Source organism: Nocardia albiluteola (assembly GCF_018860155.1).
GTDB classification, from domain to species: Bacteria; Actinomycetota; Actinomycetes; order Mycobacteriales; family Mycobacteriaceae; genus Nocardia; species Nocardia albiluteola.
The window spans coordinates 1-115,343 of sequence record NZ_JAHKNI010000006.1; the positions used below are offsets into that span (position 1 = coordinate 1).

A 115,343-nucleotide genomic window follows, 5' to 3' on the forward strand; every position below is an offset into this window, starting at 1 on the left:
CCGCCCGCCACTTCGGACTCTGGCCCACCACCATCTCCCGCATCGAACGCGGACTCCAACGCGACGACGAACTCGCCAACACCTACAGACAATGGCTCACAACCGCTTGACAGCAATAGGAGCATCAGGTCGCCGCGAATGTCGTTGCCGCGGCGCCCGGACGCGCGGTCAGGATTCGGCGAGCTGCGGGGGAAAGCCGCCGGTCGCGACGGGGCCCCACCGCTCGATGTGGATGCGGATCAGCGACTTGTCCTGGCGCGCCATGGCCTCTCGGTATTCGTCCCAGTCCGGGTGCTCGCCGGAGATGCAGCGGAAGTATTCGACGAGTCCGTCCAGGGCCTCGGGCATGTCGAGCACCTCGGCCCGGCCGTCGACCTGCACGTAGGGACCGTTCCAGTCGTCGGACAGCACGCAGATCGAGACCCGGGGGTCGCGGCGGGCGTTGACCGCCTTGGCGCGCGCCGGGTAGGTCGAGACCACAAGGCAGCCGTCCGACGCGAGTCCGCAGGTCACCGGCGAGAGTTGCGGGCTGCCGTCGGCCCGGGAGGTCTGCAGCACGGCGCGGTGCCGCGGGCGCAGGAACTCCAGCAGGGCGTCGTGCTCGACGCGGTCGGCGGTGGCGATCCGGGGCATCGGTGATCCTCTCGGGTGGGCGGTGGGACACGATTGTTTGTTCCATCTTGTAACACCGATCGCTCCGGCGACGACTTCTCCGGTGGTGCATGGTCCTCGGGGGGACCGGTTCCGACACTCGTCACTTCGGATATGGGATCGAGCATGGCTTTCAATTTCTCGGCTTGTCGGGACTTCGTGGTGCGGCACCGTATTGCCGCGGCGGTTGCGGCCCCGGTGGCGCTGGGCGCGGCGGCGGTCGTCGCCGTTGCGGTGCTTCCCGCAAACGCTCCGCGAACCGACGCCACACGGCTCACGGCATCGGTGACCGAATGCCACGACATGGTGACCATCTCGATCGCCGGGCGCAACGACAGCCCCAACGCGAGCACGACGAAGATGCTGCTCGGGGCCGATGGCAAGCCGCTGCCGGCCGCGCTGTCGGACGATTACCACAGCACCTGGGAGGATCCGGTCGTCAACGCGCCCAAGAGTGCGGTCGTCAATGGCAATTACGCCGCGGTGTACATCGCGTACCCGGCGAACATGAGCACGTACGAGGACGCGGTGAACACCGGCGTCGCCAACACCGAGAGCGTGATGGAGCAGATCCGCCAGGCCTGCCCCACAACGAAATTCGCGATCGTCGGCTACAGCGAGGGCGCCGACGTGGCGCGCCGCGTCGCGATGCAGATCGGCAATCAGACCGCGCCGCAGAGCGGTACGTACGGCATCGTCGACCCGAAGAACGTCACCGGCGTCGTCATCCTCGCCGACAACGGCCGCTCGGCGAATGAGGCGCCGTTCCCCGGCGCGCAGAATCCCTACGGCAACCCCGACGGCTTCGATACGAAGTATCAGACCGGGGCCACGCCGATCTCCGGGCAGGGCGCCATGCAGGACAACAGCGGCGGGTTCGGCGCGCTGAGCGGCCGGGTCGCCTCGTTCTGCTCCGAGGGCGATCTGACGTGTGCTGCACCCCAGAATATTTCGCTGCTGCAGCTGGCCGCGAACGTCGGCAGGCAGCTGAATGTCGATGGGCTGCAGAACAACGGACTCACCCCGGCGACCGGGCAGGACGTGGCCGTCACCCTGGCCAAGATCGGCTTCAACGCCTTCCAGTACATCCAGTCGCAGCCGAACTGGATGGCGAGCAACGAAACCCTGCTCCAGGTGCTGATCAAGGTCTCCGATCCGGAGTACAAGCCGGGGCAGCAGACGACGGATCCGGCTCCCGCGCAGAATATTTCGAGCAATCAGCTGGAGCCGCTGGCCTACCTGCCGCAGAAGGTGTTCAACGAGATCGTCGGCGACATCGTGACCAATCAGAACACCATCCCGGTGCTCCTGAGCGATCCGTATCAGCTCACCCTGGGGCCCAACGGAACCGGCCACCACTTCGACTACTGGCGCGACTCCAACCCCGCCGACGGTAAGCCGCTGACCTCGGCGCAGTACGCCGCCGCCTGGCTCACCCACCTGGCCCAGCAGGCCCAGTCGGGTCAGAAGGTCGACCCGACCTCGGCGGTGCAGGCGCAGGACGTCGCCTTGGTGAACAAGGACGTGGCCGATACGAAGGCCACCGACGCGCGGAACGCCTCCACACCGACGACGATGACGGTGACCGCACCCGCGAAGCCGACGACAACGAAGAGCCCGGGCGCTACGACGACGACCACGACGACGACCAGCCCGGCCCCGACTACGACGACAACATCGAACGCGAGCCCGACGACCACCACGACCTCGACGACAGCTCCGACAACGACGAGTCCGTCGTCGACCACGACGACGCCCACCGCGTCACCGACCACGACGAAGCCCGCCGCGTCGACGACCACCAAGCCTGCCCCGGCGCAGGCCATCGCCAGAATCCCGGCCGGGCAACTCCCGGCCACCGAGTCGTCGACCCAAACCTCCAGCACGACAACCAAATCGGCGCCGACCACGACCCCGGTGCCGACGACCACGCCGGCTTCGGGCACCACCACGACCGGCGCCCGACCGACCGCGCCGACGACCGAACCTCTTCCGCCGACGACAACCCCCGCCAACTGAATCACCGCGGGTCGTATCCCCGCCGCGGCCCGGAATCGCTCGACCTCCGGGATCGGCTCCGGCTCGTCGACTTCTTCCTCGGTCGGCCGGTCGTAGATCTCGCTGGGCGTGTCGTCCGGCGGGCTTCCGGAAACCAGGTCCTACGACATGGCGGCTAAACTGCTGCACCCATGGCTCTCAGTGCAACCCTGTACACCTTCACCGTCCAGCTGGCCGACGTGGATCGCGGGGTCTATGAGGATCTGGAATTGCGGTTGGCGCGCCATCCCTCCGAGACGGCCGAGTTCATGGTGACGCGCCTGCTGGCCTACTGCCTGGAGTACCGGGACGGAATCGCGTTCAGCGACGGCGGCGTCTCCTCCACCGACGAGCCCGCGGTGCTGGTGCGCGACCTGACGGGGCGCGTGACCGACTGGATCGAGGTCGGTGCGCCGGATGCGGACCGGCTGCACCGCGCCGCCAAGCTGGCCGACAGGGTCGCGATCTATACGCACCGCGAGCCGGCCAAGGTGCTGGCGCCGCTCACCGGCAAGCGCATCCACCGCGCCGAGGAGATCCCGCTCTACGCCTTCGAACGCGCCGCCATCGACACCGCCGTAGCGGCCCTGGATCGCCGCAACACCGCCGGGCTGTCGGTTACCGAACGCCAGCTCTACCTGACCCTGAACGGCGCCGATGTGAGCACCCCGATAACCGAACACCGGATTCCCGGCGCCTGATTCCCGATCAGGCGATGCCGAGCCCGCTGGCCAAGGTCGGCCAGGAATCGTGCAGGGGCGCTTGCCAATACGGCCAGGAGTGGGTTCCGACCGGATAGAACTTCACCGTGGACGGGATGTTCTCGACGTGCAGTTCGGCATCGAAGGCGAGGGTGCAGTCGTGCGCGCCCTTCTCGATCGCCACGGCCTGCGCCTCGGTGGTCGGCCAGGTCCACGACGGGTCGAAGGTGTTGTCCGCGGGTCCCGGTATGCCCGAGGCCACCGAGACGAACAGCGGCTTGCCCCGGAGCGGGCCGGTGTGCAGGACGACGTCGTGCGCGGCCCACTGCGGATTGAGCTCGATGCCCCACATGTTGTCCGGATTGCCGCCACGCTCGATCACCGCGGCCCGCACGTACGCCTGCCCGATGCTGCCGGTGAACAGGCAGCCGCTGTAGGAGCCGACCGCGCGATACAGCGATGGGTTCCGGAAGGCCAGCGCCATCGCGGCCTGGCCGCCCATCGACACCCCGGCCACCGCGTCGACGCCGTTGCCGTGGAAGGTGCCGTCCATCAGCGGCGGAAGTTCCTGTGTCAGAAAGGTTTCCCACTGGTTGTGACCGAGCTTGGGATCGTCGCGCAGCCAGTTGGTGTAGAAGGTGCCGCCGCCGCCCACCGGCATCACGACGGTCACCGGCTTGTTCGAAAAGAAGTTCACCGCATCGGTTTTCAGCGTCCAGGTGCTCTGCCCCTCGGACGCGTCCGCGCCGTTGCCGTCGAGCAGGTAGAGCGTCGGATGCGGGGTGGTGGCGGCCGCAGGCAGCAGCACATCCAGCTGCACCACGCGCTGCAGGGCCGGGGACTGCACGTACACCTCCAGCCACCGGTCGGTGCGCTTGACGATGTGGTCGATCGTGGCCTGCGCCGAGGCCATCGGCGGCGCCACCACCATCAGGGTGAGCATGGCGAACACGGTTCCCGTGATCGTCAGCGCCCGGCGCAGCAGTGCCTGCTGGTGCAGCAGGCGGTCTCTCGCGCCGCGGGTCATCCGAAAACGGTGTGGTGCTGAGAGATTCGAAGCCATGCCTGTCCTGTATCTCGAAAACGTCTGCCGGGGTGGCACTTTACGTTGTTTCGGTCGGGTCGGCGCGCCACGAGGACCCGGACTCCAGGTCGGTTTCATCCCCTAAGGGGCCCGGCGGTCCGCGCGGGTTGCTCGTAAGTATCCGGGGCAGCTTATCCGGCACCGCGGTCGGTGACCGTCATGCTGTCGGGCAGGGAGTGTCGGGGAGGGGCCTCTTGAATCCGATGTGTGTCGGTTCGAAGCCGAGCCGTTCGTAGAACCGGTGCGCCTCGGTGCGGCTCGCGTCCGATGTCAATTGCACCAGCACGCAACCGCGTTCGTGGGCGCGCCGGACACATTCCTCGATCAGCCTCGTGCCCAGCCCGCTGCCGCGCGCCCCGCTCGCGACCCGCACGGCCTCAATCTGCCCGCGCATCGCGCCGCGCCGGGACAATCCGGCCAGGAAGCTCACCTGCGCCGTCCCGACGACCCGCCCCGCCTGCTCGGCCACCAGCAGCAACTGCTTGCCGTCGCTGTCGATGTCACGGAACGCGGACTCGTACGGTTCCAGATCCGACACCGATTCACGCGCGCTACCCAGCGGATCGTCGGCGAGCATGGTCACGATCTCCGGCAGGTCGGCAGCCGTCGCGCGGCGAAAGATGATCTCGTCCATTCGTCGATGACATCACGTCGGAGCCCCCGCTGAAACCGTTTCAGGGTCAGTCCGACGCCTCGGAGTCCCACAGGTGCGACATCATCACCGGATACCGAACCGGTCGTACCTCGGTGAAGGTGATGTCGCGGACGTGAGTGAAATCAGACCACAGCAGCCTGCCGCCCTTCAGCAGCCGCATCGGCCGGACCCGCCGCCGGACCAGCTCGAGCTCGGCGGTGGTCGCGGGACGCCGCGCGGACGCGGTCCCGTACAGCCGAACCCCGGGCGGCGCGCCGAAGCGCCCGGCCAGCAGCGAGCGGAACCAGAACAGCGATCCGCTGTCGACCGCCATCAGGCACACCCGCGGCTCGGCATCCAGATTGCGGGCGAGCGCATCGGTGTATTGATCGAAGTAATAGCCGGTGTGATCCTCACGCAGAAACAGCGTCCCCACCGGCGTGACGTTGGGCATCCCATCCGCACCCACCGACGCGATGGCGAAATGCCCCGTCGACCGTTGCGCCCGCGCCACAACCCGCCGAACCTGCTCCCAGTGCCCCTCGACGTTCACCGCCCACCCCTGCGCATGCCTTCGATCCAGCCGAAACCCATACGTGCGCAAGGGATACCGCTTCCCGTGTGTCGCATGTATCGCAGGCTAACAGCGCCTCGGTCAGCACGCACCACCCTTCGGCAACTCGTCGTTGCCCAGGACCACCTCCGGGCAATGTCTCGCAAGTTTCGATCGGCATTGGTGTGAATCTCATCACGAATGCGCGAACCGAGCCTTCGTTTCGATCCACGCCGACGCCGCCAACGCCCGTCACCCGCTGAAGAACCACCCCGCAACCTCGCCGGACGAACCTCCCCGAGGCGCGTGTATCCCCAGGTAAACACGCGATTTTGGCCGACGGCGACCAATGCGCTAAAGTTTCTCCTCGGCCCGCCCGATAGGACGAGCCGGAGCAATCCCCTATAGCTCAATTGGCAGAGCAGCCGACTGTTAATCGGCAGGTTTCTGGTTCGAGTCCAGATGGGGGAGCCGAAAAGGCCCCTGACCAGCGCGCAAGCGCAAAGGTCAGGGGCCTAATTCGTACCTGGATCTATCTATGGTCCAGAAAGTGTCCATAAACTCTGGGCGCGTCCACTTTCGTCGTGATCTTGTTCGGCATTGTCGTGACCATGCATCACTGCTTCGTGGACCAGGGCAGCCGCCTGGTGATGGACTCGGCCGCGAGCCATGTATTTGCGCTGAGTTCATCGCGGGATCGGCGTATTGCAGCACATCAGCGGTCACGCGCGCGGACAGGCCGGCGTCATCGAGTAGTAGTGCCATGAACTTGCGGAACGAGTAGGGCACCAGATCATCGGGTAGCTCCAACGCTTCTCGGACTCTTTGCCACTGATGCTTGACGTTCACTGGGTCGCGCAGCGTCCAGCCGAACGAGGGAAAAATGAGGTCCACCGTATAGGTCGGCGGCGGCGGGTTTTCGCGCTTCCGTGCTTGCAACCGTTCCCAGCGGCGGTCGAGGATCTCGACGGCGAAATCCGGCAGGGCGATCTCACCCTGTGGATTCTTCAGATCGTTGTCCTTGACGACTCGGACGAGACCTTTGCCTTTGACGCGGATAGCCTTGCCGACGGTGCGGATCGTCTTCTTCTTGCGTTTGTAAAACGGCCACGCCAAACCCAAGATCTGGCTGGGGCGCTGCCCGATGGCCGCGGTGAGCGCCATCAGGTCCGCGAGATCTGCATCCTCGCAATACTCGGCGACGGTCGGCGGTGTGTAGGAACGGATTCCACGCTGCTGCTCGGCTTCGGTGAGCTTGCGTGGACACGGCACGGTCGACCAGTACAGCGAGGCCAGAATGAAACGCAGATTCTCGACCTCGATGACGCCGGCGCCGCCGGTGCGACCCTTGGGTGCGACGTTTTCCGGGATCTCCGCTTCTCGAACAGGATTCACGTCGATCGCCGCCTTACACACCGCGAACCGGAACATACCCGACAGCATCGATCGTGCGTTCAGCATCGATGCGCGCCCATGCCCGTCGGCCACCGAGTCCAGGAAGGCCTCCGCGGTAGCGGTTTTGAACTCGTCGGGCCCGATGCGGCGGTACCCGTACTGCTGAACCAGCATCGCCGCCCAGCGATCATAGGAGCGCAGAGTGCCGTCGGCACGGTCCTTCTTGATCAAGTGCGCGCGGTAGAACGTCCATAGCTGAGCCACAGTGGTCCGCGCTGTCACCTGAGAATCGGTCTCGGGCGACAATAGTGCCGCAGCCGCCCTGACCGCCGCCTCTGCTCGACTTCCATCTCGATCGGGAATCCGGCGGCCGATGCTGTCGTAGTGTTCCGGCGATACCCGCCTCACCCGCCGAGGTTTGCCGATTCGATCTCTGACCCAAGTTGCCGCTTGCCAGTGGCCTGGGCGGATCTCGGTCAAAGTCACGGCACCTGGGACACCCAGCGGGCGAGGCGGTCGGCCGGTCCTAGCCATGGCGGTGATCTCGCCCTTCGTCGGTCTGCATCGCCTCCATAGCGGCGCGGAGGGCACCGACATTCCAGAGATAGCGCCGTCCCCGTCGCTTCGGCTTGGGCAGGGCGAACGGCGCGCTGCCCTCACGGTGCCACCGCCGGAGTACCTCCGGGTGACAATGGATGATTCGAGCGGCCTCGTTCGTGTACGCCCACTCCGAGGACACTGGCGTGTCCGTCGCAGTGACCATAGATGCGACACCGAATTCGTCTGTGTAGGTGGTCATTTGATGGATCCTTTCCCGAATTAACGGATGGGTCGCTCTACTCAGCGGCCAATTCGCGCGCGGCGGTGAGGGTGCGGGTGACGGCCGACGAACTGAGCTCGACGTGTTCGGCGATCCGCGAATGTGACCAGTTCTGTTCGAACTTCAGTCGCAAGATGGTGGCGACCTTGTCCGGGTCGCGGCGGCCGGCGGGGTCGGCGTTGCACACCGATTCGGCGATCTCCGCCCATCGATCCTGCGCACCGGTGGCCTCGATCACGCGCGGCTGCGCCGATTCGATCTCGGCAACAGGCCGCGGAGCGTGTAGTTCGGTTGCGGTTGAGTGGGTCTCGGTGTGGACCTCGCGCACCGACATGGTGGGCACGGTGTCGGTGGTGCGCACCGGGTCGTGGTCGGTGCGCATCGGCTGCGCTGCGGCCTCGTCGGCGGTGCGCGGGCTGCGGGCGAGGACGAGTAGGGCGATGGTGGCCTGTCCGATCGCGCCATCGATGATCAATGGCACCAGTGACCCGAGGTGTCTGGCCATGCCGACTTGGATGGCCAAGGTACGCAAGGCGTCGAACGACAGCCGGAACGCGATCAGTGCGATTGCGCTGGTCAGGAACACAACAAACCAGTAGGCCAGCGTCGCGTTCGCGCGTGCCCGGACGAGTAGCCCGACGCCGTGGGTGGCGGCCAGCAGCGCGACGGGCGGGAACATGGCCACGAATCCGGCGACTACGGCCAACCCGTGCGGTGCGTTGAGCACGGCGTGAACGGTGTTGCCGCCGATGGACATGAGTGCCATGAGGATCAGCTCGCCCCAGAAGAATTGGACCGCGGAGCGTTCGGCGTCGGGGCGCCCGGGGCGGTGTGCACTATCCGGTGCGTTGCGGTGCGCAGCGTCGTTGCTGCGCACCGCGTCCGCATCGGCGCCATTGCCGGTCATGGGTTCACTCCGCCGGGTTCTCGGTCGCGTCGCGGTGTTTAGCGAGGACCTCGGCGAGTCCGTCGGCGAGAGCGCGGGCTTCGTGGATACTGATCGGTACCCGCACGAACCCGCCGGCACTCCACACGATTTCGACCACGGGCTGCAGCAGCTGCTTGCCTTCGCCGATGGTCAATGCGGGGTGGTACTGGATCTCGATGTCGGATGACTCGTCGGGCAGCAGGCCCATGTTGAGGTAGGGCATTAGTGGAGCTCCTCGATGGTGTGGGTGGTGGGCAGGTGCAGGTGCTGGCGCAGCTGGGCGCAGCCGGCCCAGACCAGGACCGTGGGCGTGGACACGCACAGGTCCTCGGCGATCCGCGGCCAGCGCCGCCCTCTGGTGCGGGCCCAGAGGACGTAGGTGCCCATCTGGCAGGGCTCGAGGCGCGCGATCAGCGCGGTGAGCACGGTCATGGTTACGCCGCTCCCAACGGTCCGGACACTGGGGTGGCGGGGGTGTCGACGGCGGTGTAGAGCTTGGCGCGCGACTCGTTGGGGTCGGCGCCGACGAAGGTGATCGACAGGGTGTCACCGATGTTGAAGTGCGAGCCGGCCTTCTCCAGGGCGGTACTGATGGCCTGTTCCATGCGCCAGGTCGGGTACAGGTTGCGCGGTCCGGCGGGCGCGTCGAGGGTGATGTAGGCCTGCAGGATCGGGTTGCCCTTCTTGTCGGTGTCGACCTCCCCGGGCGCGCCATTGAACTTCAGCCGGGGCTGCTCGCTGGGGTCGAGCACACGGGAGCCATGCGCCGAAGGTGCAGGTCAGGATCGTGCTGACCCGATTTTGATGCGATTCTGATGCGAATGGGATTCGCATCAAGACCGCGACATGTTCGCAGCAGGGCCGCGTCGAGACCGTGTGTCGGCAGCACGTGAAAAATGGATCTGGCACAAATTTCGTGATCCCGCGTGCCGGGTTGTTCAGTCGCTCAATAGGATTCGCTTTCTCAGTAGGTCGGTTTTCGCGCGGCCGAACATCTGCCGTTTGAGCATCTTAAAAGTTACGTGGAATCTGCCCCAGGGTGATCTTGTCTCCCTGGGATGACCACGGACTTTGGAGGCAGGGTGAACGGCGCGGTGGCGCTGACGGACAAGTGGCCGGTGCTCGGACGGCACGAGCAGGCAGCGGTCTGGCTGGGTATCTGGATTGATCTCGGGCGGGCGCCGCGCACGATCGACGCCTATGCCCGCGGCCTGGCGGAGTATCTGATGGTGTGTGAGCGCGAGCAGGTCGATCCGGTGGCCGCGAGCCGGGCTCACGTTGCGGTGTTCGTGCGGGAGTTGACTTCTCGACCGCATCATCGTGGCACGAATGTGGTGTCGATCGATTCGGGTGCCGGGCTGGCGAATGCGACGATTCAGCAGCGGTTGGTGCCCGTCCGTTTGTTCTACGACCATCTCATGGAAGAGGGTCTGCGGGAGTCCAATCCTGTTGGGCGGGGACGGTATACGCCTGGACGTCACCGGACCGGCGGCGCCGAGCGTGGTCTCGTGCCACGGCTGACGAAACTGCCGTGGATTCCGACCGAACAGCAATGGCACGACGTTCTCGCGGTTGCGGCGTGCGAATCGATCCGCAATCGGGTGATGCTGGCGCTGGCCTACGACGCTGCGTTGCGGCGCGAGGAGTTGTGCTCGCTGCGCACCGAGGATCTGGATCCGGCGCATCGGACGATCCGGGTGCGGGCGGAGACCACGAAGAACCGGCTGGAGCGGGTAGTGCCCTACTCGGCGCCGACGGGTGTGTTGCTGTCGTTGTATCTGCAGCATCGAGCGACCCTCAGCCGGGCTCGTGGCCCGCTGTTCTTGTCGGAGTCGCGCCGCAATCGCGCTGAACCGTTGACGTTGTGGACGTGGTCGAAGGTGGTGCGGCGGGTCGCGCTGGCTGCGGATGTTCCCCGGTTCTCCACGCATACGACCCGGCACTTGTGCTTGACCGACCTGGCGAGAATGGGTTGGGAAATCCATGCGATCGCCAGGTTCGCCGGTCACCGGCACACCGACTCCACGCTTCGGTATATCCACCTGTCCGGCCGGGACCTGGCCGACAAGTTCAACCGGAGTATGCAGCACATCCATGCCCGACGCGTCGCTATGCTAACCGCCGTCGGCACTCCGCTGGCAGGAGGCACCCAGTGACCGCCGGTCACACGATGAAATCCACGGCCGCCCAGGATGATCGATGGATTTCCCCCTTGGCCGGTCGGCATTTCGACACCATGCTCAAGGTTAGCCCCCAGGAGGCTGAGGCGGTCTCCGAGCTCGGTGTTGAGAACTTGAGGCGGTTGAAAAATCATGATCCGGACGCTCCCGGCTGGCGAACGATCCGGCGGCTGCTTCTGCCGATCGACACGGTCAACGCCGGCCTGGACTCGCCACCGACACCTCATCGCCGACGCGCCATGCTGGATGCTGCCGCGGTGCTGCTGGTCCGCTGCGCCGAGACGCGGCAGTCGTTCTGGGGCTGGACGAGCGACGAGTGGACTCACGTGCTGGGCCGCACGCAGACCGAGTTCCACGCCCATGCTCCCGAGTGGGCGCATGACGAGGTGCGTCCTTATCTGGCGACGCATGCCTATCTGTTGGGTTCATTCACGGAGTTCCACCGCCTGGGCAGCTTCCAGCGATTGACGCTGTCCTGGAGGATCTTCGGCAAGGAACGCGTGAACAGTGAGATCGCTCGACTGCGAACGGTGTTGTTGCAGTGGGGATATAAGCTCGGCCGCGACGACGACTCATGGCTGCCGATGGTGACCTGCCAGCTTTTCCTGGCCAACCGCAGCCCGCATCTGGAAGAGCTGAACACCGAGCTGTTCGACCGGTTCCGCAACGACCGGCTGGTCACCGGCGCACGGTTGAACACTTTGTATGCGGTGCAACGCGCGGTGGCGGCGCTAGGTTTCTGCTACCCGCCACGGCTTCGCGTCGGCCACCAGTCAGCCAAAGCGACAGGTGGAGCACCCAGTTGGGAGCGCTGGGTCAATCGCTGGCACACCACCTCGACATTGACACCGCCCACTCGCGACGCGAATCGATCCAATCTGTTGAAGGTCGGCCGCTGGCTCGCGGCCGAATATCCCGACGCCGCCGACCCTGCACAGTGGACTCGTCAGACCTGCGCAGCCTGGGTGGCCGTGCTGGACCGGATGAAGGTCGGCGACTACGTGCAACGCACTGCCGGGCTCGGCGACCGGCTCGGCAAGCCCCTCGAAGCGTCCAGCAAGGAAGGGCAGCTCAGTGCACTGCGACGCTTCTTCAGCGACTGCCAGGAATGGGAGTGGCTGCCGCGCCGTTTCGACCCGTTGCGGGCGCTGGCCACCCCACGCAGCATCGCCGCCCTGCTGGGCCCGGACCCGCGGATTATCGCCGACGATGTCTGGGCGAAACTGCTCTGGGCCGGACTGAATCTGCAGAATGAGGATCTGCCGGAGACCTCGTCTGGGCAGTTCTACCCGTTGGAGCTGGTTCGCGCTGTCACGATCACCTGGCTGTTCGCCGGGCTGCGCAGCAACGAGATCGTCCGGCTGCACATCGGTTGCATCCGATGGCAACACAACGACGCCACGATCACCGCCGACTCCGAGGAAGTTCTGGCACGAGATGCGGTCTGCCTGCTCGACATTCCCACCAACAAGACCGGCACCGCATTCACCAAGCCAGTCGATCCGATCCTCGGCCAGGCCATCCAGGCATGGCAGAACATCCGGCCCGAACAGCCGCGCCTGCTCGACCGGCGAACCGGCGAGCAGGTCGACATGTTGTTCGCCTATCGGGCGCGCCGCGTCGCCACGGTCTACATCAACAACACCGTCATCCCGATGCTCTGCCGCAAGGCAGGAGTTCCCAACGTCGACGTCCGCGGCGCGATCACCAGCCATCGGGCCCGATCGACCATCGCGAGCCAGCTCTACAACGCCAAAGAACCGATGACCCTGTTCGAGCTGCAGGCATGGCTCGGGCACCGTTCCCCGCAATCGACCCAGTTCTACGCAAAAATCTCTCCGAACACCCTGTCCAAGGCATACGACGACGCCGGCTACTTCGCCCGCAACGTCCGCACCATCGAGGTCCTGGTCGACCGCGACGCCGTCACCAGCGGCGCCGCAGCAGCCGGTGAGCCCTGGCAGCACTATGACCTCGGCCACGGATTCTGCACCTACACGTTCTTCGAACAATGCGCCCACCGAATGGCCTGCGCCCGCTGCGACTTCTACACACCCAAAGAATCAAGCAAAAGCCAACTGCTGCAAGCGAAAACAAACCTCCAGCGGATGCTCGTCAGCATCCCACTCACCGACGACGAACAAGCCGCGGTCCAAGACGGGCAAGCCGCCCTCGAACGGCTGCTACAACGGCTCGCCACCATCCCGACACCTGCTGGCCCGACACCACGCCCTGGCGACTCACCGCTGACAGCTACCCAGCTGCCGATCGTCGCCGTCAACCACGGCTGACCAACACTTACTTGACTTTTCAGATTCCACAGAATGATGCGGTTGACGTGGCCTTCGACCGTTCCGCTGCTCCATCGCATGGTCAGCCCGGCGGTGACCGCGTCCTGGTCGCGGCGCAGACCCCGGACGAACGAGTGCAGCGCCGGCTGATCCTGGGCGTCGACCGCAGCCATCCACCGTTCGAGATCTCGCCCGCGCCGCTGGCTCATGATGTCGGCGAACGCGCGGACGTGCCCGGTCAGCGCGGCCAGTTCCGGGCTGACTGCCAGGATCGCATCAAGGCTCACTCGGTGATCGGCAGCGAGGGTGTCGGGGTTGGTCATGATCCAGCTGACGACTTTGCGGACGGACGGCGGCTTGGGTGGCGCGATCGGGACGTGTGTGAAAGCGCGGAAGGGCTGCAGGTAGTTGCGCACCAGCTTCTCGCTGCCTTGGTAGCCGCGGGCCTTGATCTCCTCGAACAGCTGGGTTGCGTTGGTGCAGCCCTCGTTCCACCGCCGGTGCAGGTCGGGCTTGTATGTCTCGAGAAGGCTGACTCGGTATCCGAGGCGGTTGTTGACCAGTAGTTCGTCGGCCGAGGCGGCGCGGGCGAAGCGGCGTGTGGTGCCGCGAGACATGCCCAGCTCGCGGCCAATCGCAAGGATGCTCACGCCCTGGGTCAGCAAGGCATGGACCTCGGTCCAGCGCTGGCGGGTGCGCACCGCGGTGCGATCCTGCCGTTCGCCAGGCGTGGGCGGCCCTGGGAGTATGTCGGCGGCAACCGCTGCGATGTCGGGTCGAACCTGCGGTTCGGGGGCGGTGATCGCGGCGGGCAGGCTGGCGCGGTGGCGTGCCACGGTGCGTTCGACTGCCTCGCCGAGGTTGTGCCAGATGTGCCATCGATCGGCGACCTGCACCGCGTCCGGTGCTCCCGCGGCGGCGCCTTCGGCGTAGGCGCCGGCGCGATCGCGGCAGACGATCTCCACGCCCGGGTGGGCCCGTAACCAGGCCGTGAGAGTGTCGGCGGTCCGGTCGTCGAGCACCTCGATCGGGCGGTGGGTTTGCATGTCGATCAGGATCGTGCCGTAGTGGTGCCCGCGGCGCAGGGCGAAGTCGTCCACGCCCAACACCTGCGGGATCGGGTGGTGCGGATCGGGCAGTGCCCGGATCTGGCGCAGCAGCGTCATCCGGCTCACCGTCGCGGCCAGCTGCCGGGTCAGCCGCGCTCCCGCGCGGCCGCCCAGGGCCAGCGCGACCGCGGACAACGCACGCTGCAAGATCAGCGTGCGACGGGCATACTTGGCCGCCAACTGCGGCACTTGCTCGGTGAAAGTTGTTCTGCCGCAATCGGAGTTGTCGCAGAACAGTCTGCGAACCCGCAACCCGATCAGGACCTCACGGCCGGTGATCGAGGTATCGGACAACCGACGCCGGTAACGGCTGTGGACCCGCCCGGACAGCATCCCGCAGCCGGGACAGCCGACCGGATCCTCACCGGTCGCGGCCTCGATCCGCACCGTCGACCCCGCCGCACGGATCACCTCGATCCGCAAACCGTCCAGATGCGGGAACAGGACCCTCATCAGTTCAAGATCAGAACACTCGCGACATGATGAACTATCAACCGCCCCTTCGCATCCCGAACGGGTCAATCACGAAGTCTGTGCCAGATCCCGGATTGGCGTGCTGTTGACAACCGTGTTGCCGATGCGGTGGTTCGAGTGGGTTCCGCTGACGAATCAGTGCTCGGTTCGGATCGCTTCAGCGGGCAGACCACAAAGGAGTGGATGTTCAGGAGCCCGCGCAACCTCACCTCGCCGGCGAACGCACGCTAGCCGAATTCCGTGCGTTGGTGGTCCCGGTGTCTCGGGACCACGGACAGGTCGGTTCCCTGCCCTACAGTGTCGGTGTGACACCCGCTGGCCAACGAGATGCCTCCCGCTCCCCCTCGACGATCAGGCGACTCCCAACCACTGCAACGCAATTTGGGTGTCGTAGGACCCGGTGACTGGCCCGATGACTTCGAGGACTATCCCACAGTAGGCCATGGTTGGCGTTGGTACGCTTGGGCAGACTGAACCTTCCTCGTATGTGGTGGAGGCACGCCGTCACCAGTTCCGTTGCACAACAACAATATTCATGTCGATCCTGAAAAGCTAGTGAGGATCAGTATCGTCTGTTGGTGCAGGTCTTCCTTCGTGTGGGAGGTCGTGCAGAAGCATCGTGGGTGCTGGATTCGCCCTGGCAATTGTCGCTACTGGTAGTCGAGAGTTGAGCGTGCAGTCGATAGGAAACCGTCTGGTCGTTAGGTTAGTCCACGATCCGTGAGGCAGTTTCATTGTGCAGCTGGGGGTTTCGGTGTGTCCGCACGGCGGACATGTCATCTATGCCGTACCCTTCGTTGCTATGTCAGGGGAGACTGCGAACGTCCAGTGGCCGCGGGGACAATGCTGCCGAACCCCTAGTTTGAGTCATCCGGACAAGTCTTGGCTGAGTCCCGGGCCCCGCCTTCGTCGGAACGGACGTCGGAAGAGCAGCGGGAGTGTGGAGAATGCGGCGCATGCATGCCTCTATTCATTGGAAATTCGAATTCGAGTGATTGGATTGCATTGACAGACACCATAACCCCTGCAATGAGCGCTGCAAGTGTTCGGCCAACAAGTCTGCCAATAAGTAAGCTCCTTGCCAACCGCTCTCCAGCTCGTGTACCGCGATACCAGCGTTCCTACGCCTGGACGGATGAGCAAGTTGGCGATCTTATTGACGATATTAAGCGGCTACTCCCCACGCAAACTGGGACGCGGGGGCACTTCTACGGTGGAATGGTCGCGATTGAGATCGGTGATTCAGCCTCTGCGGAGGGGACGATCTACGAGATTGTTGACGGACAGCAGCGACTCGCAACCTTTTGTCTGCTGCTTGCTCAAATTTCAGCACGCGCTACAGAGCTGAGGTCGGTGGCAAAGTCTCAGGACGCGCCGGAAGTGGAAAGGCGGCTGGAGATACTCGCAAAGGGAATTCATCATGAATTCCTCTACTATCAACGATATGATGTGCGCGAAGGTACTGAATCACGTCAACCTCGTGTGCGGCTGAGTCATGCTGATGATGAGTTTTTCCAAAGCCTTCTCAACGGTGATCAGCCCAATCCATGCCGCGATAGTCATAAGCTTCTAAAGAATGCGGTCGAGCTGCTCAGAAATGAGCTGGTCCGGCCCATCACTCCTGAGTCTGATCTGCAGGGGTCTCTCGAAGTATTACAGCGGCTTCGCGACGCAGTGCTCCGCGACTCATTTGTAATTCATATTGTAAGTGATGAGCGTTCGAGTGGATACCGTCTCTTTACGGTGCTGAACGATCGCGGTGCCCGTCTCACGGTAGCTGATCTTCTGAGGAGCCACACTCTTGAGATGCTAGACGCGGAGCCAGAGTTGTGTAAGAAGGCCGCGCGACTTTGGGATGACATGCTGACGGACGGAGGCGACAATGTCGACGAATTTCTGCGGGTGTATTTCACCTCGTTAACGGGTGGCCGCCCAAGGCGGGATGATCTCTTTGATGAGATGAAGAAATTGATGTTTGCGGCAAATATTGACAGTGGTTTGGTTGTCGACCGGCTGACCGGAATGAGCGACGAACTTAAGGCTTTTCTAGCGATAAGCTCAGGCGTGTGGCCCTATCTGGTTGATCAGCAAGATCAGGCGGTTACGGAATGGCAGCGCTCTCGACTGTTTCGTCTGGTTACTACGCTTCGTCATGAACTGTCGACGCCGCTGCTCCTCGCGGCGCGTGCTCGATGTGATGAGAAGAGTTTCGCTGAGCTTGTACATATTATTGAGATATTTGCATTCCGTTACAAGAATGTCTGTGGAGCTCATGCGGGGCCTGCGAGTAGTTCTTATTATGCGGAGTGTAAACGCTTACGGGGAACGAAGTTAAACGGCCATGTGAGCTTCAGCAGGCTTCGTGAGTCTTTACGCGGTCTTCTTATGAAGCGCGCGCCTGATTCAATTTTCAAAAACTCGCTCGCTGACTATCTGCGTTATGATGCTGGGAGCGCTGCGAAGGCAAACATAAGGCATTTACTCACCATTATCGAGGACTATCGTCCTTGGATTAAGCTCGGAGCTTCCGGGATGCCCGTGCCTGCTATGATCACCGTTACGGACTTGAGTCAGGCGTCAATCGAGCACATATATCCTCAAAATGCTCAGCCCCAAGTTCCGGCTCTTCAGCCATATATCAATCGAATAGGAAACCTGTCGTACTGGAGCCCGCTGGATAATGGTGCTGCCGGAAACCTCTCCTTTGTCGACAAACTACCTGCTTATAGGGCGAGCAAAGTGGGGCTGAACAATGACTTGGGAGTTTTGAGTGTATGGGACCTGGCTGCGCTGCAAGCAAGGGAAACGCAGCTGATCAATGAGGCATGCCTCATCTTTGTTGTGTGACCGACTTCGGTGGTCTTGGCCCGTCCCCGGCGAATGGGACCGCTCGGTATTGGAGGTGATACTGTTCAGATTGGGAAGAGATGTGGAATGGTTTCCTGGTGAATCGTGGCGTGGTCGGGGCTGTTCGAGGCCTCGGTTGCTGGTGAATCTTGGCGGGGTGGCCTTGGTTTGCGAGGGTCGGTCGGTGCGCTCAGCGATGAAGATGAATTCGCGTCCGGGTCAGTCCACCTATTCGAACCCGCGCACACTGACCGCGCGCCCGCCCGATCATCTGAGCCGGCGCGGTTTCCCAACTACGTGCACCACCGCGGGTTCCCGTATGCTGGCGCCCGCGGCGGTGCGAATTCGAGAAGGGTTAGATAACCGGTCTACTTGAGGTAGATCTGCGTGCCCCTGCGATCTTGCCCGCCGCGTGCACTTCATCAGTAACCTGCGCGGTACCCGTTCTTGAGCTGTTGTCGGAGACCGAACCTTCGGTCAGCCATATCGCGCGTTCTACGTGCGGTGATCTAGGAGTATGAGGCCGTGACGTTGGTTACGCCGGTGCGCAGGCGGCTGGCTGGTGGCTGGTTTCCGGCGGCAGTGTGGGGGCGATAGTAGTTGTAGTGGATGTTCCAGACGGCCACGGCGTTGGTGCGGTGGCTTTCGCTGATCCATTCGTGGGCGTAGAGGAATTCCTCGGCCAGGATATCCGGTTGTAGCGTTCGACTTTGCCGTTGTGGTGGGGCGTGTAGGGGCTGATGCGTTGATGTTTGGCGCCGAGCAGGGCTTTGGCGAAGTCATGGGCGCGGTAGCAAGCACCGTTGAGTTCCTAATGGATGTCAACACGGTTGGAGCTTTCCTGATGCGTTGTGAGAACGCGGACCCGCTCGGCCGGTCGTGCGTCGCGCGTTCCGGATTTCGGCAGGGATGGTGTATCGCTGAGTGATGATCGCGCGCCCCTCTTCGAGAGTGACCGGGCTGCCACCGACATCTTGGAGGACGTAGTGTTCGCCGCGGCGCCAGCATGCGGCGATGCGGGTGATCAAGGTCGTGGCCAGGTGACAGATTGCGGAGTTGTGGTGCTTGCCGGACTCGGTCATGAGCCGGTGGTATTTCGCGGCCAGGGACGGGTCGCTGCGGCGGGCTTGCTCGGCGGCCATGAATAATGCTTCGCGGAGGCAGGCGTCACCGGATTTCGTTGGCCCACCGTGCTTTCCGCTCAATCCTGACGAGTCGAGCCTTGGCACCAAACCGCTGAACGAGCGGATCGCCGCGAGCGAAGCGAACCGGTTCGGGTCACCGAGTCGGCCGATGATCTGTGCTCCGACGCCAGGTGCCGAGCAGACGATGCCTGCGGGGTCGGCTTTATCCAGCAACGCTGCGATGCGGATCTCGAGGTCCGCGATCTCGGCGGTGAGCTGCAGCGCGAGCCGGGCTTCGATGGCGATGTCGTCGCCGAGATCAGGGAAATCCAGTTCGCCGGACCATAATTCGAGTGTCTCGCGAGCCGCAGCGATGAGTTCGTCGGCCTTGTTCTCACGCCAGCTGCCGCGAGAGTATCGGATCAGGAACCGTGACAGCCTGGCCCGGCCCAGCCTGACGACGAGGTGCGGATCCGCATAGTGCGCCAGGAACTGCAGCGGTGTCTTGTTCGCCAGGTCCGCGCCCAGTGCGGCGTGCCAGCCCGGACCGAGGATTTCCAGCAACGCGTCCAACCGGGCCAGGATGCTGGTGCGGCGTTTGACCAGGTTAGAACGCAGTTTCACCGCTCGGCGCAGCGCGTCACCAGGCCCGAGCCCGGCTGTGGTGTGCAGGCCTTCAGGATGCAGAAGCGGTATCCGGGCAAGAACTTTCGAGTCCAGCCGGTCAGACTTGGTGTGTTTGCCGTAGTAGGCGCGCAGGTCGGCCGACTGCTCCGGCGGAACCAGCACTACGACCGCGCCCTTGCGCCGGAACCAGGCCGCCAACGATACCCAGGCATTGCGGGGTGGCTCCATGATCACTGTGACCGTGGACGGATCCGTCCCTGGTGGCAGCATCGACCACAGTCGATCCAAGTCGCTGGTCACGGTGCGGAACTTTCGCCCTGACCACACGAATTTCCCTCGCTCGTCGGCAAGGCTGGCCTGGTGCGCCGCCCGGCAGGCAACATCGATGCCCAACCACATCCCCAACGATCCGACCCCGTTCTCTCGCTGACCATCCGGATCCGGCGTGGACAGCCCGTCGCAGGCGCGATGTAGTACCGGACATTCACCAACAGGGATCACGGTCTCGGCCATGCCGGCCGTCACCGCGTCGCCGGGTTCCTAACAGGACACATCTCACCCGGCGATGGCCCTGCCAGCCCCACGATCAACAGGCAAGGAGCACAACCCCGATCGGTAAACCAGTGGTGGCAAGCAGGCGCCGGAGACCCGAATTCTCACCCAGCCGGCCGTGCAGGGTGAGAGCTTCGAGACCATCACCAAGTTTGAATGTCGGTGGCGATGCGTTCGCCGAATCCGATGCCGTGCGCGGCGAAGAACGCTCGCGCGCGGAACATGAATCCTATTGCCGTCACAGCTTTTTCGTCGGCAGCGCTTCGGTGTAGGCCAGTCGGGAGTAGCCGTCGAGCGCGGAGTGCAAGAACACATAGCCGACGCGTTCACCGCGTGATCTGGTGGCGTAATTGGCCTTGTGCTGCAAGGAGTCTCGGCCATGGACACGCCAGCCGTCACCGTCGCGGATACGACCGACCTTCTTTCCGTTCACGGCGCATCGTTTCGATCCGGGCCACGACCTCGCCGGTGTCGCGGTCGGGCTGCGGTGCGGTGTCGCGGAGCGGTCGGCCAGCCCCAGCTCGCCGTAGCGGCGAAACCGGTTGACCCACTTGGACGCGCACTGTCGTGAGATTCCCATCTCGGCGGCGACGTGTGCGATCGGGCGGGTCTGGCAACGGTGGACGAGACGTCGCCGTCCTTCGACGGACAACGGGACATAACGGTGGGACACGGCGGGTCTTTCTTGCTGGCGGATGAGGGATTGGCGTTTCTCATCCTGCCGCTGAAAGACCCGCCTCTCAGCTCACGACCCGCGTGATGTCAACAACGTCATGACCCACAACATCTAGGGCCAGTCGACGCCACCGAGAAGCTCTTCGACGGTGGCTCGACCAGATTCTCCGCTCTCGGTGAATGCCTCCGTCACCAGATCAACGATGATGTTCGCGACCGGCTTGTTCTGGGTATTCATTTGCTCTCGAATATACTCCAGGCCACCGTTGACATACTCTTCGAAGAGTTCGATACGTTCACCGAGCCGTGCGTCATCCATAATCTCCGGATCTTCACTGGAAACACTCGCCGCGATCATGTTGATGAGCGTCTCGCTGTAGGCGCGCGCTGTCAATGCTTCATACCGGACGTGTTCGCCCGAAAATGTGAACGAGACTCTTCGGCCGACGTGGAAACCTATCGCTGCTGCCAATATCATGATGTCGCGGATTGTCGGGAACGATGCGTCTTCCTGCAGCTCCGCAAAGAGCTGTTCATGCTGTCTCGGTCGCCTGACCCGAACGTTGTCCATCATCGCCATGACTGGATCACCTTCAATTCCGAGTAGTCCGATTCCGACGGAACGGTGAACGGAGAGGACGTGCCGTTGAGGTTGATATGATCCAATTTCTGGTCCGGCTTGGTCGTATGCGTCTCGATCACACCGAGATTGCTGATGTAGGGTGCTAATTCATTGAGCACTGTACCGAGTCCTTGACTCTTGCTCACCAGTACCACCAATTGCGGTGCCATTTCTGCGAGCACCTTCGAGACCGCCTTCTGGTAGTCCTGATCGAGGGACCCGAACGCGGCGTCCATGACGATCGGGTAGATCCCGGAGTCGTCGACCCGGGCCGGGTCGTGCTGCGCCTTCTCTTGCCGGAGCTCCCGCGCCAACTGGGATACAGCCGCCACGAAGCTCAAGCTCAGGATCTGGTTCTCGCCGGTCGACTTGGGAACCTCCGTCGTGATTCCTCCAATTTGCTTGTGGAGGGTCAGCTCGAGGCCCTTGTCAAGGGTGGGAACGTGGTTCTGGTGTGAGATCCTCGCAAAGACCGATTTGAGCTTCTTGTCGAGGCGTTTCCGGATGGTTTCCTCTCTGATGGCCAAGATTTCTTTGAGCGCACGTTGGACGGACTGAACTGCGTCGGATCGTGATCGTGCCTTGAGGGCGAGCTCGTCGGTGACCTCTGCGCGGCTGCGTTCCCGCGTCTTCTGTTCGATTTGGCTGTCGATCTGTTGCAGCTTGGTGGTCACAATTCCGACTCGCTGTTGTTTGGCATCTCGGCGCCGGTCGAGGTCGATCCTCTTCGTTTCGAGTGCTTGAACATCTTCAAGGCTGCTGCCGCTCAGTTTTCCTACGAGTTCCGACAACGTGGCTGCCAATCGTGTTTTCCGGTCGCGCTGATCGGAGATTCGCTTGGTAAGAGCCGAGAGGTCGTCACGGACTTGCGTGCGAGCCGATGCGAGCGGTTCGATCTGTCCGCTCAGTTTCTGCCATGCACTCTCCACTGCTTGTAGGCCTGCACGCTGACGCCAGTCCCGGACCTTGTCCAACGGGTCCGCGCCTTCGGTCAACGGTGTGCCGCAGATGCATTCGCCGTCCTCGATGAGCTTCTCGACGAATTCCCGCTTCAGGGGTGCCGGCAGGGCGCCCTTCTGATAGAGGCCGTCGGCAATCGATTGGGTGTTCTCTTCCAGCTGCCGCGTGAACGCCAGGAAACTGCGCGTTGCCACCAGCACGGCACGATCGGTGAGCGCCTCTTGGAGGGCAGCCTCTGCATCGTCGAGCTCTTTCGAGACGACGTCTCGCTGTGCTTGGATCGGCGCCGCAGACTCGTGTTGACGCAGAAGATCGAGGACGGTTTCGCGTTCTTCGCCGAGAGTTGCAATCTGCTCTTCGAGCTCCTTCAACTCGTTTCGAAGTGGTGCTTCGCTGTCGCGTAGTTGATCGATGGCGGCCTGAATTTCGCTGGCTTTTTTTCCGCCGTGCTTCTTGAGTTCATTGGTCAATCTCCGGTCCACGGCGGGTAGGTGTTGAAGCGCCCGTTCCACATGCTCAAGATCCAGTAAGAACTTGATGTCCTTCTGAACCTCGGTATAAGCGGCTTTCTGTACCAGCTTTTCGATGCGCTCACCATTGAAAAAGAAGAACCTACTCAATCCTTTGGGGAGAATAGTATGAATCATCTGTTGCGGCGCCTGTACAACTTCAGATGATCCATCGGGATTGGTGGTCCAGAGCTGAACTTCGGGAGACGGCACCGGTTGCTTTTCGGATTCCTTCCATAGCGTCGCACGCCGTAGTAGACGTAAGTTGCGGCCGGCATGATCGAAAAAGAGCTCCACCGACAATTCCACCGACTGGTTGATGGCTAGCGCATGCCAGATCTTGTCGGTCACCATGACGTCCTGTTTCTCGACGTCGTCCGACATTTCACCGTACAGTGCCCACGTGAAGGCGTTCAGAAAGGTGGTCTTTCCTGCACCGTTGGCTCCGAACAGCATCGAAACCGTACGTTTCGAATCTGACGAAAGGTCGAAGGACTGGACACCTTGAAACTGGCGGAAGTTCGCCAGTGTGATGGAATGCAGCTTCAAGGGAAAATCGCCTTCACGACATCGATCAGATCGTCCGTTGGCCTGTACTCCTTGATGTGCAGGTTTGCGCGTTCGATTTGAAGTACGCGCTTAAGAAGTTCTCGCTCCTCTTCGGACAGAGATTTGACAACGTCTGCCTCAGTCCTTTCCCTACTGTCCACTGTGATTTCTATCCTTTCGATTGGGTATTATTCGCAGATCACATGTCTCTGAGGTGGTAACGTTCTTTGAGTGGTCGCAGAGCTTGGAGGGTTGTCTCATAGTTTTCCGATAGCTTGCTGAATTCGTTGGCGCGTTCGAATTCTCTTGAGAGGAGACGGCGCTCGACTGAGAAGTTCACAGGTGCGCCGGGTGGCGGAACTGCCAGATAGTCGAGTATTTCGGCTCGTGCCTTACCTTCGGCCGGGCGTAGCAGTCGCCCACGTCGTTGGATGAATTGTCGAGGATTGCTGCTGCTGGCCAATAGATATCCGGTGCGTGCATCCGGTATATCCACCCCTTCGTCGAGGCAACGCATCGCGACCAGTACACGCAGATCGTTGCCGCCTGTGAACCGGTGCAGCAGGCGTTTGCGTTCCTCGCGCAGAGTGTCGTGAACGTAGGAGTGGGTCGGTATCCGTAGCTCGTTGCCGACCATGTTCAGTACGTCCTTCAGCTGACTGGGACCTGGTGGTTCACCGGGCTCGGTGGGGCGTGATCCCTCGGCGCAATAGATCAACTGGAACGAGGAATCCTTGCGGTCTGTCAGGTCCGACCGTAGTTGGGCCAGTTTTCCGGCGGCATGGCCGAGAACTGCGGTCCGCTGTCTGAGCAGATTGCCGATCGGGGAGTCACCGAGGTCACCGTCGATGCTGTCGCCTGCGGCGAGCCGTTTGGCGATCTGGTTGGTCAGGCGCAGGTACAGGGCCGTTTCGTCCCCGTTCAACTCGACTAAGCGTGGAGTGTAGGTGTAGCGGCACAAGGCGCCCATGTCGATGGCCTGACCGATGCCGAGCTCGAACGCAGTGGCTCCGAAGTAGTCGGTGAGAGCGGAGGTGCCGTCGTCGTCGAACCAGCGTTCCGGTGTAGCGGACAGTGCCAGGCGGTAGGTGGCATTGGGCGGCAGTGAGCGACGGTAGTGGGGTGAACCGAGATTGTGTGCCTCGTCAGCGACCAGCAGCAGCGGCTGCGTGATTCGTGACAGGACAGCCTGGAACTTCTCGCTCGAGAACGAGGCATTGGTGGCCACCAACGCGACCACGGGCCGTTGCCCGAGACGTGCATCGTTGAGCTGGTCGTCGACGGCGGGAATCCATTTCTGACTGGATTCGTAGACGCCGATGGGGTGGACTCCGAAGGTTTCGATTTCGGTGATCCACTGGTCGACGAGGTGCTGCTGAGGTGCGACGACCAGCAGGATCAGAGGCTCTTCGCGGGTGCGCAGGACTGACGCCAGTTTGGTTGCCGCGATCATCGCGGTCTTGGTCTTTCCGGTCCCGGTGGCCATTTTGAGCATGCCGCGTCCGCGCTGTCCAAGCCAGGATTCGACGGCTTTTCTCTGGTAGTCACGGACGGTGAGCCCGTGGGGGATTTCCAAGCGTGCCGGCTCGGAGACGATCTCGATGTGTGGGGTCAGCGCGTCGTCGTGCGCGGGAACGGTCGCGCCGGGACGGTTGGCCGACAGAGCGATCAGGCGTTCGCGGGCGACGTCGGGGAATGGTTCGACGGTCAGATGCGCAGTCCTGTTGGACCACAAGGCTTGGAAGTCGTTGTCGATGCGCTGTGCGCGGGAGCTGTCCGCGGCGAGCCAACTGCGGTAGACCTCGACCGATTCGAAGTTGGCGATCAGCCCGCCATAGGTTTCGTTGCTGCTGCCGGTGAACGCGACGAGGTCGCCGTGGGCGTCGCGGAAGATGCCGATCTTCTCGTGGTAAATACCGATCCGGCCGCTGTGTTCGACGAAGGCCAGTTTGATATCGAGCCGTCCCTCGGCGATGAGCCGTCCGATCAGTCCCAGACCGTCGAGAATAGTGTCGTGTTGATCGGTGTCGAGCTCACGTAGTGTGGCGCGCTCGATCACCTGACGGCGATCGTATCCGCGTTCGATATCGACGATATCGTCCTCGTTCAGGTGTGGTGACGCGATCAGACGCATGATGCCGCCGCGCGCCGCGAAAGCGTCGACGCCCCGCGCAAACAGTGCCAGGCTCGTGGAAGTGAAGTATCCGACTGCTCGGCTGTAGCTTGTCGCGACATCGAACGCAGGCAGGTAGAACGATGAGACGACATCCTGCCGATCGCTGCGGTAGCGCTCGTCCAGTGGCAGCGATCGCAGGCCTGGTTCGAGGCTGCTCATAGCAGGTCCAGGATCTCGTCGATCTCGGTTTTTCGGGTCTGCCGTTGCGGGAGGATGTCAGTCTCCAATACGTGACGTAGGTTGGTGAGCAGGTCGGCGATATCGCTGTCATCGCGTTGTCGATAGCCGTCGATCACGCCGGCCACCGGTGATTCCTCGGGCAATCCGATCGCAGCAGCCAGCACTCGCAGGGCGGTCGCTCGATCGGCTGTTGGGGAAGCGCCGATCAAACTCATGGCATCGGTCAAAGCGTCACCGGTCATCGACCGCGCCGGCTCGAAAGCGAAGCTGCCGTCATCGCCGAGAACCAGAAATCCGTCGGTGTCGACGTCGATGGCCCTGTCGGCCAGCAGCCGTCGGATGGTGCCGAATGCCGGCTGTGTCCCTGTCCATGTCACCGTTTGCGATCCGAGTGGAGACGAGTAGGAGCGTGTTTCACCGAATCGAAGATCGGCGATGGAAGCGATCGCGATCGGGGCAGGGAAGCTGCTTCCGCGAAGGTGTTCCTCGGTGATCCGGATCCGGAGCCGCCACGCCGTGGGATGCCGGAAGAGTCGACGGGTTCGTGCCGGTGTTTTGTAGACCTCACGGTCGGAACCCATGAGTCGCACAAGACCTGATCTCGTTTCGAACGGCGGCGAGGCTGCGATGCTGATGACGCTGGATTCGGCGACGCTGAAGGCGTTGGTGAGGTGCTCGACAAGTTCGTTAAGCGCGATCTGTCCGTCGTGACTGTCGATCTGGTCTCGGATCGAGCCACGAATCCCGTTGTAGGCGTTCATTTCCCATTCACGCAATGCCCAACTGTCGCGATCGACCCGCACGAACCTGTCATCTTGAGCCATCGCGTTGCGGAGGGTCGAGGCGTTCCGTTCGACGCTGAAGCGGTCCACGATCTCCTGGGCACCGAGTGCTTTTCTCTCGATCGACAAGATCGCTGCAGCGTAATCGCCGACCGATTGAGTTCGAGTCACGACGGAATCGCCGTGTACTGCATAACCGCAGTAGAGCAGCCAGGCGATCCGCAGGTCGTGCAGCTGGGCCGACTGGCTTGTTTCGATGAAATCGATACTGCCAACGGGCGCGACTCCGTGTGGATTCGAATGCTGGTGCAGTATCGCGCGAGTTCTCGATTGTGCCTCGTCGATGGTCGACGCGACGCACCATGGCCCGGCGATGGTGTAGGTATCGTCCAAGCGCTCGAGCACACGCCAAACCGGTTGTCCCACAGCGTTGACGGTCTCAGCAAGGCTCGGTAGGAGCGTGAGCAGGTCGGCGAGGGGACGCACCGTATTTATCAGGTTTCGGACCGTTTGCGCGACGAGCCCCACCGGCCCGTCACCTACCCCGAGGTCGACGATCGTGCCGTGTGCCCGACTTTCGATCTGGCGTATCCGCTCGCGTGAAACATCGAACATCGTGCCGAGCTGCGCCAGCGTACTCGGCTCCTCGGCGAAGAACCGAGTGGACAGCACATACGCGGCCCGCTGGTCGAGGCCGCGCAGAGCGTCGTCGATACGCGCCGCAACAGTGAGTCCGCCCTCGCGGTTATCCACGATGGCATCAGCAGTGAGGGTATCGAGTCGGTGGCGTGCTTTGAGTATCTCGTCGGGTGCCCACGCCGGTAAAGGTTCGCCCAGCGGTGAGGAATCCGCAAGGCCCACAGTGGTGTACCAATCGGCGATGCGTGCGAGGTCGTCCATGACCGTCGTGATCCAGGCAGCGGGCTGCACAGTGCGGGTTGACTCGCCCACCGTGAGTGCCGTGAGCTGACAATGAGTTCCCGATGGCACGGACAAGTCTGCGAGCACATGAAGGATGGTTTCGACGGTGCCACGTCCCACATTCCGCCAGTCACGAATCTCCTCGATGGTGAAATCGGCGAGATCACCTGTGTGGGCACAGCTTTGGTTTCTCAGTGCGCTGGCTGCCCGCGCGGGCAGATGAAGGCGATCCACATTGACATCGAGTGGCAAACCGGGAAAGGTCTCCAAGATCGTCGATCGAGCTCGATGGATCATGGCCAGCTGTGCGATCCGCGCCGCTCTCAGCCGACGTACGTCTGAACCGGTGTCGGCCACAGAGTCGGTCCACCACACCTCGCCGAACAACCCGGAAACGTCCTGCAACCACGGAAAGGCCTCGACCCAGCTGAGCGAACGCCAGTCTGCCGCGAACGGCTCATCGGCCATCCAAGCTCCCCCTTCCAGTGCCTCGGAACCTTTATATCGCGGTGCACCGACAGGCGTTATGCCAAACCGGGACCAAGGTTCAGAACAAAGGACCTCACGAGAAGCGTTGCACTAGGTTCATGTCTCACGAGTCGTATGTTGACCTGCGGGAAAGCGCCGCAATCCGACCAGTTGGTACTGCGTGCGCAATCATCGACTGCCGCAGGCTCATTGGGAAGACTCAGCCATGCCCGAGGGGGAGCTCTCCCCTGCAACAGACCCAGTGCCGGTCAACATCAACTCACCCTAGAAGGGTGCCCATGCCTGCATTCTCTCTGCACGGCCGGGTGATGGTACTACCCTGGCCGAGTGCTCCAGGGATGGAACAGCGATCGCCGCCTGACAGCGATCAAGCGGTCGTCATTGTCGATGCCTGCTCGCCAAGCCGTCATCGATCGACAGGTCCGCGCCGGCGTGCGTGTGCTCGATTTCGGGTGCGGCCGAGGAGATGACGTACAGAGCCTGCGTCAGCTCGATATCGATGTCTGTGGCTGGGACCCGCACTATTTTCCCGGCCACGCACCCCAATCGACTGACGTCGTGCTGTTGACCTACGTGCTCAACGTCATCGAAGATCCCGCCGAGCGCCGAGCCACCTTGCGGCGCGCATGGGAACTAGCCGGAGAGGTGCTGGTAGTCTCCGCTCGCTTGGTCTGGGACCGGCGGCGAGTCACCGGCGACGAGTTCAGCGACGGGATTCTCACCGGCCGTCACACTTTTCAACATCTGTTCGGTGCCAGTGAACTCCGTGACTTCGTGCAGGAGACGATCGGCAGGCGGTGTGTCTCTGCCGCACCAGGCGTGGTCTATGCCTTTCGCAACGACGCGGCGCGCGTGGCGTTCCTGGCGCGGCGAGTCGTTCCCGACGCCGAGTGGCTCGACTGCACCGACACGACCTCGGCGATCGCGGCCACCGTCGATTTCACCGAGCGCCGAGGACGGATGCCACGGCTGGAGGAAATGTCGGATCCACTGTCGCAGCTGCTCGGGCACCTGCGGAGCAGCGAGCTGCAACGACTGATCCGCGGATCCGCCGATCCAGCGAAGGTGGAGCAAGGACGTACCCGCAGCACACTGAATACGCTGCTGTTTCTCGGCGTCGAACTGTTCAATGGTCGAGGGCCATTCGGCAGACTGCCGCTGCCGGTGCAGTTGGATATTCGGGTCTGCTTCGCCTCCTACACCGAAGCGTGCAGGCGCGCGGATCGCCTGCTGCTCAAGCTTCGCGACGACAATTATGTGCGCGGCGCCATGCGAGGCTCCCGTGCGGGCAAGCTCACCCCGAGTGCGCTCTATGTGCATCGCCGTGCCGTCGAACAGATTCCGGTGGTGTTGAAGCTGTACGAGCACTGCGCTGCCATCGCCGCCGGCCGACCAGTCGAATGGACTGTTCTCAAGCTCAAACATGAAGGCCGCGCGGTCAGTTGGCTGGACTACCCGGCCTTCGACATCGACCCACACCCCAAGCTTCGTACCTCGTACTCGATCGAGATGCAGCGCCTGCACACCTCCCACCAGTCGTATGAAGATTCACCCAACCGGCCCCTGCTTCACCGCAAGCACGAGTTTCTGACCCCCGAGGACCCGGATGTGCCGAAGTATCGACGCTTGACCGCCAGCGAAGTCCGGGCAGGACTGTACGACTTCCCACACCTGATCGGGACCGAGGAGGGGTGGGAAGCCGAACTACGCCGCTGTCGGCGGGAGCTGCGTGGCCACAGGCTGGTGAACCGCGTCACGTGACAGGCTGGGCTCAGTCCTGGAATTGGTGCACCACCGACACCAGCTCGCTGGGGTCGAAACCATCGATCTGTGTGGGCGACCACGACAACCGCAGACCGTTCGAGGCAACCTCTTCAGGAAGACCCATCGCCCGCAGTACATGGCTGGGGGTGTAGGAGGCGCTGGTGCATGCCGATCCTGTGGCAACAGCAGCCACTGATTTCAGGCCCACGATCAGCGCTTCGGCGTCAACCCCGGCGAACGACAGATTCACGATGTGCGGCACCGTGTTGTTCGGGTCACCGTTGAGGTGGAAGTGGGTTTCGGACAGGCCCGACAGCAGGCGAGCGCGGAACTGGCGGGCACCCTCCAACCATTGCGCGTGCTCCTTGCGGAAGATCTCCTCGGCTTTGGCCAATCCGACGATCAATGGGACCGGCAGAGTACCCGGCCGCAGTTTGCGTTCCTGCCCGCCACCGAACATCAACGGCTGCAATGGGGGCCGGTCCCAACCCCGTCGGCGGGTCAGCAGTGCGCCGATCCCCTTGGGTGCACCGATCTTGTGGCCACTGATGCTGATGAGGTCGATCATCGTGGTCAAGTCGTGTGGAACCTTGGCGAACCCTTGAGCGGCGTCGACGTGAAAATACGTGCCGGTTCCACGGAGGACGTTCGCCAGTTCAGCGACCGGTTGGATTACTCCGGTTTCGTTGTTGACGTGCATCAACGAAACCAGCAGGGTGTCGGGGCGCAAGCGTTCGAGTATGGCGTCGGTGGCGACGCGGCCCTGTTTGTCGGGTTCGATGATGTCGACGTCGAAGCCGCGCGTGCGGAGATGCTCCAACGGTTCGAGGACTGCCTTGTGCTCGATCGCGGAGGTGATAATGTGTCGGCGCCCTGTTTGCTCGCCGAAGGGGGCCAGGCCAAGGATCGCGATGTTGTTGCTCTCGGTGGCCCCGCTGGTGAAGATCAGCTCATCCGATGAGGCGCCGAGTTGCTCGGCCAGCTGCGTACGTGCCTCTTGCACGGCTTTCTTTGCGCGAGAACCGTACTCGTGGGTTCGGCTGCCTGCGTTGCCGAAATCCTCTGTCATCCAATGAAGTACAGCCTCGGCTACTCGGGGGTCGACCCGGGTGGTCGCCGCCACATCGAGGTACGTTACCGACATCGTCAACTCCTCTACCAGCTGCCTGGGTACGTGTAATAGATAACGTACGATAGCCCGTGTGGTTGATCAACGAGCGCGGCGACGGAAGGCGGAGGTAGCGTTTGCTGGCTTCGAGTACGCCTTCCCGGCCATCCGGGGAATACAGGCGGGACGCGAGTACTTCGTCTCCATGTGCCCACTTCGACTGATCCCCACCATGTTTGTCTTCGACGACGAGGAGATCGCGCCGGAGGTGCGAGCTCAGCGGATGCTCAACAAGAGCCGCGTGCCCGTACTGGCGCGCTACATCCTCGACAACCCCGATGACTACGTCTTCAGCGCTTTGACTGCGTCCATCGATGGCGCGGTCGCGTTCGAGCAGGTTGCTGTGGACGGAATCGGCATGCGTATCGGGCAGATTCGAGTACCTATGTCGGCGCGTTTCCTGATCAACGATGGGCAGCACCGGCGAGCGGCGATCGAGCAGGCGCTCAAGGAGCAGCCCGATCTGGGAGACGAGACCATCGCGGTGGTCTTCTTCCACGATCTGGGATTGGCTCGCTCCCAACAGCTCTTCGCCGATCTCAACCGTCACGCCGTCCGTCCGTGTCGGTCGATCGGCGTACTCTACGACCAACGTGATGATCTCGCAGCACTCACGCGGTTACTGGCACTCAAGTCGGGTGTGTTCAAGCAGTACGTTGAAATGGAGAGGAGCACGCTATCGGCACGGTCACGCAAACTGTTCACCTTGAGCGCTCTGTACTCGGCCAACCAATCTCTGCTGCAAGGGCTTTCGATAGACCGTGATGACGCCGACTCGTTGGCGCAGGACTTCTGGTGTTTCATCGACTCGCTCATCCCAGAATGGGAGCAGGTACGCACCCGTCGTATGGCTGCGCCCGATGTTCGCCGCGAGTACCTGCACAGCCACAGCATCGCCCTGCAGGCGATCGGCCGTGTCGGCAACACGCTGTTGCGAGAGTCGACCGATGTCGCCGACTGGCAACCGCAACTGAAGAGACTCGCCCGCGTCGACTGGGCCCGAACCAACACCGATTGGGAAGGCCGGGCCATCGTCGGAGGTCGGGTCTCCAAGAGCCACACCCAGGTGACACTGACAGTGAACTATCTGCGTCGCGTGCTCGATCAGCGACTCAGCCCTGAAGAACAGCGAATCGAAGACGCATACCAGCGAGGAGACTCATGAGCGCCCCCAGTCGGACGGCTGCGCCGTTCCAAGGCAGGACTCTCAAGGAGGTGATCGCAGAACTCACCGCTGAGGTCCAAGACCTGTACACCGCGGACGACGTGCCGTGGGTCGTCGGCTACAGCGGTGGCAAGGATTCCACTGCCACGCTGCAGCTGGTGTGGCTGGCGTTGCAACAGTTGCCGGCGGAAAAGCGTACGAAGACAGTGCATGTCATCAGCACGGACACGCTCGTGGAGAATCCGGTTGTCGCGGCGTGGGTCACGCAGTCGCTGGATACCATGCGCGAGGCGGCGGAGCAGCAGCGGTTGCCGATCGAGCCCCACCGGCTCACCCCCAAGGTCTCGGAGACGTTCTGGGTGAACCTGATCGGGCGCGGATACCCTGCGCCGCGCCCGAAGTTCCGTTGGTGCACCGAGCGTATGAAGATCCGCCCGTCCAACACCTTCATCCGTAAGGTAGTTCGCCGACACGGCGAGGCGATCCTCGTGCTGGGCATCCGTAAACAAGAGAGCCAAGCCCGCGCCCGCGCCATGGCAAAGCACGAGAAGCGTCGCGTGCAGGAACGCCTGTCGCCGAACGGCAATCTGCCCAACTCTCTGGTGTACAGCCCGATCGAGGACTGGTCCAGCGATGACGTCTGGACCTTCCTGATGCAGCAGACCAATCCCTGGGGCCATCCCAACAAAGACCTGTTGACGATGTACCAGAGCGCGACGGCCGACCAGGAATGCCCCCTGGTCGTCGACAGCAGCACACCGTCCTGCGGTGACAGCCGATTCGGCTGCTGGACCTGCACGCTCGTCGAGCAAGACAAGTCGATGGCGGCAATGGTCAACAACAGCGAAGAAATGGAGTGGATGCGTCCACTGTTGGAACTGCGCGACAGGCTCGACGTTACAGGGCCCGAAGAACACAAGCTGCGCGACTTCCGCAAGATGAACGGAAAAATGCAGCTCACCATCAATGATGACATCGTGCACGGCCCCTACACCCAGCAAGCGCGAGAAACATGGCTGCGTGAACTCTTGCAGGCGCAGGCGCACGTCCGGGCGAACGCACCTGAGCACATCCGCAATATCGAGCTGATCACCATGGAAGAGCTCCACGAGATTCGCCATCATTGGGTGTTCAAAAAACACGAGGTCGAGGACTCGCTGCCTCGCATCTACGAAGAGGAAACCGGCGAGACGTTCCCTGGTCGACCCTTCGACGACTATCTCGCCATGGGTGCCGGAGAAATGGAACTGCTGCGCGAAATCTGTGACGGCGATGAGCTGGCGTTCGTCACCGCACGCGAACTCTTGGGTGTCGAACGCAAATATCGCACGATGACCCGACGAGCAGGATTGTTCGAAGCGTTGGAGAAAGCCGTGACGCGCGGCTTCTTCGACAACAAGGACGATGCTTATGAATATGCAATGAACAAGCGGCGCTTGAAGAAGGAGATCGGCGACATGTTGCCGCTGGCAGGTTTGGAGGAGGTCACTGATGCTTCTGCATAAGCTCACGCTGCAGGACTTCGGTGCCTATCGGGGAACCCAGACGCTTGCGTTGACAACGACGCCACAGCAGCCGATCGTACTGATCGGCGGCATGAACGGGTGCGGCAAAACCACCCTGCTGGATGCCCTGCAATTGGTGCTGTATGGGCCGCGGGCCCGCTGCAGCGGCCGTGTGGGCCGGTCCTACGAGACTTACCTGCGTGAATGTATCAATCGGCGGGCAGATCCGACCGTTGGTGCTGCGATCGAACTTGAGTTCTCCGTCACTGAAGAGGGCGTAGAGAACATCTATCGTCTACGGCGACAGTGGGCTACGACAGGAAAAGGCCTGAGCGAATACGTCGACGTTCAGATCAACAACAGGCCGAGCAAGGTGATCAGCGATTCCTGGGCAGATCACGTCGAGGATATCCTGCCGCTCGAAATCGGGTCCCTGTTCTTCTTTGACGGCGAGAAGATCGAATCGTTGGCCGACCCGGAGCGGGCTTCCGCTGTTATCGAGTCTGCAGTGCACTCGTTGCTCGGTGTGAACGTCGTCCAGCAGCTGCGTTCCGATTTGCTGTCTCTACAGCGTCGTCAGAAGTTGACTGGCGAGGAAGAGCAAGCGACCCGCGAGATTCGTGATCTGGAGAAGGCACACGCGGAGACCTGCCAGGCTGCTGCAGATGCCAATTTGAGAACAGCGGATGTGCAAAGCGAGCTCGATCTCGCCAAGAAAGCATTGAAGAAGGCCGAGCGCGCATTCGAACGCGACGGTGGCGATCTATACGAACGCCGCCGTGAACTCAATGCTCGCCATGACGAAATAGACAAGGCCTACGACGTGGTCGAAGAATCGCTCGTCGGCCTAGCGGCAGGCCCGCTGCCGCTGCTGCTGTTGAGTGATCAGATCGCAGACGTACACAAACAAGCGATTCTCGAAAAGGATGCTCACGACTCCGCGCAAGTGGTGCAGGTGCTACAGAGGCGTGACAAGGCGATGCTCGACCGTCTCCGTGCCGTGATGTCGACCGACGAACTCACATCACTGAGCAGCTACCTGCAGGACGACCGCCTCCGTCGTGAACACGTGGCCAACACCGAGCCGGTGTTGGAGCTGAACGCCGACGGCTACGCTCAGCTGCTCGCAATGGATCAGGTTCTTGCCCACGAGACCCGCCGCGCACGCGAACTCCTCGACCAGGCACAGGAACACACAACCAGCATCAAGGGCCTGAAACAACAACTCGAAGGCGTGCCTGACGAGTCGGTGATCGCCACCCGTATCGCCGACCTGGAGGAAGCCAGGGGCAGCGTTGCTCGCCTCACCGCCGACAAGAACGCTGCGGCCAGCGAATATAAGAACAAGAAGAACCAGGTGGCTGGTATCGAGGCGCAGCTGAAGCGAGCACATGAGACCCGAGTCGAAGCCTTGGTTCGAGCCGATGAAGTCAAGCGCATCATCGACCACTGTGACCGTCAGCGCGAGATACTCGGCAAGTACGGTACAGCCCTGCTGAACCGACACGTCAATCAGCTCGAGGTCGCAGTGTTGTCCAGTTTCACCACGCTGATGCGTAAGCAAGGCTTGATTAGCGATCTGCGTATCGATACTGAACGGTTCCAGCTGACCTTGATGGGTGACAACGACACCGAGATCGACCCGGCTCGTCTCAGCGCAGGCGAACGCCAGCTGCTGGCGGTATCGCTGCTCTGGGGCCTCGCACGCGTGGCCGGAAACTGGTTGCCCAGTGTGATCGACACGCCGCTGGGTCGGCTCGACAGCCGACACCGTGAGCACCTGGTCGATCGCTACTTCCCGAACGCGAGCCACCAGGTTCTACTGCTGTCGACCGACGAAGAGATCGACGAGAACCTGCTGCAACGGCTGAAACCACACCTGTCGCACACCTACACGCTCGTACACGACGACACCACCTTCAGTACCTCGGTACAACCGGGCTACTGGTGGACCAGCGGAGCCGAACATGTCGCTTGACACCATCCGACTCTCCCAACCCGCCCGCGACCAGTTGGTACGGCTCAAACGAACTACCAAGATCAAGAACTGGAACGTGCTGTGCCGCTGGGCATTGGCTCTCTCATTGCGTGAGCCATCCGTTCCAGCAGTGAAAGAGATCAACACCGACTCGAACGTCGAAATGAGCTGGAAGACCTTCGCCGGGTCCTACGGCGACGTTTACATGGCCCTGCTAAGGCAACGGTGCGCTACTGACGGTGAACCATTGACCGATGAATCGCTGAGTCGGGTACTGACCATCCACCTGCACCGCGGCATCGGCTACTTGTCGGGCACAAAGGAGATCAATTCGATTACCGAGCTCATCGCCTCGGCGGTCCGGCCTGCTGAACCGCGCTAGCTTCAGCCAGCTCTTCTCGCTCTGATGGGGCAGTGGTCCGTGAGGGTCACCGCCCCGCCTGGGGCCTCGGAATTCGTCGGAGATCGTCATGGCCCGTACAGACTCTGTGTAGCGGCGAACAATGTCTGGTCGTGACGGAGGCTGGCAAAGATGTTCGGTGCATGAGACGTGTGTAGATCTTCCGAGTGTGCCTGGGTCGCGTGGTCGATGTTTGGCACGTCCATGAAGTGTCCAGAAACTAGAGTGACGTTGGCGTTGCGAGCGCACGGCTCGGATAGCCCGCGGTTGTCAACTGGCTCAGTGTTTTAAAGCGCTGCAACAGATTTCGGTTATCTCGGGACAGCCCAGGTGGTTTGTGGTAGTCGGCTGTCCGGCGAGTCGGCAGGTTTCTGGTTCGAGTCCAGATGGGGGAGCAGCAACCCTCGGGTAACCGAGGGTTTTTCTGTTTTTCCGGGGTCGCAGCGCCGCCCGATTGGGGTTCACCCGGGAACAGCGGGGCGAGCTTGGGCGTCGTCGCCGCGCCTCGCGACATGAGTGTGGTGGGGGTCATGGCGTAGCACGTGACGCGTGCCCGAGCCGTTCGGCACTTCAGACCGCTGGCGCCCACGGTGGGATCGGTGTGTACCGAATCCGCCCCGCGCCGTGGTCAGTACTCATCGCTCGTCATTCTTTGCGATTCCTTTTCGGCTGGGCCGGAGTCTTCATTCTGTACATCCCACACCGATCGCGCGAGCGGCGCGATCGGAGGGCCGAGAGTGAGGAAGATCGATGACGAGTTATGCCAATCCGACTGCGGACGCGGTCGACAGCGCGGTGCGGGCACTGTTCGACGCGGCGTCGACGGCGTGGGCCGCCGGTGATGCTGACGCGTTCGCCGCGTGCTACAGCGAGACCGCTACCGTGATTCTGCCGGGTGTGTATCTGCCAGGCAGACAAGCGATTCAGGCCGGGATGGGGGCCGCGTTCGCGGGCCCGCTGAAGTCCTCGCGACGCATTCACGAGGTGGCTGACGTTCGGGTTCTCGAGGACGCCGCAGTGGTGATCTCCAGGAGTGTCACCGTGGCGGCGGGTCAGAGCGAGCCGGCGGCCGAGCGGTGGGAGTGGGGGACCTGGGTGCTGGTACAGCAGGACGGGAAATGGCTGATCGAGGCATATCACGGCAGCCCGCAGCAGGCCACGGAACAGCGATAAACCTCTCCACCGGACATGACACCGATCTCGAAAAGGACAGCCCCGCTATGAAACTCAGTCTTTACATCCCGACCGGGACCACCCAGGAGTTCTACGGCTACACCGACCCGGTCGCGGCGTTCTCGACGATCCGTGATCTCGCGGTGGTCGCCGACGAATGCGGATTCGACACGATCTGGGCGCCGGATCACTTTGTTCCGTTCGGGCCGCCCGGCGCGTATGTCTTCGAGGCGTGGACCACGCTCGCGGCGCTGGCCCGCGAGACCGAGCGCATCAAACTGGGGCAGTTGGTGACCGGCAACGGTTACCGCAACCCGACCTTGCTGGCGAAGATGGCCTCGACCCTCGATGTGATCTCGGGCGGCCGGCTGAAGTTCGGGATCGGCGCGGGCTGGTACGAGGACGAGTACCGGGCCTTCGGCTACGACTTCCCGGCCGCACCCGAACGGCTGCGCCGACTGGAGGAGGCGCTGCAGATCATCACCTCGATGTGGACCGAGCAAGCGACTACCTTCGACGGCAGCTATTTCAGGGCTGCGGGGGTGGTCAATCAACCGGCCGGCGTGCAACAACCACGCATCCCGGTGATGATCGCCGGCGGCGGTGAGAAGGTCACTCTGCGACTGGTCGCGAAGTACGGGGATCTGTGCAATGTGCAGGAACCGCCGGACGAAGTGGCGCGAAAGTACGGCATCCTCGCCAAGCACTGCACCGATGTGGGACGCGACTTCGCCACCATCACGAAAACCTCGACGTCCTACTGCATTATCGCCGATACAGACGAGCAAGCTCGGGCGGCTGTTCCCGAGTGGGCTCCGCTGGTCTTTCCCGGTTCGCTGGCCGACTACGGGCTGATCGGCACCCTCGACACCATCGGTGAGCGACTCGCCGTCTATGAGCAGGCCGGCGTCGACGAGTTGATCGTCGGGTTCGCCGACGCGCTCGACCCCGACACGCTGCGGAGCTTCGCGTCCGCATTCATCCGGAATTGAACCTGTCGACCTGGCTCCCGGCTCGCAGGTCGGTGTGCCACCGATGAATTTCGAGTGGCTCGGGTGTCTGCCGCCGGCGGTCCGTCCCGGCGACGCGTCTGGGCAGACCTCGGCACCGGCGTGCCGGACGGGATATGTGTCGACAGCGAGGGCGCCGTCTGGTGTGCCGATGTGCCCAACCAGCGGTGCGTTCGGGTTCGTGAGGGCGGCGCCGTCGCCGACACTGTCCTGGCCGATCGGGGCTGACAACCGTGACGTTCGTGGAGGAGCTGACATGCGGCCAATGATTTCGGGCACGATCGACCGGAACGAGTTTCTACGCACCGCCGACCGGTACCGGCCGGAGCTGATCGCCCACTGCTACCGGATGGTCGGCTCGGTCCACGAAGCCGAAGATCTCGTTCAGGAGACCTACCTGCGGGCATGGCGTGGCTGGGAATCATTCGAACAACGTTCGACGGCGCGGGCATGGCTCTACCGGATCGCCACCAACCTCTGCCTGACAGCCGTGGCCCATCAGCAGCGCCGAGTCCTGCCGTCCGGAATCGGCCCAACCAGTGCGGATCCCGATTCACCGTTCGCCACCGGCACGTCGGATCCGCTGTGGATCGAGCTATTTCCCAACCGGCTCTACGAGACTGCCGGCGATGACCCCGCCGAGATCGCGGTGTCCCGATCGACTCTGCGGCTAGCGCTGATAGCGAGCCTGCAACATCTGCCGCCACGGCAACGGGCGGTGTTCATCCTGCGCGAGGTGCTGTCCTACCCCGCGGCCGAAGTCGCCGACATACTCGGCACCACCGTCGCGGCGGTCAAGAGCGCGCTGCAACGCGCCCGCGCCACACTCGACGAACTCGCACCCGTGGATGACGCAGTGCCCGAACCGGATTCGCCGCAGGCCCGCGCCGTTCTCGACCGATACATGGCCGCGTTCGAAAACGCCGACATCCCCGCGCTCACCGAGCTGCTGCGCGACGACGCCACCCTCGAATCCGTACCCCTGGGCACCTCGCTGGCGGGCAAAGACCGCTGTATCGCGCGCCTAGCGCAGGTGATCGGCACGACGGCCGGTCGATACCGGATGCATCCCACGATCGTGAACGGGCAACCCACCGCAGTGGCCTACCGCCGCGAGCACCCGGACTCGCCCTTCACCTTGTTCGCTGTGGTGGTGCTGGCGGTTGACGCACACCAGGTCACCGGAATCACCAGCTACCAGGATCCGGCGATGATCAACCGATTCGACCTCGTCGGACAGCGCCATGACTGACTCTCCTGCAGGAGAACCACAGTGATACCTGAACTCAGCCGGCAGGGCGGGGTGCCGCCTCGAACAGGCGTTGCAACAGGTCGGGGTCGCCTTCCACCTCGAGTCGTGCCGCGGCTTGTGCCTCGGCGATCGTCATCCGCCTGGTGAAAAGGGCGGCAACGGTTTTCGGGTCGGTGGTGACCGACACGTCGGGGCGGTCGGTCACGGCCCTGGTGACATCGATTTTGCCGTCGGCGACGTGGACATCGAAGTGATCGTCGCCGAGGTGGAAGGCAAACCGCGCTTCGACGCGGTCGGGGCGGTCCGGTGCGAAATCGTCCCGCAGAGCGAGCATCACCGCGTCGGCGCTGAGGTGCGCCTCGAGATCGCGCCCGGGTGCGCGTCTACCCCACCGACCTAGGTGGTACAGGACCGATTCCAGTTCGCGGCCCCGATCGGTCAACTCGTACACCCACGACGCGCTGGGAGGCGGGAGTCTGCGCCGGCGGAGCACGCCCGCGGCCTCTAGTTCGTCGAGCCGTCGGGACAGGCGGTTCGGGCTCGCGCGTGGCAAGCCGCGGCGCAAATCGGTGAAACGTTTCGGGCCGAAGACCAACTCTCGCACGATCAGCAGCGACCAGCGCTCGCCGACCAGGTCCAAGGCGTGCGCGACGGCGCATGCGTCCTCGTAGCTGCGTGTCGACTCCACGAAGGCCACCCTACCCGGATTCGAGGCCAGTTTGGGACTTGTAAGTTCCATCTTGATACTACAAGATACTATTTTAGTACTAAATGACGATTGGAGTGCAGATGATCCTCGTAACCGGGGCGAACGGACGTCCGGGATCGGCCGTGATACGCGAGTTCGCGCGGCGCGGCGAACCGGTTCGCGCGCTGGTCCGGACCCCGTCCAATGGGGTCGACCTGAGCCAATACCCGACAGTTGAGGTGGTTCATGGCGACATGTTGTGGCCGCACACCATGACCGGCGTGTTCGACGGAGTGGATCGTGTGCTGATGATTTCGGGCGCCGGGCCAGATCTGCTCGAGACCCAGGTGACCTTCATCGACGCTGCCAAGAATGCCGGGGTGTCGCACATCGTGAAGTTTTCGGGCCGAGACGCCACGCGTGGGATGGACCCGAACGCCATGCGCTCCACGCGCAGCCACGAGCAGATCCTGCGGTACCTGGCCGGCTCCGGGGTCGCGTGGACCGTGCTGCGTCCCAGTCAGTTCATGCAGGTCTTTTTCGAAGAGATCCCGGACATCCTCGAATCCGGGCAGATCCGCTTGCCGCTCGGGGCCGCGACACTGGCCCCGGTCGACATCGAAGACATCGCCAAAGTGGCCCATGCCACGCTGACCACATCAGGACACGAGGGGCACACCTACCACTTGACCGGACCCGACGCATTGACCGTCGAGGAGATAGCGGACCGGATCTCGCGCGCCGTAGGCAAACCCGTCACCTACGTCGATGTCGCGCCGGAGCAGAAGCTGCGGGAGTGGCTCGACGCGGGATACCCGCCGGCGCGCGCCAACGCGTTCCTGCAGCTGTTCAACCAACGGCGAGAACTCGGCGTGGCCGAGGTCTACCTCGGCACCCACACGAAGTTCGGCATCGAGCCGACCACTTTCGGGCAGTTCGCGCTACGGCACGCCGCCGAATTCAGCGGCGCAGCGCCCTACGCGGTCACACCCGCCTGAGCGCGGCGGCATCGCTCACCGACGGTGCGAGTCCGGTCTCGACGGCGTTCGAGGCCAGGCGTGAAGGGCGGTCGCGGCGATTGCGTCGAGGTCGGCGCGGTCGCCTCCGTCGCGGGCGGTGGCCGACATGCCTTGGATGGTGGCGCCGTAGAAGAGGGCCAAGGCGTGGCTGTCGGTGTCGGCGGGGAGTTCGCCGGCCGTGATGCCGGTGCGGACCTTCTGCTCGAGGGCTTCGGTTGCGGCCCTGCGTATTTCACTCAGGTGCGTCTTGAGGTCCGCCGATTGCGGGGTGCAGTTGGTGGTCGCTGTGATGAGCAGGCAGCCGGCCGGGTGCTGTGGACGGGTGTAGGCGCCCGCGGCCTCGTGCAGCAGTCGCGAGATCGCGCCGTAGGCGGTGGGTTCCTCGGCGAGCGCCTGTGCGGTGAAGGCGCCGTAGGTGTGCAGGTAGCGGTCGAGCGCTTCGAGGAACAAGGCGCGCTTGTCCCCGAACGCCGAGTACAGGCTGGGTGTGCTGATCGCCATCCGCTCGCACAGCAGGGCGATGGAGGTGGCGTCGTAGCCGTGCTCCCAGAACACGTCGACGGCTCGCTCGAGCGCGGCTTCGCGGTCGAACGAGCGAGGGCGGCCCATCGGCATCTCTTCGCTCCTATCGGGTTGTGTTCCTATTCTATAGCGATCACTCCGAATGTCTGTTACGGTACTTTCAGATCGATCAATACAAAAGTTTGACCAGTTAAGGAGTGCCATGACTGTCAAGGTTGGTTTGTTCTTGCGGCTCGAGGCCAAGGCGGACAAGGCTGATGAGGTCGAGGCGATACTGAACGCGGCTTTGGCTGCGGTGCAGCGCGAGGAGTCGACGGCCGTGTGGTTGGCGTTACGCCTGGGGCCTACAACGTTTGCCGTTGTGGACGCCTTCGCGGACGACGCGGGTCGTCAAGATCACCTGGAGGCCAATGGCCAGTCGGTCGAGGAGTTGGCGCGACTGCTCGCTGCGTCGCCGGAGATCGTGTATACCGACGTGATCGCGGCGAAACTGCCGTCCTGATGGGTGATCATGTTCTGCCGCTCGGGTTGGGGTACGGAACGTTTTGTTCCTGGTCGGGACCCCGGCTCGGGCGAGGCGGTCGGGGAGTCAGACGGCGGGTGGGGCGTGAACGGTGTCGAACAGGGTGTGCCAGGCGTGCTCGGCGTGCCCTGCTCCAGGCGACCCAGGGCGGTAGGGCGGCACTGCGGTGTCACATCCGGCCGAGCCCGGACGCCTACCGTTGAAGGGGGATCAATACGCAGGCAGGAGGACGAGAAAATGGCACGAATTCCCGGAGTCCCGATGGGCAAGGCGGCACCGCTGGTGAAGCTCGCCTACCTGTTCGGGCCACGCATGATGCGGAAGCTGACCGGCCGCGATCCGCAGCTCGGAAGCGGGATCGAGCCGATGGAGATCTGGGCCTACCAGCCGAAGATGATGATCGGCATGGGCCGGTTCAATCAGGCCATCCGCAAGCACCGAACCATCGATGCAAGACTCGCCAATCTCGTCGAGCTGAAGGGTTCGCAGCTGATCGGCTGCGAATACTGCCTCGATCTGGGTTCGCAGATCTGCCGCAACTCCGGCCTCAACGACCCGGAACTGCTGGCGCTGCCCAACTTCCGTACCAGCGAGCTGTTCACCGATCGCGAGAAGGTCGCCCTCGAATACACCATCGCGGTGATGCGCACCCCGGTGGAGGTTACCGACGAACTGTTCGCTCGCATGCAGGAACACTTCACGAACGAGCAGCTCGTGGAGATCACCGCCCTGCTGACCCTGGTGAACCTCGACCGGCTGAACGCAGCCTTCGGCATCGGCTCGGCCGGCTTCAGCGAGGGCATGGTCTGCGTCCGGCCCGAGCGCCCGGCCGCCCCTACAACAGAATCAGCCGCCCGTACAACAGGTTCAGCAGCTGCAGATCGGTGACGTACTTGTGCTCCCTGCTGATGGCCCTCCGCGATTCGAGCGGTAAGCGCACATGGGCCGCGTTCTCATCCGTGACCGTGTCGCTTCGCCACTTCACGCAGCGCGTCGTCGAGGTTGGCGAAAGTGTCGAAGCACGCCGACATACCGCTGGCCGCGATCACATGGTCCACGCCCTGGGTGCCGGTGACGAGGTACATCTCGTGGGTGTGCTTCGACCATGCCCGTGCGTCATCGAGCACCTCCAGTCCTGCCACACCGAGAAAACCGAGTTCGGACAGGTCGATGACGATGGTCGGTTCAGCAGTGTGCAGCGTTGCGAGCAGTTGCCGCTCGAACTCCGCCGCGGTGTCCAAATCGACCTCACCGAGCACGCTGCACAGCGTGACACCGACACAAGGCCGAGTTCGCACGACACGGACGTAAGCAGACGATGGTCGGACGGGGTCGCTTCTTACCACCGGAGCCAGGTATTTGGAAGACATAGGAATCCCACATTCTTCTCGCACCCGCGATTGAGATGGACATGGGCCGTAGATTCGTGCCGTCCAGTTGTCGATGGCCACACCGAGACCGTCTCCGAGGTCCCGAGCTGTTACTCAACCCCGGATGATCAGTTCCTCATCTTGATCTTACCGCGCTGACGGTATGGCGCTGCCGAGCGCCGAGGGTGACACCGAACAAGCCCGCAATGCCGTACCCGGCCAGCACGGATGCGGGGGTACAGGGAAATCTCCGGCGAACATCACAGAGTGGTCCAGCCTGGCTGGTGCACGCTCTTCGAGCGCACCCGAACATTTCGCCGCCCAGGACCTCGTGCGGAATGCCCGGGGCCCTGGGCGGTGGACTTCATAACCTTCGTGCCGTCGGCAACCGTGCAGGGAACGATCACCGACGCCCCACCTTAACCCTGCCATCAGGCGTTCACCGTGCTGTCGGAGGTTGCCCGGTCGGACGGCGCGGCGCGGGCAACCAGAGCCCCGAATCGCCGCGGTGTCAGACATTCCCTTCGGCTGGAAACGGTTCGGCCCGGGCGGGTTGTCTTCTATCGTTGTTCATTGTTCCGGTCTGGTAGTCACTGGCTCAGGTGGCTGGTCACCGGTCGCGAGCATGGTAGTGGCGCGTCTTTCCGCCGGTTTCGCGCGCGGGGAGGCAGCAGAGTTCACGGATTGTTTCCGGTGGTTCGTTCGTACTCACCCGTAGGAGGGTTCGATCATGGCCGTCAAGAGCAAACCGTCGCAGGAGTGGACGCTCGATAGCGGGGGGACCGCGTGGGCGTATCTGTTCTCAGGACCGCAGGTGATCGCGCCGATAATTCTGGTTGCCGAGCGCGGCCGGGACGCCGCCGCACTTGAAGCCTTCGCCGACACGGTGAACGGCCCCAACTATCCGTTCGGCACGAAACTCGCCGAGCGCGGCCGCGACGCGATCCTCGTCAGTTATGGCCCTGTCGCGGATTGGGACACCGCGGCCGGCGCGGTCAGATCCGCGGTGCTGGAAACGAAAAGGCGCCGCTCGAACGATAAGCCAGCAGTCCTCGGTGGCGTCGGCCGGGCCGCGCTCGTGGCGCGATACGTGCTGGCGGATCTGGAATACGAGGGAGTCCACCACGGCGTCGGCGCCTACTTCTCCCTCGACAGCACGATACCGACCCCGGCCGAGCAGACCGCACTCAATGACGTCGGCTTCATGCCCCGCCTACCCAGGAGCCTGAAGATCACCACCGACAGCACAATTGACGTTGAGGGCCTCACCGCCCAGGACGATCCAGGCTTGTCGATGTTCGATGAGTCGCTATACGCATCCACACCGCCGGCGGATTCCTCATGGATGACCGAAGAAGCCGGATGGTGGCTACTGGACCAGCTCCCCTGACGCATCGACGAGGTGGGCGCGGCCCCCGAGCATGCAGGCCGCGCTCACGACCTGCGGCCACAAATGCCGCCGGTGTACGACCAAGGCATGTTGGGGTCGTGCACAGCCAATGCCATCGGCGCCGCGATGGAGTACGAGCGGGATCGGCAGGGGGAAACCGACTTCATGCCGTCCCGGCTTTTCATCTACTACAACGAGCGAGCCAGGGAAGGCACCGTTGGTTCGGACTCGGGCGCCCAGATCCGTGACGGCATCAAGGTCGTCAACCGGGAGGGTGTGTGCCCGGAGGCCCTGTGGCCCTACGACACCGCGCTCTTCGCCCAGAAGCCGCCGAGGCGTTGCTATGTCAATGCCAAGACCGACATCGCGATCAGGTACGAGAGCATCGCCACCATGGGCGAGCTGCGCAACGCGCTCGCCTCCCGCCTGGCGGTCGTGTTCGGCTTCACTGTGTACCAGAGTTTCGAGTCACCCGAGGTGGCCAAGAACGGCGAGGTCCCGATGCCAGGGCCGAACGAGCGGGTCGTCGGCGGCCACGCGGTCTTGGCGGTCGGCTATGACGACGGCGCGTCCACGCCGCCGGCTTCCATGTCGGCCCCATCAGGTCTGGTGCCAGCCCTGGATCGGGACCTTCCAGGTCCACGTGGTGTCGCCGGGCGGTGCCGCGGTGACCTCGAGCGTGGCGTCTCGGGCGGTGAGCACCGGGGGAAGGAGGTCGGTGTCGCTGGCCGATGGAAGTGGGATGACTGTGCTGGCGGTAGCCGTTTCGGTGATGGCGAGCGTCAGCTCGCGGTCACCGAGATCGGCGTTGAGTGTGATCTTGTCCGGGCGGCAGCGGGAGATGGTCGCGACGAGGTGGTTGGCGGCGCCGTGGAGAGCGTCGCCGAGAGCGTCGTCAAGGGTGTCGAACCTACCTCGGAACGTAGTGGCCGAGTGGATGCCGAGGGCTTCTGCGGTATCGCCGATCAGGCCCGACAGCCGGGTGCGGAGATCGACGCCGCTGGTGGCGGTGGTGTCCAGTTCGTTGATGGTGAGCCGGATCTGGTCGATGATGGCATCGAGTTCGGTGACGGCGGCGTCGAGGCGATCGGCCACGGCGGCGCCGCGGATCAGGGGTCGGGTTCCGATGAGTTGAAGGCTGAGGGCGAACAAGCGATGCACGACGGTGCGATGCAGTTCCAGGGCGATGCGTTCGCGTTCGCCGGCGATCCGCAGTGTGCGGAGTCGGGATTCGGCGAGGCGAAGGTTGACCAGGTTGTCGACGCGGGCTTGCAGTTCGGTGATATCGAAGGGTTTGGGCAGGTAGTCGTTGGCGCCGACCCGCAGTAGGGCCAGCCGTGATTGGTCGTCGGCTCGGGCGCTGAGGACCAACACTGGAGTGTTGGTGAGTATGGGGTCGGCGCGAACGTGGCTGAGAAGTTCGTCGCCACCCATGTTCGGCATCATGATGTCGCAGATGAGCAGGTCGGGCCGGTGGCTGCGGGCGAGTTCCAGCCCATTTCGGCCGTCGTAGGCGGCCAGTACGCGGTAGCGAGCGGACAGCGTGCGCTGCAACAGGGCGTTCAGGTCCGGGTTGTCCTCGATGACGGCGACGACCGGCTTCGCTGTCTCTGCGGTGGATTCGAGGTCCGGTGCCGGTGCGGTGGCGGTGAATTCGGCGAGCGCCTCGCTGGCGGCGGTCTGCTGTTCGGCGAATTCGAGGTCGGCTCTCGCGCGGACGGGAGTGCCCGCCGGCGCGGATGTGGGCAGGTCGACGGTCACCAACGCGCCGCCTTCGGGTGCATCTGTGATGCGGATGTCGCCGCGGTGCAGCCTGACCAAGTCACGGACGATGCTCAAGCCCAGCCCGGTGCCGGGAGTCGAGCGGGCTGCATCGCCGTCGAGTTGCCGGAAGCGGTCGAACACGGCGTCCCGGTGTGCTGCGGGGATTCCGGGACCGCTGTCGGCGACCTCGATCACGACGTGACCGCGCTCCGGCCGGACCGTGCAGCGCACGATCCCGTCGGTGCCCGTACATTTGAAGGCGTTCGACAGCAGGTTGACCAGTATCCGCTGCAGATGTTCGGGGTCCAGCTCGGCGATCACCGGCCGGGTGTCGACGATGAATTCGGTGCTGCGGTCGACCGCCAGCGATTCGAAGAACGCGGTGCTGAGGCGGGCCTGTTCGGCGATGTCGACCCGGGTGTAGTCCGGTCGCACCGCACCGGCCTCCAGCCGGGAGGCATCGAGCAGGTTGTTCACCTGCCGAAGCAGGATCTGCGCGTTGCGGATGATCATCTCCAGGCCGCTGCGGGCCGGATCGTGGGCGGGCACCGCGCTGAGCAGTTGCTGCGCAGGCGTCAGGATCAGCGTCAGCGGGGTTCGCAGTTCGTGACTGACGTTGGCGAAGAATTGGCTTTTCAGCTCGTCGAGTTCCTTGGTACGCGCATACAACTCGGCGAGTTCGGCGTTGGTTTCCTTGAGCCGACGGCTGCTCTCGGCCACCTGGTGGGCACGGGTGAAGACTTCCTGCTCCATGCGTTCGGTGGTGGCGTGCAGGTACGCGGTTTCCCGTTGCTGTGCGGCTTCGGCAGCCTGCAGCCGCATGAACTCGGTGACGTCTTCGACGCGGTGAACGATGTAGAGCAACTGCCCGTGGGAGTCGTGGACGGGGGAGTTGGACGGGCTCCAGAACCGTTGCTCGAAACTGCCGTCCGCCTTGCGGATGTCATAACGCTGCACCGGCATCGCATCGGTGACCCCGCCGCGCAAGACCCGCTCCAGCGACGCCCGCACGTTACGGACCCCCTCCGCTGCGGTGTCCTCGGGATTGTCGGGAAAAATCTCGAAAACGTCGCGACCGAGGATCTTATCGCGGTCGATCATCGTCGCCTGCGCATACGCGTCGGTCACAGCCACGACCCGAAGGTCGGGGTCGAGCACCAGATATAGATCCGGCGAGGCTTCGAACACCCGCCGAAAATCGACTTGGGCAAGCACCCTGCGCCTCCTGTGCACCAGACGTGCCTGCGTAAATCGTAATATCGAATCCGCGCAAATCAACGATTCGAGACCTGGGCAATTCCCGGGTGGGCCACTCATCGGTTGAGTCGGCAGAGCGGCGCGGTCGGCTGCCGATCGGATACTTCGCCGTCGGCACCGGGGTCGCAGCCGTATTGCGGACCGCCGCGGCAACCGGGCATATTTGCCGTGAGGTTGCTATGTGTTACGCGACCGTCGCCGAATATCTGCTCAACAACGAGCTCACATAACCGCCGATCCCAGTGATCGGACGTTACACTCGCTTCCGCCAACCCGCCGCGAAATCCGCGGTCGAGGTGCAAACACCGTGGTTTCCCCGAAGTCGCCTGGGTTTGCGGCTGACCAGGAGTGATTTCTGCTCGGCTGGGTGGTTGGCGATGGCTCCCGGTGCGATTCGGTCTCGACTTGCTGAAAGGTCTGGTCCTCGTGGGTGTTGGAGTTCGGTACTCGGCCACGTTCCGGGAGCGTCGTCGTCCTCATGGTTTGCTGCATGATGTCTGGGGTGGTGTCGCGACGGTGATCGTTGCCGTTCTCGCGGTCACGGTGGCCTCTGCCTCCGGTGTTGCGGTCGCTGAACCAGCAGACCCGTTGACACGCTTTCATCAGCAACATCTCGACTGGCGTACGTGCGATGATGCGGCCCTGGTGGCGGAGGGCGCGGCCTGTACGGAGGTCGAGGTGCCACTCGATTACGGCAGGCCGGACGGGCCGAGCATCACGATTGCGGTCTCGCGGATCCCGGCACGTGACACCGCACACCGTCGTGGTGTGCTGCTGACCAACTCGGGCGGACCGGGTACGCCGGGGATCGATGCGTTCGGTCTCGTGGGCTATGTTCTCGAACCGGATGTGCTCAGCCGCTATGACCTGATCGGATTCGACCCGCGCGGTGTCGCCCGCTCCGGGCGGCAGCAGCGATGCGGTTGGCCGGTCTCCACCCCGATCCGCTCGGCGGGTGTCGGGTTGCCCGGATTCGTCACCGAAACAGTTCTGCAAGCACAGCTGGCCGCCGATTGCCTGGTGGGTGATCAGGCCTGGATGCGGCAGCTCAGCACCCGCAACACCGCCCGCGACATGGACGTGATCCGGGCGGCACTGGGCGCGGACCGCATCAGCTATTACGGCGTGTCATACGGAACGTACCTGGGTGCGGTCTACGCCCAGTTGTTCCCCGGCCGATCCGATCGCATGGTGCTCGATAGTGCCATCGATCCGCAGCGTTATTGGCTTGGGTTGCAACAGGACTGGGGGCCGGCAGTCGAAGCGGCCTTCGACGACTGGGCCCGCTGGGTCGCTGCTCGTGACCGGCAGTACCACCTCGGCGCCTCCGCGCCCGAGGTGCGTCGCAGAGTCCAGGGCCTGATCGACCGAGCAGCGCTGTCGCCGATCGTGGTCGAGGGCTTCGGCTTCGATGATCATCTCCTGCCGACCGTGCTGTGGAACATGTTGCGTGACGCGCGATTGAACGACGCCCTGGCGGCATCGGTACGAGCCATCACCGACGCGGCCCAGGGACGCGCACCGCAGGTGCCCCAGGAACTGCACCAGCAGATCGAGGCCGACAAGCACGACGAAGATTCGGTCATGGTGCAGATCTGGTGTGCGGACGCACCGATGCCCGCCAACCCAGCCTGGTACTGGAATGCGATCCAGGCGGCCCGCCCGACCCAGCCGATCTTCGCCGCACTGGCCAACAACATTCAACCCTGTGCATTCTGGCCGCCGCCCGTGGAACCACCCACCGTGGTCGACAACGCCGTGCCCGCACTGATCCTGCAGGCCACCGGCGACAACCGGACACCCTACCCACAAGCGGTAGCGCTGCATCGTCAAATGTCAGGGTCGCGCTTGATCACCTTGGCCGACACCAGGATTCACATGGTACTGCGTCCGGGTTTGAGCACCTGCATCCTCGACACCACCAACCGCTACTTCCGCGACGGAACCTTCCCGGCACAAGACCACACCTGCCGGCTCACCACACCAATCGAATAGGCCCGGCAACGTGGCGGTGGTGACGAACTTGGATGCGGTCCCCGGCATCGGTGCCAGGCTGGTCGCACTGCCGGGGCCGGTGCGCGGGATGGGCTCGTTTCCGCTGCGCGCTATTGCCTGGACCGATCACGGCGGCGCCGGTAGCTGATCAGGCGCTCGCTCCGCGGCCGTCGGCGACGCCGTCGAGCCGGCAGCGCGGTCACAACGACAGCGGGACGACCCCGGTGGCCCGGCCGTGCTCGTCCAGCAGCCGCCCCAGCCGTTTGACGTGCCGTAACGCCAGTGCGACATCGAGCACGTCCAGCTCCGGCACCCGCTCGGACAGCGCGGCCTCGAGCCGGTGGATGTCGCCCGTCGCGCGCAACCAGACCGCGAGCAGCAGATTCGCCCGCCCGCCGGTCACCGTCGCGCACAACCTGGTCTCGGGCAGCTGCGCCAGGAGGGCGACGACCCGGTCGAGGTCGCTCGGCGCCACCCGGCACCACAGCGACGCGCTCACCGGCCAGCCCGACAGTGGTTGAGCCACTTCGCATCTCAATACGATGCGGCGGGTGGCCAGCAGCGAATTCACCCGGCGGCGGGCGGTGGACCCGCTGATACCGGTGCGCGCGGCAAGCACGGCGAAGGTGGCCCGTCCGTCGAGTTCCAGCGCCGTGAGCAGCGCCCGATCCGGCGTTGCGAGCGACTCGTCCGGCCGGCCGTCGGGTTCGGGCCGGGTGGCCGCGATCCGGTCCCGCTGGCTGGCGGTCAGCGCACGCAACTGCCAGCGGCTGCCTTCGGTGTGGATCGAGGTCATCACATGAGTCCGGCAGTCCCGCACGCCGCGAATGGCGCCCAGCGAGGTCAGCACATAGGACGACAGCTCGGAAAGGCTGGGAACGAACACGGTCAGCTGCAGATCGCCGTCGCCGGTGATGTGCTCGACGGTGCCGACCCGATGATCGCCGCACAGCTGGTCGGCCACGGCGTTGGCCTTGCCTGCCGCGCACTGCACTTGGATGCACGCGCCGACGAACGGCCGCAGCGTCGGCGCCCGATACACCGAAATCCACGCCAATCCAGCGCCGGTCAGCCGATCCCAGCGCCGTGCGGCGGTGACCGGGTCGACGCCGAGCACGCTGCCGGCCACAGTCCACGGCACGCGCGGGTTAATCTGCAGCGCATTGATCAATTGCAGCTCCAGCTCATCGAGCTCGACCGAATCCTGCATTCTGTCCTTCAGATAGATCGGTTTCTGAAGATTCACCAACACATGTGAATCCGACTATAGCCTTCCGCGCAATCTCTTCGATCTGCACACAGTGCTGTCGGCCGGCCAGGAAGGAGCCAAGGTAATGGCAGATTTGGTCGCGGACGGATCCATCGGGGTCCGATCCATCCCCCGTCGGAGGATCGCGCTGCACGGGCGTGAACTCGCCGCCGCCACCATCGGCGCCGTGGTCGAATCCTTCGACTGGAGCGTTTATGTGGTGTTCGCGGCGTTCTTCGCCAAGGACCTGTTCGGCTCCAACTCGCTGGCCTCGATGATCGCCGCCTACGGCGGATTCGCCATCGGATTCCTCGCCCGCCCGCTCGGAAGTATCATTTTCGGGCCGATCAGCGACCGGCGCGGCCGCCGCTTCAACCTGCTGCTGTGCATGTCGATCATCTCCGTGGCCAGCTTCGCCATCGCGCTGCTGCCCACGGCACATCGGATCGGTGCATGGGCCGCAGTGGCCGTGGTCGCCCTGCGCATTGTGCAGGGCGTGGCCTACGGCGGCGAGGGCCCGACCGTGGCGGCCTACGTCGCCGAGACCGCGCCGCCGCGCCGCCGCTACCTGTTCAGCGCGGTGTCCTACGGCGGCATCATGGTCGGTTCGCTGCTGGTCTACGGCACGGTGGCCGTGCTGACCGCGATCCTGGGCGACGACGCGTTACACCACGGCGCTTGGCGGTGGGGTTTCGCGGCCGGCGGCTTGCTCGGCCTGCTGGCCCTGGGGATTCGCTCGTTCGCGCCGGAGAGCGGCCACTTCGAGCACGGCAAGCCCGCGGTGACGAACACCCGGCCGCCACTGATCCGGGTGTTCCACGACCATCCGATGGCGGTGCTCACCATCTTCCTGACCTCCCTCGGCGGCACGGTCTCCTACTACTTCGCGCTGGTCTACCTGCCGAAGTACGCGGCCAATGTGCACGCCGCCAAGACCGCCGCAGCCACCTCCTTCATGACCGTCGTGCTGGTGGTCGTGCTCGTGGTCATGCTGGTCGTGGGGGCGCTCGCCGATCGATTCGGATTGCTGCGGGTCATGCGCATCGGATCCGCATTCAGCGTGATCTCCGTGCTACCGGCTAGTTTCGGCATGGCGCACGGCGTGATCCCGTTCCAGGTCGCCGCCCTCGTGCTGGGAGTGGGTGCCGCCACCTTCTGCGCGCTCGCCAACGTGTTCGGGGCATTGCTGATGCCGGCCGACGTCCGCGCGCTGGGCGCAGGCGTCGTCTCCACCGCCACCATCGCCGTGTTCGGCGGCACGTTCCCGATGATCGCCGAGGCGTTGCAGAGTGCTCACCTGGGCGCAGGAATTCCGATCTACGTCTTCGCGACCGCGCTGGCGATGCTCGCCGGCAGCTACACCGTGACCAAGGTCCGTCTGTTCACCGAAACCATGAAGAAGGAGAACGCCGATGTCCATCCGTGAGGATGCCGCCGCGATGCAGGACGATCTTGTCCAGCTGCGCCGGGCCCTGCACCGGGAACCCGAACTGGGATTGCAGCTGCCGAGAACGCAGGAAAAAGTCCTCACCGCGCTGGCGGGCCTTCCCCTGGAAATCGTCCCGGGACAGTCGGTTTCGTCGGTGACCGCGGTGCTGCGCGGGGCCCGGCCGGGACCCGCGGTGCTGCTGCGCGGCGATATGGACGCGCTGCCGGTGACCGAGCGCACCGGGCTGGGTTTCGAGGCCGCCACCGACCGGATGCACGCGTGCGGTCACGACCTGCACACCACGATGCTGGCCGGTGCCGCACAGCTGCTCAGCGGGCGCGCCGAGCAGCTGGCCGGGAATGTGGTGTTCATGTTCCAGCCCGGCGAGGAAGGCTACGACGGCGCGAGTCACATGATCACCGAGGGTGTGCTCGACGCCGCCGGCGAGCGACCCGTCGCCGCTTACGCTCTGCACGTGACCAGCAATCGGGTGCCGACCGGGGTGTTCGCCACCCGCCGGGGCCCGGTGCTGTCGGCCTCGGACACCGTGCGGGTGACCGTGCACGGAGCGGGTGGGCACGGATCGATGCCACACCTTGCTCTGGACCCGATTCCCGCCGCCTGCGCCATGGTACTGGCGCTGCAGACCCTCGTGACCCGGCGCGTGGACATCCACGATCCGGCAGTCATCACAGTCGGATCGCTGCATGCCGGCACTCAGAACAACGTTATTCCGGATGAGGCCTACTTCGAGGCGACCGTGCGGTCCTACTCGCCCGAAACACACGCTCGGGTGAAGGACGGGTTCATCCGTACCGTGCGGGGCCTAGCCGAGGCTCACGGCCTGGCGGTCGACATCGACTATGCCGAGCTGTATCCGGTGACCGTCAACGATGACCGCGAAACCGAGTTCGCCGCGGCGGCCGTGGCCGAGCTGCACGGCGCCGAGCGGCTGGCCTGGCAGCCGCAGCCAGGCGCGGGATCGGAGGACTTCTCGCGGGTGCTCGGAGAGGTGCCGGGCGCGATGCTCATGCTCGGCGCGGTCGCCGACGGCGCCGATCCCGAGCGTGCCCCGGCCAACCACTCCCCGCTGGCCGAATTCAACGAAACGGTACTGGCCGACGGCGCCGCGCTGTATGCGGAGCTGGCCATCCGCCGTCTGGCCGCAGCTGGCTGAGACCGGACTGCCGCGGCGGCCGGTCGGCCCGGCCGCCGCAGGTCCTGTGCCCCGGCCCATGCGGTGTCGCGATCTTGGCCTTGTGCCGACGACCGCCACGATGGGATGAGCCGGGCGTCTTCCCGCTCGTTCCTCGACGATCGGCAAGGCATTGCTCGCCGTTGATGGATCGGCCCGCGCGGGCTCGCAGGACAGAGACCACTACTGCGGCGTGGCCCGTAAACACTGGCCTCTTATGGCCCCTGGTACAGGCGCTCACACGGTAGGCGCCGAAGCGAACCCACGTCGTCCACGGCATCCCGGATCAGCTCGATCGAGTACCACCGCTTCCGCGCCCAGTCGTGCAGGAGATTGCGCGCCGCGACAACGGTGGCCCTGTAGTCGAAGACCACGCCATCAATCCATATTCGCAGGTGAACATCACCGTCGCGCGGAAACCACGCCGCAGAATTCATCCGTTACCCTCTGCGCCCCGAGCCCTCGCGACCGCGGGGTCCGGCCATCCTCCACCTGCTGGTCGACATCTTCGGCGACCATGCCGACGCCATTGTCGGTAGACAGAGGAAAGGCCATGACCGTGTCGTCTCCGGCTCGCCGGCTCGATTCATCGATAACCTTTCGCGCTGCAAGGCTCGCATCCCCGCCAACCGCGTGCCACCGTAAAATTACGTACAGCTACTTAACCCCGCTTCAGGTCGGACCGCCCTCGTAGTTTCACCCAATGGACAGCCCGGCGATTGGCCGCATAGACCCCATCGGCCGGATAATTTGGCCGCCTGCTCCCCACGACCACCGGATCACGGCCGCTGGAAGCACCCTTGTATGTTCCGCCGAGGGCCGCTTCCAACGAAGTAACAATCGATACCGCGCACAGATCATGCATGCCTGACGAAGTACCTTCACCGAGCCGTGCCCATCCTTCGGTGCGGAAGCTGTTCACGGTCGTCTTTGCTTGGGCGCCAACGGCGCTCACTCACCCGAGCATCGCTGAATTGTGCTCGGCATCGCGTCCTCACGCACGGTGGTGCCCGCCGCGGGACGGCCGCGGTGAGTCGACGCGGCGGGATTCAATCGTTGCGCGGGTCTAGACGACGGGGATGCCGCGGATGCGAGCGACGCGGGCGCGGGCGTCGGCGGACCAGTGTGGGGCGTTCCAGTGGTCGGCTATGTCGGCGGCCTTGGTGAAGTGGGCGGCCGCGTCGTCGTCGCGGCCCAGCAGCAGGGCGAGTTCGCCGAGGGTGTGGGCGACCGGGCGCAGGGCCAGGGCCACGCTCTCCGCACCGGCGGGGGGACCGGCGCGGTGGGGGAGTAGTTCCAGGTAGATGGCCGCGGCGGCGGCGCGGTCGTGCAGCGCGACGATCGCCAGCGCGCGCAGGCTGGTCAGGAAGGTGAAGAAGAAGTCGGGGCGGATCGGGGCCGGCGATCGGCGAGCCCGCCGGGCCTCGTCGATGTGGCCCGCGGCGTGCAGGGCGAGCGCGAGCAGGTCGGCGACCATCGGGCCGAGCGTCTCGTGCAGGGATCGCACGTCGTTCAGGTGGTCACCGAGCGTGCCGTCGTTCAGCCAGGTCGCCGCCAGGGCGAGGGGCAGGAAGCCCGCGGCGTGCACCGATCCGGCGCGTCCCATGCGCTCGGTGGCCTCGATGTAGAGGCGCTCGGCATCGGCGAACCGGCCCTCGATGAGCACCAGTGTCGCCAGCGCGATCTCGGCGGCGCCGATCGCCTCCGGCATTCGATAGGCGCGGGCGAGGTCGAGCGCCTCCTGGGTCACGCGGCGCATGGTCGACGGGTCGTTGGCCGCGGCGGCGTTGGCGGCCAGGTTGAACAGCCCGGTCACGCGATAGACCGGTAGGTCGTGTTCGACGCCCAACCGGACGAGTTCGCGGGAGTACTCCTCCCGCCCGGTACCGCGGGCGAGGATCAGCAGCGCCGCGGCCCGGAGGCGGGGGGCGGTGGCGAGATCGACCGCTTCCTGTGCCGCTGGGACGACGGTCGGATCCTCCTCGCCGACCAGCTCGTGGGCGTAGGCGATGAGGAGGTGCGCGCGTACGTTGGGGGCGAGGCCGGTCCGCTCGAGCAGGCGGCTGACGCGCTCGACGATGGGACGGTCGACCGTGCCGTAGGTGCGGGCCTGCCAGGGGGTGGGCTCGGTCCAGGCGGTGAACGCGGCGATCAACAGGTCGTCGCGGCCGATCGACTCGGCGTGTGCCACGGCCCGTGCGCGGGTGTCCCGGGCCGCGGCTACGGCCCCGGCCCTGACCTGCGCGCGCAGCAGTCGGCCGAGCAGGTCGGCCCGCTCATCCGGGTCGCTCGAATTGGCGACGGCGTCGGTGAGCAGGGCGGCCGCGACGTCGTGGGCGTAGCGCGCCTCGGCCAGCTCGGCGGCCCGCACGCAATAGCCGACGGCCTTCGGTGACCCGGCCCGCGCGTAGTGGTGGGCCAGGGCCGCGACATCGCTACTGCCCTCGAGCGCCGCGGCGATCCGGGCGTGCATCCTGGTGGTCCGCAACCTGCTGACGTCGGTGACCAGGGTGTCCTGGACCAGCGCGTGCACGAACCGGACCCGCCCCGGGCCCGGCTCGTCCAGGAGCCCGGCGATCACGCCGGCGTCCAGCGCGTCCAGCACGCTGTCCTCGTCGGTATCGGCGGCCCGTACGAGCACGTCTACCGAGCTCTCGCGGCCCGCCACCGCCGCCAGCCGCAATACCGCGACCCCGTGCTCCGGGAGCCGGGCGAGCCTGCGCCGCAGCACATCCCGCACACCGGCCGGAACCTCGGAGAGTGCGACCAGGGCGCCCTCACCGTTCAGCAGCCGCGCGCTCTCGCGCACATAGAAGGGGTTGCCACCGGTCCGTTCGGCGATCCCGGCCACGGTCGCGTCGTCGGCCGCGCATTCGGCGCGCACCAGTTCCGCGACGGCCTCGCCGTTCAGTCCGGCCAGGTCCAGCCGCAGCGGTGCGGTGCGGGCCAGCGATCCGAGCGTTTCGGTGAGGCGTTCGCTCTCGTCCGCGCGGTATGCCGCGACCACCAGAATCGGGGCCCGCCTGCCGATGCCGCCGCCGAGCAGCTCGAGCGTGACGGTATCCGCCCAGTGCAGGTCGTCCAGGATGACGGCGACCGGGCGGTCGGCTGCCGCGGCGGCGAGCCAGTTCCACACGGCCTGCCGCAGCCGGAAACGCCCGGCCGCGGCATCGCCGTCGACGGGCGCGGAATCCGACAGCAGCGGTGCCACGTCCGGCGCGAACTCCCCCGGCGCGACTCGGGCGGCCAGCTGCCGCAGCGCCTCGACCCACGCCCACGCGGGTGGTGCGCCCGCCTGCTCGGGACAGCGTCCGGCGGCCACCAGCCAGCCGTCGCGTTCCAGGCGCGCGCGGAACTGCTCCAGCAGCGTCGACTTGCCCAGCCCCGCCTCGCCGGTGACGAGCGCGACCCGCGCCTCGGTGGTGATCGTGCCGGCGGCGGCCAGCAGGGCCGCGAGCTCGCGCTCGCGCCCCACAAACGTTGGCGCGCTGACTATTTCGGCCGACGGCGCGGTTGCCGGAGGCCGGGCGGTGGGCGCGGGCGGGACGGCCGCGCGGAGCAGGTCGGTGCGCTGGGTGAGGATCGCCTCCTCCAAGGCCACCAGGTCCGGGCCGGGATCCAGGCCCAGCTCGTCGGCGAGGGTGGCGCGGGCGCGGCGCAGCGCGGCCAGCGCATCGGCCTGACGACCGCTGCTCCACAGCGCGAGCGCGAGCATCCGCCAGCCCGCCTCTCGCAGGGGGTCGTCGCGGGTGAGGCCCTCGGCCTCGGGCACCACCGCCGCGGGGTCGCCGAGCCGCAGTCCCGCCGCAATGTGCAGCTCGCGCGCGACCAGGCGCAGCTCGTTCAGCCGGGCGGTCTCGGGGGCGGCCCACGGTTCGTCGGCGACCTCGGCGAACGCGGGTCCCTGCCACAGCGCCAGCGCCTCGGCCAGCCGATCGCGGGCGGCGCGGGGATCGCCGGCCGCGCGGGCCTCGTCGAGCAGTTCCCCGAATCGCCAGGCGTCCACCGCCGCGGGCGGCAGCCGCAGCGCGTATCCCGGCGAGGCGCTGATCAGCAGCCGGGCCGGGGTCCGCGGCGGACGGCCGGGTTCCAGCAGGCGCCGCAGGTTGGACACATAAGCCTGCAGCGACGCCAGCGCACGCGACGGCGGCTCGCCCCGCCACAGGTCCTCGACGAGCCGATCCACCGGCACGACCTGACCACGCGCCGCCACCAACAGGGCGAGCACGCCGCGCTGGCGCGGTCCGCCGAGGGGCACGGGCTCGCCGCCGACCTCGGCCGCGAACGAGCCCAATACCCGAATCATGACCATGACCTCGCAGATCGTACCCGTGGACAGGGCTCCGAGTCGGCTCCAAATGCCTTCCAAGTGCTGGGGCGCAATCTCGACCCATCGAACCGACAACAACCGTTCGAACCGAGGAAAGGCAGCACCAGATGACCGTCAACACCCAGGACATGGTGATCGTCCACCGTGCCTTCCGCCGCGAATCGCGGTTGCTGGTGGATCTCGTGGCGGCGGTCGCGCCCGGCGACACCGCGCGCGCGGCGGTGATCGCCGACCACCTCCGTGACTACCAGCTGGGACTGAAGAACCACCACGAGGGCGAGGACGAGCTGCTCTGGCCGCCGCTGCTGGCCCGCGTCGACCTGGAGGCCGAGATCGTCCTGCGCATGGAAGCACAGCACGAGCGGGTCGCGGCGACGCTGACCCGGCTGGACTCCGCGGTACCCGCGTGGGCGGCGGGCGCGGGCGCGGACGAGCGCGACACCCTGGTGGCGGCCCTCGCCGATCACCGGGCGGTCCTGCTGGAACACCTCGACGACGAGGAGACCACGCTGCTTCCGCTTGCGGCCCAGCACATCACGGAGAAGGAGTGGGGCTCGCTCGGCGAGCATCTGGTGGCCAACACGCCCAAGCTCACCCTGCTCACGCTCTTCGGTCTGGTGCTGGAGGAGGCGAATCCGGCCGAGCGGGCCGCGCTGCTGTCCGTCCTGCCTGCACCGGTCCGCGGGGTCTGGCACATCGTCGGCCGCCCCCGCTATGCCCGCCACATCCGTCGCGTCCGCGCGGCCTGAACCGACCATCCACAACCCGAACCAACTATTCGACAAGGGAATTCACATGCAGAACATCATCGGCAGTGCGCTTGCCGCGCTCATCGGCGTCGCCGTGTTCGTCATGGGCGCACGTTTCATCACGAACCCGGTGAGCATGGCCGGGTTCGGCATCCCGAACCCTCCCGTCCACGACACCGGATTCCTGTACTGGCTGCGAGTCAAGGGCATTCGCGACGCCGCTCCCGGGTTGATCATCTTCCTGATGCTCGCCGCGGGTACCCCCACGCTGCTCGGTGGGGTCGTACTCGCCCTGGCCTGCATTCCGATTGCGGATGCGCTGATCGTGCTCCGCAGTGGTGGGCCCAAGGCGGTCGCCTACGGTGTGCACGCCGCCACCGCGGCGGTGATGGTGATCGATGCGGCAGTGCTGCTGACTGTCTGAACCCCGCTCGCGCACACAAGCATTCATCAGTTGAAGAGGAATTTGATCATGCGGAATTACCAGCTCCGGGTGTACACGTTGTCGTCGGAGGAGGCGCTGGATCGGTATCGGACGATCCATTACCCCCGGCATCTGTCGAGCTTCCCGAAGTTCGACATCGGTATCCACGGCCTGTGGACCGACAGCGCCGGAGAGCCGAAACTGTATGCGCTGCTGTCGTTCCCCGCGGACGCGGACCTGGCCGAGATCACCGAGCGATACTTGGCCAGTCCCGAACTACGGGCCGAAATGGAGGGATTCGACACGACCGCCATCGTCGAGGTGGCTACCACCCAACTCACCCCGTCCCCGGGATCACCACTGCTGTAGGGAGTCCCCCTCACGCATTGCCACCTTGCGACCGTCGATCGGTCGCAAGGTGGCAATTCCGCTGCCACCGTTGCCCCGTCGGTGCGGACCATGCCGGCCACTTATCCCGCACGCACTTGGAGAATGCCTCCAACTCGGCGGGCGGCGGGCGGGGATCCAGTTGTCATGTCGGAGGGGTGGTTTCACCTGCCAGGTGTTCGTCCAGTGCCCGCGCGATGATCGGCAGTACGTGGGGTGTGGTCAGCTCGCAGTGTGTCGATTCCACGTCGTAGGTCGTGATGGTGCCGGAGACATACGGGCGCCAGCCGTCCGGGCCCATGACCTCCGGACTGTCCACGGTCGCATGGAAATAGACCATGTCGCCGTCGAAGAGTGGTCGCTGGTATCCGGTGGCACCGGTCACGGAGCTGTTGTAGGAGTTGGTGATTCGCTCGATGATGGCCTCGTCGATGATGGGTACGCCGATCCGGTCGCAGATCAGGTCGGCCGTCTCCTGGGCCGTCGCCTCGATGGGTACGTCGCCGATGCCGAACACCGAACCGAAGGTGTGCACGATCTCTCCGGCAGTGAGGGTTTCGGCGGCGTCGGGATCGGCATCTGTGCCCGACGCGTCGAGCAGGGCCAGCAGATCGACCGCCTCCCCGGCCGCCTGCAGACAGGCCGCCGCCGCGTGGGCGATGATGCCACCGAGCGACCAGCCGAGCAGGTGATACGGGCCGTTCGGCTGCACGCTGCGGATCTCCCGGGCGTAGCGGGCGGCGTATTCGTCGATAGAGCGCGGTGGTTCCAGCCCGCCCAGCTCGGGCGCCTGGAGTCCGTAGATCGGCCGGCCCGGCCGTAGTGTCTCCGCCAAACCCCAATAGCACCAGGATGTTCCGGAGGCCGGGTGGATGCAGAACAGCGGTGATCCGTCGCCGCCGGTCCGAATCGGCAACAGCACATCCAGCGGCAGCGTGCTCGGGATCGGCGGGCCCGATGCCGTGGCGTCCTGGACCGCCGCGGCGAGCCCGGCCACGGTGCGGTGCTCGAAGATCTGCAGCGGAGCGATCGTCATGCCCTGTGCCTTCGCCAGCGATATCACCTTGAGGGCCATGATGCTGTCCCCACCGAGGGCGAAGAACGAGTCGTCCGCGCACACCCGGTCCAGGCCCAGGACCTCGGCGAAGATCGCCGCGAGCCGCTCCTCGGCGGGTGTGTTCGGCGCCCGGTAGGCCGCGGCATCGGCCCCGAACACCGGCTTCGGCAGGGCGGTGCGGTCGAGCTTGCCGACGGAGTTGCGCGGGATCGCGTCCATCACGACGAAGGCCGTGGGAACCATGTACGAGGGCAATATCTGTACCGCGGCCGTGGTCAGCCGTCCCGGATCGAGTTCGGCGCCGGGCTCACCGACGACATAGGCCACCAGCGCCGGAGAGCCCGCGGGTCCGGCGACGCCGAGGGTGACGGCGAAGGCGACGCCCTCGAGGCGCCCGAGCGCGGCGTCGATCTCGCCGAGCTCGATGCGCAGCCCGTGGATCTTCACCTGGAAGTCCTCGCGCCCGGCATAGATCAGCTCCGGGACCGCGGCGTCGTCGTCGGTGGACGGAATCGCCTTCCAGCGCACCAGATCTCCCGTGCGGTACATCCGGTCGCCGGGCGCGCCATACGGATTGGCGACGAATCGGCCGGCGCTCGAGCCCGGGCGGCGATGATAACCGCGGGCGAGCGCGGGGCCCGCGAGATACAGCTCCCCGACCACGCCCGGCGGCACCGGGCCCAGTCGCCCGTCCAGGACCAGCGTGGCAGCTCCCCGGATCGGCCTGCCGATCGTGATCGGCGCGCCCGCGGTCAACGGCCGGGAAATCGTCGCCCACACCGTGAACTCCGTGGGGCCGTAGACATTCAGCACGCTGCGGCCCACAGACCACTGCTCGACCAGTTCGGCGCCGACCGGCTCACCCCCGACGACGAGCACCCGCACGTCCGGCGCCCCGGCCGGGTCGAGTGTCGCCAGCACGGTCGGCGTGACCGACACATGGGTGACGTGTTCTCTGATCAGCAGCGCATCGAGCTCGGCGCCGCCGAACACATCCGGTGGTGAAACCACCACGGCGCCACCGGATCCGAAGCCGGACAGCATCTCGAACAGCGAGGCGTCGAAGGCGGGCGAGGCCACCTGCAGCACCCGTGCGGTCTCGTCCAGGTCGAGTGACTCACGCAGCGCGGCAATCAGATCGACGACACCGCGATGGGTTACCGCGACACCCTTGGGCGTTCCGGTCGATCCCGAGGTGTAGATCATCCAGGCGGTGTTGTCGGGCCGGATGGGCCGCACCAGCTCGCCGGGGATGATCGGCGCGGCGCTCGGCTCGGGGCGGCCGCAGTTGCTGTCGTCGAGCGTGAGCCAGGCGACGTCGTCCGGCAGTGCCGCCCGATGGGCGCGGATGGTCAGGCCGATCGCCGCGCCCGAATCGGTGAGCACGTGCGCGATTCGGGCGGCCGGCTGGGTCGGATCGAGCGGCACGAAGCTCGCCCCGGTCTTGGTGACCGCCCACAGCGCGACCAGCAGCCGGGTGGACCGTGCCAGCGCCAGCACGACGACGGATCCGGCACCGATACCGTGTCCGATCAGTCTGCGGGCCAGCCGATTCGACTCGGTGTCGAGATCGCGATAGCTCATCGTGACGCCGTCGCAGACCACCGCCGGGCGCCTCGGCCAGGCCGCGGCCGTCGCCGTCAGCGCCGCGGGCAGCGTCACCGGCTGCCCGCCCTCGGGCCCCGCCACCGCCAGGGCCGCGGCGCGCTCGTTCTCGTCCAGTATCTCGGCGTCCCCGACGGCCACCGAGGCGTCGGCGACGAAGGTGGACAGCACCCGCTGCCAGCGCGCCGCCAACGATTCGGCGGTGTGCAGGTCGAACAGGTCGGTGGCGAAGCTCAATCGCACGGTGATGCCCGCCGGTTCGCCCGCCTCCGAAAAGCGCTCGCGCAGTGCCAGAGTCAGGTCGAAGGGGGACAAACCGCGATCGATGTCCTCCACCTGCAGCTGGACACCGGGCAGCTCCAGCGTCGGCTCGACGAAGTTCTGCAGCGACAGCAGGACCTGGAAGAGCGGATGATAGGCAACCGACCTGGTCGGGTTCACCGCCTGCACGATGCGCTCGAAGGGCACATCGGCGTTGGTGAACGCATCGAGGTCCACTTCCCGGACGCGGGAGAGGAAGTCGCGCAGCGAGACATCGGGATCGACGTTCGTGCGCAACACCAGCGTATTGACGAACATGCCGACCATGTCCTCCAGCGATTCCGCACCGCGCCCGGCCGCCGGGGTGCCGATCACCACGTCCCGGCCGGCGCCGAGCCGGGCCAGCACGATGGCCAGCGCGGCGTGCACGAGCATGAACATGGTGATCTTCTCGGACCGCGCGAATTTCACCAGCATGGAGTGCAATTCGGCATCGACCCGGAAGTCCAGGTCCGCGCCGCGCAGGGACGGCACCGCGGGGCGGGGCCGATCGACGGGCAGCTCCATCACATCGGCGAGCGAGGCGAGTCGCTGTTTCCAGAATCGAATCTGGCGGGCCGCCAACGACTCCGGATCCGCTTCGTCACCCAGCAGTTCGCGCTGCCATAGCGCGTAATCGGGATACTGCACGGCGGGCGGACGCCGGTCCGTGCCCTCGGGACCGGCCACGTAGGCCGCCATGATGTCGGCGGCGAGCGGGGCGGTCGACGCACCGTCCGCGCTGATGTGGTGCACGACGAGCACGACGACATGCTCGGCCGGGTCCGTCCCGGCGATCCGGTACACCCCCACCCGCAGCGGGGGTTCCTCGGTGAGATCGAAGCCCGACCATGCCAGTTCGCAAATTCTCCGGTGCAGCGGCGCACCGTCGTCCACGTTGGCGATCGTCAGGTCGAGCGGCACCGCACCGGCGGGCAGCACGACCTGATGCGGCCCCTCCGCGTCGGATGGGAACACGGTGCGCAGGCTCTCGTGCCGTCCGATCACATAGGCCACGGCGCGTTGCAGGGCTTCGACATCCAGCTCGCCGGTGAGCCGCAGCGCGACCGCGATATTGTACGCGGCGGATACCGGATCCAGCTGATTCAGTGCCCACATCCGTTGCTGCGCGGGCGAGAGCGGGATCCGGTCCGGTCGAATCCGCGGTACGAGCAGGGGGCTACCGGAAGCCCGGTCGGCGGCGGCCAGATGGGTGGCGAGCATCGCGACTGTCGGCGCGTCGAACAGGTCCCGTACCGTTGCGGCCGAGCCGAGTTCGAGGTTGATCCGCGCGACGACCCGCGTTGCGATGAGGGAGTCGCCCCCGAGTTCGAAGAAGGAATCGTCGACACCGATGCGTTCGCGGCCCAGGACGTCCGCGAATATCCTTGCGAGCGTGTGCTCCTCGGCGGTTCCCGACGCCCGATAGTGGTGGCCGTTGCCGGAGAAGTCGGGCGCCGGCAGCGCGTGACGGTCGAGCTTCCCGACCGGTGTCAGCGGAATCCGGTCGAGTACAACGATATTCGTGGGCACGAAGTGCGCGGGCAGCGTCGCGACCGCTCGCTCCCGCAGCCGCGCGAGGTCGGGCTCCGTTCCGGCTTCGGGAATGACGTAGGACACGAGCACCGTGCCTCCGGCCGGCCCGATCCGATCGACGGTGACGGCGAATTTCACCCGATCGTCGCGCGTGAGCACGGCGTCGATCTCGTCGAGTTCGACCCGCTGGCCGCGGATCTTGACCTGGGTGTCGTTGCGGTACAGGTACTCCAGCGTGTAGTCGCCGTCGGCCCGGCCGCTCCAGCGCACCACGTCACCGGTCCGGTACATTCGTTCGCCCGGGCCGCCGAAGGGGCAGGCCACGAACCGGCTCGCGGTCAGACCGAGCCTATCGAGGTACCCGCGTGCCAGCGCCGGACCCGCGAGATACAGCTCGCCCGCGACACCGGCGGGGACCGGCCGCAGCCACGGATCGAGAACCGTGAGCGCCGCGCCGCGGATCGGCCCGCCGATGGTGACGTGCTCGCCCGCGGCCAGCGGGGTCACGGTAGCCCAGACGGTGAACTCGGTGGGGCCGTAGAGGTTCACCATAGGCACGACGGCGGTCCATCGGCGCACCAGTTCGGGCTCGGTCTGCTCACCAGCCACGGCGAGCAGCCGCAGATCGCCGGTATCGGGCGGCTCCAGCGTCTCCACCACCGACGGGGTCATCGCGGCGTGCGTCACCCGCTCGGTCCGCAGCAGCCGGGTCAGCGCGGGCCCGGAGGAGACATCCGGTGGCGCCACGATCAATCGCGCACCGCAGGAGTGTGCCATCAGCAGCTCGAACACCGAGGCGTCGAAACTCGGTGAGGCGACCTGCAACACGCTCGCCGTCGCGTCGAGGCCGAGCGATTCCTGTTCGGCCGCGGCCAGATCGGCGAGCCCCCGATGCGTGGTGATCACGCCCTTCGGGGCCCCGGTGGATCCCGAGGTGTAGATCAGATACGCCGCGTGGGCCATCCGCAGCGGTGTCCGGCGGTCCGCGTCGGTGATCGGCTTGCGGGCGCAGGCGCGCGTTTCGCGCATGATGTCCGGGTCGTCCAGCCGCAACCAGTCGGTCGTGTCCGGCAGGGTCCGGCCGGTGGCGCTCAGGGTGATTCCGACACGCGCCGCCGAGTCCGTGAGCATGTGGTCGATCCGCTCGGCCGGATAGCTCGGGTCCACCGGCACGAATGCCCCGCCCGCCTTGGCGACCGCCCACACCGCACGGACCCATTCGGGCGAACGCCGCAGCGCCAGCGCCACGAAGACCTCCGGTCCGACGCCGCGGCGGATCAGCATGCGGGCGAGCTGGTTGCTGTCGGCGTCCAGCTGACGATAGGTCAGCGCGACATCTCCGCATCCGACCGCGATCGCGTCGGGGTCGAACGCCGCACCGGCGGCCAGAATGTCCGGAAGCAGCAGTGGCGAGACGGACGGGAGCCCCTGCCGTGCAAGCAGATCGGCGTCTTCGCAGTATCCCGCGACGGTGACCGGGGCCGAGGGGTTTTCGGTGAGCCGGCCGAGCGTCCGGACGAAGCGATCGCACAGCTGGCGCACGTCGGGCCGCACCGGGAGATCGGTCCTGGCGCGCAGGGTCACCCGGATCCCGCCGATCGTTCCCGCCTCACCCGGCGCGGGAACGACCATGAGGGTCAACGGATATGGCGGCGCATCGATGGTCACGGCATCGGTGAGCCGAATCCCGGTCGCCTCGATCGCCCCCGTCAGCGCCGCCAGGTCGATCGGATACGACTCGAAAGCGACCATGGTGTCGAACAATCCGGGCTGTCCGGTCCACCGCTGGATATCGGCGAGCCCGACATGACGGTGGTCCATCACCGCGGCCTGCTCGGCGTGAATGCGGGCCAGCAGCTCGGTCACCGGCTCGCGCGGGTCCAGGCCGATGTGCACCGGGACGGTGTTGATCATCAGCCCGACCATCTCTTCCACGTCGGGAAGTTGCGGTGGCCGAACCGATACCGCGGCCCCGAAGACGACATCGGTCCGCCCGGTGAGCTGTGCCAGGACCATTGCCCACCCCGCCTGGACAACGGTGTTCACCGTGGCCCCCGCCGCACGCGCGGCGGCGTCGAGGGCCGTGACGGTCTCGGCCGGCAGATCGATCGACACAGTGTCGCTTCCGTCGTCCGGGGAGCTCACCAGTGCCGGGACGACGTGGGTCGGCGATTCCAGCCCCGACAATGCCTGCTGCCAGGCCGCTTTGGACGCCTCCTCATCCTGCTCGGCCAACCAGGACAGAAACGGCCGGTACGTCCCGGCGGCCGGCGACGCCGAGGGCCCGGCCGAATTCCGGTACAGCACCAGCAGTTCGCGCAGCAGTAGCGGTCCCGACCAGCCGTCGAGCACGATGTGATGGTTGGTCATCACCAGGATGTACGTGTCGGTATCGGTGTGGGCCAGGATGAATCGCAGCAGCGGCGGCCGGGCCAGGTCGAATCTTGTAGTGCCGTCAGCCGCGAGCGCCTCGTTGAGCTCGCGTTCACGCTGACGCCGGTCGGCGATGACCGTCAAATCGAGTTCGTGGAAGGTGATGTCGGCATCGGCGAGCACCACCTGTCGCAGACCCTGCGCCGTTTCGACGAATCCGGTCCGCAGGGCGTCGTGGCGCGCGACCAGCGCCCGCGCCGCGGCACGCAGCCGGTCGTGCTCGACCGGCCCGGTGAGGGTGAACCGCGACTGCACCAGGTAGTCGTCGGGAGCCTCGGTGTCGTACCGGGATTGGAAGAACATCCCCTCCTGCAGCGGCGCCAGGGGCCACACATCGACGAGATTCGGATATTCCGGCTCCCACCTGTCGATCTGCGCCTGCGGAACCGGGGCGAGCTCGAAGTCCGAGGGGGTGTGGCCGCCGGCGCCGGCCGATCGCGCGTGATCGGCCAGCGCGATGATCGCGCACTCCCACAGTTCGGCCAGCTCGTCGACATCCGCCCGATTCACCAGCCGGGTGGCGAAGGTCCACGTCACCGCGAGAGATGTACCGTCGGCGGTGTTGCACACCGCGGCGGTGATGTCCAGGGCCGCCGACAGCGGCGCGCGGTCGTCGCCCGTGGTCACGAAACGACGTGGCAGCCATGGCTGTTCGTCCGGGTGGTCGGCGAGGTCGCCGGTCACGCCGCGGCCGAGGTAGCTGAATCCGATCGGCGGAGTGGGTGCGGCCTCGAGCGGAATTCCGTTCTCCACCGCGGGATTCCGCAGCAGGCCGAAACCGATGCCCCGGGCCGGCGCGGCGCGCAGCTGCTCCTTGACCGTCTTGATCGCGACGCCGGCGGCCGCGCCACCGGCGAATGCGGAGTCGAGATCGATGTCCGCGAGATCGACCACGACCGGATAGTCGTATCCGAACCATCCGAGTGTCCGGGTCAGGTCGGCGCCGGGCACCGCGTCGAGATCCCGGCCGTCGCCCCGCACCGTCACCAGCGTCGCGGTCCGGCCGTCGCACGTGCGGATTCGCCGGGAGCCCTGGGCCATGGCCAGGGCGGTCAGCAGGATATCCGCGGGCTCGCAATGGAATCGGTCCGCGGCGGTGTGCAGCAGGGTGTAGGTCGGAATCGGGCCGATCATCGTATGCAGCCGCGCAGCGGTCGTGAGGGTGTCGAGGTCCGGATCCAGCTCGAGGGTGTGAGCACGCGCCGCACCGGTCTGCAGAATCCCTTGCCACACAGGCAGTTCGATCATGTGCTCTGCGGTCCGCTCGGTCAGCCTGCGGGCCCAGCAGCGGAACGACGTGCCGACCGGAGGCAGTGGCGCGGGCCCGGCGTTCGCCCCGCCGAGGTTCCGGCATGCGGCGGCCAGGTCGGACAGCAGGATGCGCCACGATGCCGCGTCGACTACCCAGCGGTGCAGCACGATCCACAGCAGCGTCGGGCCGTCGTCCTGTTCGACGATCGCGTACCGCGCCACCACTCCCGCGGCGGGGTCCAGCAGGTCGGCCGCGCGCTGTACCTCGCGCTCGCACACCTCGTCGAGGTCCGCCACCGCCGACACGACGGTGATCAACGCGTCGGTATCGACCGAACCGCGCGGCCGCACGCTCACCGCCCATCCGTCGTCCTGTCCGTGCAGGCGCATCCGCAGGATGTCGTGGTGATCAGTCACCGCCTGCACGGCGGCCGCCAGCTGTGCGCGGTCGATTCCGGCCGGGAGAGCGACGAGCACGGCCTGGCCGAGCGATGTGTGGCGGTCGTCCGGGGCGAGCATCTCCCGCATCGCCGGGGTCGGGTCGATCGGTCCGACCCCGCCGCCCCGCAACTCCTCGGGCCCGCGGCCGTCGACGTCCACCGCCACCGCCGCCAGTCCCGCAATTGTCTTGTGCTCGAACACATCCCGCGCTGAAATCTGCAGGCCCGCGGACCGGGCCCGCGACAGCAGCACGATGGCCACGATGCTGTCACCGCCCAGCGCGAAGAAGCTGTCGTCGACGCCGACCGAGTCGAGCCCGAGCACCTCGGCGAACAGCGGCGCCAGCGTGATCTCGTGCGGGGTCGACGGCGCTCGCCCGGTGGTCGTCAGCGCCTCGAAATCCACTGCGGGCAGCGCGGCGCGGTCCACCTTGCCCGACGGGGTGTAGGGGATGGCGTCCAGCACCGTGATGACGGTCGGCACCATGTACGCGGGCAGGACGGTGCCCAGCGTCACCCGCAGCCGCTCCGGATGCACCTGTGCGCCAGGCGTTCCGGCGACATATGAGACCAGGGCGTTGCCGCCCGCGCGCGTCTCGACCCCCACGGTGACGGCGTCGTCGATGTCGGCCTGCCGGCGCAGCGCCGCGTCGATCTCGCCGAGGTCGATCCGAAAGCCGCGGAGTTTGACCTGAAAGTCGTTCCTGCCCGCATATTTCAGCGTCAACGCACCGTCCTCGGCCGACCAGCGCACGAGGTCGCCGGTGCGGTACATGCGAGCGCCGGAGCCGTGTGGATCCGCGACGAATCGGCCGGCCGTCAGGGCGGGGCGATCACGATATCCGCGGGCCACCCCGGCGCCGCCGATGTACAGCTCGCCGAGGGTGCCGAGGGGAACGGGGCGTAGCCACGAATCCAGCACCATCGCGGTCGCGCCGTGCACCAGGCCGCCGATCGTGATGGGCCGGTCGGTACGCAGCGGGCCGCTGAACGTGGAGGTGATGGTCGTCTCGGTGGCTCCGTAGGCGTTCACGAGCCGGCGTCCGGACCACATGCCCACGAGCTCGGGCGGGCACACGTCACCACCGACCGCGATGGCACGCAGGTCCGGCAGCTGGGCGGGGTCGAGCGTGGCGGCGACCACCGGGGTCGTATCGAGGTGGGTGACGTGATGGGTGCGCAGCAGCCGGGTCATGTCCTGCCCGCCGTAGGCCGACGGCGGGATCACCACGAGCCTCGCACCGGTCGCGAAGGCGACCAGCAATTCCTCGATCGACACGTCGAAGCTCAGCGGAACGACGTGCGCGACAACGGAATCGGCTGACACCCGGAGTGCGTCGCGGCAGCTCGCGACCTCGCTCGTGAGCCCCCGATGCGGAATCATGACGCCCTTCGGCGGCCCGGTGGAGCCGGAGGTGTAGATGATGTAGGCGAGGTCGTCGACGGTCGGGGGGCCGAGCAGTTCGGCATCCTCGAGTGGTGCGGAGGAACTCGCCGCGATCCGCTCCTGGGTGGGTCGCTCGTCGACGGCCGACCACCGCACGCGGTCCGGCAGCCGGTCCCGTACCGAGGTCACGGACAGGCCCGCGGTGGCCCCGCTGTCGACGACCATGTACTCGATCCGGTCGATCGGATCGGCCGGGTCGATCGGTACGAAGGCCGCCCCCGTCTTGGCCACGGCCCACACCGCCAGCACCGACTCGACCGAGCGCGGGATCGCGATCGCCACCGTCTGGCCGGGCCCGGCACCCTGCGCGATGAGTACCCGGGCCAGGCGGTTGGAATACTCGTCCACCTCGCGATAGGTCATGCTGCGGTGCGTCGCAGTGTCGTCCGCGGCCGAATCGACCGCTCCGACGAGGGCGATCGATTCGGGATCCATGGCCGCTCCGGCCGCGAGAATCTCCGCGAACGTCCGGGGCGTCTCCTCGGCTTCACCCTGGGCGGGGAGCACGAGCGAGCGCTCGAGATCGGACAGCGCGTCGAGGGTCACCAGCCGCGCAGTGGCGTCGGCGGCCAGGAATCGGTGCAGGAAGTCGAGGAACTGCGACCGGTAGGCGTGAAGTTCGTCGTCGCGATACAGGTTGGGGTTGGCCTGGAGGTCGATATGGGTGCTCTCGCCGCCGATGCCCGGATAGATGTTGACGAAAAGGTCGTCGATCGGCCCGGAGGTCAAGACGTGCAGGCGCCCGGTCACCGGGCCGAGCTGGATCCGGGTGTCCGCCATGATGAGGTTCACCGTGGGGCCGAAGGAGGCCATCTCGTCCATGCGCCACCCGAGGTCGCGCATGATGTCTTCCTGGCGGTACCGCTGGCGGCGCAGGGCGCCGGTCAGTTCGGTCTGGGTCAGGCCGATCACCTCGCCCACCGTCGCGTCGGGCCGTAACCGCAACCGCAGCGGAACCACATTCGCGATCATGCCGCCCGAGCGCCGCATCGATGCCGTGGTCCGTGCCGAGACCGGCAGGCTCAGGACGATCTCGGTCGCACCGGTCATGGTGCCCAGGTAGGCCGCGAACGCCGCGACCACGATGGGCGCGACACTCGACGATTGTGCGGTCGCGACCGTGCGCATCAGTTCCGCGGTCTCGCGCGGCAGCTCGCCGCCGGCCAGGATCGGGTGTGCGTCCGCGACCGCGGCCCGGCCGGCGAGGCTGACAGGATCGGCCATCCCGGCCAGGTGCTCGCGCCAATACTCCCGGTCGGCGCGGAATCGGTCCGAATCCCGATATGCCGCATCGTCTTCGACGATCCGCGCCAGATCGTCGGCGGTCGCCGGGGGCGCCGGGACCTCGCGCAGCGCGGCGTTGTACAGCTCGGCCGCGCGCTGCACCATCGCCAGGGCGCCCATTCCGTCGATCACGATGTGATGAAAGCGCAGATACCAGAAAGACCGTTCGTCCGACAAACGCAGCAGGGCCGACGAAATCAGCCGGTCACCCAGCAGATCGAGCGGCGCGGAATATTCCGCACGCATCCACGCATACGCGGCCGCCTCGGGATTCTTCTCGTGACGAAGGTCCAGCACAATATAGCCTTCGTACAGGGTGGTGTCGACTACCTGAATCAACCGATTTTCGGCCTCGATCAGTCGCACATATCCCGTTCCGAATTCCCGGCCGGCCTGACGTCCCGCATTCGCCGCCATTTCGGTATCGACCGGTCCGATGAGCTCGGCGAATTGCGCGATGGAGATCGGCATATCTCCGGCCAGTTGCTGGGCGAACCATATTCCCTGCTGCGCTGCGGACAGGGCGAACGCGCCATCGGACATCCCCGAACTCGACGGCATGGAAGGAATCAAAATTTGACGCATGATCAATCCAGTGTTCGAAGATCATGAAATTCGACACGGACAGGCCCAGGGGCTGCCCGGAATGCGGTGGTATGGGCGGTCCCGCGCCCGGTCTATGTGCCTACGTGTTCGACGCTGATCCGCAGGTTATGAGCGAACTCGCCCGGTCCGGGCATCCGGAGATTTTCCGCAGGGGGGTGCCGTCGCGATTTTTCATGGCGAACAGCTGCCAGGGCGGCGGATCGAATCTGCTGCCGGGTCTCCGTGCGTCCCACTTCCATCTACCCCGTTCCTCCGCCTGCCGGTGTGGCTACTACGGCTACTACACGGCAAGCTGGATATGCTGCACGACCCCCGACTGGACGTGCGGCAAGTGGCTATACCTAGCAGCATAGATGCTGGCTATGGGTTGTCTAGGGGTATTTAGTCCCAAGTGAGGAGGCGTAGGCGACCCTTATTCTTTGATCGCGGACGCATTGCTCGGGGCAACGCTGTGCATCCTTGCAAATTTCGCCCGGGCGCCGGGGCGGGTGCGCGAATCGCCGGTGGCGCGAAGGCGGGAGAACTATCCTGTATACACCCGTTCGCGCGCGGTGACGGTCCACCGGCGCGGGCGGCAATCGTGGCTGTCCGACACTCGGGAGTCGCGAGTTGGCGATGGCCCGAAAGCAGCAATCCGACGACCTTCCTTCTCCACGATCTGCGAGGCCGGAATGAGCACCCCAGCGAACGTTCCCGTGATCGGCGCCAAGTGGGTTCGGCGGACCCGTTTCATTTATGACCGCGCGTCGAGGTTCTACGACCGTGGGCAGCATAATATGATCAGTTTGAAGCGGGCGGCCGTGTACGAGATGGATCTCCATCGTGGCGACCGCGTGATCGCATTCTGCTGCGGGACCGGCCTGGAATTCCCGTTCATTCGGGACCGCATCGGGCCGGAGGGGGAGATTCTCGGCATAGACTGGTCCGAGGGCATGCTTTTGCAGGCGTGGCGCAGAATCTCGGACAATGGATGGAAGAACGTCGAGTTGTACCGGGGAGACGTCGGCGCGATACCGGAGAGCGTCCTCCGGGCGTCGTCCTATGACGCGGGCATATGCACTCTCGGGCTATCGATGGTGAGTGAGCCGGAGCGGGCCTTCCAGGCATTGAAGAGTGCCGTGCGGGGCGGCGGCCGGATCGTGATCGGCGACGTCTGCTCATTCACCGGCCTGCGGTCCGCATTGAACCCGATCAGCACGGTCATGGATCTGATCGCCGGCAATACGCACCGCAGCCCGGCCCGCAGCCGGGCATTCGCGGAGGAATTGTCCTCGGAGCTGTTGAATACGAAGCTCGAGTGGTATCAGGGCGGTTCCTATTACGTTGCCTCCGGCGTCCGCCCCGAGGCCGCCGGCGCGTAGCGCCCTGAACTGGGATGTCCCCGCCCGGCGGTATGGTGGGCCGGTGGATCGTGCGGTCGCGGGCGTTGATGTGCCCGATGCGGGCCTCGTGCGGGAGTGGGTGGCCGAGGCCGCGCAGGCTCCGGCGTCGTTGCCGGATGAGGGATACGTCGCGCTGCTGGGCGCCGACGGCCCCGAATTGGATGAACTGTGCCGCCTGGCCGACTCGGTGCGGCGGGAGGCGGTCGGCGACGCGGTGACGTACGTCGTGAACCGGAACCTGGACACGGCCGACGTGTCGGGCACCGGCACCGCGGCGCGCGAACGGCTTGCGGCTCTGGTGGCGGAGGCATATGCCTTGGGCGCGACCGAGATCTGCATGCAGGGACCGTTGCCCACCGACAGCGACGACGACTACCTGGCGCTGATCGCCGCGATCACCGGCGCCGCGCCGATTCACCTGCACGCGCTGCGCCCCGAGGAACTGCTCGACGGCGCGGCTCGTCGCGGCCTGCCCCTGGACGCGTTCGTCGCCGCGGCCCGCGCTGCCGGGCTCGGATCGGTGCCCGGCACCGCCGCGCGCATCCTGGACGACGAGGTGCGCGCCCGCATGAAGGGCGGCACGGACCTGCCGGTGAGCCGGTGGGTCGAGGTGATCGAGGCGGCGCACCGCGCGGGCCTGTCCTCGACCTCGACCATGGTGTACGGGCACGTCGAGACGCCCGCCCAGCAGGTCGCACATCTGCGCCTGCTCGCCGAGATCCAGGACCGCACAGGCGGTTTCACCGAATTCATCGCCATGCCCTTCGGTCCCGGGGTTCCGGCGCCCGGACTTCGCGACGTGCCGGGACTCGGCCCCACCCCGCGGCAGACCCGGGCGCTGCACGCGGTCGCGCGGCTGGCCCTGCACGGGCGCATCGGGAACATTCAGGCCGCGTGGCCCAAGGTAGGGCTGGCGGAGGCGACGACGCTGCTGTGCGGTGGCGCCAACGATCTGGGCGGACTGCTGCTCGACGGGCAACTCGCGCCCGATGCCGGGGCCGAGGCCGGACTCACCCTGACCGTCGATGAGGTGCGGGCCGTCGCGCAGCGGCTGGGCCGACCGCTGCGCCAGCGCACGACGCGGTACTCCGATGTCTGATCCGACACCGCCGGACCAGACAGACCCCGGGATGCCGGCGGATGCGGTCCGCGTCGACGTGCTGATAGTCGGCGCCGGTTTCGCCGGGATCGGCATGGGCATTCAGCTCGCTCGACGTGGCCGGGAGTCGTTCGTCATCATCGAGCAGGCCGACGATGTGGGCGGCACCTGGCGCGACAATCGCTATCCCGGCGTGGCGTGCGACATTCCCTCACATCTGTATTCGTTCTCGTTCCGGCCGAACCCGCACTGGGCCCGCGTCTTCGCCGAGGGCGCGGAGATCCACGCGTATCTGCGGTCCTGCGTCGAGCGGGAGGGGCTGCGCGAACGCCTGCTGCTGAACTGCGCGCTGGAGCGGGCGGAGTGGATCCAGGCCGAGGCGCGGTGGCTGGTCCGCACGTCCCGCGGCGACTTCTCCGCGGCCAACCTGATCGTCGCCACCGGACGACTGACCGAGCCGAACATCCCCCCGGTCGAGAATCTGGCGGAATTCACCGGCCGCCAATGGCATTCGGCCCGGTGGAATCCGAAGGTCTCGCTCGTCGGCAAGCGAGTGGGCCTGGTGGGCACGGGCGCCTCGGCGATCCAGATCCTGCCGCGGCTGGCGGGGGAGGCCGGTGAGCTGGTGGTCTTTCAGCGCTCGGCGCCGTACGTGCTGCCCCGCGGCGATCGCTTCTACACCCGCGAGGAACTGTTGCGTTTCGCCGCCGATCCGCAGGCGATCACCGCGCTGCGGGACGAGCTGTTCGCCGATGCCGAGCTCAGCATCGCGGCCCGCAGACGCCAGCATCCCGAGATCGACCTGCTGCGCCAGCGCGCGCTGGACCATCTGGCCGTGCAGGTGCCCGATCTGCGGCTGCGCCGCGAGCTGACCCCGGACTACGAGATCGGCTGCAAGCGAATCCTGTTCTCCGACGACTACTTCTCGTCCTTGCAGGCCGGGCACGTCCGGCTGGAATCGACCCCGCTGGCGCGGGTGCGCGAGGGGACGGCCGTCGCCGCGAGCGGGAACGCGTACGACGTCGAGGTGCTGGTCTTCGCGACCGGCTTCAACGCGACCCGCCCGTCGATCGCCCGGCACATCCACGGCCGCGATTCGCTGCCGCTGGCGCAGCGGTGGAGCAACGGCATGGTCGCGCACGCCTCGACCGCCGTGGACGGCTTCCCGAACATGTACGTGCTGGACGGCCCGAACGCCGCGCTGGGCCACAACTCGGCCATCTACGTGATCGAAACCCAGATCGACTACGTGCTGGGCGCATTGGATCACCTGGCCGCGACGGCCGCCGCGGTCCTCGAGGTGACGCCGGAGGCGGTCCGCTCGTCGATGCGCGACATCGACGAGCGCGCCCGCGGAACCGTGTGGACGCAGGGCCGCTGCACCAGCTGGTACCGCGACGAGCGGACCGGCCGGGTGACGCTGCTGTGGCCGGACTCGGCGGCATCGTTCCGGAACCGGAACGGAACCTTCGATGTCAGCGCGTATCGCGCCTCGTAACGGCGGTGGTCAGCCGCCGACCAGTTCGGCGAACCGCGCCGCGCCGACATTGCCGCCGGAGACGATGACGCCGATCCGGGCGCCGGGCAACCGGACCCGTCCGGACAGCAGCGCGGCCACACCGGCGGCGCCGGTCGGCTCTGTGACGATCTTCATCGTGTCGAACAGGAACGACATGGCCGCCACCAGCTGATCGTCGGTGACCAGGCAGATCTCGTCCACCAGTTCACGATTGACGGTAAAGGTGAGCTCGCCGGGGATGTCGGCGGCCTGGGCGTCGGCGATGGTGCGGGGGACCGGAATCCGGACGCGGTGACCGGCCGCCAGCGAGCGCTTGGTGTCGTCACCGGCGTCCGGTTCGACGCCGATGATGCGGATACCGGGGGACAGTGCGGTCGCCGCGGTCGCGCAGCCCGCCATCAGGCCGCCACCGCCGACGGGGGCGAGCAGGGCGGCCAGCGGTCCGGTCCTGTCGAACAGCTCGAGTGCGGCGGTGCCCTGCCCGGCCATCACCTGGGGGTGGTCGTACGGCGGAACGACGGTGAGCCCGCGCTCGGCGGCCAGGGCCTCGCCGATGGCGGTCCGGTCCTGCGTGTAGCGGTCGTAGGTGACGATCTCGGCGCCGTACTCCTTGGTGGCGGCCATCTTCGACGCGGGTGTGTCCTCGGGCATCACGATGACCGCGGATGTCCCGAGCAACCGCGCGGACAGCGCGACGGCCTGGGCGTGATTGCCCGAGGACCACGCCACCACTCCGCGCGCGAGCTGTTCCCCGGTCAGCTGCGAGATCGCGTTGTAGGCGCCGCGGAACTTGAACGCGCCGACCCGCTGGAAGTTCTCGCACTTGAGAAACACCTCGGCGCCGACCCGTTCGTTCAGCACCCGGGAGGTGAGCACCGGCGTCCGGTGGGCCACCCCGGCCAGCCGCCCCGCCGCCGCACGGATGTCGTCGATCGTGATAATCCCTGCCACATCGGGCAGTCTGCCAGGTCCATCCGACATGTTCGTCGCGCCGCGGATCAGCTGCGGCCCACCGCGACGAAGACCGCCAGGGCGAGGTAGATCAGGTTCACCACAACGACTTTGGCCTCGTCGTGCCGAAGGTGGGTGATGATCGCCCCGATCATCAGCAGGATCCAGCACACCGCGGTGACGGGGACCATGACCGGGGCGATGCCCAGTGCCGCGGGCAGGATCAGCCCGGCCGCGGCGAGGATCTCCAGCACGCCCAGGGCCTTGATCAACCCGGGGTCGGTATTCGCGGTCCATCCGCCGCCGGGCGCCCCGGCCAGCTTCGCCCGGGGTACGAACGTCTTGGTGATGCCACCGGTCAGGGCGACGGCGGCCAGCAGTCCGGCGGCGATCCACAGCGCGATGTTCATCGGGTCCTCCTCGGGGAGCGGCACCCGTGGGCCGGGTGCGATCGGTCGCCCATGAGATGGTGGCGCCGCGCTTGCTGTGACATCTCGCCAGGGTGACGACGGTCATACGAACGGGGTGTCACAGAATGAGGGGGACCGGCGTCTGGTGAGCAACGCAGGAGCCGAGCAGAGACAGGAGCCGCCCATGACCGGTACACCCCCGGACGCCGCGACCGAGGCCTTCGTCACCCACCGCAACCTGCTGTTCACGGTTGCCTACGAAATGCTCGGCTCGGCCGCCGACGCGGAGGACGTGCTGCAGGAGACCTGGATGCGCTGGGTGCGGGTGGATCTTGCCACCGTCCAGGAACAGCGCGCCTACCTCGTGCGGATCGCCACCCGCCAGGCGCTGGATCGCCTCCGGACGCTCGGGCGCCGCAAGGAGTCCTACGTCGGCCCCTGGCTGCCCGAACCGCTGCTCACCGCGCCCGACGTGGCCGAGGACATCGAGCTCGCCGACAGCATCTCGATGGCGATGCTGCTGGTGCTCGAGACGCTCGCCCCGACCGAGCGCGCGGTATTCGTGCTGCGCGAGGTATTCGACCTGGGCTACGACGAGATCGCCGAGGCCGTCGACAAGACTCCGGCCGCGGTCCGCCAGATCGCCCATCGCGCGCGGGCGCACGTTGCCGCGCGCCGGCCGCGCGGGGAGGTCTCGGCGGCCCAGACCCGGGATGCGCTCGAGGCGTTCCAGCGGGCGGTATCGACCGGCGACATGCAGGGCCTGCTGGATATTCTCGCGCCGGACGTGGTGTTCCTGGGTGACGGGGGTGGCGTCAAACAGGCTGCGGTGCGGCCGATTTCGGGTGCGGCCACGGTGGCCCGGCTGCTGGTTGCCCGCCCGGTCAGGATCGTCGCCGCGGCGCTGGAGCCGAGCCGGGTCAACGGTCACCCGGCGTTGATCCTGCGCGTGGACGGCGAGATCGACACGGTCATGACGCTGCGCATCGACGACGGCCTCATCACCGGGCTGTACGCCGTGCGCAATCCCGCGAAGCTGTCGCACCTGGAACACGAGACCGCGCTGCGCCGTTGAGGATTCGTACACCGTGCCGCCCGCAACAAGATCCAGATGGAATCATCGGTCGCCTTGCGCGTCCCGGACGGTCACACTGGTAACGGTTCGCCGCCATTGTGGATGAGTATGGATATAGGGGGGATTGAGTCCGATCCGGACCGGGAACTCCCGGTCCACCAGCCGAACGAGGGGGAATGAGGAGGTTCGAGATGAACGAGCCCATCTGCGGCGATTGCTGGCGCCGCGACCACCTGACCTTCGCACAACGACTGGACCCCGCCTACATCCGCCGCGGGCACCGCCACCTGTGTCCCGAGCACCGGACCCAACGCGAGGAGCTGCGCCGCCAAGCGGATTATCGGCACACTACCCAGGAGCGGGCCGCTTGACGGAGTGAGCGGCCTCGGTGCGGCCGGACCCGCGAATTGGTCGCGGGTGCAGCCGGTTTCGAGACATGCCCCTCGACTCCCCGGCGGGTCACGCGTCGGCGACCGCCGGGACCCGCTCCGCGACCTCGGAGCCCTCGCCGTTCAGAGTCCAATCGGCGGGCAGACCCCGCACCTGCATGGTGTCGCCCTCGGCTTCGATCTCGACCGTGACCGGGCCCAGCCGCAGATCCGTCAGCGCCAGCCGGCCCCACCGTCGCGGCAGCAGCGGCGCGACATCCAGGGTGCGATTGGGCACGTCGGGGGCCAGGCCGAGCATGGCACGGACCAGCAGCAGCGGCGCGGCGCTTGCCCACGCCTGCGGTGAACACGAGGTCGGGTAGGGGACCGGCGCGCCGAACTGGTCGCGGCCGAACCCGCAGAACAGCTCGGGCAGCCGCCCGTGGAAGTGCACCGCCGCGGCGATCAGGCCCTCGGCGAGTCGTCCGGCCAGCTCACACGCACCGGGCACATGCCGGTACCGCATCAAACCGGCGACCGCGAGTGCGGTGTCGTGCGGCCAGACCGAGCCGCTGTGGTAGCCCATCGGGTTGTAGGCGCGCATCCGCGACGACAGCGTCCGCAGCCCGAATCCGCTGTCCATATCCTCACCGGCGAGCCGCGCGATGACCTCTTCGGCGCGCTCGTCCGGCACGATTCCGGTCCACAGGCAGTGCCCGAGGTTGCTCGTCAGGGCGTCGACGCGGCGTTTGCCCTGATCCAGGGCCAGCGCGTACCAGCCGTGCTCGGGCGCCCAGAACGCTTGGTCGAAGTTTTCCTTCAGCTCCGCGGCGCGCTCGGTGAGTCGTTCTGCCCTGGACAGATCGCCGCCGGCGCGGGCTATTTCGGCGCGCGCCAGCCGCGCGGCGTAGGCATAGCCCTGCACCTCGCACAGCGCGATCGGCGCGTCCGCCGCGCGTCCCGCGGCGTCGGTGATCGCGTCGCCGCTGTCCTTCCAGCCCTGATTGGCCAGGCCGCGGTCCGTCTTACGGCGATACTCGACGAATCCGTCACCGTCACAGTCGCCGAAGTGGTCGATCCAGTCGAGCGCGGCATCCGCGGCGGGGAGCAGTTCGGAGATCTCGGATTCCGGTGCGCCCCAACGGCGGCACTCGGCGAGCAGCATGACGAATAGCGGTGTGGCGTCGACCGAGCCGTAGTAGGCTCCGCCGTGCTCGAATCCCGCACAGCCCCGGCGCATCTCGTGCACGATGCGGCCGGGTTCTTCCTCGGTGATTGGATTCACCGTCGTACCTTGCAGTTTCGCGAGCCGGGCGAGAGTGCCCACCCCCAGCGCGGAATCCAGCGGCAACGCCATCCAGGAGGTGAGCAGGCTGTCGCGGCCGAACAGCCGCATGAACCAGGGCGCGCCGGCCGCTACGTAGGCCGTCCGTTCGTCGTCGTCGATGCGCAGAGCCCCCAGATCGCTCTCGGTCTGCCGGAAAACATAGCTCAGGAGCGGATTGGTGCTGGTCAGGCCGGTTGCCGTCGCGTGCCACGCCTGCATCCGGTCGCGGGGGCCGTCGTGGTCCGGTCCGGTGGCCTGGATCCTGCGATGCCCGGCCACCGGCTGCACCACCACCCGGGTGTTCCACCGGCCGTGTGCGGGCACCACGATCCGCCAGCTGATCGCGCCGGGGAGAACGACGGGATCGTCTGTGGCCTCGACGATTACGCCGCGGCCGTGATCGGAATGGTCGGTGAAGCGCAGTTCCGCACCGGCGACGGCGACCTCGGCAGCGCCGTGGTGCCCGCGCTCCTCGCGGACCGCGAACAGGTCGGCGAAATCGGCCTCGGCATGCAGCGTCAGCCGCAGCGCGGTGTCCTCGTGACCGAGGTTGTGTACGGTGATCGTCTCGGTGAGCCCCTCGCCGATCGCGCGGCCGCGCACCAGCAGCAGCGTGCTGTCGGCAACGCCCGGGCGTGGCGGTACGCGAAGCACGAACTGCGCCTCCAGCGCGTCGGGGGTCAGCACCGTGAGCTGGTCCGCGTGGTGGCCCTCCACCCGCAGCTGCCAGCGCGAGATTACGCGGGTATCGCGGTAGAACAGTCCCTGCGCGGTGCCGGGGTGGATGTCGCCGAGCTGGTCGGACAGGCAGAACGTATTCGCCTCCACCAGCGTGACCGTCGCCTGGCCGCCTCCGACCCGGGAAACGATGCTGTTCACGGTAGTTCCTCCTCAGCGGCGCTGCGTGAGTGCGGGGTTGTCGTGAAGCTTCGCGGGACGGTTGCCGGGGCGACCGGCGATTGCCGGATCCTGGGTACCCGTCCGACCCAGAGTTAACCATTGGCAACCATTCGGTACGCGCGGCCCCCGGTCAGTGCCGGGAGTCGGAGTTTGGTTGACTCGGAATATGACCGAGCTCTTCGTGAAGATCTGCGGGCTGCGGACCGAACAGGACGTGGACACCGCGGTCGCCGCCGGCGCCGACGCGGTCGGGTTCGTCTTCGCGCCCAGTCCGCGAACCGTCGATGCGCACACCGCGCGCCGGCTCGCCGAGCGGGTGCCCGACGACGTGCTGACCGTCGGCGTGTTCCGCGGGCAGCCGATCGCGCAGGTTCGGGAACTGACCGAGGCCAGTGGTATTCGCGCGGTTCAGTTGCACGGTGACGAGGGGCCGGAGTACTACGAGGCGCTGCGCGCCCCGGGCCGGGTACTCATCCGTGCCACGGCGGCGGCCCGAATCGCGCCCCGCAGTGGTGAATTCGGGGAGGATATGTTGCTGTTGGATGCTCCCGAACCGGGCTCAGGTAAGCCGTGGAACTGGGCGTCGCCGGAGTTCGCCACTCCGGCCGGGCGCTGGCTGCTGGCGGGCGGGCTGCACCCGGGGAATGTGCGTGCGGCGATCGAGGCGACCGGTGCGTGGGGGGTGGACGTGTCCAGTGGGGTGGAGAGCGAGCGGGGTGTGAAGTCGCCGGACTTGATCCGCGCGTTCCTCGCCGCAGCGCGCGGATAGGGGCGGTCGGCGGCCTAGGGAAACGTCGGCGATCCGGCCGGAACCTCCGATGTCCCGGCGGTCCAAGGGAATGGTTGGCGATTCGCCCGGGACCACCGGCAGCTCGGCGGTCCAGGGAACGGTTGACGATTCGTCCGGAACGTCCGATAGCCCGGCGGGCTAGGGAATGGCGGGTGATCCGCCGGGAACTACTGGCAGTCCGGCGGCCTTCCAGGCGCGGAATCCGCCGATGAGATCGGTGGCGCGCCGCAATCCGAGTCCGCGAACATCGGCGGCGGCGAGGCTCGAGGCGTAGCCCTCGTTGCAGACGATCACCACGGGCGTCTCGGCCGTCAGGCCCGGGAGCCGGTGCTCTCCCGCGGGATCCAGCCGCCACTCCAGCACGATCCGCTCCACGATGACCGCGCCGGGGATCTCGCCCTCGGCGAGCCGGTTGGTATGGGGGCGGATGTCGACTACGACGCCGGCGTCATCCAGCAGTGCCGCCACCTGCTCGGGGTTCACACGGTCGAACTGTGCCCTGGCTTCGGCAACCAAATCGTCGGCAGTAATGTTCACACCTCTTCCTGATGGTCCACGCCCGCGAAGTCCGTGAGCGCACGGTACGCCCGCACCGGACGCAGCGGCGGGGAATAGGCGTGCACCGAGGCCGCCGCGTCCGTGCCGGTATTGCGCAGCTGATGGGCGCGGCCGGGGCCGAAGGCAACCGTATCGCCGCGGCGCCACCGCGCGGCGCGGACCGGGGCGCCGATGTGGCGATACTCCTCGGCGAGTTCGCCGAGGGTGACGGTGAAGGCCCCGGAGGCGCCGCCGTGGTCGTGCGGCTCGGTGCCCTGGCCCGGCATCCAGGACAGCAGCCACACCTCGACGCCCATCGTCAGGGCGAGCCGGGCCCACCATCGCCGCCCGGTATCGAAACGGACGATATCCCGCAGCCGGGGCGCCAATTCGGTCGACACCGCATCGGCGAGCTCGTGTAGTTCTCCCGGCGACCAGAGCGAACGCTCGGGCCGCAGGATCTCATGCAGCAGCGGCACATCGACACCGGGATGGACATCCCTGGTGTACTCGAGCTTCATCGGCAGCGACGTCGTCACCCAGCCTCCCGTGATCGTGTTCCGGTGCGATGGCGCATCCGGCGCCTCAGCTTTCGCGAATTCTGCTCCATCGCGGGCCGTCTACCACCGGTCACGATCAGCGTGAGCAAAATTGCGACCAGGATATGCGCGGATGTCGGGGTGGCGTTGTCCCGCGGGCCGACTCGCCGGGAATCAGGCTCCAGCCCACGGTGGTTCGACCGAGGCGATCGCAGCGGGGAGGGTGACCGGATCAGGGGCGGCGGGCGATCCAGAGCGAGCGATCGGCGCGGACGGTGAGGTCGGGGCGTCCGGCGAAGGTGTCGGGGCCCTCGAGGATCAGGGTGTCCAGGGCGGTCAGGTCGGCCGGGGACAGACGCTGGGCGAGGCCTGCGCGCATGCGCTGGAGGGTGCTGTGCGCGTAGCGACCGGTCGCGGCGGGGAGCGGTGGCGCCAGATCGATCTCGAAGTGGCGCTCGATCTCGATGTCGAAACCGGCCTTGGTCAGCATCGGCGCCCAGTCCGAGCCCAGATGCGGGACGTGCTCGGCGGTCTCGGCGGCCGCCGCGGCGTAGCAGCGCTCCTCGAGGTCACCGAGTTCGCCGGACAGGAAGCGCGGCAACGAATTCAGCTCCGCCAGGGCCAGCAGCCCGCCCGGACGGATCGTGCCGAACAGGTCGTTCAGCACGCGGACCGGATCGGCCATGTGGTGCAACGAATTCGAGGCCCACGCCAGATCGACCGCGCCCAGATCGGGCCAGCCGGCGTCGAGATCGGCCCGCAGGACATGGACGCGGTCGGCCACGCCGGATGTACGGGCCTTCTCCTCGAGATGGGCCAGCATGAACGGGGACAGGTCGACGGCCGTCACCTCGGCGCCGGGGAAGCCCTGTGCCAGGGTCAGCGCGCCGATGCCGGTGCCCGCGCCCATGTCCAGGATCCGGCGCACCGGCCCGTCCCCGGCGCGCTCGCGGATCAGGGCGAATACCCCGGCGTGGTATTCGTGCAGCACCTCGGCGTCCAGGTCGAGCATGTCGGCCAGGGCGGACTCGTCGCCGTGATCGTGACCGTCGTACGGGTGGCCGGGGTGATGGGCGCTGTGGTGATGCTGGTGATCGTGACTCATGGTCTCGACCGTACCGGCGGATTGCGTCAAGGGCATACAATATTGCGTATGGAGCAAGATGGAGATCTCGACAGCGTGGTGCGCAAGCGGATCAGGGGTCTGCGCGCGGCGCGCGGCTGGTCCCTGGACGAGCTGGCCGCCCGCTGTTATCTGAGCCCGTCCACGCTCAGCCGCATCGAGACCGGCCACCGTCGCATCGCGCTGGATCAGCTGGCGCCCATCGCCCGCGCGCTTGGCACCACGCTGGATCAGCTCGTCGAGCCGGTGGGCGACGAGGACGTGGTGATCCGGCCCCAGACCGACAGCGCCCGCGGTCTCACCATCTGGATGCTCACCCGCGACAACGGCCCGCACGGCGTCTCGGTCGCGAAGATGCGCCTCACCAAACCGCCGACGGGCGAGCAGCGCGTGCATCCCGGCCGGGACTGGTTCACCGTGCTGTCGGGCACGGTCGAGCTCTGGCTGGGGGACAGGCGAATTCGCGTCGAGACCGGTCAGGCCGCCGAATTCTCCTGCATGATCCCGCACGCGTTCGGTGCCCTCGGCGGCCCGGCGGAGCTGCTGACCATCCTGGATCCCGAGGGGCAGCGCACCCACCTGCACCCGTCCTGACCGGTGCAGCACACTGCGCCGATGAGTGGCCCGCGAATTGTTGGCATAATCTCTGACAATTGGAGGTATCCCGCCTAGCGCCAGGACGGTTGCGGTGTCGCAGAGCAGTGGACTCGAACGGGGAACGCAGGGTAAGGCGATTGCGGTGGAACGGCTGCGCCGGGCCATTGCGCAGGGTGATGTCGCACCCGGGCAGCGTCTTGTCGAGTCCGAACTCGTCGAGCGGTTCGAGGTTACCCGCGGCAGCGTCCGTGCCGCCATCGACGAACTGGTGGCCGAGGGGCTGATCGAGCGGATCCACAATCGGGGTGCACGGGTGCGCACGGTCTCGCTCGAGCAGGCGGTCGAGATCCTCGAGTGCCGCAGGGCGCTCGAGGGCCTGATCGCGGCCAGGGCCGCCGAGCGGGCGACGGACGAGGATGTCGAGCGGCTGCGGGGATATGCCGAACGGATGGCGGCGGCGGTGCGCGACGGCGAGCTGATGAAGTACTCGGCGCTCAACCACGAGCTGCACGCCGCCCTGCGTGAGATCGCGGGCCAGGAGACCGCGGCGGATCTCCTCGTCCGCCTGAACGCGCAGATCGTGCGCCACCAGTTCCAGCTCTCACTGCGGCCGGGCCGCCCGCAGGTCTCGCTCGCGGAGCACCTGCTGATCATCGATGCGGTGACCGTCGGCAACGCGGCCGAGGCGGAGCACTTCATGCGCAAGCACCTCGACAGCGTGATCGGCGCGCTGAGCGATTCCGCGGTAGCCGATCCCGCCTGAGATTGTCGGTGTGGCCCGGATTACTCGTGGTACCGGCCGCCGGACTGGGAACCCGATTCCTGCCCGCCACCAAGACCGTGGCGAAGGAGCTGCTGCCGGTGGTGGACACCTCCGGGATCGAGCTGGTCGCGCAGGAGGCCGCGCACGCCGGGGCCGATCGCATGGTCATCGTCACCTCGCCCGGAAAGCAGGGGCTCGCGGCGCATTTCGCGGAGGATCCCGAGCTCGAGGGCACGCTCGCCTGGCGCGGGAAATTCGACCTGCTCGAGCGGGTGCGCCGCGCGCCGAAGCTGCTGGAGGTCGAGACGGTGCTGCAATCCCGGCCGTTGGGGCTGGGACATGCTGTGCTGCAGGCGGAGTCGGCGCTGAGCACGGACGAATCCGCGATCGCGGTGCTGCTGCCGGACGATCTGGTCCGCATGCCCGTCTCGCCGGATAAGGTCCGCGCCAATTCATTTCGACGGCCGGAAGACCCGAGCCACCTGCGGGACGACGCCGAGCTCGCGGCCGTCGAAGAGTGCAGCGTGCTGGAGACGATGGCGGACGTGCGCCGCCGCGGGATGCTACCTGCTCGACCGGGCCATCTTCGACGCGCTGCGCCACATCGAGCCCGGCGCCGGTGGCGAATATCAGCTCATCGATGCCATCGCCCTGTTGATCGCCCGAGGCCATCCCGTACATGTCGTGGTGCACAGGGGAATTCGGCTCGATATCGGCAGCCCGGCCGGATACCTGCGCGCCGCTGTCGACTTCGCGCTCCAGCGGGAGGAATATGCGGGGCCGCTGCGCGAGCGGTTGCTGCGGCGGCTCGGTGCGGCCGAGTAGACCCGGCCTCGCCGGCCTGGTACCGAGCATGATGGTGGGCATGGACAGCCGAGTACTTGCGATCGATCTGGGAAAGACGGGGTGTCGCGGGTCGTTGCGCGTGGGCGGGCGGGAACTGGCCGGTGCACGAGACGCCGGGACGGCAGGTTTGGCCGCTGCCGGGGGAGTCGACGAGGCGGAGCAGGTGATTCGTGCCGTCGTCGAGCGGATCGACGGCGCGGCAGCGGGTTTCGCACTGTGCGTCGGGGCGGCGGGGGCCGTGGCGGCCCCGGAGGCGGCAGCCGAGCTTGCGCGCCGATTGGCGAATGTGGCCGGGGTGCAATCGGTTGCGGTGACCTCGGATGCGGTGACCGCGCATGCCGGGGCGCTGGGTGGCGAGGCGGGAGTGGTGCTGGCGGCCGGGACCGGGGTCGTGGCGACCGCGGTCGATGCGGCCGGGCGGTTTGTTCGCGTCGATGGCTGGGGGCCGCTGCTCGGTGACGAGGGCAGCGGTGGGTGGATCGGGCTGGCGGGGTTGCGGGCCGCGTTGCGTGCCCACGACGGTCGAGGGCCGGGCACCGAGCTGTCCGCGCGCGCGAGTGAGCACTACGGGATCGTTCTCGACGAGCTGCCGAGACTGCTCGGAGACTCGGATAATCCGGCGCGGATCGCGGCGAGCTTCGCGCCGGTGGTCGCCGCCGCGGCCGGTGCGGATGGTATCGCCGCGCAGATCGTCGCCGATGCCGCGAGCGCCCTGGCCCGTACCGTCCTCGCGGCCGTCGACCGGTCCGGGCTGCACCTTCCGGCGCCCTATGCGATCACCGGTGGTTTGACGAACCTCGGCGCTGCGTTGCTCGCCCCGCTCGATCTCGCCATTGCCGACGCGGTGGACCGCCGCCCCGCGCTCGGCGCCCCCCTCGACGGCGCCGCCCTGCTCGCCGCCGACGCCGCCACTGCCGTGGAGCCCTTGGTGATCCGGTTCGCCTGATCGGAGCGTGTCGCCGAAACTGTGACAAAGATTGTCAACATGTGCGATGCTGCTGGCACTTGTTTGCAATATTTCGCCGCGTTATCCGGGAGTTGCGATGAACGCACTCAATGTCGTCGTCATCGTCGTGTATCTGGTCACGGTGGCCTGGATCGGGTTGCGGCTGTCGGGGCGGCAGCGGTCCAGCAGCGACTATTTCGTCGGCGAGGGCCGGATGCCCTGGTGGACGGTGTGTTTCTCGGTGGTGGCGACCGAAACCAGCGTGCTGACCGTCATTTCGGTGCCCGGCGGCGCCTACACCGGCCAGGGCTTCGGCAATGTCGAACTGGCGCTGGGATACATCATCGGCCGTACCGTGGTGGCGACCCTGTTGATCCCGCTGTACAAGCGCGGCGGGTTCGTCAGCGCCTACCAGTACCTCGAGCTGCGCTTCGGCCGCTATCTGCAGGGGGTCGCGGCCGTGACCTTCGTGATCACCCGGCTGCTGGCCGAGGGCGTGCGGCTGTTCGCCTCCGCGATTCCGATCGAGTTGCTGCTCAACGAGTTCGGGCTGCATTTCGGCTACGACGTCATCATCGCCGTGCTGACGCTGCTGACGGTGATCTACACCTACCTGGGCGGCATCAAGGCGGTCATCTGGACCGATGCACTGCAGATGGGTCTGTACCTGACCGGGGCCCTCATCGCGATCGGCGTGCTGTGGGGCCACGTCGGTGCGGCGGGATGGTCGAATGCCCTGCACGCCGGCAAGTTCCGTGTCTTCGATACCGATTTCGGGCTCGGTCACATTCTCACCAGCTCGTTCGCGCTCCCGACGGCGATCATCGGCGGGGCGATCTTCGCGATGGCCTCGCACGGCTCGGATCAGCTGATCGTGCAGCGCATTCTGGCCACGAAGTCGCTGCGCGACAGCCAGCGGGCGATGATCGGATCGGGCCTCTTCATCGCCGTGCAGTTCGCTGCCTTCTCCCTGGTGGGTGCCCTGCTGTGGTCGTACAACGGCGGCAAGTCGCCGAAACAGCTGGGTCTGGCCAGCTCCGACAGCCTGTATCCGAACTTCATCCTGCACGGGCTGCCGGTGGTGATCTCGGGCCTGCTGGTCGCCGGAATCCTCGGTGCCGCCATGGGGTCGCTGTCCTCGGCGCTGAATTCGATGTCCAACTCGACCGTCGCCGATATTGTTCGCAGTTTCACCCGCACCGGAATCTCCGATTCGGCCATGCTGACCCTCGCGCGGGTGATGACGGTGGTCTGGGCGGTATTGATGGCGGTATTCGCCATGGGATTCAGCGCGACGACCGGAAATGTGTACCTCACGGCCCTGGCCATCGCCGGCTACACCTACGGCGCGCTGCTGGGGGCCTTCCTGCTGGGGCGTCTCGTGCCGCGGGCCAATCAGCTCGATGCCGTGATCGCGTTCCTGGTCACGGTGGCGGTGATGACATTCGTGGTGCGGGGGGTGAAGATTTCCGTCACCGTCGCGGGCAAGACCTCCGAGCTCGGTATCGCCGCACAGTGGCTGGTGCCGATCGGTGTCGTGGTGACGCTGCTGGTCGGCGGGATCAGCAGCCGGTTCCATGCCGCGCCGGAGCCGGTGGCCGTCGAAGTGGCGGTGTGATGCGGGTCGTCGGGTTGATGTCTGGCACCTCGCACGATGCGATCGATGCGGTGGGCGCCGAGGTCACGCTGCGGGACAGCGTGATTCGGGTGCGCATCGCGGGACACCTGAGCCGCCCGTATCCACCCCGGCTGCGCCGCGACCTGCTGGACGCGCTGCCACCGGAGAGAACGGACATGGCCATGGTCTGCCGCCTCGATACCGCCGTCGGACAGGAGTTCGCGGCCGTGGCCGAGGCGGCTGTGCGCGAATTCTTCGACGGGACAGCCGATCTCGTCGCCTCGCACGGTCAGACGGTTTTCCATTGGGTGGAGGATGGAAGCGTCCGCGGCACACTGCAACTCGGGCAGCCCTCCTGGATCGCGGAGCGCACCGGGCTGACGGTGGTGAGCGATTTCCGGCCCCGCGATATCGCGGCGGGCGGGCAGGGCGCGCCGCTGGTCGCCCTGTTCGACGCGCTGTGGCTCGCCGGGCGCGAAGAACGGTGTGCCGCACTGAATATCGGCGGCATCGCGAACGTCACCGTCACCGGCGAACCCGCCGCGGCCTTCGATACCGGGCCGGGGAACGCGCTGATCGACGCCGCGGTGGAGCTGTGCACGGACGGCCGGGAACACCTCGACCGGGACGGCGCGCGGGCCGCGGCCGGCCGCGTGGACGAGGACCTGCTGTGGATCCTGCTCACCGAGCCGTATTTTCGGCTGCCGCCGCCCAAGACCACGGGTAAGGAACTGTTCCACCGCGGCTACCTCGAGCGCGTGTTGCGCGGCCGAACGATGTCGCCCGCCGATATCGTCGCCACCGTGACCGCCCTGACCGCACGCACGATCGCCGACGCCCTGGCCCCGTTCGCGCCCACCGAGGTCATCGCGTCCGGCGGCGGTACCCGCAACCCGGTGCTGATGTCGATGCTGGCCGACCGGCTCCCGGCCGCTCGCCTGCTGACCTCGGACCAGCTCGGCCTGCCTTCGGTGGCCAAGGAGGCCACCGCCTTCGCGGTCCTGGGTTTCCTCACCGCTCACGGACTGCCCGGCAACGCGCCGACGTGCACGGGCGCGGCCCGGCCCGTGATGCTGGGCTCGATCACCCCGGGGACCGTCGGACTACCGCTGTCCCCGACGCCATCGGCTGCGCCCCGCCGCCTGGAGGTGCTGAGCGATGCCTGATCTCGGTGTCGGGCCGGTGGACGCGTTCATCCTCGGTGTCCTGAGCTCGGCTCGTGGTCCGTTCCGCTCGCCCTCCTGGTGCGGCGCGGCGCCCACCGCACCTGGTGTTCGGTGCGGCGAAGGTATCGCGCGGGCCGGCTGCGGTCGAGCGACATTACGGGTTCGGACGCCCGTGGTGTCGCGCCGCGACGAGGCGGCAGTCGAAGTGTCGCAGCGATTTCGGGAGGCGACTCGTGCCCGATGACGACGTGCGCACGCGGCTGCTGGCGGCGATGCCGCGTCTGACACCGGCTGGCGCGCGAGTTGCGGAGGTGATTCGCGACGATCCGGCCGGTGCGGCCCGGCTGAGCATTACGCAACTGGCCGAACGGGCGGAGACCAGCACCTCGGCGGTGGTTCGGCTGGCGAAAACGCTGGGCTACGACGGATATCCACAGCTGCGGCTGGCGCTGGCGGCAGTCGGGGCGGCGGACCGATCCCCGGTCTTCGCCACCGACATCGATGTGGCCGACGAACCGTCGAAGGTGCTGCACAAGCTCACCGCCTTCGAGACCGAGGCGATGGCGGCCACCGCCGAGCTGGCCGATCCCGCGACGCTCGCGGCCGTCGCCGAGGCGCTGGCGGCGGCGCGACGGGTGGTGCTGATCGGCATCGGCGCCTCGGGCCTGGTTGCCGCGGACTTGGCGCAGAAGCTCACCAGGATCGGAATGTGGTGTGGCGCCTGCACATCGGAGGACGAGGCGCTCGTGCAGGTCAGCCTGCTCGAGCCCGGCGACGTGGCGGTGGCCTTCTCGCATTCGGGCCGGACCGCCGCCGTCGTCGAGGCGGTGCGTCGCGCCGGGCGGCGGGCGCTGACGGTCGCCGTGACGGCCGGATCGCAATCGCCACTGGCTCGTTCGGCCGCGCACACGATCCTGGTGGCCGGCCGCGAGGACGGCTTTCGCTCGGCCGCCCTGGCCAGCCGGATGAGCCAGCTGCTGATCGTGGATTCGCTGTATATCGGTGTGCTGCAGCGAACTCCGTCCGCGACCGGGGCGCTGCATCGCACCTATGACGCCGTCGCGGACCGGCGGCCCGGCTCCGAGGCGTCCGGCGGCACCACCTCCCGGCGGGCTCGTGGGCCGATACCGGGCGGCGAGATCGCGCCGTGAATCTCAGTCGAGGAGGCGAAGTGGACGACTTTGCGGCGCTGCGCACCGAATCTGCGAATCCGCGCACGACCGAGCTGGATTCGATGCCGACGGCCGAACTGCTGCGGGTGATGAACGCCGAGGACGCCGGGGTGGCATCGGCGGTGGCACAGGCGATTCCGCGGATCGCGCAGGCGGTGGAGCTGATCGTCGCCGCGCGCGCACGGGGCGGCCGGCTGATCTACGCCGGGGCCGGGACCAGCGGACGCCTGGGCGTGCTGGACGCGGTGGAATGCCCGCCGACCTTCGGTACCGATCCGGGCGAGGTGATCGGCCTGATCGCCGGTGGCGCACCGGCTTTGACGCATTCGGTCGAGGGCGCGGAGGACGAGCCGCCCCGCGCCGCCGCGGACCTTGCCGAGATCGGGCTCACCGCCGCCGATGTCGTCGTCGCCCTGGCCGCCAGTGGTCGCACGCCCTATGCGCTCGGGGCGGCGCGCTACGCCCGTTCGGTGGGTGCGGCGACGATCGGCCTGTCCTGCAACGTCCGTGCCGCGCTGAGCGAGCAGGTCGAGGTGGGCATCGAAATCGATACGGGCCCCGAGGTTCTCACCGGATCGACGCGTCTGAAGGCCGGGACGGCACAGAAGATGGTGTGCAACATGCTCTCGACCGCGGCCATGGTCCGCTCCGGCAAGGTGTACGGCAACCTGATGGTCGACGTGAACCCCTCCAACGCCAAACTCGTGGACCGGGCCCGGCGCATCGTCGCGGACGCGACCGGCGTCGATGCCGCCGCGGCGGCCGCCCTGCTGGAAGCCGCGGGCGGACATCCGAAGACCGCCATCGTCATGCAGCTGACAGGCGTGGACGCCCCGGCGGCGCGCGTTCTGCTCGAGCGCGCAAACGGATTTGTGCGCGCGGCCACCGCCACATCGAATCCTTGAAGGCGCTCCAGCTTGCGCCTGGGGAAGGCTGCCCCGTCCGGAGCCGGATTCGTTATGCGCACCCTGCCTGGCATGCAAGCAGGGTGTGCAACGCCGACCTTACTTCGACGCGGTCAGATACACCGACAGATCCCGCATGTCGCCCATCTCCGCGGGCACCTCGAACGGCGGACGCCCGTATCGGGCAGCGAGATCGTCCAGGCTCGCCCCGCCGACCTCCCAACCGCGATCGGTCAGCCACCGCGCCGGATCGGACCGCTCGTCGTCGTAGAACAGCTCGGTGACGTCGATCTCGCCGAACGGGTTCTGGAGCCCGCTGTTCTCGAACATCTGCATCTCCGTGGCCCGCATGCGGGCGTGGTCGGGCCGGTGGCCGAAGGCCTCCACCGAGAGCTTGCTGCCGGGCGCGGACAGCGTATCGATCCGCTCGAACAGCGAATCCTGCGCCGCGCCGGGCAGATAGGGCAGCAGTCCCTCGGCGGACCATGCGGTGGGCAGGTCGGCGTCGAATCCCGCCGCGGACACCGCAGCCGGCCAGTCGTCACGGAGATCCACTGCGACGGAGCGCAATTCGGCGCGGGGCCGGATGTGATTGGCGGCCATCACTTCTTGCTTGAATTGCAGCACCTTGGGCTGGTCGATCTCGAATACGGTGGTGCCGTCCGGCCAGTCGAGCCGGTAGGTGCGGGCGTCCAGCCCCGCGGCGACGATCACCGCCTGCCGGATCCCCGCGGACCAGGCCGTCATGAAGAAGTCGTCGAAGTACTTGGTGCGCAGCCCTATCATGCCCGTGGGCAGGCGGCCATCGTCCGGCGGCGAGGCCAGCAGCTCCCGGAAGCGCGGCTCGCCCGCGGCCTCGACGAACAGCCGTGCACAGTCGTCGTGGATCAGCGGATCGGGCTTCATCGTCTCGATCGCGCGGAACGCGGCGACGCCCAGCGCCGTGACGCCCACGCTGCTGACGATGTCCCAGGTATCCCCATCGGTTCGCACTGAATACTCTCCTCGATCACATTGGCGCACCGAATTACTCGAATACGCGGCGACGGGTCGGTACTTGCTCCCGGAACCAAGAGTAAACGGGGACTGCGCCCCGGTCGGAGCGGGCCTTGTCGGGTAGCAACGTCGGCGACGCGAGCTACCGACGGGCCAACCACCGCGTGGACGGTGGCCACCCGCCAGGCCGCGGCGGGGCGCAGAGGGGGCCGCAGTAGCCCGGCGACCTGCTGTTCGTTTGTGTCGCGCGGCCGGTTATCGCACCATACGATGCGACGGCCGCGCCTCGGGTGAGACGCCGCGGCCCAGAACTGTGTTTCGGCGAGTATCGGAGTTTCGGCTAATGCCCGGCGAGCGGTACGCCCGGGCGTGTCGCCGGGGTGATTCCCGAAAAGTCGCGCAGCACAACGTGGTTGCGATCCGCGAAGCTGCCGAGGGCGTGGTCCGGATGCAGGCCCAGGTACTGACGGCGGGTGCGGGTACTCCACTGCCGGGCGGCCTCGCTGCGGGTCTTGTAGAAGTTCGCCATGTAGCCGCCGGTGTGGATGCGCAGCAGGGTGTAGCCGCCCGGGTACTCCTTGACGGCGCCGACCTCGAGGAACTCCACGTCGATATCGGAGTCGGGGCGGCTGACGCGGGTGCGGTGGGTGTGCCCGGCATGGTGCAGGAAGACCCCGGGGGCGCCGCGGTAGAGGCCGTGGAGTTCGGCGGCGGTGGCGCGGTCCAGGACGAAGCCGGGCCCCGCCGGATTGCTCACCGCGGAGTAGGAGGTCACGGGATGATGGCCGAAGACCAGGGTGGGCCGGTGGGGGTCGGCGCGCAGCACCTCGCGCAGCCGGGCCAGCTGGGACGGCGTGATGGTGCCTCCCGCACAGCGCAGGCGCGTGGTGTCCAGGGCGAGGAGGCGCAGACCGGCGGCGTCGTAGTCGGCGAGTTGCTGTAGGCCGTGGAAGACGCTGCCCCAGTGGTCGCGGTGCGGATCCCGCGGAGCGTCGTGATTGCCGCGGCAGACGTAATAGTCCCGGCCGAGCGCGCCCCAGGCATCCAGGCGGGCGCGCACCGCGCGGGACTGGTCGAGGGCGCCGCAATCGGTGAGGTCGCCCGCGAGGATCAGATGATCGGCCGCGCGGTCGCGTTCGCGCACGTCCTGCAGCAGCGCGTCCAGCATGAATTCGGAATGTTCGTCGGTCTCGTGCCGCAGTCCCGGCGGCAGCCCCGCGACCAGCAGCCCGCTCGTCCGCTCGCCGTAGTGGACGTCGTTTGCCAGCACGATGGTGCGCAGCAGCGGTCCCGGGGGCGGGGTCAGGGTGGTGAAAATGCCTGTGGATTCGGGTGTTCCGGCCCGGCGGGTCACCCGGGTGTGGGCCGGCAGGGCGACCCGGCCGGCCGAACGCGCCTCGAACCGATAGGACCGGCCCGGCTCGAGCCCGGTGATCTCCGCGTAGTGGTATGCGGTGGGCCGGGAGTCGAGGTAGTGCGTCCGGAACGCGCCGCGCGAGGCGAAGCGGACCTCGGTGTCGGCGGGCGCGGGCCGCAGCCGCCCGGTGCGATCGCGCGCCCGCGTGGTCCAGGTCAGGATCGCCGAGGTGTCGGTCACGGTGACGACCTCGAGATCCGAGGCGACGATCGAATCGGACTGTGCGGCAACTCGTTCGGCGCGGTACAGGGTGTAGGCGTGCGAGGTCCGCAGCGGCGTGCGGGCGGTGACCCCCAGCGCCCCCGTGGCCACGTTCCCCATCCAGATCGCTCGCAGGCGTGCATTCGACATTGGCGGCCTCCGCAATTGGTCCGGTCCGATACCGGTCACGGTACGGGCGGCGGCTGAACATCCCGGTGCCCGCACATGTCCGGCGGGCATCGAGAGCATCTCGCATCCGCCGAGGTCACGAGGCGGCGACCGGTAGTTCACCGCGAATTCGCGCCCGGAATCCAGCGGCGCCCGCCGCTGTTGTCTCGTTGCATGGATAATCGTGTCCCCATCGGGGTCTCGGTATGGCCGCGGCCCGGGGTCGCCAACGACGTGGCGAATATGATCGAGCTAGTGGCGCTGGCGCGGTCGACGGGGTTGCGGTCGGTGTGGTTCGGGCAGCGGATGGACCTGGATTCACTGGTGCTCGCGGGGGTGGTGGCCCAGGCGGTCGGCGAGATCGGGGTCGGCACCTCGGTGGTGCCGATCAATCCGCGGCATCCGGTGGTGGTGGCCTCGCAGGCCCAGACGGTACAGGCCACCTCAGGTGGACGATTCCGGCTCGGACTCGGATTGGGTTCGCCCGCACTGGAATCGGCGGCATTCGGCATTCACGAGGATCGCCCGGTGGCGCGGTTGCGCGAATATCTCACCGCCCTGCGGTCATTGATCGAGGAGGGCGGGGCGGATCTCGCGGGCGAGCGGGTGCACGCCCGCCCGCCGCTGCCGACGACGGTGCACGGCGGGGCGAATGTGCCGCTGCTGGTGGCCGCGCTGGGACCGCAGGCGCTGCGGGTCAGCGGCGAACTGGCCGACGGCGTGATTCCGAATCTGGCCGGTCCGCGGACCTTGAGCTCACATATTGTGCCGCGGTTCGAGCGTGCCCGCCCGGCGTGGCCGATCCGTGCCGCGCAGATCGTGGCCGGTGTGACGGCGGTGGTGACCGACCGCCCGGAGGAGGTGCGCGCCCGGGCCGCGGAATCCATGGCCTTCTACGAGTCCGTCCCGTCGTATCGCGCGGTCCTGAACCGCGAGGGTGTCGAGTACGCCGCCGACCTGGCGCTGATCGGCGACGAGGAGTACGTGACCCGCGGACTGCGACGCTACATCGATGCCGGCGCGACCGAATTGCTCATCACCCAAACCGATTTGGGTGGTCCGGACGATCAGCTGCGCACGTGGCGGCTGCTCGCGGAGCTCTCGGCCTGACTCGTTCCTATTCGTCCGCGCCCAGCACGGCGTCGAGTTCGGCGCGGATGCGCTCGGGGTCGGCGCCGGCCGCGTCGAAGACCCGCTTGCACAGGTCGGGGTCGGTGGCCAGCAGCGCCAGCATGAGGTGCGGGGTGTCGACGTCGGGGTTGCCGAAACGCTGGGCCTCCATGCTCGCGCGCGCCAGGGTCTTGGTGGCCAGACGGGACAGCGAGAAGTGCGGCCTGCCGAGCGACTGCCGCAGCGGTTCCGCGGTGAGACGCAGGGACGAAATCGCCTGGGCTGCGGTCGAATCGCCGGTGTTGCCGACGGTTCGGATGATGCCCAGCAGCAGGTGATCCGGGGTGATGGCGCCCTCGCCCACCGCGATCGTCTCCCGCAGCGAGTTCTCCAGCACCGTCTTGGCCTCGGCGGTGAACGGAAGATGGGCGTCCGGAATGTGATTCGCCGGTCCGGGGTCGAGCGAAATCGTCGCGAGGGCGGCCTGCGGCGTCAGGCCCAGCCGTTCCAGGGCGGCGCGTGTGCCCGGCGCCCGATCTTCCCGGGCGGATTCGATGACGCCCAGCAGCAGATGTTCGGCGCCGATGACGTCGTGATGACGGCTGCGGGCCTGCTCCTGCGCGAGAACCACCACGCGCCGCGCGGAGTCGGAGAACCGTTCGAACATCGGGTGCCCCTTCCGTTGGTGCGGCCCCGCTGTCCAGCGTAGACCGACGCGAGATAAGGCCCTGTGACCTGCGGATCGGCGCCGTGGAGTGATATTTCAGACAGTGGCTCCCAGAACTGGCCGGTACCGAGCTACTTGACATTGAACCGGATCTGGGACGAAAGTTGAGGAATAGTTAGCGACTGAAACTACTTGCGGGGTACATGCATCAATACGGCTGTTCGCGGCCGGTGATGGCCGGCTGGTGAACCAGTCCGAGGGAGATCGGGGCTATGTTGGCGGAAGTTCAGCGCGGGACGGACGAAGAGCAGCGGCAGGAGCTCGTGCGGCGGGTCACGGACCTGATCGCCAGCGACGAGCAGGTTCGCGCCGCGGTTCCGGATACGGCGGTCGGTGCGGAAATGGCGAGGACGGAAGTGCCTCTCGCGCAGTCGATTGCGACACTGATGGGGAGTTATGCGGAGCGGCCGGCGCTGGGAATGCGTGCGGTCGAATACGTTACCGACGAGACCGGGCATACCCGGGGTCGGCTGCTGCCCCGCTACGACGCCATTACTTATGGCGAGTTGTGGCGACGCATCGCCGCGGTGGCCGCGGTCTGGTATTCCGATGCCGAATCGCCCATGCGGCCAGGGGATTTCGCGGCGATCATCGGATTTGCCAGCACCGATTACACCGTGATCGATCTGGCCTGCATCGTGTCGGGGGTGGTGTCGGTGCCGTTGCAGGCGGGCGCGGCGATGGCGCAGCTCGCGCCGATCGTCGCCGAGACACGGCCCCGGGTGCTGGCGACCAGCGTCGAACAGCTCGATGCGGCAGTGGATTTGGCGCTGGCCTGCGATGCGGTGCGCTCGCTGATCGTCTTCGACCATCATTGGCAGGACGACGACCACCGCGCCGCGGTCGAGTCGGCCCGGACCCGCCTGGCCGATAGCCCGGTGGTGGTCCAGGTCCTGGACGAGGTCATCGTTCGCGGCGGCGAACTGCCCCCCGCGCCACTGCATTCCGGTGCGGGGGACGAGGCGCTCGCCCTGCTCATCTACACCTCCGGCAGCACCGGAGCGCCCAAGGGCGCGATGTATCCCGAGCGGCTGGTCGCCCGGATGTGGCGGCAGGGCGCGGATATACCCCTGCCCACGATCGGATTCAGCTTCATGCCGCTGAGCCATGTGGCCGGGCGCGGGAATCTGGTCTCCGCCCTGACCCGCGGCGGCATGGTCTATTTCGCGGCGCGCAGCGATATGTCGACGCTGTTCGAGGATATTGCGCTGGCCCGCCCGACCATGCTGTTCTTCGTGCCGCGTGTGGTCGACATGCTGTTCGAGCGGTTCCGCAGCGAGGTCGACCGCCGGGTGGCCGCGGGCGGCGCCCCGGAATCGGTGGAGCACGAGGTGAAAACCGAACTGCGCGACCAAGTGCTGGGCGGCCGGTTCATCATGGCCATCACCGGCAGCGCGCCGCTGTCCGATCAGCTGCGTGAATTCATGGCCTCGGTGCTGGGATTCGAGATGGTCGACGGCTACGGCTCGACCGAATCCGCCGGCGGCGTGCTGATCAACAATATGGTGCTGCGTCCGCCGGTCATCGATTACCGGCTCGTCGACGTGCCCGAGCTGGGCTACTTCGGCACCGACAAGCCTTATCCGCGTGGGGAATTGCTGATCAAGTCCGAGACCCTGATCCCGGGCTACTACAACCGGCCCGAGCTGAACGAGGAGATCTTCGACGCCGAGGGCTACTACCGCACCGGCGACATCATGGCCGAGCTCGGCCCGGACCAGCTGGTGTATGTGGACCGCCGCAACAACGTCCTGAAGCTCTCCCAGGGCGAGTTCGTTGCAGTGTCCAAGCTCGAGGCCATCTACGCGGGCAGTCCGCTGGTTCGGCAGATCTACGTCTACGGCAGCAGCGAGCGCGCCAATCTGCTGGCCGTGATCGTGCCGACCGCCGATGCGGTTGCCGCGCACCCCGATACCGCGGAGCTGACCGCGGCCATCGCCGAGTCCCTGCAGCAGATCGCCCGGCGGGCCGAGCTGAACTCCTACGAGATCCCGCGCGCGTTCCTGCTCGAGACCGAGCCGTTCACCATCGACAACGGCCTGCTCTCGGGCATCGCGAAGCTGTTGCGCCCCAAGCTGAAGGCGCGATACGGCGAACGACTCGAGCAGCTCTACGCCGACCTGGCCAGCGAGCAGGACAGCGAACTGGCCGCGCTGCGCCGCGAGGCCGGGGAGCTGCCGGTGCTGGATACCGTCGGCCGGGCCGCGCGGGCGCTGCTGGGCTGTGCGGTCACCGATCTGCGCCCCGATGTGCACTTCACCGACCTGGGCGGCGATTCGCTCTCCGCGCTGACGTATTCGACCCTGCTGCAGGAGATCTTTGCGGTCGAGGTGCCGGTGGGGGTGATCGTCAGTCCCGCAACCGATTTGGCTCAGCTGGCGCGGTACATCGAGAACGAGCGGCGGTCGGGCGGAACCCGTCCGACCGCCGTGTCGGTGCACGGCACGGGATCGCAGATCCGCGCCGCCGACCTGACCCTCGGCACCTTCATCGACGCGTCCACCCTGGCCGGTGCCGCCGCCCTGCCGCGCGCGGAGCAGCCGCCGCGGACCGTACTGCTGACCGGCGCCAACGGCTATCTGGGCCGGTTCCTGTGCCTGGAATGGCTGCAGCGCCTCGACGATTCGGGCGGCCGGCTGATCTGTGTGGTGCGCGGCAGTGACGCGGCCGCCGCGCGCGCCCGGCTCGACGAGGTGTTCGACAGTGGTGATGCGGAGCTGACCCGGCACTACCGGGAGCTGGCGCGGCGCACCCTCGAGGTGCTGGCCGGGGACATCGGCGAGCCGAATCTCGGCCTGGGTGAGCGGGATTGGCGGCGGCTGGCCGAGACGGCCGACCTGATCGTGCATCCGGCGGCGCTGGTGAACCACGTGCTGCCGTACGGACAGCTGTTCGGCCCCAACGTGGTCGGCACGGCGGAGGTGATCCGGCTCGCGCTCACCGCGCGGATCAAGCCGGTCACCTATCTGTCCACGGTGGCCGTGGCCTCGCAGGTGCGGCCCGAGATGTTCAGCGAGGACGGCGATATCCGCGAGATCAGCGCCGTGCGCTCGCTCGACGACGGTTACGCCAACGGCTACGGGAACAGCAAATGGGCCGGTGAGGTGCTGCTGCGCGAGGCGCACGAGAAGTACGGCCTGCCGGTGGCGGTGTTCCGCTCGGATATGATCCTCGCCCACTCGCGCTATGCGGGCCAGCTCAACGTGCCCGACATGTTCACCCGGCTGCTGCTGAGCCTGCTGGCCACCGGGCTGGCGCCGAAGTCGTTCTACGCCACCGATGCCGAGGGCAACCGGCAGCGCTCCCATTACGACGGTCTCCCCGGTGATTTCACAGCCGAGGCGATCACCGTGCTCGGCGCGCAGGTCGCCGACGGCTTCGAGACCTTCGACGTGCTCAACCCGCACGACGACGGGATCTCCCTCGACGAGTTCGTGGACTGGCTGATCGAGGCGGGCCATCCGATCGAGCGGATCGACGACTACGCCGAGTGGTTCGCCCGCTTCGAGACCGCCGTGCGCGCGCTGCCCGAACAGCAGCGCCAGCATTCGCTGCTGCCGCTGCTGCACGCCTACCGCGCGCCGGGGATGCCGGTCTCGGGTGCGGCGTTGCCCGCCAAGAAGTTCCAGGCCGCGGTGCAGGCCGCCGGGCTCGGGCCCGGCGGCGATATCCCGCACCTGACCAGGGACCTCATCGAGAAGTACGCCGCGGACCTGACGGTGCGGAAGCTCCTGTAGGGCCTTGCTATTCGTCCCGCTCAACGATGCGCGGGGGTGCTGGGGTGTGGCTAGGACACCGCAGCGCACCGGCGCCCCGGCACTCGCCCGGGGCGCCGGTGCCGTTGGATCCGGGTCAGCGATGGGCCTGGATACGGCGGCGCGGCGCACGGCACCCGCAACTGGGATTCCGAGCAGATGGAGCCCCGGCACCTGTGGCGAGGCTCCGTCATCATCTCGCTTTACGCCACGACCGGGACATCGAGTCCACGGCCGACGACCTGAGCGTCGACGATTCGAAAGGCGCTTGCCCGCCGGTTGCGGTCGTGTCGGACCGAAATTCACCGCACACGTCCCTGGCAGGCGCCGAAAAAACCGGTCGCTGCCGCCGGATTCGCGGGTCGACGCACGGCGGACCGGTGCACGAAACGGGTTGTACCGCGCCCGTCGACGTGCTGTCAATCGAAAACCGGTGAAATCGGACAAATGCACTAACTTTCGGCGAGTAGGCGGACAGCTCCGTCGGGCCGCGCTCTGCAGCCAATAGCTGTCATATCGCTGAACCTGCCAGCGGCGTTACCCGTACGTCCGATCGAACCGCTTTTAATGACTCAACCGCGTAGTAAATATTAGCTAGCAGGTAGCTATCGCGAGGGATTAGACCGGCGGCGCCACGTCATATCGCTACGTCAGGACCCTAACATCGGCGTCCTGGCCACGCGACAGGCAGCCCGGCCGCGCAACGGAAGGTCGCGCCCGCCGTTCGCCGCCGGATGCCGAATGACCCCCTGCGCTTGTGACTTTGGTCCCTGGGATTGATGTAGCAAGTGATCAGACGATGGACGGATGACTGAAACGTCCGGGCAACGAGGGCGTCGGTGTGTGCCGACAAGATCGGGCGCCGATCGTAATGGAGGCATCTTCCCGCTTGATCCGCTAGGTCACAGCTACCGCATTGCAAACAACTAACGAGCCGATATCAGCCACGTTGCAGCAATGTAACTAGGCGGCCTGGATTCAAGAATGAAGAAATCGGTGGAGGTCGAAATGCGCCAATCGAAGAGTGGCGTCGATAGTCGTCCGGACCAGTCGAAATCATCCAACCTCGAGTCTGCGAGGCTTTCTGTCAATGGGACCTATGGTAACGGTTCCGGCAAGCTATCCACCTCGCGACTGCCACCCTTCGACGTTCGACCGCTGACCGCAGCGCAGCGGGGAATTTGGTTTGCCCAGCATCTCTCGAAGTCGTCACCGATATCGGTGGCGCAATACGTCGAGATCGTCGGCGAGTTGAATACGGAATTGCTCGTCGAGGCATGCAGAACCGCTAGTCGCGAGTTCGGATCCGGCAACCTGCGCCTGGTCGAGATCGACGGGGAGCCACGGCAGTTCGTCGACGGAGCACACGGCGCATCGGTATCGGCCATGGATTTGCGCGGGCACGCCGATCCAGTTGCGACCGCGCACCGGCTCATGGTCGAGGACTATTCCGCTCCCCTGGACCTGCTGAACGACCACCTTATGACAAGTATTGTGTTCCAGGTCGGATCGGATCATTTTCTGTGGTATCAGCGTGCCCACCATATTGCTCTCGATGGATTTGCCGCGGTAACAATGCTCCACCGGATAACCGACCTGTACAACGCGTGGGTGAACAACGAAGAGCCCGCAGCGTGCGCGGCGCAAGACCTGGGGGACGTCGTCGAACAGGATCTGGCATACCGGGATTCGGAGCGCTTCGACAACGACCGGCAGTACTGGATGGAGCATCTCGCCGGTGCTCCTCCCGTCGTGAGCCTGGCAGATCGCGTGGGCAAACCCACCATTCATCCGGCGCTCGTGAGCACACCGCTGCCGCCCGGCACCGCGCATCTGCTGGACACCGTTGTGCTCGAACGCAGTACGAGTGTCACGCCGATCATCGTCGCGGCGTTCGGCGCCTATCTCGCGCGAATGACCGGAAGCGACGAGGTGTTGCTGAGCCTGCCCGTTTCGGGTCGGCACTCCGCGGTGCTGCGCCGTTCCGGCGGAATGGTGGCCAATGTCGTCCCGCTGCGCGTGCAGGTCGCCGGCCACACTGTCGGTGAACTGATCACCGCCGTGCAGAGCGAATTGACCAGTGCCCTCCGGCGGCAACGGTATCGCCAGGAAGACATATTCCACGATATGGGCATTGCGCGCGACGAGACGGCATCCTTCGGGCCGGCAGTGAATATCATGATGGTCGAGAACGAGGTTGTACTCGGCAAGACGACCGGACGCCTCAACGTCCTCACCTCGGGCCCCACCGCCGACCTTTTCATCAACATCTACCCGGGCGCGGGCCGGGACAGCACCCATATTGATTTCCAGGGCAATCCGACCGCCTATAGCGCCGCGGAGCTCGCCGGCCACCACCGGCGATTCCTGATGTTTCTGCGTGAGTTCCTCGCCGGCGGTGCAGGATTCCCGGTCGACAAACTGCCGCTGCTCGAGGGACAGGAACGGTCCGCGCTATTGCCCGTGCGGGGGCCCAGCGGGATCGAAACACAGCTGCTTCCGGACATTCTGACCGAGAGCGCACACCGGAATCGTGATGCGTGCGCGATCGCCTCGACCGGCCGGTCGATGACCTACGGCGAGCTGGACGCCAGATCCTCACAGCTGGCCCGGAAGCTGACCGCTCTGGGGTGCGGGCCGGACACCGCGGTGGCGATCATGCTGCCCCGCTCGATCGAATCGGTCGTGGCGACCTGGGCCGTGGCCAAATGCGGGGCCGCGTTCGCGCACTTGTCCCCGGAGTACCCGGCCAAACGGATAGCACACATGATTGCCGACAGCGGCGCGGTAGTGGCGATCACCGTCGAGACGCTCCGGCAGCGGCTCCCGCTCACGGTGCACGGGGTGGTGCTCGACGACCCCGCGACCCGACGCGAATGCGAGCGCGCCGCGGACGGACCGATTTCCGACGATGACCGGATCCGCCCGCTGCGGCCGTCCAACGTCGCCTACCTCACCTACACCTCGGGCTCGACCGGATTGCCGAAGGGCGTTCAAGTCACTCACACCGGCTTGGCGAATCTGATTGCCGACCGCGCCACGACCTACGGAATCGATACGACATCGCGTGTGTCCTATGCACTCTCGCCCAGTTTCGACGCCTCCCTGGAACAGTTTCTGACCTGTTTCGCGAGCGGGTCCGCGCTGGTGGTGGTGCCGCCCGACGTGACCGGCGGTGAGCCGCTCACCCAGCTGCTGGCCGACGAGCACGTGACCCACCTGACGCTGACGCCCACGATGCTGGCCACCGTGGACCCGAATCAGACGCCCGAGCTGCGGGCCGTGGTGGTCGGTGGCGATGCGTGTGCACAGCACGTCATCGAGCGGTGGACCCAGTCTCTGTCCATGTACAACGAATACGGGCCCACCGAAGCCACCGTGACCGCTGTCGGCGCCATGATGCGAGCCGACCGGGCGCACACGGTCGGTGGACCCATCCGCGGAGTCTCGGCCATGGTGCTGGACCGCACGCTGCAACCGGTGCCCAAGGGCACCGCCGGCGAGTTGTATCTGGCCGGACCGGGTTTGGCCCGGGGCTATAGCCATCTGTCCGGCGAAACCGCCGCACGGTTCGTTGCCGATCCATACGGCGATACCGGCGAACGGATGTATCGCACGGGCGATATCGCGCGTTGGACCGGAGGCGACTCCGAGATGGCGCTGGAATTGATTGGGCGCAGCGACTTCCAGGTGAAGATCCGCGGCTACCGGATCGAACCGAGTGAAATCGACGCCACGCTCACCACGCACGAGGATGTGGATCTGTCGGTCACGGTGCCGGTGCAGAACAATGCCGGCACGACCGTGCTGGCGTCCTACGTCGTCCCGGTCGACGGCCGTCGGATCGATCCGCTGGACCTGGAGCGCTTCGCCCGCGAATCGCTGCCGCCGCACATGGTCCCGGCGGTCTTGCTCACCTTGGACGCCCTTCCGGTCAATGCGTTCGGCAAGCTCGATCGCCACGCGCTGCCCAAGCCCGAATTCGGGACCGCGCCGGCGGGCCGGCCGCCGGCCACCCCCCGGGAGAAGGTGATGGCGGGGCTGTTCGCCGAGGTGCTCGGGGTACCGCAGGCCGGGGCGGAGGACAGCTTCTTCGCCCTCGGCGGCGACAGCATTCTCTCGATTCGGCTGGTGGCCCGGGCCAAGGCCCTGGGATTGAGCTTCTCCACCCAGGATGTGTTCGTGCACAAGACCGTCGCGCGCCTGGCGGCCATGGCGACGGCAGCCGGCGCTACCCCCACCTTGGCCGAGTTGCCCGGCCGCGGCGTCGGGTCGATGCCGTTGTCCCCGATCGTGCACGCCATGCTCGATCGGGGGCACTACGACCGATTTGCACAGGCCGCACTGGTGCAGCTGCCGGAGCGGGTGGATCGAACAGGTCTCGTGCGCGCCCTTCGATCCCTGCTGGATCGCCATGACATGCTGCGCGCGGCGCTGCGCGGCGACGAGTCGGTCGATCCATACGTCGAGGTGCTCGATCGGGAAGCGGTCGACGCGCACACCGTCCTGGTTGACGTTCGGCTCGATCGCCGCGATGCCGCCGAGGTCGACCGGCACCTGCAAGCGGCCGCGGATCGGTTGGATCCGAGCAATGGTGTGCTCATTCAGGCGGTGTGGATGCAGGACGATGGTTCGCGACCCGACCTGCTGTGGCTGGTGATCCACCACCTCGCCGTCGACGCGGTCTCGTGGCGCATCATCCTCGCCGACCTCGCGAAAGCCTGGTCACAGGTTTCCGCCGGCGAGGAACCAGATCTGGGCCCGATCACCACCTCGTTCCGGCGATGGGCGCACGGCCTCGTCGAGCAGGCACCGAGCAGGCGGTCGACGGAGCTCGACACATGGAAAGATGTCCTCGAACGAGGCGATCAGCTCCTCGGATCGCGCCGGCTCGAGCCCAATCGTGACGTCGCAGCCACGGCGGGCCGGTTGCAGCAGCGCATACCCGCCGCCGTCGCCGAGGCGGTTCTCACCACCATCCCGGCCCGCTTCCACTGCGGCGCCAATGATCCCCTGCTGGCCGCGCTGGTGCTGGCACTCGGGCAGTGGCGGCGCCGGCGCGGGATGGCGGCCACCGCAGAGTTGATCTCGCTGGAGGGGCACGGCCGCGAGGAACAGGCCGTCCCGGGTGCCGATCTCGGCGCAACAGTGGGCTGGTTCACCACGCGCTTCCCGGTCCGCATCGATGCGACGAACGTCGATGCCGCCGATGCCCTCGCAGGCGGCGTGAGTGCGGGACTGGCGATCATGCAGGTGAAGGAGCAGCTACGAGCGGTGCCCGACAACGGGATCGGCTACGACATGCTGCGCCGTCTCGATCCCGGGGGCAGCGCCGAGCTCGCACACCTGCCCGAACCACAGATCAGCTTCAACTACCTCGGGCGAGTGGGGGCCGGTGAGCTCTCGGGACCCTGGACACCGACGACCGAATTCACCGCCCTCACCGCCACGAGCGATCCGGCGATGGCGCTGCCCGCTGTACTCGACATCAACGCGATCGCCGAGGAGGGACGCGACGGGCTCGAACTGAATGTGACATGGGAGTTCGCCGCACAGGTGTTGAGCGGTGAGGAGGTCGGCGAGCTCGCCGAGCTATTGCAGAAGGCCCTGGAAGCGCTTGCCGCGCACGCCCGATCGGACACCGCGGAGGTCTTCACTCCGTCCGACTTCCCGCTCGTGGCGACATCGCAGGACGAGGTCGACCGATGGGTGCGGGACTACCCGTCGATGACCGATGTCTGGCCACTTACCGCCTTGCAGTCCGGGCTACTGTTCCACACGAATTACGACAACGCCGGCGACGACGGCTACATCGTGCAGGCAGCCCTCACGTTTGCGGGGCAGGTGGACGCGGAACGCATGCGGCGGGCCGCGCAGCTGCTCATCGACCGGCACGACAGCCTCCGGACCGCATTCGTCGAGAGCGCCGACGGGCCACGTCAGATCGTGCTGCGGGACGCCGAGGTCGATTGGCGCCAGTCCAGCATCACCGAGATCAGCGAAGTCGGCCAGCGGACCGACGCACTTGCGCGGCTCGCGGCCTCGGCGGCGGCACCGTTCGATCCGGCCCATCCGCCGCTGGTGCGTTTTCACCTCGTGCGCACCGGAATGGATATGTTCCGGCTGCTGGTCACCAACCACCACCTCGTGCTGGACGGCTGGTCGATGCCCGTGCTGATTCACGAGCTGCTCTCGTTGTACGCATCCGACTGCGACACTGCCGAACTCGCGTCCCCGCGGTCGTACCGAGAGTATCTGCAGTGGCTGCACGCTCAGGACCGCGATGCCGCAACGGCCGCCTGGCGGGAGATGCTCGCCGGAATCGACAGTCCGACGCGGGTTACCACCGGGCCGGATCAGGCCCTCACCGCGCACGCCGGCGAAGTCGAGCTGAACCTGGATGCCGCGACCACCGCGGCGATTCTCGATCTGGGCCGCTCGCACGAGGTCACTGCCAACACGACCCTGCAGGTGGCGTGGGCCTTGCTGGTGGCCGTCCTGACCGGACGGTCGGACGTGGTGTTCGGCAATACGGTGTCCCATCGCCCACCGGAACTTCCGGACATCGAGCGCATGGTGGGGTTGCTGGTCAACACCCTGCCCGTCCGAGTCCGGCTGCAGCCCGATGAAACCGTCGCCGATCTGCTCGCGCGCGTGCAATCCGAGCAGGCCGCCATGACGCGTCATCAGCACGTCGGCCTGGCGGAGTTGCAACGGGCGTCCGGCATCTCCGGCATGTTCGACACCGCGACGGTGCTGGAGTCCTACCCGCTCGACCAGGACCTGTTGGCACGCAGTCTCCACGACGCCGGTTTGCGACTCGTCGATATCGACGCACACGATGCCACGCCGTATCCGCTGAGTCTGCAGGTGACCCCGCCGTCGAGCCGTAGCGGCCGTCCGGACGACGGCGGGCCCGGCACTTTCACGGTGACGCTGAAATACGCCACGGACCGGTTCGATTCGGACGACGCACGCACCCTGCTCGAGCGATTCGCGCTGCTCGTCACCCAGATCGTCGCCGATCCCGCCCGGAAGGTCTCCACAATCTCCTCCTGCCGGGAATCCGAACGCACGGAACTGCTGTCGATCAACGGCGAGGAGCCGGTCACGAAGCTGGTGTTGCGCGAGATCCTGTGGGGCACCGCGGAGCGTTACCCGGATGCGGCGGCCCTTCGGTGCGGTGCGACCACCTGGACTTACGGAGAGCTCGCGCGTCGTGCCGACGCGTTCGCCAGGCTGCTGGCCGACCGCGGCGCATGTCCCGAATCGATTGTCGCACTCGCCCTTCCCCGTTCGGCCGAACTGGTGGCAGCGATCTGGGCGGCGGCACGCACGGGGGCGGCATTCCTGCCGTTGGATCCGGGCAGTCCCGCCGCGCGGACGGCGGAGTTGCTGTCCGACTCGCGGATCGGTTTGGGCGTGACGACCGGTGCACTCGCGCAGCACCTTCCGGACACCGTCGACTGGTTGGTGCTCGATGCCGAGCAGGATCTCCCCCCTGGGGCCGGCGTCCCGGCCTCGTTCGACAGGCTGTCGGTCGACAACACGGCGTACATGATCTACACGTCCGGGTCGACCGGAAAACCGAAGGCGGTTCACCTGAGCCATCGCGGGCTGGCCGATCTTGTCGCGGCACAGACCGATGCATTCGGCGTCGGTCCGGATTCGGTGGTGCTGCAGGTCGCATCGCCCGGATTCGACGCCTGTGTCGCGGAATTACTGCTGGCGCACGGCCACGGGGCCTGTCTGGCCGTGGCGCCATCGGAGGTGTATGCCGGGACCGACCTCGAGGAATTTATTCGGACGCAACAGGTTTCGCACGCGGTTATCACACCGTCCGTGCTGAACACCATGACTCCGTCCCGGATACCGTCGTTGACGACGCTCGCGGTCGTCGGCGAGGCAACCGGACCCGATACCGTAAACCGGTGGGGGCCCGGGCGGCGGCTGATGAACCATTACGGACCGACCGAGGACACAATCTGGGCTACCGGGTCCGATGACCTCGTCCCCGGCGAACCGGTGACGATCGGTGGCCCGATCCGAGGCGCATCCGCCATGGTTCTGGACACGTGGCTGCGGCCGGTGCCGGTCGGGGTCGCGGGTGAGCTCTATCTCGGCGGGCCGGGACTTGCCCGCGGGTACGTCGACCGACCGAGCCTGACCGCCTCGCGCTTCGTCGCGGATCCGGGGTCCGCCCACGGCGAGCGGATCTATCGCACCGGTGATTCCGTGCGCTGGGTGCGCGGTCGCGCCGGGTTGGCGCTCGAGTACCTGGGTCGCTGCGATCAGCAGGTCAAGATTCACGGACTGCGGATCGAGCCGGAGGAGATCGACGCCCACGTGGCCCGGCACCCGGATGTGGCGAGTGTGGCCACCGTTGCGGTGCAAGGGCCTGCCGGCGAACCGATCCTGGTGTCCTATGTCGTTTGCGCGCAGGGCGGTGCGGTGGATGTGGCGGCCCTGAGCGACGATCTCGCGCTCCGGTTACCCCGTTACATGAACCCCGCGGTGATCGTGCAGCTCGAGCAGATGCCCCGCACGCCTACGGGAAAGATCGATCGGAAAGCATTGCAGCAGCGCACGTTCGGTCCCGACGTTGTCGGCGGAAGGCCGCCGTCGACGCCGATGGAGCAGACCGTGGCGAGACTCTTCGCCGAGGTGCTCCGTCTCGACACCGTGTCCGCCGACAGCAACTTCTTCGCGCTCGGCGGGGACAGCATCGTCTCGATGCGGCTGGTTGCTCTGGCGCGATCGGCCGGGCTCACCCTCACACCGCGAGATGTGTTCGAAGGCAAGACGGTTGCCACCCTCGCCGCCATGGCGGGAGGCGATGCGGCACCGGTGGACATCGAGGAACCCGTTCGACTCCCGGCAGCCGAGCGTCCTTCGGATTCTCCGCTCGTCGCGCTCACACCACGGGACATCGATCGGCTCGAACGGCAGTACACGGGCCTGTCCGAGGTGTGGCCTTTGTCGCCCATGCAATCCGGTCTGCACTTTCATTCGACGTTCGCCCCGGACGGCGGGGACAACTACACCGTCCAGACTGTGATCGGCTTTTCCGGTGCGGTCGATGCCGAGCGCCTGCGGCGCGCCGCTCAGGCCGTGGTCGACCGGCACGACATCCTGCGGGCCGCCTTCGCGGAGACGGCGTCCGGGCCGTGCCAGGTCGTGCTGGACCATGCCGAGATCGCCTTCCAGGAAATCGATCTCACCGTCGACGGTTCGCAAACCCCGCACGATGCGGAATCCATTGCCGCAACGGACGCGGCGCGAGGTTTCGACCTGTCGGCTCCTCCGCTGATCCGATTCACACTGATCCGCCTCGATGCGGGGGCTTTCCGGCTGCTGGTCACCAACCACCATGTGATCCTGGACGGCTGGTCGATGCCGCTGCTGATGCGAGAACTGCTGGACTACTACGGATCACCCGCACATATCGACGCCGCCGAACCCGCGCCCTCCTACCGCGACTATCTGGCCTGGCTGGGCCGGCAGGACAGCGCGGTATCCAAGGCGGCATGGGCGCAAGCCTTCTCGGATGTCCAGGCACCGACCCGCGTGTCCCGCGGAGCCGGCGCGACGGGCTCGGTGTCCGCTGCCGAGGTCCGGGCCGAGCTGACCGCGGGCCGTTTCCAGGAGCTGCGTCGCACGGCAGCGGAGGCGGCGGTCACCATCAATACGGCCGTCGCCGCTGCTTGGGCGCTGAATCTGCGCATCCTGACCGGTGAGACCGATGTGATCTTCGGGTCGTCGGTCTCGGGCAGGCCCGCGGAGTTGTCACAGGTCGATCAGACGCTCGGCATGTTCCTGAATACGATTCCCACCCGAGTCCGGCTCGACCCCACCGCGACCGTGCGCGAGCTGCTGACCGATATTCAGGCCCGACACGCCAGCATGCTGGATCATCATTACGTCGGACTGCCCGAGATCCACCGCAGCGTCGGCCTGCCCGAACTCTTCGACACCGCTATTACGTTCCAGTCGTTCCCCGTCGACCGGGCGGCACTGCAGCAGCTTGTCGAATCGGTAGGTTTACAGGTGGACGAGCTCAGTGGTGTGGACGCGACTCCGTATCCGCTGAGTCTGGTCGTGGAGCCGATGCAGGTCGAGCACAGCGAGACCGCGGTATTCGAGATGGCGGGGCTGCAGATCACCCTCCGATTCCACGACCGCGAATTCGATACCGCATCGGCGCGCCGCATCCTCGACCGCTTCGTCGAGTTGCTGGGCTGGATCGCCGCCAACGCCGCCGGGCGGCTCGGCGAACTTTCCGTCGCGGAGCAGTCGGGTCCATCGTGGCCGATTTCGAGTGCGGCACACGCGATCCCGGATTCGCTGGATCGAATACTGGCCCAGTCCGTCGCCGTCGCACCCGACGCCATCGCCGTGCGGTACGAGACGATGGTTCTGACCTACCGGCAGCTCGACGAACGATCCACTCGTCTTGCCCGGGTCCTACTGCGCCATGGTGCCCGGCGCGGAAGGGTCGTCGCCTCCGTGCTTCCACGATCCCCGGCGGCCACCGTCACCCTGTGGGCCGTGGCGAAGACCGGCGCCGCAATCCTGCCGATCGATCCGACCCTGCCGGCGGAGCGAATCGAATTTCTGCTGTCGGACTCGAACACCGCGCTCGGGCTGACCGACACGTCCACCGTGATGGCTCTTCCCGACGACGTCGATTGGCTGATCCTCGACCAGGAACAGACAGTCGGCACCCTGGACTCGGTTCCTGCCACGCCGATCACCGATGTCGAACGCGGCGAACCGATTCGGCGGGATCAGACCGCATTCGTGAGCTACACCTCCGGGTCGACCGGAACGCCCAAGGGCGTCCTGGTCAGCCATCGCGGTCTGGCCGACCTCGTCGCGGCACAGCGGCGAGTGCTCGGCGCGGACCCGACGTCGGTGGTCCTGCAGGTCGCCTCGCCCAGCTTCGACGCCTCGATATTCGAGTTGTTGCTGGCGCACGGCTCGGGCGGTCGGCTGATCGTCGCGCCCGCAGATCTCTTCGCCGGTCCCGCGTTGGCGGAACTGATAGGTCGCGAACGCGTTTCGCATGCCGTGATGACCCCCTCGGCGCTGGCGACAATTCCGCACGAGGGCCTGCACGCGCTGCGTGTGCTGGCCACGGCCGGTGAACCGGTCGGGCCGGAACTGGTCGATCGGTGGGCGTCGCACCGCACCATGGTCAATCTCTACGGCCCGAGCGAAAGCACCATTTGGGCGACGGCCAGCGAGGCCCTGACCCCCGGTGCTGCGATCACGATCGGCAGGCCGGTCGGCGCGGTCGCGGCCGTGGTCCTGGATACCTGGTTGCGGCCCGTGCCACACGGTGTCACGGGCGAGCTGTACCTGCTCGGCACGGGCCTGGCCGACGGGTACATCGCCAGGACGGGGCTGACCGCGGCGCGGTTCGTGGCCTGCCCGTTCGGTGCGCCGGGTCAGCGCATGTACCGGACCGGCGACGTGGTGCGCCGCACCGCCGACGGCGACATGGAGTTCTTGGGGCGCAACGATTTCCAGGTGAAGGTGCGTGGGACCAGGGTCGAGGTGGGCGAGATCGACGCGGTGCTGGGGGCGCGTGCGGATGTGGCATACGCGGTCACGGTGCCGCGCGAGGATGGTGGGCCGGCGGTGACGCTGGTGTCCTATGTCGTGCCCGCACCCGGGACGAACCTGTCGAGCGAGGAGTTGCGCGCGGCGCTGGCCGCGGCGTTGCCCGCATACATGGTGCCCGCCGCGGTGATGCTACTGGACGAGGTGCCGTTGACCCCCAACGGCAAACTGGATCGCGGGCGGTTGCCCGAGCCGGTCGCGGTCAGGCGCGAATTCCGGGCGCCGTCGCCGGGCCTGGAAGAATTGGTCGCGCGGACCTTCGAGCAGGTGCTCGAGGTGGAACGGGTGGGAGTCGACGACGACTTCTTCGAGCTGGGCGGCGATTCGCTGAGCGCCTCGCTGGTGGTGGCGCGCATCGGTGCTGCCTTGGACGTGCGAGTGCCGGTGCGGTCGGTATTCGAGGCGCCGACCGTGGGCAAATTGGCCGCGCTCGCAGGCTCGTTCGGTGGGGAGGGCCGCTTGCCGCTGCTGCCGGGAGTGCGCCCCGACCCGGTGCCGCTATCGCTGGCGCAGCAGCGGATGTGGTTCCTGAACCGGTTCGAGCCGGACTCCGCGGCATACAACATTCCGGTGATGCTGCGGTTGTCCGGACGGCTGGACACCGATGCGCTGGCGGCCGCGCTCGCCGATGTGATGGCCCGTCACGACGTATTGCGGACGATCTACCCGGAAACCTCTGGTGAGCCGCGACAGGTCGTGCTCGACGAGCCCGCGGTGTTGCTGCGGCCGATGCGAGTGCCGGCGGATGCCATCGCGGATGCGGTGAGCGAGTTCGTGCGCGGCGGATTCGATGTAACCACCCAGGTACCGATGCGCGTGGCACTGTTCGACGTCGGTGCCGAACGCGACAGCGACACCGGACAGTTCCTGCTGGTACTGGTCGTTCATCACATCGCCGGCGACGGACAGTCGATGGGGCCACTGGCCCGCGACGTGATGCTGGCGTATGCCGCGCGCCTGGCCGGGCAGGCGCCGGAGTGGGAGCCACTGCCCGTGCAGTACGCGGACTTTGCGTGGTGGCAACGGCAGATGCTCGGGGCCGCAGACGATCCGGCGTCGCTGATGTCCGAGCAACTGGAGTTCTGGCGCTCGACGCTCGCGGAAGCACCGGACCGGCTGGACCTTCCGGCGGACCGGCCGCGTCCGGCGGTCGCATCGCTGTCGGGAGGCCGGGTACCGGTGCGGATCGATGCCGGGTTGCACGGGCGGCTGCTGCAGCTGGCGCGGTCACGGGGGACATCGCTGTTCATGGTGATGCATGCGGCCCTGGCCACACTGGTGGGACGGCTCGGTGTCAGCGACGACGTCGTGATCGGCACCCCGATCGCGGGACGGGGCGAGCCCGGCCTGGACGATCTGGTGGGCATGTTCGTGAACACGCTGGCGTTGCGTACCCGGGTGGATGCGGCCGAGCCGTTCGCCGAGTTGCTGATGCGCACTCGCGAGACGGACCTGCAGGCGTTCGAGCACGCGGACGTGCCGTTCGAGCGGGTCGTGCAGGAGCTGAATCCGGAGCGGTCCGCGGCGCGGCATCCGTTGTTCCAGGTGGCCCTGGCGTTCGAGAATGTGTCGACGGTGGATGTGGCGCTGCCCGATGTCGTGATTTCCCGGACGGAGGTGGATACCGGGGCGAGCCAGTTCGACCTGCAGCTGGTCCTGTCCGATTCCTCCGGTGATGCCGGTGTGGCGCAAGGTATTTCGGGAATGATGACGTATGCGCGGGACCTGTTCGACGAGGCGACGGCGGCGCAATTCGTCCGGCGTCTGGTGCGGGTGCTGGAAGCCGTCGTCGAGAATCCGGCCATAGCGGTCGGGGACATCGATTGGCTGGAGGCACCGGAGCGCTCGGCGCTCACCTCGCGGGTGGGGGCACGCCCCGCCGAGGTTCCGAACCGACCCGAATTGTTGCCGGAGGTGTTCGCGGCGGCCGTGCGGGACAACGGCGATGGTATCGCCGTCGTATCGGGAGCGGCCACGTTGTCGTATGCGCAGCTGGACGACCGGTCGAGTCGGCTGGCGCGGCTACTGATCGGCCGGGGTGCGGGACCGGAGAATCCGGTGCTGGTGGCGATGGCGCGATCGATGGAGTCCGTCCTGGTGTGGTGGGCGGTGGTCAAGACGGGTGCGGCCTACGTACCGGTGGACCCCGGCTATCCCGCGGGCCGGATCGCGCAGATGGTTTCGGATTCCGATGCGGCACTGGGGGTTACGGTGTCCTCGGCGCGTGAGCGGGTGCCGGGTTCGGTGAACTGGATCGTGCTCGACGATCCGGCTGTCGCCGCGCAGATCGACGCGTCGGCGAGCGGCCCGATCGACGATGATGAGCGGACGCGGCCGCTGCGGGCCTCGGATATCGCCTACGTGGTCTTCACTTCAGGATCCACCGGAGTGCCGAAGGGCGTCGTCAACACCCATTCCGGCATCGCCGATTTCGTCTCCGGGTGGCGCACCGGCGGCGAGCTCCGGCATACGTCCCGGGTGTTGCACTTCGCGTCACCGTCCTTCGACGCGGCGCTGATGGAGATCCTGATTGCGGTCAGCGGGGCCGGTGCGCTGGTCGTGGCGCCGGCCGGGATCTACGGCGGAGGTGAGCTGGCCGAGCTGTTGCGCGACCAGCGGGTGACCCATGCGTTCATGACCCCGGCCGCGCTCGCGTCGGTCGATCCGACCGGACTGGACGACCTGCGGATGGTGCTGTCCGGTGGTGACGAGGTCCCATCGGATCTGGTGCAGCGGTGGGCGGGCACCGATCTCGCGGGCGACCGGAAGTTCCGGGTGCTGTACGGGCCGACAGAGGCGACCTTTATTGCCACGGCGACGGGTGCGCTGCACGCGGGTGACCGGGTGACGATCGGTGCCCCACTGCCGGGAACACAGGCGCTGGTCCTGGATGGCCGCTTGCAGCCCGTGCCGGTCGGAGTGGCCGGAGAGTTGTATCTGGCAGGACCGGCACTGGCGCGCGGGTATCTGAGGATGGTGGCGACGAATGCGGCGCGATTCGTGGCACACCCGTTCGGGGAGCCGGGAAGTCGGATGTACCGCACCGGCGATGTGGTGCGCTGGAATGCCGATGGCGTGCTCGAGTTCTTGGGGCGCAACGACTTCCAGGTCAAGATCCGCGGCTACCGGGTCGAGCTGGGTGAGATCGACGCGGCACTGCGAGCGCGGGCGGATGTGGCATACACGGTCACCGTACCGCGGCGAACGGAGGCGGGTCAGGTGATGCTGGTGGCCTATGTGGTCCTCGAAGCCGGGGCGAGTGTGTCGGGCGAGGCGTTGCGGTCGGCGCTGACCAAGGTGCTGCCCTCGTACCTGGTGCCCGCCTCGGTGATGATCCTCGACGAGGTTCCCCTGTCGCCGAGCGGAAAGCTCGACCGCGCAGCTCTGCCCGCACCCGTGGTCGAGGCCAAGCGATTCCGAGCCCCGGCGTCACCGGTGGAGGAAATCGTGGCCGGCGTCTTCAGCGACGTGCTCGGTGTCGACGGACCCGTGGGCGTCGACACCGACTTCTTCGAATTAGGTGGCAACAGCCTGGTCGCCACCCGGGTGGCCGCGCGAATCGGCGCCGCGCTCGATGCGACCATCCCGGTGTCGATGATCTTCGAGGCACGGACGGTCGCGCGATTGGCCGCGCGCGCCGAGTCGCATGCCGACACCGGCCGCGTGGCGCTGAGCGCACAGCCACGGCCGCAACGAATTCCGCTGTCGTACGCACAGCAGCGGATGTGGTTCCTGAACCGGCTCGAACCCGACTCGGCCGCCTACAGTATTCCGAT

Annotated in this window: 72 protein-coding genes, 1 tRNA gene and 4 pseudogenes (1 of these 77 running past the window's edge); 43 read left to right on the forward strand and 34 right to left on the reverse strand. The window is 66.5% G+C overall.

Features of this window, described 5'->3' with window-relative positions; all coding sequences use genetic code 11:
- Window positions 1–168: 168 nt before the first annotated feature.
- Window positions 169–633 carry a PPOX class F420-dependent oxidoreductase gene (locus KO481_RS18635; protein WP_215918475.1) on the reverse strand — a complete coding sequence of 155 codons (465 nt, stop codon included), beginning with the start codon at window positions 631–633 and terminating at the stop codon, window positions 169–171.
- Window positions 634–777: 144 nt separating this feature from the next.
- Between KO481_RS18635 and KO481_RS18640 the strand changes: the two genes are divergently transcribed.
- Both KO481_RS18640 and KO481_RS18645 read left to right on the forward strand, forming a co-directional pair.
- Entirely contained in the window at window positions 778–2,670 is a 1,893-nt protein-coding gene (locus KO481_RS18640) for a cutinase family protein (protein ID WP_215918476.1), read from the forward strand.
- Window positions 2,671–2,840: 170 nt separating this feature from the next.
- On the forward strand, window positions 2,841–3,389 hold the full coding sequence (locus KO481_RS18645; RefSeq protein WP_215918477.1) for a YaeQ family protein: 549 nt from the start codon (window positions 2,841–2,843) through the stop codon (window positions 3,387–3,389).
- A gap of 7 nt (window positions 3,390–3,396) precedes the next feature.
- Here KO481_RS18645 and KO481_RS18650 read toward each other — a convergent pair whose 3' ends face one another.
- The 3 genes from KO481_RS18650 to KO481_RS18660 form a co-directional block, all read right to left on the reverse strand.
- Complete coding sequence (locus KO481_RS18650) at window positions 3,397–4,416, reverse strand: alpha/beta hydrolase (RefSeq protein ID WP_245401166.1); 1,020 nt, start codon at window positions 4,414–4,416, stop codon at window positions 3,397–3,399.
- Between the two features lie 214 nt (window positions 4,417–4,630).
- Entirely contained in the window at window positions 4,631–5,107 is a 477-nt protein-coding gene (locus tag KO481_RS18655) for a GNAT family N-acetyltransferase (RefSeq protein ID WP_215918478.1), read from the reverse strand.
- A 46-nt stretch (window positions 5,108–5,153) separates the two neighbouring features.
- The gene (locus KO481_RS18660) at window positions 5,154–5,660 is read right to left on the reverse strand and encodes a pyridoxamine 5'-phosphate oxidase family protein (protein ID WP_308166672.1); all 507 of its coding nucleotides are present in this window, start codon (window positions 5,658–5,660) and stop codon (window positions 5,154–5,156) included.
- Window positions 5,661–6,058: 398 nt separating this feature from the next.
- Here KO481_RS18660 and KO481_RS18665 point away from each other — a divergent pair.
- Window positions 6,059–6,131: transfer RNA gene (locus KO481_RS18665), tRNA-Asn, on the forward strand.
- A 36-nt stretch (window positions 6,132–6,167) separates the two neighbouring features.
- Here KO481_RS18665 and KO481_RS18670 read toward each other — a convergent pair.
- The 5 genes from KO481_RS18670 to KO481_RS18690 all read right to left on the reverse strand — a co-directional run bounded on the left by KO481_RS18670 (window position 6,168) and on the right by KO481_RS18690 (window position 9,555).
- Window positions 6,168–7,541, reverse strand: coding sequence for a site-specific integrase (locus tag KO481_RS18670; protein ID WP_215918479.1), 1,374 nt, complete (start codon window positions 7,539–7,541; stop codon window positions 6,168–6,170).
- A gap of 350 nt (window positions 7,542–7,891) precedes the next feature.
- Entirely contained in the window at window positions 7,892–8,782 is an 891-nt protein-coding gene (locus KO481_RS18675) for a DUF2637 domain-containing protein (RefSeq protein WP_215918480.1), read from the reverse strand.
- A gap of 4 nt (window positions 8,783–8,786) precedes the next feature.
- Window positions 8,787–9,026, reverse strand: coding sequence for a hypothetical protein (locus KO481_RS18680; protein ID WP_215918481.1), 240 nt, complete (start codon window positions 9,024–9,026; stop codon window positions 8,787–8,789).
- Complete coding sequence (locus tag KO481_RS18685; protein ID WP_215918482.1) at window positions 9,026–9,235, reverse strand: hypothetical protein; 210 nt, start codon at window positions 9,233–9,235, stop codon at window positions 9,026–9,028. Before KO481_RS18685 ends, KO481_RS18680 begins: the two co-directional genes overlap by 1 nt.
- Before the next feature lie 2 nt (window positions 9,236–9,237).
- On the reverse strand, window positions 9,238–9,555 hold the full coding sequence (locus tag KO481_RS18690) for a hypothetical protein (protein WP_215918483.1): 318 nt from the start codon (window positions 9,553–9,555) through the stop codon (window positions 9,238–9,240).
- A gap of 306 nt (window positions 9,556–9,861) precedes the next feature.
- Here KO481_RS18690 and KO481_RS18695 point away from each other — a divergent pair, with 306 nt between their 5' ends.
- Both KO481_RS18695 and KO481_RS18700 read left to right on the forward strand, forming a co-directional pair.
- Window positions 9,862–10,959: a tyrosine-type recombinase/integrase gene (locus KO481_RS18695; RefSeq protein WP_215918484.1), complete on the forward strand. Its 1,098-nt coding sequence runs from the start codon at window positions 9,862–9,864 to the stop codon at window positions 10,957–10,959.
- Complete coding sequence (locus KO481_RS18700) at window positions 10,956–13,274, forward strand: tyrosine-type recombinase/integrase (protein ID WP_308166673.1); 2,319 nt, start codon at window positions 10,956–10,958, stop codon at window positions 13,272–13,274. Before KO481_RS18695 ends, KO481_RS18700 begins: the two co-directional genes overlap by 4 nt.
- 47 nt (window positions 13,275–13,321) lie before the next feature.
- Here the strand turns inward: KO481_RS18700 and KO481_RS18705 are convergent.
- A pseudogene (locus KO481_RS18705) lies at window positions 13,322–14,836 on the reverse strand (ISL3 family transposase); the annotation flags it as partial.
- Window positions 14,837–15,886: 1,050 nt separating this feature from the next.
- Between KO481_RS18705 and KO481_RS18710 the strand changes: the two are divergent.
- Window positions 15,887–17,704 carry a DUF262 domain-containing protein gene (locus KO481_RS18710; protein WP_215918485.1) on the forward strand — a complete coding sequence of 606 codons (1,818 nt, stop codon included), beginning with the start codon at window positions 15,887–15,889 and terminating at the stop codon, window positions 17,702–17,704.
- Window positions 17,705–18,213: 509 nt separating this feature from the next.
- Here KO481_RS18710 and KO481_RS18715 read toward each other — a convergent pair.
- From KO481_RS18715 to KO481_RS18745, 7 genes and pseudogenes are all read right to left on the reverse strand, one after another.
- Window positions 18,214–18,509, reverse strand: a pseudogene (locus KO481_RS18715) (integrase core domain-containing protein); the annotation flags it as partial.
- Window positions 18,510–18,525: 16 nt separating this feature from the next.
- A complete protein-coding gene (locus KO481_RS18720) occupies window positions 18,526–19,968 on the reverse strand; it encodes an IS110 family RNA-guided transposase (RefSeq protein ID WP_372452077.1) in 1,443 nt (480 codons plus the stop codon).
- Window positions 19,969–20,165: 197 nt separating this feature from the next.
- Window positions 20,166–20,680, reverse strand: a pseudogene (locus KO481_RS18725) (helix-turn-helix domain-containing protein); the annotation flags it as partial.
- Window positions 20,681–20,794: 114 nt separating this feature from the next.
- Complete coding sequence (locus tag KO481_RS18730) at window positions 20,795–21,262, reverse strand: DNA phosphorothioation-associated 4-like protein (RefSeq protein WP_215918487.1); 468 nt, start codon at window positions 21,260–21,262, stop codon at window positions 20,795–20,797.
- A complete protein-coding gene (locus KO481_RS18735; protein WP_215918488.1) occupies window positions 21,253–23,322 on the reverse strand; it encodes an AAA family ATPase in 2,070 nt (689 codons plus the stop codon). Before KO481_RS18735 ends, KO481_RS18730 begins: the two co-directional genes overlap by 10 nt.
- A gap of 199 nt (window positions 23,323–23,521) precedes the next feature.
- Window positions 23,522–25,657 (reverse strand): DEAD/DEAH box helicase family protein, encoded by a 2,136-nt coding sequence (locus KO481_RS18740; RefSeq protein WP_215918489.1) that lies wholly within the window; start codon window positions 25,655–25,657, stop codon window positions 23,522–23,524.
- Window positions 25,654–27,849, reverse strand: a complete 2,196-nt coding sequence (locus KO481_RS18745; protein ID WP_215918490.1) for a sigma factor-like helix-turn-helix DNA-binding protein — start codon at window positions 27,847–27,849, stop codon at window positions 25,654–25,656. Before KO481_RS18745 ends, KO481_RS18740 begins: the two co-directional genes overlap by 4 nt.
- Before the next feature lie 348 nt (window positions 27,850–28,197).
- Here KO481_RS18745 and KO481_RS18750 point away from each other — a divergent pair, with 348 nt between their 5' ends.
- Window positions 28,198–29,631: a DNA phosphorothioation-associated putative methyltransferase gene (locus tag KO481_RS18750; protein ID WP_308166674.1), complete on the forward strand. Its 1,434-nt coding sequence runs from the start codon at window positions 28,198–28,200 to the stop codon at window positions 29,629–29,631.
- A gap of 10 nt (window positions 29,632–29,641) precedes the next feature.
- On the opposite strand, the gene dndA is transcribed toward KO481_RS18750, so the two are convergent.
- Entirely contained in the window at window positions 29,642–30,778 is a 1,137-nt protein-coding gene (dndA, locus tag KO481_RS18755; RefSeq protein ID WP_215918491.1) for a cysteine desulfurase DndA, read from the reverse strand.
- Between the two features lie 58 nt (window positions 30,779–30,836).
- Here dndA and dndB point away from each other — a divergent pair, with 58 nt between their 5' ends.
- From dndB to KO481_RS18795, 8 genes are all read left to right on the forward strand, one after another.
- Entirely contained in the window at window positions 30,837–31,967 is a 1,131-nt protein-coding gene (dndB, locus tag KO481_RS18760) for a DNA sulfur modification protein DndB (protein WP_215918492.1), read from the forward strand.
- A complete protein-coding gene (gene dndC / locus KO481_RS18765) occupies window positions 31,964–33,472 on the forward strand; it encodes a DNA phosphorothioation system sulfurtransferase DndC (RefSeq protein ID WP_215918493.1) in 1,509 nt (502 codons plus the stop codon). The genes dndB and dndC overlap by 4 nt, the downstream gene beginning before the upstream one ends.
- Window positions 33,459–35,450, forward strand: a complete 1,992-nt coding sequence (gene dndD / locus KO481_RS18770; RefSeq protein ID WP_215918494.1) for a DNA sulfur modification protein DndD — start codon at window positions 33,459–33,461, stop codon at window positions 35,448–35,450. Before dndC ends, dndD begins: the two co-directional genes overlap by 14 nt.
- Window positions 35,440–35,832 (forward strand): DNA sulfur modification protein DndE, encoded by a 393-nt coding sequence (gene dndE, locus KO481_RS18775; protein WP_215918495.1) that lies wholly within the window; start codon window positions 35,440–35,442, stop codon window positions 35,830–35,832. Before dndD ends, dndE begins: the two co-directional genes overlap by 11 nt.
- Window positions 35,833–36,600: 768 nt before the next feature.
- Window positions 36,601–37,023, forward strand: coding sequence for an SgcJ/EcaC family oxidoreductase (locus KO481_RS18780; RefSeq protein WP_215918496.1), 423 nt, complete (start codon window positions 36,601–36,603; stop codon window positions 37,021–37,023).
- Between the two features lie 47 nt (window positions 37,024–37,070).
- Entirely contained in the window at window positions 37,071–38,015 is a 945-nt protein-coding gene (locus tag KO481_RS18785) for an LLM class F420-dependent oxidoreductase (RefSeq protein ID WP_215918497.1), read from the forward strand.
- Window positions 38,016–38,078: 63 nt separating this feature from the next.
- On the forward strand, window positions 38,079–38,261 hold the full coding sequence (locus KO481_RS18790; RefSeq protein ID WP_308166711.1) for an SMP-30/gluconolactonase/LRE family protein: 183 nt from the start codon (window positions 38,079–38,081) through the stop codon (window positions 38,259–38,261).
- A 28-nt stretch (window positions 38,262–38,289) separates the two neighbouring features.
- Window positions 38,290–39,285, forward strand: a complete 996-nt coding sequence (locus KO481_RS18795) for an RNA polymerase subunit sigma-70 (RefSeq protein ID WP_245401167.1) — start codon at window positions 38,290–38,292, stop codon at window positions 39,283–39,285.
- A 34-nt stretch (window positions 39,286–39,319) separates the two neighbouring features.
- Here the strand turns inward: KO481_RS18795 and KO481_RS18800 are convergent, their stop codons facing one another.
- Window positions 39,320–39,973 (reverse strand): winged helix-turn-helix transcriptional regulator, encoded by a 654-nt coding sequence (locus KO481_RS18800; protein ID WP_215918499.1) that lies wholly within the window; start codon window positions 39,971–39,973, stop codon window positions 39,320–39,322.
- A gap of 83 nt (window positions 39,974–40,056) precedes the next feature.
- Between KO481_RS18800 and KO481_RS18805 the strand changes: the two genes are divergently transcribed.
- Window positions 40,057–40,971: an SDR family oxidoreductase gene (locus KO481_RS18805; RefSeq protein ID WP_215918500.1), complete on the forward strand. Its 915-nt coding sequence runs from the start codon at window positions 40,057–40,059 to the stop codon at window positions 40,969–40,971.
- A gap of 15 nt (window positions 40,972–40,986) precedes the next feature.
- Here KO481_RS18805 and KO481_RS18810 read toward each other — a convergent pair whose 3' ends face one another.
- Window positions 40,987–41,607, reverse strand: coding sequence for a TetR/AcrR family transcriptional regulator (locus KO481_RS18810; RefSeq protein ID WP_215918501.1), 621 nt, complete (start codon window positions 41,605–41,607; stop codon window positions 40,987–40,989).
- A 109-nt stretch (window positions 41,608–41,716) separates the two neighbouring features.
- Here KO481_RS18810 and KO481_RS18815 point away from each other — a divergent pair, with 109 nt between their 5' ends.
- Window positions 41,717–42,016, forward strand: a complete 300-nt coding sequence (locus KO481_RS18815) for a putative quinol monooxygenase (protein WP_215918502.1) — start codon at window positions 41,717–41,719, stop codon at window positions 42,014–42,016.
- A 258-nt stretch (window positions 42,017–42,274) separates the two neighbouring features.
- On the forward strand, window positions 42,275–42,925 hold the full coding sequence (locus KO481_RS18820; protein ID WP_215918503.1) for a carboxymuconolactone decarboxylase family protein: 651 nt from the start codon (window positions 42,275–42,277) through the stop codon (window positions 42,923–42,925).
- 65 nt (window positions 42,926–42,990) lie between these two features.
- Here KO481_RS18820 and KO481_RS18825 read toward each other — a convergent pair whose 3' ends face one another.
- Window positions 42,991–43,407, reverse strand: coding sequence for an STAS domain-containing protein (locus KO481_RS18825; protein ID WP_245401194.1), 417 nt, complete (start codon window positions 43,405–43,407; stop codon window positions 42,991–42,993).
- Window positions 43,408–44,137: 730 nt separating this feature from the next.
- Here KO481_RS18825 and KO481_RS18830 point away from each other — a divergent pair.
- A complete protein-coding gene (locus KO481_RS18830; RefSeq protein WP_215918505.1) occupies window positions 44,138–44,797 on the forward strand; it encodes a hypothetical protein in 660 nt (219 codons plus the stop codon).
- A gap of 600 nt (window positions 44,798–45,397) precedes the next feature.
- Here the strand turns inward: KO481_RS18830 and KO481_RS18835 are convergent.
- The gene (locus KO481_RS18835; RefSeq protein WP_215918506.1) at window positions 45,398–47,878 is read right to left on the reverse strand and encodes an ATP-binding protein; all 2,481 of its coding nucleotides are present in this window, start codon (window positions 47,876–47,878) and stop codon (window positions 45,398–45,400) included.
- Window positions 47,879–48,334: 456 nt separating this feature from the next.
- On the opposite strand from KO481_RS18835, the gene KO481_RS18840 reads away from it, so the two are divergent.
- Entirely contained in the window at window positions 48,335–49,813 is a 1,479-nt protein-coding gene (locus KO481_RS18840; RefSeq protein WP_215918507.1) for an alpha/beta fold hydrolase, read from the forward strand.
- A 19-nt stretch (window positions 49,814–49,832) separates the two neighbouring features.
- Entirely contained in the window at window positions 49,833–49,961 is a 129-nt protein-coding gene (locus KO481_RS43970) for a hypothetical protein (RefSeq protein ID WP_281066132.1), read from the forward strand.
- A gap of 51 nt (window positions 49,962–50,012) precedes the next feature.
- On the opposite strand, the gene KO481_RS18845 is transcribed toward KO481_RS43970, so the two are convergent.
- Entirely contained in the window at window positions 50,013–51,059 is a 1,047-nt protein-coding gene (locus KO481_RS18845) for an Lrp/AsnC family transcriptional regulator (RefSeq protein ID WP_215918508.1), read from the reverse strand.
- Window positions 51,060–51,147: 88 nt separating this feature from the next.
- Between KO481_RS18845 and KO481_RS18850 the strand changes: the two genes are divergently transcribed.
- Window positions 51,148–52,488 carry an MFS transporter gene (locus KO481_RS18850; protein WP_215918509.1) on the forward strand — a complete coding sequence of 447 codons (1,341 nt, stop codon included), beginning with the start codon at window positions 51,148–51,150 and terminating at the stop codon, window positions 52,486–52,488.
- Window positions 52,475–53,668 carry a M20 metallopeptidase family protein gene (locus KO481_RS18855; RefSeq protein WP_215918510.1) on the forward strand — a complete coding sequence of 398 codons (1,194 nt, stop codon included), beginning with the start codon at window positions 52,475–52,477 and terminating at the stop codon, window positions 53,666–53,668. The genes KO481_RS18850 and KO481_RS18855 overlap by 14 nt, the downstream gene beginning before the upstream one ends.
- Before the next feature lie 1,084 nt (window positions 53,669–54,752).
- Here the strand turns inward: KO481_RS18855 and KO481_RS18860 are convergent.
- Window positions 54,753–57,992 (reverse strand): ATP-binding protein, encoded by a 3,240-nt coding sequence (locus KO481_RS18860; RefSeq protein ID WP_245401169.1) that lies wholly within the window; start codon window positions 57,990–57,992, stop codon window positions 54,753–54,755.
- Between the two features lie 131 nt (window positions 57,993–58,123).
- Between KO481_RS18860 and KO481_RS18865 the strand changes: the two genes are divergently transcribed.
- Genes KO481_RS18865 through KO481_RS18875 form a run of 3 tightly spaced genes read left to right on the forward strand, consistent with a single transcriptional unit; the run spans window position 58,124 to window position 59,558 of the window.
- Window positions 58,124–58,765 carry a hemerythrin domain-containing protein gene (locus KO481_RS18865; RefSeq protein ID WP_215918512.1) on the forward strand — a complete coding sequence of 214 codons (642 nt, stop codon included), beginning with the start codon at window positions 58,124–58,126 and terminating at the stop codon, window positions 58,763–58,765.
- 46 nt (window positions 58,766–58,811) lie between these two features.
- Complete coding sequence (locus KO481_RS18870; RefSeq protein WP_215918513.1) at window positions 58,812–59,189, forward strand: DUF4267 domain-containing protein; 378 nt, start codon at window positions 58,812–58,814, stop codon at window positions 59,187–59,189.
- A gap of 48 nt (window positions 59,190–59,237) precedes the next feature.
- The gene (locus KO481_RS18875) at window positions 59,238–59,558 is read left to right on the forward strand and encodes an NIPSNAP family protein (RefSeq protein WP_215918514.1); all 321 of its coding nucleotides are present in this window, start codon (window positions 59,238–59,240) and stop codon (window positions 59,556–59,558) included.
- Between the two features lie 163 nt (window positions 59,559–59,721).
- Here the strand turns inward: KO481_RS18875 and KO481_RS18880 are convergent, their stop codons facing one another.
- Entirely contained in the window at window positions 59,722–71,472 is an 11,751-nt protein-coding gene (locus tag KO481_RS18880; RefSeq protein WP_245401170.1) for a non-ribosomal peptide synthetase, read from the reverse strand.
- 482 nt (window positions 71,473–71,954) lie between these two features.
- Between KO481_RS18880 and KO481_RS18885 the strand changes: the two genes are divergently transcribed.
- Genes KO481_RS18885 through KO481_RS18895 form a run of 3 tightly spaced genes read left to right on the forward strand, consistent with a single transcriptional unit; the run spans window position 71,955 to window position 75,514 of the window.
- The gene (locus KO481_RS18885; RefSeq protein ID WP_215918516.1) at window positions 71,955–72,896 is read left to right on the forward strand and encodes a class I SAM-dependent methyltransferase; all 942 of its coding nucleotides are present in this window, start codon (window positions 71,955–71,957) and stop codon (window positions 72,894–72,896) included.
- A gap of 43 nt (window positions 72,897–72,939) precedes the next feature.
- Complete coding sequence (locus KO481_RS44370; RefSeq protein ID WP_215918517.1) at window positions 72,940–74,016, forward strand: FO synthase; 1,077 nt, start codon at window positions 72,940–72,942, stop codon at window positions 74,014–74,016.
- Complete coding sequence (locus KO481_RS18895; RefSeq protein ID WP_245401171.1) at window positions 74,009–75,514, forward strand: flavin-containing monooxygenase; 1,506 nt, start codon at window positions 74,009–74,011, stop codon at window positions 75,512–75,514. Before KO481_RS44370 ends, KO481_RS18895 begins: the two co-directional genes overlap by 8 nt.
- A gap of 9 nt (window positions 75,515–75,523) precedes the next feature.
- Here the strand turns inward: KO481_RS18895 and KO481_RS18900 are convergent, their stop codons facing one another.
- Both KO481_RS18900 and KO481_RS18905 read right to left on the reverse strand, forming a co-directional pair.
- Window positions 75,524–76,486, reverse strand: a complete 963-nt coding sequence (locus tag KO481_RS18900) for a threo-3-hydroxy-L-aspartate ammonia-lyase (protein ID WP_215918518.1) — start codon at window positions 76,484–76,486, stop codon at window positions 75,524–75,526.
- A gap of 47 nt (window positions 76,487–76,533) precedes the next feature.
- Window positions 76,534–76,896 (reverse strand): DoxX family protein, encoded by a 363-nt coding sequence (locus KO481_RS18905; protein WP_215918519.1) that lies wholly within the window; start codon window positions 76,894–76,896, stop codon window positions 76,534–76,536.
- Window positions 76,897–77,080: 184 nt separating this feature from the next.
- Here KO481_RS18905 and KO481_RS18910 point away from each other — a divergent pair, with 184 nt between their 5' ends.
- Window positions 77,081–77,971, forward strand: a complete 891-nt coding sequence (locus KO481_RS18910; protein ID WP_215918520.1) for an RNA polymerase sigma-70 factor — start codon at window positions 77,081–77,083, stop codon at window positions 77,969–77,971.
- 191 nt (window positions 77,972–78,162) lie between these two features.
- Window positions 78,163–78,342: a hypothetical protein gene (locus KO481_RS18915; RefSeq protein ID WP_215918521.1), complete on the forward strand. Its 180-nt coding sequence runs from the start codon at window positions 78,163–78,165 to the stop codon at window positions 78,340–78,342.
- 88 nt (window positions 78,343–78,430) lie between these two features.
- Here the strand turns inward: KO481_RS18915 and KO481_RS18920 are convergent, their stop codons facing one another.
- Window positions 78,431–80,545: an amylo-alpha-1,6-glucosidase gene (locus KO481_RS18920; RefSeq protein ID WP_215918522.1), complete on the reverse strand. Its 2,115-nt coding sequence runs from the start codon at window positions 80,543–80,545 to the stop codon at window positions 78,431–78,433.
- Window positions 80,546–80,732: 187 nt separating this feature from the next.
- Between KO481_RS18920 and KO481_RS18925 the strand changes: the two genes are divergently transcribed.
- On the forward strand, window positions 80,733–81,335 hold the full coding sequence (locus KO481_RS18925; protein ID WP_215918523.1) for a phosphoribosylanthranilate isomerase: 603 nt from the start codon (window positions 80,733–80,735) through the stop codon (window positions 81,333–81,335).
- Between the two features lie 159 nt (window positions 81,336–81,494).
- Here KO481_RS18925 and KO481_RS18930 read toward each other — a convergent pair whose 3' ends face one another.
- The 3 genes from KO481_RS18930 to KO481_RS18940 form a co-directional block, all read right to left on the reverse strand.
- Window positions 81,495–81,893, reverse strand: a complete 399-nt coding sequence (locus KO481_RS18930) for a rhodanese-like domain-containing protein (protein WP_308166675.1) — start codon at window positions 81,891–81,893, stop codon at window positions 81,495–81,497.
- Window positions 81,890–82,432 (reverse strand): cysteine dioxygenase, encoded by a 543-nt coding sequence (locus tag KO481_RS18935; RefSeq protein WP_308166676.1) that lies wholly within the window; start codon window positions 82,430–82,432, stop codon window positions 81,890–81,892. The genes KO481_RS18930 and KO481_RS18935 overlap by 4 nt, the downstream gene beginning before the upstream one ends.
- Window positions 82,433–82,664: 232 nt before the next feature.
- The gene (locus KO481_RS18940) at window positions 82,665–83,537 is read right to left on the reverse strand and encodes a class I SAM-dependent methyltransferase (protein WP_215918524.1); all 873 of its coding nucleotides are present in this window, start codon (window positions 83,535–83,537) and stop codon (window positions 82,665–82,667) included.
- 48 nt (window positions 83,538–83,585) lie between these two features.
- On the opposite strand from KO481_RS18940, the gene KO481_RS18945 reads away from it, so the two are divergent.
- The 8 genes and pseudogenes from KO481_RS18945 (at window position 83,586) to murQ (ending at window position 91,568) form a co-directional block, all read left to right on the forward strand.
- A complete protein-coding gene (locus tag KO481_RS18945) occupies window positions 83,586–84,149 on the forward strand; it encodes a helix-turn-helix domain-containing protein (RefSeq protein ID WP_215918525.1) in 564 nt (187 codons plus the stop codon).
- 94 nt (window positions 84,150–84,243) lie between these two features.
- Window positions 84,244–84,915 carry a GntR family transcriptional regulator gene (locus KO481_RS18950; RefSeq protein ID WP_308166677.1) on the forward strand — a complete coding sequence of 224 codons (672 nt, stop codon included), beginning with the start codon at window positions 84,244–84,246 and terminating at the stop codon, window positions 84,913–84,915.
- Window positions 84,912–85,725 (forward strand): annotated as a pseudogene (locus tag KO481_RS44815) (UTP--glucose-1-phosphate uridylyltransferase); the annotation flags it as partial. The gene KO481_RS18950 and the pseudogene KO481_RS44815, both read left to right, overlap by 4 nt.
- 55 nt (window positions 85,726–85,780) lie before the next feature.
- On the forward strand, window positions 85,781–86,707 hold the full coding sequence (locus KO481_RS18965) for a BadF/BadG/BcrA/BcrD ATPase family protein (RefSeq protein WP_215918526.1): 927 nt from the start codon (window positions 85,781–85,783) through the stop codon (window positions 86,705–86,707).
- Between the two features lie 97 nt (window positions 86,708–86,804).
- Window positions 86,805–88,325, forward strand: a complete 1,521-nt coding sequence (locus KO481_RS18970; RefSeq protein ID WP_215918527.1) for a sodium:solute symporter — start codon at window positions 86,805–86,807, stop codon at window positions 88,323–88,325.
- Window positions 88,325–89,491 carry an anhydro-N-acetylmuramic acid kinase gene (locus KO481_RS18975; RefSeq protein ID WP_215918876.1) on the forward strand — a complete coding sequence of 389 codons (1,167 nt, stop codon included), beginning with the start codon at window positions 88,325–88,327 and terminating at the stop codon, window positions 89,489–89,491. The genes KO481_RS18970 and KO481_RS18975 overlap by 1 nt, the downstream gene beginning before the upstream one ends.
- Before the next feature lie 233 nt (window positions 89,492–89,724).
- The gene (locus tag KO481_RS18980; RefSeq protein ID WP_308166678.1) at window positions 89,725–90,642 is read left to right on the forward strand and encodes a MurR/RpiR family transcriptional regulator; all 918 of its coding nucleotides are present in this window, start codon (window positions 89,725–89,727) and stop codon (window positions 90,640–90,642) included.
- A 20-nt stretch (window positions 90,643–90,662) separates the two neighbouring features.
- A complete protein-coding gene (gene murQ / locus KO481_RS18985) occupies window positions 90,663–91,568 on the forward strand; it encodes an N-acetylmuramic acid 6-phosphate etherase (RefSeq protein WP_215918528.1) in 906 nt (301 codons plus the stop codon).
- Window positions 91,569–91,667: 99 nt separating this feature from the next.
- On the opposite strand, the gene KO481_RS18990 is transcribed toward murQ, so the two are convergent.
- Window positions 91,668–92,561, reverse strand: a complete 894-nt coding sequence (locus tag KO481_RS18990) for a class I SAM-dependent methyltransferase (RefSeq protein WP_372452079.1) — start codon at window positions 92,559–92,561, stop codon at window positions 91,668–91,670.
- Between the two features lie 343 nt (window positions 92,562–92,904).
- Entirely contained in the window at window positions 92,905–94,332 is a 1,428-nt protein-coding gene (locus tag KO481_RS18995) for a purple acid phosphatase family protein (RefSeq protein ID WP_215918530.1), read from the reverse strand.
- Between the two features lie 192 nt (window positions 94,333–94,524).
- Between KO481_RS18995 and KO481_RS19000 the strand changes: the two genes are divergently transcribed.
- Complete coding sequence (locus tag KO481_RS19000) at window positions 94,525–95,460, forward strand: TIGR03564 family F420-dependent LLM class oxidoreductase (protein ID WP_215918531.1); 936 nt, start codon at window positions 94,525–94,527, stop codon at window positions 95,458–95,460.
- A 7-nt stretch (window positions 95,461–95,467) separates the two neighbouring features.
- On the opposite strand, the gene KO481_RS19005 is transcribed toward KO481_RS19000, so the two are convergent.
- Window positions 95,468–96,127 carry a Clp protease N-terminal domain-containing protein gene (locus KO481_RS19005; protein WP_215918532.1) on the reverse strand — a complete coding sequence of 220 codons (660 nt, stop codon included), beginning with the start codon at window positions 96,125–96,127 and terminating at the stop codon, window positions 95,468–95,470.
- Between the two features lie 272 nt (window positions 96,128–96,399).
- On the opposite strand from KO481_RS19005, the gene car reads away from it, so the two are divergent.
- A complete protein-coding gene (gene car, locus KO481_RS19010) occupies window positions 96,400–99,924 on the forward strand; it encodes a carboxylic acid reductase (protein WP_215918533.1) in 3,525 nt (1,174 codons plus the stop codon).
- Window positions 99,925–100,950: 1,026 nt separating this feature from the next.
- Window positions 100,951–115,343: the 5' portion of a non-ribosomal peptide synthetase gene (locus tag KO481_RS19015; RefSeq protein ID WP_215918534.1), read on the forward strand. It continues 3,820 nt past the right edge of the window; the window shows 14,393 of its 18,213 coding nt (coding positions 1–14,393); its start codon is at window positions 100,951–100,953; its stop codon lies beyond the right edge, outside the window.

Coding starts and splice junctions, on each gene's coding strand:
- car (WP_215918533.1), top strand. CDS start 96,400: ATGTTGGCGGAAGTTCAGCGCGGGACGGACGAAGAGCAGCGGCAGGAG.
- dndE (WP_215918495.1), top strand. CDS start 35,440: ATGTCGCTTGACACCATCCGACTCTCCCAACCCGCCCGCGACCAGTTG.
- KO481_RS18820 (WP_215918503.1), top strand. CDS start 42,275: ATGGCACGAATTCCCGGAGTCCCGATGGGCAAGGCGGCACCGCTGGTG.
- KO481_RS19005 (WP_215918532.1), bottom strand. CDS start 96,127: ATGTTCGAACGGTTCTCCGACTCCGCGCGGCGCGTGGTGGTTCTCGCG.
- KO481_RS18850 (WP_215918509.1), top strand. CDS start 51,148: ATGGCAGATTTGGTCGCGGACGGATCCATCGGGGTCCGATCCATCCCC.
- KO481_RS18745 (WP_215918490.1), bottom strand. CDS start 27,849: ATGGCCGATGAGCCGTTCGCGGCAGACTGGCGTTCGCTCAGCTGGGTC.
- KO481_RS18835 (WP_215918506.1), bottom strand. CDS start 47,878: ATGAGTGGCCCACCCGGGAATTGCCCAGGTCTCGAATCGTTGATTTGC.
- KO481_RS18650 (WP_245401166.1), bottom strand. CDS start 4,416: ATGACCCGCGGCGCGAGAGACCGCCTGCTGCACCAGCAGGCACTGCTG.
- KO481_RS18635 (WP_215918475.1), bottom strand. CDS start 633: ATGCCCCGGATCGCCACCGCCGACCGCGTCGAGCACGACGCCCTGCTG.
- KO481_RS18815 (WP_215918502.1), top strand. CDS start 41,717: ATGACTGTCAAGGTTGGTTTGTTCTTGCGGCTCGAGGCCAAGGCGGAC.
- KO481_RS18640 (WP_215918476.1), top strand. CDS start 778: ATGGCTTTCAATTTCTCGGCTTGTCGGGACTTCGTGGTGCGGCACCGT.
- KO481_RS18905 (WP_215918519.1), bottom strand. CDS start 76,896: ATGAACATCGCGCTGTGGATCGCCGCCGGACTGCTGGCCGCCGTCGCC.
- KO481_RS18945 (WP_215918525.1), top strand. CDS start 83,586: ATGGAGCAAGATGGAGATCTCGACAGCGTGGTGCGCAAGCGGATCAGG.
- KO481_RS18975 (WP_215918876.1), top strand. CDS start 88,325: ATGCGGGTCGTCGGGTTGATGTCTGGCACCTCGCACGATGCGATCGAT.
- KO481_RS18825 (WP_245401194.1), bottom strand. CDS start 43,407: ATGTCTTCCAAATACCTGGCTCCGGTGGTAAGAAGCGACCCCGTCCGA.
- dndD (WP_215918494.1), top strand. CDS start 33,459: ATGCTTCTGCATAAGCTCACGCTGCAGGACTTCGGTGCCTATCGGGGA.
- KO481_RS18805 (WP_215918500.1), top strand. CDS start 40,057: ATGACGATTGGAGTGCAGATGATCCTCGTAACCGGGGCGAACGGACGT.
- KO481_RS18655 (WP_215918478.1), bottom strand. CDS start 5,107: ATGGACGAGATCATCTTTCGCCGCGCGACGGCTGCCGACCTGCCGGAG.
- KO481_RS18740 (WP_215918489.1), bottom strand. CDS start 25,657: ATGAGCAGCCTCGAACCAGGCCTGCGATCGCTGCCACTGGACGAGCGC.
- KO481_RS18785 (WP_215918497.1), top strand. CDS start 37,071: ATGAAACTCAGTCTTTACATCCCGACCGGGACCACCCAGGAGTTCTAC.
- KO481_RS18965 (WP_215918526.1), top strand. CDS start 85,781: ATGGACAGCCGAGTACTTGCGATCGATCTGGGAAAGACGGGGTGTCGC.
- KO481_RS18680 (WP_215918481.1), bottom strand. CDS start 9,026: ATGCCCTACCTCAACATGGGCCTGCTGCCCGACGAGTCATCCGACATC.
- KO481_RS18795 (WP_245401167.1), top strand. CDS start 38,290: ATGCGGCCAATGATTTCGGGCACGATCGACCGGAACGAGTTTCTACGC.
- KO481_RS18830 (WP_215918505.1), top strand. CDS start 44,138: ATGGCCGTCAAGAGCAAACCGTCGCAGGAGTGGACGCTCGATAGCGGG.
- KO481_RS18970 (WP_215918527.1), top strand. CDS start 86,805: ATGAACGCACTCAATGTCGTCGTCATCGTCGTGTATCTGGTCACGGTG.
- KO481_RS18730 (WP_215918487.1), bottom strand. CDS start 21,262: ATGGCGATGATGGACAACGTTCGGGTCAGGCGACCGAGACAGCATGAA.
- KO481_RS18865 (WP_215918512.1), top strand. CDS start 58,124: ATGACCGTCAACACCCAGGACATGGTGATCGTCCACCGTGCCTTCCGC.
- KO481_RS18915 (WP_215918521.1), top strand. CDS start 78,163: ATGAACGAGCCCATCTGCGGCGATTGCTGGCGCCGCGACCACCTGACC.
- KO481_RS18685 (WP_215918482.1), bottom strand. CDS start 9,235: ATGACCGTGCTCACCGCGCTGATCGCGCGCCTCGAGCCCTGCCAGATG.
- KO481_RS18860 (WP_245401169.1), bottom strand. CDS start 57,992: ATGATTCGGGTATTGGGCTCGTTCGCGGCCGAGGTCGGCGGCGAGCCC.
- KO481_RS18855 (WP_215918510.1), top strand. CDS start 52,475: ATGTCCATCCGTGAGGATGCCGCCGCGATGCAGGACGATCTTGTCCAG.
- KO481_RS18995 (WP_215918530.1), bottom strand. CDS start 94,332: ATGTCGAATGCACGCCTGCGAGCGATCTGGATGGGGAACGTGGCCACG.
- KO481_RS18695 (WP_215918484.1), top strand. CDS start 9,862: ATGACCACGGACTTTGGAGGCAGGGTGAACGGCGCGGTGGCGCTGACG.
- KO481_RS18720 (WP_372452077.1), bottom strand. CDS start 19,968: ATGGCCGAGACCGTGATCCCTGTTGGTGAATGTCCGGTACTACATCGC.
- KO481_RS18910 (WP_215918520.1), top strand. CDS start 77,081: ATGACCGGTACACCCCCGGACGCCGCGACCGAGGCCTTCGTCACCCAC.
- KO481_RS18870 (WP_215918513.1), top strand. CDS start 58,812: ATGCAGAACATCATCGGCAGTGCGCTTGCCGCGCTCATCGGCGTCGCC.
- KO481_RS18780 (WP_215918496.1), top strand. CDS start 36,601: ATGACGAGTTATGCCAATCCGACTGCGGACGCGGTCGACAGCGCGGTG.
- KO481_RS18710 (WP_215918485.1), top strand. CDS start 15,887: ATGAGCGCTGCAAGTGTTCGGCCAACAAGTCTGCCAATAAGTAAGCTC.
- KO481_RS18925 (WP_215918523.1), top strand. CDS start 80,733: ATGACCGAGCTCTTCGTGAAGATCTGCGGGCTGCGGACCGAACAGGAC.
- KO481_RS18880 (WP_245401170.1), bottom strand. CDS start 71,472: ATGTCCGATGGCGCGTTCGCCCTGTCCGCAGCGCAGCAGGGAATATGG.
- KO481_RS18940 (WP_215918524.1), bottom strand. CDS start 83,537: ATGAGTCACGATCACCAGCATCACCACAGCGCCCATCACCCCGGCCAC.
- KO481_RS18875 (WP_215918514.1), top strand. CDS start 59,238: ATGCGGAATTACCAGCTCCGGGTGTACACGTTGTCGTCGGAGGAGGCG.
- KO481_RS18810 (WP_215918501.1), bottom strand. CDS start 41,607: ATGCCGATGGGCCGCCCTCGCTCGTTCGACCGCGAAGCCGCGCTCGAG.
- KO481_RS18895 (WP_245401171.1), top strand. CDS start 74,009: ATGTCTGATCCGACACCGCCGGACCAGACAGACCCCGGGATGCCGGCG.
- KO481_RS18675 (WP_215918480.1), bottom strand. CDS start 8,782: ATGACCGGCAATGGCGCCGATGCGGACGCGGTGCGCAGCAACGACGCT.
- KO481_RS19000 (WP_215918531.1), top strand. CDS start 94,525: ATGGATAATCGTGTCCCCATCGGGGTCTCGGTATGGCCGCGGCCCGGG.
- KO481_RS18645 (WP_215918477.1), top strand. CDS start 2,841: ATGGCTCTCAGTGCAACCCTGTACACCTTCACCGTCCAGCTGGCCGAC.
- dndA (WP_215918491.1), bottom strand. CDS start 30,778: ATGTCGGTAACGTACCTCGATGTGGCGGCGACCACCCGGGTCGACCCC.
- dndC (WP_215918493.1), top strand. CDS start 31,964: ATGAGCGCCCCCAGTCGGACGGCTGCGCCGTTCCAAGGCAGGACTCTC.